This is a genomic window from Corynebacterium sp. MSK150 (assembly GCF_030229215.1).
Classification (GTDB): domain Bacteria; phylum Actinomycetota; class Actinomycetes; order Mycobacteriales; family Mycobacteriaceae; genus Corynebacterium.
This window is the reverse complement of the sequence record NZ_JASPHM010000007.1, coordinates 32,861-135,343: the sequence shown is the minus strand read 5'-3', so window position 1 is coordinate 135,343 and position 102,483 is coordinate 32,861. Positions and strand designations below refer to the sequence as shown.

General features: G+C 59.9%; 88 protein-coding genes and 2 tRNA genes. 60 read left to right on the top strand and 30 right to left on the bottom strand.

Annotation, left to right across the window (positions count from 1 at the left end; translation table 11 throughout):
• Positions 1-187: 187 nt before the first annotated feature.
• Positions 188-262, bottom strand: a tRNA-Gly gene (locus tag QP941_RS06250).
• Between the two features lie 121 nt (positions 263-383).
• Between QP941_RS06250 and QP941_RS06245 the strand changes: the two genes are divergently transcribed.
• The 3 genes from QP941_RS06245 to tig all read left to right on the top strand — a co-directional run bounded on the left by QP941_RS06245 (position 384) and on the right by tig (position 2,865).
• A complete protein-coding gene (locus tag QP941_RS06245) occupies positions 384-1,208 on the top strand; it encodes a DUF1542 domain-containing protein (RefSeq protein WP_284766979.1) in 825 nt (274 codons plus the stop codon).
• 134 nt (positions 1,209-1,342) lie between these two features.
• Positions 1,343-1,416, top strand: a tRNA-Pro gene (locus tag QP941_RS06240).
• 90 nt (positions 1,417-1,506) lie between these two features.
• Positions 1,507-2,865, top strand: a complete 1,359-nt coding sequence (gene tig / locus QP941_RS06235) for a trigger factor (RefSeq protein ID WP_239278331.1) — start codon at positions 1,507-1,509, stop codon at positions 2,863-2,865.
• A 178-nt stretch (positions 2,866-3,043) separates the two neighbouring features.
• Here the strand turns inward: tig and QP941_RS06230 are convergent, their stop codons facing one another.
• The 6 genes from QP941_RS06230 to QP941_RS06205 form a co-directional block, all read right to left on the bottom strand.
• The gene (locus QP941_RS06230) at positions 3,044-3,625 is read right to left on the bottom strand and encodes an NADPH-dependent FMN reductase (protein WP_005324045.1); all 582 of its coding nucleotides are present in this window, start codon (positions 3,623-3,625) and stop codon (positions 3,044-3,046) included.
• Positions 3,626-3,664: 39 nt separating this feature from the next.
• Entirely contained in the window at positions 3,665-3,835 is a 171-nt protein-coding gene (locus tag QP941_RS06225) for a hypothetical protein (protein WP_162837278.1), read from the bottom strand.
• Between the two features lie 85 nt (positions 3,836-3,920).
• On the bottom strand, positions 3,921-4,946 hold the full coding sequence (gene nrdF, locus QP941_RS06220) for a class 1b ribonucleoside-diphosphate reductase subunit beta (protein WP_023020918.1): 1,026 nt from the start codon (positions 4,944-4,946) through the stop codon (positions 3,921-3,923).
• Positions 4,947-4,998: 52 nt separating this feature from the next.
• On the bottom strand, positions 4,999-7,194 hold the full coding sequence (gene nrdE / locus QP941_RS06215) for a class 1b ribonucleoside-diphosphate reductase subunit alpha (RefSeq protein ID WP_284868395.1): 2,196 nt from the start codon (positions 7,192-7,194) through the stop codon (positions 4,999-5,001).
• A 50-nt stretch (positions 7,195-7,244) separates the two neighbouring features.
• Positions 7,245-7,712, bottom strand: a complete 468-nt coding sequence (gene nrdI, locus QP941_RS06210; protein ID WP_005324049.1) for a class Ib ribonucleoside-diphosphate reductase assembly flavoprotein NrdI — start codon at positions 7,710-7,712, stop codon at positions 7,245-7,247.
• Positions 7,713-7,827: 115 nt separating this feature from the next.
• On the bottom strand, positions 7,828-8,508 hold the full coding sequence (locus QP941_RS06205; RefSeq protein ID WP_005324050.1) for a metal-dependent transcriptional regulator: 681 nt from the start codon (positions 8,506-8,508) through the stop codon (positions 7,828-7,830).
• 138 nt (positions 8,509-8,646) lie between these two features.
• Here QP941_RS06205 and QP941_RS06200 point away from each other — a divergent pair, with 138 nt between their 5' ends.
• From QP941_RS06200 to QP941_RS06175, 6 genes are all read left to right on the top strand, one after another.
• Positions 8,647-9,246: an ATP-dependent Clp protease proteolytic subunit gene (locus tag QP941_RS06200; protein ID WP_049377226.1), complete on the top strand. Its 600-nt coding sequence runs from the start codon at positions 8,647-8,649 to the stop codon at positions 9,244-9,246.
• 20 nt (positions 9,247-9,266) lie between these two features.
• Positions 9,267-9,890, top strand: coding sequence for an ATP-dependent Clp protease proteolytic subunit (locus QP941_RS06195; protein ID WP_005324052.1), 624 nt, complete (start codon positions 9,267-9,269; stop codon positions 9,888-9,890).
• Between the two features lie 236 nt (positions 9,891-10,126).
• The gene (locus QP941_RS06190; RefSeq protein ID WP_284868394.1) at positions 10,127-11,629 is read left to right on the top strand and encodes a peptide MFS transporter; all 1,503 of its coding nucleotides are present in this window, start codon (positions 10,127-10,129) and stop codon (positions 11,627-11,629) included.
• Between the two features lie 318 nt (positions 11,630-11,947).
• Positions 11,948-13,246, top strand: a complete 1,299-nt coding sequence (locus QP941_RS06185) for an inorganic phosphate transporter (protein ID WP_284868397.1) — start codon at positions 11,948-11,950, stop codon at positions 13,244-13,246.
• Between the two features lie 3 nt (positions 13,247-13,249).
• Positions 13,250-13,540 (top strand): hypothetical protein, encoded by a 291-nt coding sequence (locus tag QP941_RS06180; RefSeq protein ID WP_049377224.1) that lies wholly within the window; start codon positions 13,250-13,252, stop codon positions 13,538-13,540.
• A 164-nt stretch (positions 13,541-13,704) separates the two neighbouring features.
• Positions 13,705-13,959 (top strand): hypothetical protein, encoded by a 255-nt coding sequence (locus QP941_RS06175; protein WP_049377223.1) that lies wholly within the window; start codon positions 13,705-13,707, stop codon positions 13,957-13,959.
• Positions 13,960-14,055: 96 nt separating this feature from the next.
• On the opposite strand, the gene fabG is transcribed toward QP941_RS06175, so the two are convergent.
• Positions 14,056-14,823, bottom strand: coding sequence for a 3-oxoacyl-ACP reductase FabG (gene fabG, locus QP941_RS06170; RefSeq protein ID WP_284868393.1), 768 nt, complete (start codon positions 14,821-14,823; stop codon positions 14,056-14,058).
• Positions 14,824-15,050: 227 nt separating this feature from the next.
• Between fabG and clpX the strand changes: the two genes are divergently transcribed.
• Positions 15,051-16,346: an ATP-dependent Clp protease ATP-binding subunit ClpX gene (gene clpX / locus QP941_RS06165; RefSeq protein WP_284868391.1), complete on the top strand. Its 1,296-nt coding sequence runs from the start codon at positions 15,051-15,053 to the stop codon at positions 16,344-16,346.
• Between the two features lie 70 nt (positions 16,347-16,416).
• Here the strand turns inward: clpX and QP941_RS06160 are convergent, their stop codons facing one another.
• Positions 16,417-17,181 (bottom strand): TetR/AcrR family transcriptional regulator, encoded by a 765-nt coding sequence (locus QP941_RS06160; protein ID WP_284868389.1) that lies wholly within the window; start codon positions 17,179-17,181, stop codon positions 16,417-16,419.
• 332 nt (positions 17,182-17,513) lie between these two features.
• Between QP941_RS06160 and QP941_RS06155 the strand changes: the two genes are divergently transcribed.
• The 6 genes from QP941_RS06155 to ndk all read left to right on the top strand — a co-directional run bounded on the left by QP941_RS06155 (position 17,514) and on the right by ndk (position 24,151).
• Positions 17,514-18,464: a malate dehydrogenase gene (locus tag QP941_RS06155; protein ID WP_284868388.1), complete on the top strand. Its 951-nt coding sequence runs from the start codon at positions 17,514-17,516 to the stop codon at positions 18,462-18,464.
• 80 nt (positions 18,465-18,544) lie between these two features.
• On the top strand, positions 18,545-21,265 hold the full coding sequence (locus QP941_RS06150) for a valine--tRNA ligase (RefSeq protein ID WP_284868386.1): 2,721 nt from the start codon (positions 18,545-18,547) through the stop codon (positions 21,263-21,265).
• Positions 21,265-22,800, top strand: a complete 1,536-nt coding sequence (gene folC, locus QP941_RS06145) for a bifunctional tetrahydrofolate synthase/dihydrofolate synthase (protein WP_284868384.1) — start codon at positions 21,265-21,267, stop codon at positions 22,798-22,800. Before QP941_RS06150 ends, folC begins: the two co-directional genes overlap by 1 nt.
• Complete coding sequence (locus tag QP941_RS06140; RefSeq protein ID WP_200435305.1) at positions 22,797-23,303, top strand: DUF4233 domain-containing protein; 507 nt, start codon at positions 22,797-22,799, stop codon at positions 23,301-23,303. Before folC ends, QP941_RS06140 begins: the two co-directional genes overlap by 4 nt.
• A gap of 46 nt (positions 23,304-23,349) precedes the next feature.
• Positions 23,350-23,661 carry a hypothetical protein gene (locus QP941_RS06135; RefSeq protein ID WP_284868383.1) on the top strand — a complete coding sequence of 104 codons (312 nt, stop codon included), beginning with the start codon at positions 23,350-23,352 and terminating at the stop codon, positions 23,659-23,661.
• 79 nt (positions 23,662-23,740) lie between these two features.
• On the top strand, positions 23,741-24,151 hold the full coding sequence (gene ndk / locus QP941_RS06130) for a nucleoside-diphosphate kinase (protein ID WP_005324068.1): 411 nt from the start codon (positions 23,741-23,743) through the stop codon (positions 24,149-24,151).
• 269 nt (positions 24,152-24,420) lie between these two features.
• Here ndk and QP941_RS06125 read toward each other — a convergent pair whose 3' ends face one another.
• A complete protein-coding gene (locus QP941_RS06125; protein ID WP_200435307.1) occupies positions 24,421-24,771 on the bottom strand; it encodes an ArsR/SmtB family transcription factor in 351 nt (116 codons plus the stop codon).
• Positions 24,772-24,879: 108 nt separating this feature from the next.
• On the opposite strand from QP941_RS06125, the gene arsB reads away from it, so the two are divergent.
• Entirely contained in the window at positions 24,880-25,944 is a 1,065-nt protein-coding gene (arsB, locus tag QP941_RS06120; RefSeq protein WP_284815150.1) for an ACR3 family arsenite efflux transporter, read from the top strand.
• On the opposite strand, the gene QP941_RS06115 is transcribed toward arsB, so the two are convergent.
• Positions 25,941-26,708 (bottom strand): hypothetical protein, encoded by a 768-nt coding sequence (locus QP941_RS06115; RefSeq protein ID WP_284868381.1) that lies wholly within the window; start codon positions 26,706-26,708, stop codon positions 25,941-25,943. The two genes, arsB and QP941_RS06115, sit on opposite strands and share 4 nt — an antisense overlap.
• Positions 26,709-26,911: 203 nt before the next feature.
• Here QP941_RS06115 and QP941_RS06110 point away from each other — a divergent pair, with 203 nt between their 5' ends.
• From QP941_RS06110 to QP941_RS06010, 21 genes are all read left to right on the top strand, one after another.
• Positions 26,912-30,784, top strand: coding sequence for a translation initiation factor IF-2 N-terminal domain-containing protein (locus tag QP941_RS06110; RefSeq protein ID WP_284868380.1), 3,873 nt, complete (start codon positions 26,912-26,914; stop codon positions 30,782-30,784).
• Between the two features lie 226 nt (positions 30,785-31,010).
• On the top strand, positions 31,011-31,316 hold the full coding sequence (gene rplU / locus QP941_RS06105; RefSeq protein ID WP_005324077.1) for a 50S ribosomal protein L21: 306 nt from the start codon (positions 31,011-31,013) through the stop codon (positions 31,314-31,316).
• Between the two features lie 42 nt (positions 31,317-31,358).
• Entirely contained in the window at positions 31,359-31,637 is a 279-nt protein-coding gene (gene rpmA, locus QP941_RS06100) for a 50S ribosomal protein L27 (RefSeq protein WP_005324079.1), read from the top strand.
• Positions 31,638-32,211: 574 nt separating this feature from the next.
• Positions 32,212-38,124 carry a DUF5979 domain-containing protein gene (locus QP941_RS06095; RefSeq protein WP_284868379.1) on the top strand — a complete coding sequence of 1,971 codons (5,913 nt, stop codon included), beginning with the start codon at positions 32,212-32,214 and terminating at the stop codon, positions 38,122-38,124.
• Positions 38,125-38,568: 444 nt separating this feature from the next.
• Positions 38,569-40,065 carry a SpaH/EbpB family LPXTG-anchored major pilin gene (locus tag QP941_RS06090; protein ID WP_284844213.1) on the top strand — a complete coding sequence of 499 codons (1,497 nt, stop codon included), beginning with the start codon at positions 38,569-38,571 and terminating at the stop codon, positions 40,063-40,065.
• A 276-nt stretch (positions 40,066-40,341) separates the two neighbouring features.
• Positions 40,342-41,631, top strand: coding sequence for a hypothetical protein (locus tag QP941_RS06085; RefSeq protein ID WP_284868378.1), 1,290 nt, complete (start codon positions 40,342-40,344; stop codon positions 41,629-41,631).
• Between the two features lie 2 nt (positions 41,632-41,633).
• On the top strand, positions 41,634-42,578 hold the full coding sequence (locus tag QP941_RS06080; RefSeq protein WP_284868377.1) for a class C sortase: 945 nt from the start codon (positions 41,634-41,636) through the stop codon (positions 42,576-42,578).
• An 84-nt stretch (positions 42,579-42,662) separates the two neighbouring features.
• A complete protein-coding gene (gene obgE, locus QP941_RS06075) occupies positions 42,663-44,195 on the top strand; it encodes a GTPase ObgE (RefSeq protein WP_284768942.1) in 1,533 nt (510 codons plus the stop codon).
• A gap of 60 nt (positions 44,196-44,255) precedes the next feature.
• Entirely contained in the window at positions 44,256-45,488 is a 1,233-nt protein-coding gene (gene proB / locus QP941_RS06070; RefSeq protein WP_284768941.1) for a glutamate 5-kinase, read from the top strand.
• A gap of 33 nt (positions 45,489-45,521) precedes the next feature.
• Positions 45,522-46,451 carry a D-isomer specific 2-hydroxyacid dehydrogenase family protein gene (locus QP941_RS06065; protein WP_284844216.1) on the top strand — a complete coding sequence of 310 codons (930 nt, stop codon included), beginning with the start codon at positions 45,522-45,524 and terminating at the stop codon, positions 46,449-46,451.
• Positions 46,451-47,356 carry a D-isomer specific 2-hydroxyacid dehydrogenase family protein gene (locus QP941_RS06060; RefSeq protein ID WP_284844217.1) on the top strand — a complete coding sequence of 302 codons (906 nt, stop codon included), beginning with the start codon at positions 46,451-46,453 and terminating at the stop codon, positions 47,354-47,356. The genes QP941_RS06065 and QP941_RS06060 overlap by 1 nt, the downstream gene beginning before the upstream one ends.
• A gap of 98 nt (positions 47,357-47,454) precedes the next feature.
• Positions 47,455-48,723 carry a glutamate-5-semialdehyde dehydrogenase gene (locus tag QP941_RS06055; RefSeq protein ID WP_284868376.1) on the top strand — a complete coding sequence of 423 codons (1,269 nt, stop codon included), beginning with the start codon at positions 47,455-47,457 and terminating at the stop codon, positions 48,721-48,723.
• Between the two features lie 23 nt (positions 48,724-48,746).
• Entirely contained in the window at positions 48,747-49,364 is a 618-nt protein-coding gene (gene nadD, locus QP941_RS06050; protein WP_269953599.1) for a nicotinate-nucleotide adenylyltransferase, read from the top strand.
• Positions 49,365-49,510: 146 nt separating this feature from the next.
• A complete protein-coding gene (rsfS, locus tag QP941_RS06045; protein ID WP_179387589.1) occupies positions 49,511-49,954 on the top strand; it encodes a ribosome silencing factor in 444 nt (147 codons plus the stop codon).
• Positions 49,955-49,960: 6 nt separating this feature from the next.
• Positions 49,961-50,659, top strand: coding sequence for a histidine phosphatase family protein (locus QP941_RS06040; RefSeq protein WP_284868375.1), 699 nt, complete (start codon positions 49,961-49,963; stop codon positions 50,657-50,659).
• Positions 50,659-51,534 carry a DegV family protein gene (locus QP941_RS06035; protein ID WP_284868374.1) on the top strand — a complete coding sequence of 292 codons (876 nt, stop codon included), beginning with the start codon at positions 50,659-50,661 and terminating at the stop codon, positions 51,532-51,534. The genes QP941_RS06040 and QP941_RS06035 overlap by 1 nt, the downstream gene beginning before the upstream one ends.
• Before the next feature lie 99 nt (positions 51,535-51,633).
• Positions 51,634-52,332, top strand: a complete 699-nt coding sequence (locus QP941_RS06030) for a ComEA family DNA-binding protein (RefSeq protein ID WP_284868373.1) — start codon at positions 51,634-51,636, stop codon at positions 52,330-52,332.
• Between the two features lie 18 nt (positions 52,333-52,350).
• A complete protein-coding gene (locus tag QP941_RS06025; RefSeq protein ID WP_284868372.1) occupies positions 52,351-53,763 on the top strand; it encodes a ComEC/Rec2 family competence protein in 1,413 nt (470 codons plus the stop codon).
• Position 53,764: 1 nt separating this feature from the next.
• A complete protein-coding gene (gene holA / locus QP941_RS06020) occupies positions 53,765-54,742 on the top strand; it encodes a DNA polymerase III subunit delta (protein ID WP_284868371.1) in 978 nt (325 codons plus the stop codon).
• A gap of 10 nt (positions 54,743-54,752) precedes the next feature.
• Positions 54,753-55,142: an ankyrin repeat domain-containing protein gene (locus QP941_RS06015; RefSeq protein WP_284868370.1), complete on the top strand. Its 390-nt coding sequence runs from the start codon at positions 54,753-54,755 to the stop codon at positions 55,140-55,142.
• Positions 55,139-55,786 carry a LysE family translocator gene (locus tag QP941_RS06010; RefSeq protein WP_284768931.1) on the top strand — a complete coding sequence of 216 codons (648 nt, stop codon included), beginning with the start codon at positions 55,139-55,141 and terminating at the stop codon, positions 55,784-55,786. Before QP941_RS06015 ends, QP941_RS06010 begins: the two co-directional genes overlap by 4 nt.
• Here the strand turns inward: QP941_RS06010 and QP941_RS06005 are convergent.
• Both QP941_RS06005 and QP941_RS06000 read right to left on the bottom strand, forming a co-directional pair.
• On the bottom strand, positions 55,783-57,114 hold the full coding sequence (locus QP941_RS06005; protein WP_284868368.1) for a type II restriction enzyme: 1,332 nt from the start codon (positions 57,112-57,114) through the stop codon (positions 55,783-55,785). The two genes, QP941_RS06010 and QP941_RS06005, sit on opposite strands and share 4 nt — an antisense overlap.
• Complete coding sequence (locus tag QP941_RS06000) at positions 57,107-57,949, bottom strand: DNA adenine methylase (RefSeq protein WP_284868367.1); 843 nt, start codon at positions 57,947-57,949, stop codon at positions 57,107-57,109. Before QP941_RS06000 ends, QP941_RS06005 begins: the two co-directional genes overlap by 8 nt.
• 333 nt (positions 57,950-58,282) lie before the next feature.
• Here QP941_RS06000 and QP941_RS05995 point away from each other — a divergent pair, with 333 nt between their 5' ends.
• Positions 58,283-58,861 (top strand): TetR/AcrR family transcriptional regulator, encoded by a 579-nt coding sequence (locus QP941_RS05995; protein WP_284868365.1) that lies wholly within the window; start codon positions 58,283-58,285, stop codon positions 58,859-58,861.
• Positions 58,862-58,978: 117 nt separating this feature from the next.
• Here QP941_RS05995 and rpsT read toward each other — a convergent pair whose 3' ends face one another.
• Together rpsT and QP941_RS05985 are read right to left on the bottom strand one after the other, a co-directional pair.
• On the bottom strand, positions 58,979-59,242 hold the full coding sequence (gene rpsT / locus QP941_RS05990) for a 30S ribosomal protein S20 (RefSeq protein ID WP_005324114.1): 264 nt from the start codon (positions 59,240-59,242) through the stop codon (positions 58,979-58,981).
• Positions 59,243-59,468: 226 nt separating this feature from the next.
• Complete coding sequence (locus tag QP941_RS05985; protein ID WP_284868364.1) at positions 59,469-60,005, bottom strand: type II toxin-antitoxin system PemK/MazF family toxin; 537 nt, start codon at positions 60,003-60,005, stop codon at positions 59,469-59,471.
• A gap of 18 nt (positions 60,006-60,023) precedes the next feature.
• On the opposite strand from QP941_RS05985, the gene lepA reads away from it, so the two are divergent.
• The 4 genes from lepA (at position 60,024) to efeB (ending at position 66,540) form a co-directional block, all read left to right on the top strand.
• Positions 60,024-61,874, top strand: a complete 1,851-nt coding sequence (gene lepA, locus QP941_RS05980; RefSeq protein WP_005329262.1) for a translation elongation factor 4 — start codon at positions 60,024-60,026, stop codon at positions 61,872-61,874.
• A 257-nt stretch (positions 61,875-62,131) separates the two neighbouring features.
• The gene (locus QP941_RS05975) at positions 62,132-64,096 is read left to right on the top strand and encodes a phospholipase C (RefSeq protein WP_284868363.1); all 1,965 of its coding nucleotides are present in this window, start codon (positions 62,132-62,134) and stop codon (positions 64,094-64,096) included.
• 3 nt (positions 64,097-64,099) lie between these two features.
• Positions 64,100-65,257 (top strand): EfeM/EfeO family lipoprotein, encoded by a 1,158-nt coding sequence (locus tag QP941_RS05970; RefSeq protein WP_284868362.1) that lies wholly within the window; start codon positions 64,100-64,102, stop codon positions 65,255-65,257.
• Entirely contained in the window at positions 65,257-66,540 is a 1,284-nt protein-coding gene (gene efeB / locus QP941_RS05965) for an iron uptake transporter deferrochelatase/peroxidase subunit (RefSeq protein ID WP_284868361.1), read from the top strand. The genes QP941_RS05970 and efeB overlap by 1 nt, the downstream gene beginning before the upstream one ends.
• 87 nt (positions 66,541-66,627) lie before the next feature.
• Here the strand turns inward: efeB and QP941_RS05960 are convergent, their stop codons facing one another.
• Entirely contained in the window at positions 66,628-67,617 is a 990-nt protein-coding gene (locus tag QP941_RS05960) for an HNH endonuclease signature motif containing protein (RefSeq protein ID WP_284868360.1), read from the bottom strand.
• A 156-nt stretch (positions 67,618-67,773) separates the two neighbouring features.
• On the opposite strand from QP941_RS05960, the gene QP941_RS05955 reads away from it, so the two are divergent.
• From QP941_RS05955 to QP941_RS05930, 6 genes are all read left to right on the top strand, one after another.
• Entirely contained in the window at positions 67,774-69,150 is a 1,377-nt protein-coding gene (locus tag QP941_RS05955; protein ID WP_284868359.1) for a M20 metallopeptidase family protein, read from the top strand.
• 42 nt (positions 69,151-69,192) lie between these two features.
• Positions 69,193-70,440, top strand: a complete 1,248-nt coding sequence (locus tag QP941_RS05950) for a sensor histidine kinase (protein WP_284868358.1) — start codon at positions 69,193-69,195, stop codon at positions 70,438-70,440.
• On the top strand, positions 70,437-71,048 hold the full coding sequence (locus tag QP941_RS05945) for a hypothetical protein (RefSeq protein WP_284868357.1): 612 nt from the start codon (positions 70,437-70,439) through the stop codon (positions 71,046-71,048). Before QP941_RS05950 ends, QP941_RS05945 begins: the two co-directional genes overlap by 4 nt.
• The gene (locus tag QP941_RS05940) at positions 71,048-71,710 is read left to right on the top strand and encodes a response regulator (RefSeq protein WP_284868356.1); all 663 of its coding nucleotides are present in this window, start codon (positions 71,048-71,050) and stop codon (positions 71,708-71,710) included. Before QP941_RS05945 ends, QP941_RS05940 begins: the two co-directional genes overlap by 1 nt.
• Positions 71,711-71,777: 67 nt before the next feature.
• Entirely contained in the window at positions 71,778-72,989 is a 1,212-nt protein-coding gene (locus QP941_RS05935) for a sensor histidine kinase (protein WP_284868355.1), read from the top strand.
• On the top strand, positions 72,986-73,639 hold the full coding sequence (locus QP941_RS05930) for a response regulator (RefSeq protein ID WP_284815850.1): 654 nt from the start codon (positions 72,986-72,988) through the stop codon (positions 73,637-73,639). Before QP941_RS05935 ends, QP941_RS05930 begins: the two co-directional genes overlap by 4 nt.
• A gap of 6 nt (positions 73,640-73,645) precedes the next feature.
• Here the strand turns inward: QP941_RS05930 and QP941_RS05925 are convergent, their stop codons facing one another.
• The gene (locus tag QP941_RS05925) at positions 73,646-74,026 is read right to left on the bottom strand and encodes a hypothetical protein (protein WP_284868353.1); all 381 of its coding nucleotides are present in this window, start codon (positions 74,024-74,026) and stop codon (positions 73,646-73,648) included.
• Positions 74,026-75,858 (bottom strand): BCCT family transporter, encoded by a 1,833-nt coding sequence (locus QP941_RS05920; protein WP_284868396.1) that lies wholly within the window; start codon positions 75,856-75,858, stop codon positions 74,026-74,028. The genes QP941_RS05925 and QP941_RS05920 overlap by 1 nt, the downstream gene beginning before the upstream one ends.
• Positions 75,859-76,133: 275 nt before the next feature.
• Here QP941_RS05920 and QP941_RS05915 point away from each other — a divergent pair, with 275 nt between their 5' ends.
• The 3 genes from QP941_RS05915 (at position 76,134) to thpR (ending at position 78,270) form a co-directional block, all read left to right on the top strand.
• The gene (locus tag QP941_RS05915; RefSeq protein WP_284815854.1) at positions 76,134-77,516 is read left to right on the top strand and encodes a YeeE/YedE thiosulfate transporter family protein; all 1,383 of its coding nucleotides are present in this window, start codon (positions 76,134-76,136) and stop codon (positions 77,514-77,516) included.
• Between the two features lie 85 nt (positions 77,517-77,601).
• Positions 77,602-77,724 (top strand): hypothetical protein, encoded by a 123-nt coding sequence (locus tag QP941_RS05910; protein ID WP_275435452.1) that lies wholly within the window; start codon positions 77,602-77,604, stop codon positions 77,722-77,724.
• A 3-nt stretch (positions 77,725-77,727) separates the two neighbouring features.
• Positions 77,728-78,270, top strand: coding sequence for an RNA 2',3'-cyclic phosphodiesterase (thpR, locus tag QP941_RS05905; protein WP_284815857.1), 543 nt, complete (start codon positions 77,728-77,730; stop codon positions 78,268-78,270).
• Here thpR and QP941_RS05900 read toward each other — a convergent pair.
• The 6 genes from QP941_RS05900 to QP941_RS05875 form a co-directional block, all read right to left on the bottom strand.
• Positions 78,267-79,958: an FUSC family protein gene (locus QP941_RS05900; RefSeq protein ID WP_284868352.1), complete on the bottom strand. Its 1,692-nt coding sequence runs from the start codon at positions 79,956-79,958 to the stop codon at positions 78,267-78,269. The two genes, thpR and QP941_RS05900, sit on opposite strands and share 4 nt — an antisense overlap.
• Positions 79,959-80,025: 67 nt before the next feature.
• Positions 80,026-81,480 (bottom strand): ATP-binding cassette domain-containing protein, encoded by a 1,455-nt coding sequence (locus QP941_RS05895; protein WP_284868351.1) that lies wholly within the window; start codon positions 81,478-81,480, stop codon positions 80,026-80,028.
• The gene (locus tag QP941_RS05890) at positions 81,477-82,298 is read right to left on the bottom strand and encodes an ABC transporter permease (protein ID WP_284868349.1); all 822 of its coding nucleotides are present in this window, start codon (positions 82,296-82,298) and stop codon (positions 81,477-81,479) included. The genes QP941_RS05895 and QP941_RS05890 overlap by 4 nt, the downstream gene beginning before the upstream one ends.
• Positions 82,298-83,266 (bottom strand): ABC transporter permease, encoded by a 969-nt coding sequence (locus QP941_RS05885; RefSeq protein WP_284820604.1) that lies wholly within the window; start codon positions 83,264-83,266, stop codon positions 82,298-82,300. The genes QP941_RS05890 and QP941_RS05885 overlap by 1 nt, the downstream gene beginning before the upstream one ends.
• Entirely contained in the window at positions 83,263-84,843 is a 1,581-nt protein-coding gene (locus QP941_RS05880) for an ABC transporter substrate-binding protein (protein ID WP_284868348.1), read from the bottom strand. Before QP941_RS05880 ends, QP941_RS05885 begins: the two co-directional genes overlap by 4 nt.
• 39 nt (positions 84,844-84,882) lie before the next feature.
• Complete coding sequence (locus QP941_RS05875) at positions 84,883-85,647, bottom strand: GntR family transcriptional regulator (RefSeq protein WP_284815867.1); 765 nt, start codon at positions 85,645-85,647, stop codon at positions 84,883-84,885.
• A 196-nt stretch (positions 85,648-85,843) separates the two neighbouring features.
• Between QP941_RS05875 and QP941_RS05870 the strand changes: the two genes are divergently transcribed.
• The gene (locus QP941_RS05870; RefSeq protein ID WP_284815868.1) at positions 85,844-86,386 is read left to right on the top strand and encodes a hypothetical protein; all 543 of its coding nucleotides are present in this window, start codon (positions 85,844-85,846) and stop codon (positions 86,384-86,386) included.
• Here the strand turns inward: QP941_RS05870 and QP941_RS05865 are convergent.
• From QP941_RS05865 to QP941_RS05850, 4 genes are all read right to left on the bottom strand, one after another.
• Complete coding sequence (locus QP941_RS05865) at positions 86,383-87,402, bottom strand: LLM class flavin-dependent oxidoreductase (protein WP_284868347.1); 1,020 nt, start codon at positions 87,400-87,402, stop codon at positions 86,383-86,385. The genes QP941_RS05870 and QP941_RS05865 overlap by 4 nt on opposite strands.
• Before the next feature lie 205 nt (positions 87,403-87,607).
• The gene (gene brnQ / locus QP941_RS05860) at positions 87,608-89,008 is read right to left on the bottom strand and encodes a branched-chain amino acid transport system II carrier protein (RefSeq protein ID WP_284868346.1); all 1,401 of its coding nucleotides are present in this window, start codon (positions 89,006-89,008) and stop codon (positions 87,608-87,610) included.
• A 202-nt stretch (positions 89,009-89,210) separates the two neighbouring features.
• Positions 89,211-90,341, bottom strand: a complete 1,131-nt coding sequence (locus QP941_RS05855) for a MalY/PatB family protein (RefSeq protein WP_284868345.1) — start codon at positions 90,339-90,341, stop codon at positions 89,211-89,213.
• Positions 90,342-90,393: 52 nt separating this feature from the next.
• Positions 90,394-92,304, bottom strand: coding sequence for an ABC transporter ATP-binding protein (locus tag QP941_RS05850; RefSeq protein ID WP_284868344.1), 1,911 nt, complete (start codon positions 92,302-92,304; stop codon positions 90,394-90,396).
• 190 nt (positions 92,305-92,494) lie between these two features.
• On the opposite strand from QP941_RS05850, the gene QP941_RS05845 reads away from it, so the two are divergent.
• Both QP941_RS05845 and idi read left to right on the top strand, forming a co-directional pair.
• Positions 92,495-93,043, top strand: coding sequence for a hypothetical protein (locus QP941_RS05845; RefSeq protein WP_284868343.1), 549 nt, complete (start codon positions 92,495-92,497; stop codon positions 93,041-93,043).
• Positions 93,040-93,576 (top strand): isopentenyl-diphosphate Delta-isomerase, encoded by a 537-nt coding sequence (gene idi / locus QP941_RS05840; RefSeq protein WP_284868342.1) that lies wholly within the window; start codon positions 93,040-93,042, stop codon positions 93,574-93,576. The genes QP941_RS05845 and idi overlap by 4 nt, the downstream gene beginning before the upstream one ends.
• A gap of 12 nt (positions 93,577-93,588) precedes the next feature.
• Here idi and QP941_RS05835 read toward each other — a convergent pair whose 3' ends face one another.
• The gene (locus QP941_RS05835) at positions 93,589-94,893 is read right to left on the bottom strand and encodes a carboxylesterase family protein (protein ID WP_284868340.1); all 1,305 of its coding nucleotides are present in this window, start codon (positions 94,891-94,893) and stop codon (positions 93,589-93,591) included.
• 38 nt (positions 94,894-94,931) lie between these two features.
• Here QP941_RS05835 and QP941_RS05830 point away from each other — a divergent pair, with 38 nt between their 5' ends.
• Positions 94,932-95,147, top strand: coding sequence for a hypothetical protein (locus QP941_RS05830; RefSeq protein ID WP_005324176.1), 216 nt, complete (start codon positions 94,932-94,934; stop codon positions 95,145-95,147).
• Positions 95,140-95,379 (top strand): hypothetical protein, encoded by a 240-nt coding sequence (locus QP941_RS05825; protein WP_284815879.1) that lies wholly within the window; start codon positions 95,140-95,142, stop codon positions 95,377-95,379. The genes QP941_RS05830 and QP941_RS05825 overlap by 8 nt, the downstream gene beginning before the upstream one ends.
• 36 nt (positions 95,380-95,415) lie before the next feature.
• Here the strand turns inward: QP941_RS05825 and malQ are convergent, their stop codons facing one another.
• Positions 95,416-97,539: a 4-alpha-glucanotransferase gene (malQ, locus tag QP941_RS05820; protein ID WP_284868338.1), complete on the bottom strand. Its 2,124-nt coding sequence runs from the start codon at positions 97,537-97,539 to the stop codon at positions 95,416-95,418.
• Positions 97,540-97,633: 94 nt separating this feature from the next.
• On the opposite strand from malQ, the gene QP941_RS05815 reads away from it, so the two are divergent.
• The 3 genes from QP941_RS05815 to QP941_RS05805 all read left to right on the top strand — a co-directional run bounded on the left by QP941_RS05815 (position 97,634) and on the right by QP941_RS05805 (position 102,428).
• The gene (locus QP941_RS05815; protein WP_284868337.1) at positions 97,634-99,466 is read left to right on the top strand and encodes an AMP-dependent synthetase/ligase; all 1,833 of its coding nucleotides are present in this window, start codon (positions 97,634-97,636) and stop codon (positions 99,464-99,466) included.
• A gap of 252 nt (positions 99,467-99,718) precedes the next feature.
• Complete coding sequence (locus QP941_RS05810) at positions 99,719-100,399, top strand: hypothetical protein (RefSeq protein ID WP_284868335.1); 681 nt, start codon at positions 99,719-99,721, stop codon at positions 100,397-100,399.
• 343 nt (positions 100,400-100,742) lie between these two features.
• Positions 100,743-102,428: a hypothetical protein gene (locus QP941_RS05805; RefSeq protein ID WP_284868334.1), complete on the top strand. Its 1,686-nt coding sequence runs from the start codon at positions 100,743-100,745 to the stop codon at positions 102,426-102,428.
• The last annotated feature ends 55 nt before the right edge of the window (positions 102,429-102,483 follow it).

The window sequence follows — 102,483 nt, the reverse complement described above, 5'->3', positions numbered from 1 at the left end:
CATGCGCTAAACCCCACCAACACAAAATGTCGTTTAGCCCGACACGCCGCAAAACAACACATTCTGTCGTTTAGGCCCCCTACACTTCGCCGCATGTGTCCGCCGTAAACCATGTGGGTCCAACGGGGATGGGGTACTGGAGTAAGCGGAAAACGAAAAATCGCCCACCTGAACGATGGGCGAAAAATGGAGGGAATGACGGGAATCGAACCCGCGTCTTCAGCTTGGAAGGCTGAGGTATTAGCCACTATACGACATTCCCACAGCGCGCTATTGAACGCTGCGCCATACTTTAGCGCACGCGGGGGCAAAAATGAAAATAGGGAACTAGGGTGGCGCTTGAGCCGTTGTTATAAGAGGAATGGCCCTACCAATAGAAAGCGATGATCGTAGTGGAAATTTTGCTCCTTGTGCTGGCAGTGGGCGGAGGCGCGTGGTTTATGTCTTCGCGCAACTCCCAAAAACGCCGCGAGGAACGAGAAGCGCAGCAATTGGCTGATGCACAAGCTGACGCTCGCCGGTGGATTGAACGCCTGGGTGGCCAAGTAATGCAGATTTCAGGCACAGACTCTGCCTCCCAACAGGCAATGGCCGATGCGTCCGAGCGTTTCACGGCAGCTAACTCGGCGATTTCACGCGCCACCACCGCAAAGCAGGCGAACCTAGCGCGTGAGTCCGCTTTGGAAGGCATGCATTATGTGAATGCCGCGCGCGAGATTATGGGCATGAACCCGGGCCCAGAGCTGCCACCGCTCGAGGGGCAGCGCGCCGCCGGCAAGGTGACGGAAAAGCGCACGGTGGAAGCGAATGGCCAGCAGATCACTGCTTCGCCGTACGCCTCCGCGGATACCCCGAACTACTACCCAGGCGGAACCGTGGCCGGCCGTCCGGTTCCGGCAGGTTGGTATTCCCGTCCGTGGTGGGCGGATGCTTTGCAGACCGGCGTGTGGATGGTGGGCTACTCCATGATGTTTAATGCCCTATTCTCCGGTATGTCTGGCATTGGCTATTCCGCGGCCGCTGCTGAAAGCGGCGACTGGGGTGGCGGTGAAGGCATGGGCGATGCTGGCGACATGGGTGGTGACGCTGGCGATGCTGGCGGCGCCGGTGACATGGGCGGCGGCGATGACGGCGGCGGCCTGTTTGATGGCCTTGGCGATGGTGATGGCGGCGGATTCTTTGACGGAATGTTTGATTTCGATTTCTAGCCGCATGGCTGTCAAAAGTGGCCTCTGTGCTGCGTTGATTCCATTAGGTGGGGGTCCGTTTAGGAGATTTAAAACGGACACGGTACACTGTCTCAGGTATGCAACGCAGCCAAGGCAACTTGGTGGCCTACATACGGGGCGTGGCGCAGTTTGGTAGCGCACCTGCTTTGGGAGCAGGGGGTCGCAGGTTCAAATCCTGTCGCCCCGACGTATGGGGGTCTGGAAATGCCCTAATAAGGATTTCCGGACCCCCTTTAAGTTTATGTACGTAAAACAATGAAGCCAGGGAGATTCACTCGTGAAGACCACCGTAGACAAGCTGAGCGATACCCGCGTTAAGCTCACCGTCAACGTTCCGTTTGCGGAGCTGGACCAGGAAATCGATCAAGCTTACGCGGCAATCGCGCAGCAGGTTTCTATTCCAGGTTTCCGTAAGGGCAAGGCACCGCGCCAGCTTATTGATGCTCGCTTCGGCCGCGGCCCCATCCTGGAGCAGGTTGTCAATGACATGCTGCCTTCCCGCTACGAGCAGGCAGTCAAGGAAAACGATCTGAAGGTCATCGGCCAGCCGGACGTTGACATTTCCAAGATCGAGGACAAGGACTTCGTGGAGTTCACCGCAGAGGTTGATATCCGCCCTGAGTTTGAGATTCCGGACTTCTCCAAGATCTCCGTTACCGTCCCGGCCCTGAAGGCTGACGAAGAGGACGTCGACAAGGCTCTGGAGGAGCTGGCAGAGCGCTTCGGTGAGCTCAAGGACACCAAGCGCAAAATGAAGACCGGCGACTACGCCATCATCGACATCACCGCTGAGATTGACGGCGAGAAGATTGAAGACGCTTCCACCGAGGGTCTGTCTTACCGCATCGGCGACGATGATCTCATCAAGGGTCTGGACACTGCCCTGCGCGGCATGAAGACCGGTGAGGATAACGAGTTCACCTCCACCATCCAGTCCGGTGAGCACAAGGACGAAGAGGCCACCATCAAGGTCCACGTCCAGCAGTCCAAGGAGCGCAAGCTGCCGACTATGGACGATGAGTTCGCTCAGATGGCTTCTGAGTTCGACACCATGGACGAGCTGCGTGAGTCCACCAAGACCCAGGTGGAGGAGACCAAGAAGGCTGAGCAGGCTGCACAGATCCGCGATGAGGTTCTGAAGTCCGCACTGTCTGAGGTTGAATTCGAACTGCCGCAGTCCGTAGTGGACGAGCAGGCACACTCCCAGCTGCACCAGATCCTGGGCCAGCTGGCTCACGATGAGAAGGCACTGGCTCAGCTGCTTGAGGCACAGGGCACCTCCCGCGAAGAGTTTGATAAGCAGACCCGCGAGCAGGCAGAAGAGTCCGTCCGCACCCAGCTGTTCCTCGACGCTGTAGCAGAGAAGGAAGAGCCGGAAGTTTCCCAGCAGGAGCTGACCGACCACATCCTGTTCACCGCTCAGTCCTACGGCATGGACCCGAACCAGTTCATCCAGCAGCTGCAGTCCAACGGCCAGATCGCTAACCTCTTCTCTGACGTGCGCCGTGGCAAGGCACTGGCTGCCGCTATCTGCCGCACCACCGTCAAGGATGAAGAGGGCAATGACGTAGACGTTGACCAGTACTTCGGTGAAATCGAAGAAGAGGACGCTGCAGAAGCTTCCGAGGAGAAGTAATCTCCCACTTGTAACGCGCTGCTGCCACATGTGTGGTGGCGAGCGCGCATGAAACCCCGGATTCAGGTAACTCAAGGATGAGCCTGAATCCGGGGTTTGTGTCATTGTGGACGCCCTCTAGGAGTCTTTGAGTACTTCGAAGAGGGCGTGATGTGATGTGTGTTGGCTGGGGATACCGCTAGCCGTTCTTGGCTCTAAAGGCCTCGTCGGTCAACTGCAGGAAGCGCATAACGTAATCCTTGACAAAGTCTGCGGTACGTTGATTGAGATGTCCGGACTCTTCGAAAAGGGTGGGGGATTGGCCCAGAAATACTTCGGGCTGACCAGGGAGCGGCATGTCGAAGTAGGACAGAGCGAGGCGAAGGTTCTTCTGTGAACTGTAGCCGCCCATGCGGCCTACAGAGTGGCTAATGATACCTGCGGGAAGGTTCTTCCACGCCACATCTGAGTTGGGTTTAGAGCCGATGTCCACTGCGTTTTTGAGGCAGGCAGGGATAGTGCGGTTGTTCTCTGGCGTAATGAAGAGGATCCCGCTCGAGTTCTTGATGGTCTCGCGAAAGGTGGTGTACTCAGCCGGAGTGGGCTTGTCCGTGACGGCGGGGTCATCGTAGTCGAAGTCATAGAGCGGCAAGTCACGGATTTCCACGATGTTTGCCTCGTAGCCTTCAGGGATCATCGTGAGCACCTCGTGTGCAATCTTGCGTGCAAATGACTCTCGGCGCAGGCTGCCGACGATAACGCTGATACGTGGGGTGGTCATGGTAAACCTTCTTTCTTAGTTGGGTGTAGGGAGACGTGGTCAAGGGAGAAAAGGCTTGCAGCCAAAGGCCGGTGGTGGGCCGGCAGCGTGGGCGGCGGTGAGGAAGCCATCTACTTTGTTTCCTTCTTCATGGCGGAAGTACAGTTCGATGAGTCCTAGAAGCCCCCCGAGGACGGCCTCTCGTGCGGCGGATGTATTCAACAGCCGCATGGCTGCGGGTTGGTTTCCTTCGCGGATGGCTTCAAACAGCGCGATGGTCTCAAGCCAGCTTCCTTGGTCCGGTCGCGGAAAAGGTTTAGAAATCCCAGTCATCATCACTCGTTTCTTCAGCAGTACCAATGACATAGGAGGAACCAGATCCGGAGAAGAAGTCATGGTTCTCATCTGCTCCGGGGGCTAGGGCCGCGAGGATTTCTGGGTTCACTTCCGTTTCTTCGGGCGGGAAATAATCCGGGTAGCCCAAATTCATGAGTGCCTTATTGGCGTTATAGCGAACGAACACGGCTACATCATCCATGAGTCCCAAAGGCTCATATAGCTCGCCGGAATAGTCCAGCTCTAGTGCATAAAGCTCTTCGAGCAAAGAAATGGTGAAATCATGCATCTCCTTCTGCCGTAGCGGGGTCGTGGATTCCAGACCGCGCTGATATTTGTAACCCGAGTAGTAGCCGTGCACTGCCTTGTCACGCAGAATGAGGCGGATCATGTCTGCCGTATTTGTCAGGGTGGCGTGGACAGAAAAGTGCAAGGGAAGATAGAAACCCGCGTAGAGAAGCAGCGAGGAAAGCAACGTCGATGACACCTTGCGTTTGAGTGGATCCGGCCCAAAATAGTGCGCGAGAACTTTCTTAGCGCGTGCCTGGAGAAGGTCGTTATTCACCGCCCAGCGGTATGCTTCATCAATTTCCTTTGTACTGCTCAGGGTAGAAAACACTGAAGAGTATGAACGGGCATGGACTGACTGCATGAAGGCGATGTTGGTATACACGGCCTCCTCGTGTTCGGTGCGGGCATCTTGAATCTGACAGATTTCACCCACGGTGGCCTGGACAGTATCCAGGGTGGTGAGTCCCGTGAACACCCGCATGGTGAGGTTGCGTTCCTCGGGTGTCATCTTCTGCCACGCCGGGAGATCATTAGAAAGCGGGACCTTCTCTGGCAACCAAAAGTTGGCGGTTAGACGGTTCCACACTTCAAGATCCTTGTCATCGCTCACCCGGTTCCAATTGATGGCGCGGATGCGGGCTGAAGGATCATGCCGGTAGCTCGGCGGAGTAACTGAAATGCTGGTTAGTTCAGCACTATTCGATGTTGACGACATAGCTTCTTTCTTTCTGAGTGAATGGTTGTGGACAAGGGGGAGGACCGTGCTCCTACAAAGCACAGGAGACGCAGCCTTCGACCTCGGTTCCTTGGAGCGCGGATTGGCGTAAACGGATGTAGTAGAGGGTCTTGATTCCGGCTTTCCAGGCATAAATTTGTGCCTTGTTGATGTCCCGCGTGGTGGTATCAGCGGTAAAGAACAAGGTCAGGGAAAGCCCTTGGTCCACGTGTTGGGTGGCCATGGCGTAGGTGTCGATGATTTTTTCGTATCCCACGGCGTAGGAGTCATCGAAATACTCCAGGTTGTCGTTGGTCATTTCCGGCGCGGGGTAGTACACGCGCCCCAAGCGGCCTTCCTTGCGTATTTCAATTTTGGAGGCAATTGGGTGGATGGACGCGGTGGAGTCATTGATGTAGGAAATTGATCCAGTGGGTGGAACTGCCTGCAAGTAGGCGTTGTAGATGCCGTCTTGCATCACTTGATTCTTGAGCCGTAGCCAATCCTCGCGTTGAGGGATCTGCACGCCTGCTTCGTGGAAGAGCTGTTTTACGTGTTCAGTGGCTGGCGCCCAGTCTTGGTCGATGTATTTGTCAAAGTAGGCGCCAGTGGCATAGGTGGATTCTTCGAAGCCTGTGAATCGTTGACCTTTTTCAACCGCGAGTGCATGGGATGCGCGGAGCGCATGGTAGGTCACCGTGAGGAAATAGATATTTGTAAAGTCCAGTGCCTCGGCGCAGCCATAAGGAATACGCTGTGAAGCAAGGAAGCCGTGGAGATTCATTTGGCCCAGACCAATGGCATGCATGGAAGCATTTCCGTGAGCGATGGAGGGAACAGCTTCGATATTCGTCAGGTCTGAAACCTTCGTGAGGGCACGCACTGCGGTTTCGACGGTCTCCCCGAAGTCCGGCGATTCAAAAGCCTTCGCAATGTTGAGCGAACCTAGATTGCAGGAAATATCCTGGCCAACGGTGGTGTAGTCACCCGAAGCTCCGTAGGTCGATGGCGTGTTGACCTGGAGGATTTCGCTACACAGGTTGGACATATTGATATGTCCTTTGAGGGGATTAGCGCGGTTGACCGTATCCTCAAAGAGGATGTAGGGGTATCCGGATTCAAACTGAAGCTCAGCCAGCGTGGTGAAAAACTCGCGGGCCTTAATGGTCGTGTGAGAGATTCGCGGATTGGCAACCAGCTCGTCGTAGTACTCGGTGATGGACATGTCAGACATGGCTGCGCCGTACTCGCGAGCGATGTCATACGGGCTAAAAAGATGCATATCCTTGTTCTCTTTGGCCAGACGGAAGGTTATATCTGGAATAACAACCCCCAGCGAAAGAGTCTTGATGCGGACTTTCTCATCGGCATTTTCCCGCTTGGTATCCAGGAAGCGAAGAATATCTGGATGGTGCGCATGCAGGTAGACGGCTCCAGCGCCCTGCCGGGAGCCCAATTGGTTGGCATAGCTGAAGCTATCTTCGAGAATCTTCATGACTGGGACTACGCCGGAAGCCTGGTTCTCAATCTTTTTGATCGGGGCTCCGGATTCGCGCAGATTGCTCAGCAACAGGGCCACTCCACCACCGCGCTTTGATAGTTGCAGTGCAGAGTTCACGCAGCGGCCAATGCTCTCCAAATTGTCTTCGATTCGCAGGAGGAAGCAGGAGACCATTTCGCCGCGCTGGGCTTTGCCTGCGTTGAGAAAAGTAGGGGTGGCGGGCTGGAAGCGTCCGGTCATGATGTCATCCACCAGCTTTTCTGCGAGCTCTTCGTCGCCCTGTGCAAGGTATAAAGCTGTGGTGGCGACGCGTTCTTCGTAGCCTTCTAGGAATCGGGAGCCATCAAAGGTTTTCAGTGCATATGAAGTGAAGAACTTAAATGCGCCGAGGAAGGTGCGGAACTGATGCTTAACTCGATGTGCTCTGTCGTACATGGCGCACAGAAAGGCGTCATCATAAAGCTCAAGGAAATCCCGCTCGTAGTACTCGTTATCAACCAACCATTCCAAGCGTTGCTTGGTGGAATCGAACTGATGCATGCGGGGAGCGACATGGTGCGTGACATAGTCTTGTGCTGCCTGAATGTCCTTGTCAAACTGGATTTTTCCAGAAGCGTCGAACAAGTTCAGCTGCGCGTTGAGTGCGTGGTAGCTCTTGCGCTTGCCGACACCGCCGGCATTGTCTGCTGAAGCGGTGCGGGGCGTAGCGCCAATAGTCTGTGTGGGGGTGGCATCAAGAGGCCACATTGTGTTTTCCAATCTGTGTGATGCGGATGTGTTCTTCATCTTGTGGGGGATTAATGGGGTGTCATCGTTAGCTGCTTTTGCTGCTCCCAAAACTTCTGAAGGCCCTGCTTTACGGCGGCGATGTCCTTCTGGGTGCCGAGAAGCTCGAAGTGATACAGCTCCGGTACGTGGCACTTGGCGGAAATGATGCGTCCGGCGACGCAGTAAGCACTTCCGAAGTTGGTATTCCCTGAGGTAATAACGCCCCGGATAAAGGAGCGGTTGATTGGGTCATTGAGGAAGTCGATGACCTGTTTGGGGACTGCGCGTTTGAGCGAGCCGCCGCCGTAGGTGGGAACGATGAGTACGTACGGGTGTGAAACCTGGATCATCCCGGTTTTCTTGGGGCGCAGTGGAATGCGCACCGCGGGTCTATCTAAGCGTTCGACGAATCTTTTCGTGTTCTCTGAAACGCTGGAAAAGTACACCAAATCTGGTGAGTCTGACATGGCAATCCTGCTCATCCTGGCCTTAGCCATAAGTGGGGTAGGTGATATTCGAAAAGACTAACTACGCAATGCCGTAGTTGCAACTACGGTCTAACGTAGTTTTGAAAAGGGCAGGTGAGAGCAGGATTAATGCAAAGGGGAATGTCTAAAGGTTGTGGTGTGCTACAAACACTGCGTCGGTAGCTGGGCGTCCAAGTACTACCCACTGAGTGCCGCCGGCCACCTGTATTTCGAGAGAATCTGAAAAGGGCGCTCCCTCGCGCGTGCTAAGAACAGCCCCAGTGACAATGCCGCGCTCTTCAAGGAACTTCAGCAGTTGTGGGTCGGAATCAGAAATGCGTTCCACGGTCACCTGCGATTGTGCACCGCTGTCGGTGAGGCGATGCGCACTGGGGATGGTGATCTGTCCATCAACCGTAGGGATAGGATCGCCGTGCGGATCCCTAGTGGGGTAATCAAGGAACTTATCCACACGTTCTATGAGCATGTCAGACACCGCGTGTTCGAGATTTTCGGCTTCATTATGGACTTCGTCCCAGGTGTAGCCCAATGCTTGAACCAAAAAAGACTCAAGCAATCGGTGACGGCGCACCATGACCAATGCGTACTGCCTGCCAAGTTCGGTTAACTCCACAGAGCCATAGGGCGTGTGTGACACGAGCCCTTGCTTCGCCATTTTGCGCACTGCATCGGAAACCGAGGAGAGCTTGAGTCCCAGCTGTTTCGCTATAAGCGTGGCGGTAACGGGCTCGGATGACCATTCCTTTAGCCCCCAGATAGCTTTCAAATAGTTCTGGGTACTGGTGGACAGCTCGGAAACAGACATGAGTAAATGTTAACCCAGCTTCCGTGTGCGCCTTTGGCGCTGTGGCCCAACGCTCATAGCGAACAGAGGCCAAGTTTGAGAGGAATGCCGGTAAGGTGGGGCCAGTTAAAGCATTCTTCACTTGAAGGAGAACCACTAATGTCTGAGAAGATTTCAATGAACTCGTCGTCTACGGGTATGAATCTGAGCGATAGCGTGTACGAGCGCCTGTTGCGCGAGCGCATTATCTTCCTGGGAACCCAGGTCGATGATGAGATTGCGAACAAGCTGTGCGCCCAGATCCTCCTGCTGTCCGCCGAGGACCCCACTCGCGACATTTCGCTCTACATCAACTCCCCGGGTGGCTCTGTCACTGCGGGCATGGCTATTTATGACACCATGAAGTACTCGCCGTGCGATATTGCCACGTACGGCATGGGCCTGGCTGCCTCCATGGGTCAGTTCCTGCTTTCCGGCGGCACCAAGGGCAAGCGCTTCGCGCTGCCGCACGCACGCATCATGATGCACCAGCCTTCTGCCGGTGTTGGCGGTACCGCTGCGGATATCGCCATCCAGGCTGAGCAATTTGCTCAGACCAAGCGCGAGATGGCCGAGCTCATTGCCGAGCACACCGGACAGACCTTTGAGCAGATCACCAAGGACTCCGACCGTGACCGTTGGATGACCGCCCAGCAGGCCAAGGACTACGGCATTGTTGACCACGTCATTGAGTCCGTCAACGGCCCGCTGAGTAACTAGGGAATAAGGAGAAAATCACTATGAATCAGTCCCAGATGCCAAGTTCCCGCTACGTTCTGCCGTCCTTCATTGAGCAGTCCGCACAGGGCACTAAGGAAACCAATCCATATTCCAAGCTTTTTGAAGAGCGCATTATCTTCTTGGGCACCCAGGTGGATGACACTTCCGCAAATGACATTATGGCCCAGCTGCTGGTTCTGGAGAGCCAGGACCCGGACCGCGATATCACCATGTACATCAACTCGCCCGGTGGTTCCTTCACCGCGTTGATGGCTATCTATGACACCATGCGCTACGTTCGTCCCGATGTGCAGACCGTGTGCCTGGGTCAGGCTGCTTCCGCCGCCGCTGTGCTCTTGGCTGCGGGTGCGCCGGGTAAGCGTGCCGCGCTACCTAACTCCCGTGTGCTCATTCACCAGCCGGCAACTCAGGGTACTCAGGGTCAGGTTTCTGATCTGGAGATTCAGGCCGCCGAGATTGAGCGCATGCGCAAGCTGATGGAAACCACCCTGTCTGAGCACACCGGTCGTACCGCTGAGCAGATCCGCATTGATACGGATCGCGATAAGATTCTGACCGCTCAGGAAGCCGTTGAATATGGCATCATCGATACGGTCTTTGATTACCGCAAGCTCAACGCTTAATTTGGAATAACTCATTCTAGGTAGCCCCTGCCGCTCAACCGAATTCCGGTTGTGAGGCAGGGGCTTTCAGCATTGTAGGGCAGGGAAGGGGCAATGCCCGGTAATTCTTGCTGCACCCGAATGGGGTAAGTCTCTCTGCGCAATATCTGCAGGTCGTTAGGTTTATTTCTATCGTGCGACACTAAACTTATAATGACTGATTTGTGATTTAGGCCTCCAAGTGGTCAGATATTTTTATGGAGAAACACACATCTGACGCGGTGGCCCAGGCTGCTACGCCCACGCCGCAGAGCGGCGAACGTACATTCTTTGGCCACCCATGGGGCTTGGCCAACCTCTTTGGCGTGGAAATGTGGGAGCGATTTAGCTTCTATGGCATGCAAGCTCTTGTCTTGCTTTACATGTATTACTCCACTACCGATGGTGGTCTCGGCCTCGACCGAGCGGACGCGACGTCTATTGTGGGAGCCTACGGTGGCTTGGTCTACATGGCCTGCTTATTGGCTTCTCTTGTTGCTGACCGTGTCTTGGGTGCAGAACGCACACTGTTTTACTCGGCCAGCATGGTGATGCTTGGCCACATTGCTTTGGCATTTGTTCCCGAAATAACTGGTTTGGCTATTGGCCTCGTCCTTATTGCCATCGGCTCCGGCGGTGTTAAGACCACCGCGCAGGTCGTGCTTGGTGCTATGTACAGTCGCGATGACCCGCGCCGCGATGGTGGCTTCTCCATCTTCTATATGGGCGTTAATATCGGCGCGCTTGTTGGTCCGCTGCTCACCACCGCGCTGTGGGGCTGGCAGGGTTTCCATTGGGGTTTCGGTATTGCAGCAATTGGCATGGCGCTCGGCCTGATCCAGTATTCGCTCATGCGCAAGACCACCATTAAGGATGCGGGGCACGAGGTTCCAAACCCGGCTAGCCGGAAGCAATTGCTCATGGGTGTGGTGGTAGTTGCAGCCATCATCGTGGTTATGGTGGTGGCATTGGCTACCGGTGCTATTCAGGTTGATTGGCTGTCCAATATTGTCACCACGGTTGCTCTGGTTGCAGCAATCTATCTGTGGGCACAGATGTATACCTCGAAGTTGGTGACCCGGGAGGAAAAGAACCGCCTGTTGGGGTTTATTCCGATGTTTATTTCCGGTGTTTTGTTCTTCGGAATCTTCCAGCAGCAGTTTACGGTGATGACGATTTATTCGGATGTGCGCCTGGACCGCCACATGTTTGGCTGGGAAATCCCGCCATCACTGGTACAGTCCATTAACCCGATCTTTATTGTTATTTTCTCCGCTGTCTTCGCAACGATGTGGACGAAGCTAGGGGATAGGCAGTGGTCCACCCCAGTAAAGTTCGGCGTAGCCAATATCGTCATCGGCATCTCCTTGTTCTTCTTCCTTCCTTTCTCGGGTGCGGAAGCGAACTCCACCCCGATGTTTGTCATCGTTTTCATCCTCTTCCTTTTCACCATGGCGGAGCTCCTTCTTTCGCCGGTGGGCAATGCGCTTGCCACCAAGGTGGCGCCGGTGGCATTCCCGTCCCGCATGATGGCGGTGTGGATGATGGCGGTGGCTATGGGTACCTCGCTGGCCGGCTCCTTGGCTAGCTTCTATAACCCGGATGATGCAGGCGCGGAGAATACCTTCTTCATCTCCCTTGGTGTTATATCCATCGTGTTGGGTGCCATCCTGCTTGTTCTAAGCCGCTGGGTGGTAAAGAAGTTCTCTACCTTCCGCTAGATGCTGTAAAACACCCTTAAATGGGAGGTATGTCGGCGTGATGTTGGCATAACTCCCTAAGTGGTTTTTATCACTCGGGTTAAGCAGGGGAGGTGGGGGCATTTAATTGGCATTAGCTGGGGAAATTTTATCCCTTTGGAATTCTCTTGGGCTCGATTCTGAGCCCCAGCAGGTTAACAAAAGGTTAACCAAAGGAAATGTTAAAGAAAAGCAATTGTCTGCGGATAGGTGCAGGAGTAATCTGCATTTCGTCCGCGACGTGTGAAGGCGCCGCAGATGCGTACCGTGTTCATCTTTTCTTTCCAAGGGGCCAACGCTGTGACAGCGACTCTGATTATCCTCGGCATTGTGGTGGTGACCGCCCTTGCCTTTGACTTTACGAACGGATTTCATGACACTGCCAACGCGATGGCTACGTCCATTGCCACTGGTGCTTTGAAGCCTTTTACCGCGGTAGCCATCTCCGCAGCGCTTAACCTTGTGGGTGCCTTCCTTTCGGTCAATGTTGCTGCGACCGTGGCAAAGGGCATTGTTAACCTTGATTCCTACGACCTGTCTGGCGCCGCCGCTGATACCGACGGCCAGGCACTGTTGATGGTCGTCTTCACTGGCCTTATCGGCGGCATCATCTGGAACCTGTTCACCTGGTTGCTGGGTATGCCGTCCAGTTCCTCCCACGCCCTGTTCGGTGGCCTCATCGGTGCCGCCTTCGCTGCGATGGGCTCGACTGGCGTGGAGTGGTCTTCCATTGCCGGCAAGATCATTATCCCGGCCGTTGCCTCGCCTATCATTGCGGCGCTGGTTTCGGCGTGTGCCACGTTCCTTATCTACTGGGTAACCAACACCATCCCGAATAAGGCTAAGAACGAGCACTTCCGCCACGGTCAGATCGTCACCGCCTGCCTGGTGTCCCTGGCGCACGGCGCTGGCGATGCGCAGAAGACCATGGGCGTTATCTTCCTGGCACTGGTTGCCTCTGGGCATGCGGTTGCAGACGCCCGCATTCCAACCTGGGTTATCGTTTCTTGTGCTGTGGCTATCGCGGCCGGCACTCTGTCCGGCGGCTGGCGCGTTATCCGCACCCTGGGTAAGGGTCTGGTGGAGATTGAGTCCCCACAGGGCATGGCCGCTGAAGCTACTTCTGCAGCCATCATCCTCACCTCTGCTACCGGTGGTATGGCACTGTCCACCACCCACGTGTCCACCGGTTCCATTCTAGGTACCGGCCTGGGGCGCCGCGGTGCTGAGGTTCGCTGGGGTGTTGCCATGCGCATGGTGTCCGCATGGCTCATCACCTTGCCGTGCGCTGCGTTCGTGGGCTTTGCTACCTGGTGGTTAGCGTATGGCGTCTCCTCCTTCACTAACGTGGCAACCGGTGCCATCGTGGACTTCGTCTTGCTGCTGGCAATGGCCGCGCTCATTGTCATCCGTTCCCGCATGAACCCGGTGGATGCTTCCAACGTCAACAACGACTGGGATCCAAACTCCGAGTCCGTGGATTCCTCCATGGGTGCGGGCTCTGACCGCAAGGAGCCAGTTGCTGCCGGCGCCGCATCAGTGTCCGCTACCAATGCGGAGGATGCCTCCGCGCCGTCTACTGTTCAAGAGGAGCGCTAAACCATGACTGCTGCAGAAATCTTCCAGTCCCTCATTCACGTTGCAGGCTTGGCGTTGGTCTTCGGCGCTGGCATTCCGCTACTTTTCTCCTTGGGCATGCGGTGTATGACCGGTGACCCCATTCGCGACGACAACGGCGTCGTTGTTGGCGATACCCCTGCAAGCCCTCAGATGAAGGTGCTTGGCTGGACTGTCTATGCGGTGCTGGCCGTAGTTATCCTGGTGGCCATCATGTGGATTGCCCGCGATACGCTGGACCACTACTTTGGCTTCACGCCGTTTGGTGACCTCTAAGTCATTGTCCTTCCTTGGGGGTAAACCTCTAATGTGGCGTGCGACACACTTTCTTTAAGTTAACAAAAGGTTAACTTAAAGCGACCAAAGGGTTGCCTAACGAGGGTATGTCGCGTATATTCCTCTGTATCAAACAGAGAGAAAGCCACATGGAGGTGTGAGAAATGAACATGATGCGTTCTTTGATGGACGGCATCGCTGATGCGTTCAAGAGCTCCACCACTGGTACCGGCCTGGACACCATTTCGGAAGCTCCAGTTCGTGCTTTGGTGGCAGAAACCCTGCTTGACGCTGATAAGACCCCTGCTACGACTAAGGACGTTGCAGAGGCGCTAGAAACCGTCACCGGTCATGCACCGGATGAACTTGAGATGCTCGATGCAGAACTTTTCCTGCTCGACTTCGACTGGCTGCAGTAAGCAGCAAATGAATGAAATCCCACGAGGCCCCTCGCCGCATACTGTGTAGTGAGGGGCCTCGTGCTTTGTGCACATGGGGGGCGTCGGCAAGCGCGGCTAATCGCACGGCGGCAGTATGGCTTCGGGAGTCTCAGGCAAGAGCTGGCCGCCATCTATGACGAGGGTTTGGCCGGTGATGTAGCCTGCCTCTTCCGAGGCCAGGAAGGCTGCCGCAGTGCCAATATCGCGCGGGGTGCCCAGGCGGTGCAGCGGTACTGACCGCGTCATTTGATCGAGGTACTCCTGGCCTTGGGTCTCGAGGCCCTCGGTGAGGATATTGCCTGGGAGGACGCCGTTAATGGTGATGCCATCGCGGGCCACTTCCAGCGCGGCTGAACGCATAAACCCCTGCTTGGCGGCCTTGGAGGCGCCGTAGTGGGCCCAACCCGGAAAGCCCGTGTGTGAGCCGGTGATAGATGTGGTGATGACGATGCGCCCATAGCGGCGTTGCTTGAGGTAGGGGAGTGCCTCTTGGACCACCTTGAAGGTGCCGTGGGTGTTGATGGCAAACATCGCCTCCCACTCATCATCGGTCATCTCTGCCAGCGGGCAGTTGGGAAAGACGCCGGCATTGGAGCACACAATGTCGAATCCGCCGTGCTGGGCAGTGACCTGGCGGTACATGTCCTTAACCGAAGCGCGGTCGGTGACGTCCACGCGAATGGCGCTGGCACCCAACTCCTTAGCGGTAGTGTTGGCGTGGTCTAGGTTGATATCGGCGATGGCAACGGTGGCGCCGGCCTCACGCAGCGAGGCGACGATGCCGCGGCCAATGCCGGAGGCACCGCCGGTGACGATGGCTACCCGGCCTGTGAGATCGAACATGATGCTCCTGTTCCTAAAAGGGGTGGGATGAGGGTGATTTCACCTTCTAGTTTAGGCCGCAAGAGCAGGAAAGGCCTGGGAATTTCGCCACGCGGGAGGGAATGAATGAAGGGCCTGTCGGGTTGATTTACTAAGGTAGAAACAGATGAAGATTAAGCCGCTCGGAAGGGTAGAATCGTCCTTCCAACTGTGGATAGCGGTACGAAAAGCGAGTGTGAAAGAACTTAATGGCACGTATGCAAGAAAGCGCTGACCTGCTCAAGTGTTCCTTTTGTGGCAAGAGTCAGAAGCAGGTGAAAAAGCTCATCGCCGGCGGCGGTGTCTACATCTGCGATGAGTGCATCGAGCTATGCAATGAGATCATCGAAGAGGAACTAGGCCAAGAGCAGGCGCAAGAATCCTCCGATGCAGAGGTGCGCCTGCCTCGACCCTCGCAGATTTCCGCCTTCCTAGATAAGTACGTCATTGGCCAAGACAAGGCCAAGCGCGTGTTGTCTGTGGCGGTGTATAACCACTACAAGCGCATTAAGGCCGAAGAGTCGGCGGCGTTGGAGGCCCGCCGCGAGAAGGCCGAAGGCGATGAGGTGGAGATCTCCAAGTCCAATATCTTGATGTTGGGGCCTACTGGTTCCGGTAAGACCTACCTGGCGCAGACCTTGGCCCGGCTTCTCGATGTCCCCTTTGCCATCGCCGATGCCACCAGCCTCACCGAGGCTGGCTATGTGGGTGAAGACGTGGAAAATATCCTTCTGAAGCTGCTGCAAGCCGCGGATTTTGACGTGGAGCGTGCCCAGCGCGGCATCATCTACGTTGATGAGGTGGACAAGATTTCCCGTAAGTCGGAGAACCCGTCCATTACCCGCGATGTCTCCGGTGAGGGCGTGCAGCAGGCCCTGCTGAAGATCCTGGAAGGCACCGTGGCGGCCATCCCGCCGCAAGGTGGCCGCAAGCACCCGAATCAGGAGTTTATCCAGCTGGATACCTCCAATATCTTGTTCATTGTTGCCGGAGCATTCGCGGGCTTAGACCAGGTCATTGCGGATCGCGTGGGCAAGAAGGGCGTGGGCTTTGGCGCCAACCTGGATACCAAGGACGAGCGCGAAAAGGTCGATCTCTTCTCCCAGGTGCGCCCCGAGGACCTAGTGAAGTTCGGTCTTATTCCAGAGTTCATCGGCCGCCTGCCTGTCGTGGCCACGGTGGATAACCTGGACCGCGAATCTTTGGTCAAGGTGCTCACCGAGCCAAAGAACTCCCTGGTTAAGCAGTACAGCCGCCTCTTTGAGATGGATGACTGCGAATTGGACATCGAGCCTGCGGCATTGGACGCCATCGCGGAGCTCGCCTTGGAGCGCAAGACGGGCGCGCGTGGCCTGCGCGCCATCATGGAAGAGCTTTTGGTCCCGGTCATGTACGACCTGCCGGACCGTGAGGATATTGCCACGGTGCACATTACGTCGGAGTGCGTGACCGAGGGAGCGGAGCCGCAGTTTAGCTATAAGGATGAGGCAAAAGAATCTGCCTAGGCCTTAGCTGCCACAGCGCCTACTGGCGGGGCTGTGGCAGGGTAGGGCGTGGACCGGAAGGCCCGCGCTATTACTCCTCGTTGTAGATATCCTGCGGGGAGGCCTCGTCGCCCTCCTCTGTATCGAACGAGGACGACGTGAGGTAAGACTCGTGGCCAGAGTCCGGAATATTGGCGGTCAAAAACGCCAGCACTGCATCGACGGTGAGCCTATGCATGCCATCGATATTTTCTTGGGTATTGAAGTTCACGCCCAGCATGTTTTCCACCATCACCTGGTTGGTCACGCGGTAGACCGTCAACGAGGAAATCAGGGTGAAGATGTCATTGGCGGAAATGCCGGGGCGGAAGGCGCCGGCGTCTTGGCCCAAGAGCAGCAAGCGGTCAAGGTGGAGGGCCACTCCGGCGACGTCGGCAATAGCCTGCTGTGCCGGGTCCACAATCTGCTGGTTAGTTTCCCATACCAGCATGCGGATGGCCTCCGGGTTGGCTACGCGCTCGCGGAAAAGCCAATCCACCAACTTGCGCACGCCTTCGACCGGAACTGCGGTATCGATTTCCAGGGCATCCTCAGGCGGATTGAGACGCTGCGCGGCGGTGCTCAGCGCGCGCAGGTACAAGCCCTTCTTATCGCCAAAGTGGTAGTGAATCATGCGCTTGGACATGCCGGATTCTTGGGCGATGGCCTCTAGCTTGGTTTCTGTAAAGCCAAAGCGGGAAAACTGCTTGATCGCAACGTCCACCACGGAGTCAATGCTGACGGATTCCGCGTGGGCAGCGTGAGGAGAATCCGCCTGGTCTGCAGCCTGCAGTGGGTCAGTATTCTCAGTGCTCATTGCGTAAGTCCTTAATCCTTGCGGCGCGGCGGTGGCGCGGTGAACTGATGTCTAATAGTGCGGGAGTAGGCAATCCCTATGCATTCTGGGTGTGCAGCGCGGGGGAGTATCCCGCATTTCCTTTTCCCATCATGCCCGATTAATCACCCCGTGCGGGAGTTTCTGGCCCATTGGGGGCGCTAATTTGGAGGTAAATGGGGGTAATTTAACGCAAGTGCCCTAGATTTTCCCTCCAAAAGAGGGGGCCAGATTCACAGCGCGGATGCTGGCGATGGGGCTAAGCTCGGTGATGGATTACATTGTCGCAGCCCTTATTGAGGAGGCTTTACATCATGACTCAGCCCGTCAAAATCACTGTCACCGGCGCCGCCGGCAACATCGCGTATTCGCTGCTGTGGCGCATCGCTGCTGGAGATGTGTATGGCAAGGACACCCCGGTGGACCTAGCATTGCTGGAAATTCCCGCTGCGGTGGAAAAGGCCCAAGGCGTAGCCATGGAGCTCAATGACTCCGCCCTGCCGTTGGTTAACTCCATTACGGTTACTGATGATCTCAAAGAAGCCTTCGAGAACACCTCCGCCGCCTTTCTTGTAGGTGCTCGCCCGCGCAGCAAGGGAATGGAGCGCGCCGACTTGCTGGAGGCTAATGGCGCCATCTTCACCAAGCAGGGCAAGGCCATCAATGACTACGCCGCGCGCGATGTCCGCGTGCTAGTCGTGGGCAACCCGGCTAATACCAATGCCCTCATCGCGGCGAATAATGCCCCGGATTTGGATGATTCCCAGTTCACTGCCCTCATGCGCCTGGACCACAACCGCACCCTGAGCCAGCTAGCACTGAAGACCGGAAAGTCCACCACCGATTTCAACAAGGTGGCGGTATGGGGCAACCATTCTGCTAGCCAATTCCCGGATATTACCTACTCCAACGCTGAGGTGGACCAGGACTGGTACCGCGAAGAAATGATCCCCAAGGTGGCCAAGCGTGGTGCGGAGATTATTGAGGTTCGCGGCAGCTCCTCGGCTGCTTCGGCGGCGTCGGCAGCCGTGGACCACATGCATGACTGGATTCATGGCACCGAGGAGTGGCGCACTGCGGCGGTGCCATCGGACGGATCCTACGGCGTCGACAAGGGTCTTATCTGCGGATTCCCCACAGTCAGCCGCAATGGCCAGTGGGAGATCGTGCAGGGACTGGAGCTCACTGAGTTCCAAAAGGAGCGCATCGAGGCCTCTGTGGCCGAGCTGCGTGAGGAGCGCAAAGCCGTGGCGGACCTGCTCTAGAACGTGCTCGGTGCGCACCTCATACTCGGTGCGCACCCTGCCTGGCTGAGCCGGTTGACGTGCAAGGTAGAATCGGCCAGGTGACTGAGCAAAATAATGAGCAATTAGTTGGTACCAACCGCGCCGATGCGCTGCCTAAGTCGTGGGAGCCGCAGGCCGTAGAGAAGGACCTCTATGAGGGCTGGGTAGAAAAGGGCTACTTCACTCCGGATGCGAATTCGGAGGCCGAGCCTTATTCCATCGTGCTGCCGCCGCCAAATGTGACCGGCCAGCTGCACATGGGCCACGCCCTGGACCACACGCTGATTGATTCCATTATCCGCCGCAAGCGCATGCAGGGCTACGCCACCCTGTGGCTGCCCGGCGCCGATCACGCCGGCATTGCCACCCAGACCAAGGTCGAGGCCAAGCTCAAGGAGACCGAGGGCAAAAAGCGCTGGGACTATGAGCGCGAAGAATTCATTGGCAAGGTCTGGGAGTGGAAGGAGCAGTACGGCGGCACCATCCAGAACCAGATGCGCGCCATCGGTGACTCCGTGGACTGGTCCCGCGAGCGCTTCACCTTGGATGATGGCCTCTCCCGCGCCGTCCAGACCATCTTTAAGAACCTCTACGATGAGGGCATGATCTACCAGGCCAACCGCCTGGTGAACTGGTCGCCGGTGCTAGAGACCGCCGTCTCCGATATCGAGGTCGTGTACAAGGACGTCGAGGGCGAGCTGGTATCTATCCGCTATGGCTCGCTCAATGACGATGAACCGCACCTCATCGTGGCCACCACCCGTGTAGAAACCATGCTGGGTGACGTTGCCATTGCCGTACACCCAGACGACGAGCGCTATGCTGACTTGGTGGGCAAGGAGCTGCCGCACCCGTTCCGCGATGACCTGACGCTCAAGATCATCGCCGATGACTACGTGGACATGGAATTCGGTACCGGCGCGGTGAAGATCACCCCGGCGCACGACCCGAATGACTACGCAATGGGCACCCGCCACAACCTGGAGATGCCCACGGTCATCGATACCACCGGCCACATTGCCAATACCGGCACCCGCTTCGACGGCCTGACCCGCGAGGAAGCACGCGTTGAGATCCGGGAAGCGCTGCGCGAGCAGGGCCGCATTGTTAAGGAAATCCGTCCGTACGTCCACTCCGTGGGCCACTCGGAGCGCTCCGGCGAGCCCATCGAGCCGCGCCTGTCCCTGCAGTGGTTCGTGGACGTGGCCAAGATGGCCAAGGCCTCTGGCGACGCCGTGCGCGAGGGCGATACCACCCTGCACCCGCAGTCGCTCGAGCCGCGCTACTTCGAGTGGGTCGATGACATGCACGATTGGTGCATCTCCCGCCAGTTGTGGTGGGGTCACCGCATTCCTATCTGGTACGGGCCAGAAGGCGAGGACGGCCAGCGAGACATCGTCTGTGTCGGTCCTGATGAGGAGCCGCCGGCAGGATACGAGCAGGACCCGGACGTGCTGGATACCTGGTTCTCCTCCGCGCTGTGGCCATTTTCCACCCTGGGCTGGCCAGAAAAGACCCCGGATCTGGAGAAGTTCTATCCCACCAACGTGCTGGTCACCGCCTACGACATCTTGTTCTTCTGGGTGGCCCGCATGATGATGTTCGGCACCTTTGCCGGCACCCACACCCCGGAGCTTTTGGGCGAGGGCACCGATGGACGCCCGCAGGTTCCGTTCAAGGACCTGTACCTGCACGGCCTGGTCCGCGATGAGCAAGGCCGCAAGATGTCCAAGTCCTTGGGCAACGGCATCGACCCGATGGATTGGGTGCGCGATTATGGTGCGGATGCGCTGCGCTTTACCCTTGCCCGCGGCGCCAACCCCGGCGTGGACCTGCCGCTTGGCTCCGATGCCGCTGCGGCCGCCCGAAACTTTGCCACCAAGCTTTTTAACGCCACCAAGTTCGCGCTCATGAATGGCGCTGGAGTGGCCACGCTGCCGAACCGCGCGGAGCTTAGCGACGCCGACCGGTGGATCCTCGACCGCGCCGAAGAAGTCCGCGCCAAGGTGGATGCCTACCTGGATGATTACCAGTTTGCTAAGGCCAACGAGCTGCTCTACCACTTCACCTGGGACGAGCTGTGTGACTGGTACCTGGAGATTGCCAAGACCCAGATCCCGCGCGATGGCGTAAGCGAGCAGGGCCGCAATACCCAGATCGTGTTGGGCCGCGTGCTCGATGTCGTCCTGCGCCTGCTGCACCCGACCATGCCTTTCGTCACCGAGGTGCTCTGGAAGGCGCTGACCGGCGGCGAGTCCATCGTCGTTGCACCGTGGCCTACCGTTGCCGATACCAATGGTGGCGCCACCAAGGATGAGGTGGCCGCCCGCCGCATCGAGGACGCCGATAAACTCATCACCGAGCTGCGCCGCTTCCGCTCCGACCAGGGCGTAAAGCCTTCCCAGAAGGTGCCGGGACGCCTCGACTTCGCCGCGGCGGATCTCGCCGGCCAAGAGGAACTGGTGCGCAACCTGGCCAATACCACCGCCCCGGGCGAGGATTTCGATCCTTCCGCCTCCATCGAGGTGCGCCTTTCCCAGGCCACCGTGGAGGTCACCCTGGATACCCACGGCGCGGTGGACGTAGAAGCCGAACGCAAACGTCTGGAGAAGGACCTGGCCAAGGCCAATAAGGAACTGGAGCAGACCGGCAAGAAGCTGGGCAACGAGAACTTCTTGTCCAAGGCACCGGAAGAAGTGGTCAATAAGATTAAGGAGCGCCAGCAAGTCGCCCGCGAAGAGGTCGAGCGCATCACCAGCCGTTTGGAGGGCCTGAAGTAGTGGCGGACAAGGACAAGGAGACTGAGGACTTCGAAATCGTCGATGCCCTCAAAGAAGGCACCGACGGTGGCCCGGTGGAAATCACCGAGTCCGGCCTGACGCTCAACTTGGGCATGGGCAGCGAGGACGAGTACAACGAGGCCGCACCACAAGAGGTGTCGGCCGAAGAGCTGCGCGCCCTCGCAGAGGTCGAAGAAGAGCTCAATGAGCGCTGGCCCGAGACCAAGATTGAGCCTTCCCTCGAACGCATCGAGATGCTCATGGATCTGCTCGGCCATCCTGAGCGTTCCTTCGACGTCATCCACATTGCCGGCACCAACGGCAAGTCCTCTACCGCGCGCATGGTGGATTCGCTCCTGCGCGCCTTCCACCGCCGCGTCGGCCTTGTCACCAGCCCGCACCTGCAGCGCGTTACGGAGCGCATCGGCATCGATGGCCAGCCCATCCACCCGCGCGATTATGTGCGCATCTGGCACGAGATCAAGCCCTTTGTGGAGATGGTCGATGCCCAGTCGGACGTCCCCATGTCCAAGTTCGAGGTCCTCGTCGGCTTGTCCTATGCCGCGTTTGCCGACGCCCCCGTGGACGTCGCCGTTGTTGAAGTCGGCCTCGGCGGCCGGTGGGATGCCACCAACGTGGTCAACGCGGACGTCTCCGTCATTACCCCGGTGGGCTTGGACCACACGGATTACCTGGGCGACACTCTCGCAGAGATTGCCGGTGAAAAGGCCGGCATTATCAAGCCGCGCGAGGATGCCGATGATCCGCTGACTCCAAACGAAAACATTGTGGTCATCGCGGAACAGGATCCGGAAGCAATGCGGGTTATCCTGCAGCAGGCCGTGGACGTCGAGGCGGGCGTCGCCCGCTCCGGCTCCGAATTTGCCGCCCTCGAGTCCCGCATCGCCGTCGGCGGTCAACAGGTCACTATCCAGGGCCTTGGCGGCCTGTACGAGGACATTTTCCTGCCCCTGCATGGCGAGCACCAGGCCAAAAATTCCGCTGTGGCTCTTGCTGCGGTGGAGGCTTTCTTCGGCGCCTCGGCCGGCCACCCGCTGGATGTTGCGACCGTGCGCAATGGTTTTGCCCAAGCGATTTCGCCCGGCCGCCTGGAACGCGTGCGCACGTCGCCGACGACGTTTATTGACGCCGCCCATAATCCACATGGCGCCAAGGCCCTAGGTGCTGCATTGGACCGCGATTTCGACTTCGCTCGCCTCATCGGTGTGCTGTCCATTTTCGCGGATAAGGACTCCATCGGCATCCTCACCGCACTTGAGCCTTACCTCACCGAGGTAGTCATCACCCAAAACTCCTCGCCGCGCGCCCTCGATGCCTACGACTTGGCAGAGACCGCCCGCGATATCTTTGGCGAAGAGCGCGTGCACGTAGCCGATAGCCTGCCGGGCGCCTATGCCCAGGCCGTGGAGCTTGCCGAGGACGCCGAGGTCCAATCCGGCTCCGGCATCATCATCACCGGCTCGGTCGTCACCGCTGGCGATGCCCGCGCGATGTTTGGAAAGGAACCTGCATGAGCCGCGACAATCACCACCCGCGCGGAGAGCACCAACCCCGCCCGCCCCGCCGCACCCGCGGCCGCGAAGAACAGATCCCGGAAAGCGAGATCGGCCCCCTCGGCATGGGCCAAGCCCCAGTCAAGGATCCGCTCAAAAGCTTTAACGGGATGGTCATTGCCAGCTCCCTGACCATGGAGGCGCTTGCCCTATCCTTCGCACTGCCGATGCTGTACAAGCTCTATGACGGCACCTTGTGGACCCCTTTCAACTACGGTTTCGTCATTGCCGCAGTGGTATTCCACCTCGTGATGATCGCGTTCATGAATAAGAAATGGGCGCTGTCCGTCATTGTGTGGGCACAGCTGTTGTGCGTCATTGTGGGCTTTATGGTCCACTGGGCGGTGGCCGCCATCTTCATCATCTTTGGCATGGAGTGGCTGCTGGCCGTCTACCTGCGCAGCAACCTCATCGCCCGCATGAAGCGCGGTTACCTCACCACGCAGCACCTCAACGAGAAATAAACTCGATACCTTCGGCTGGTGGGGCAGACGCGATAGACTAGCGCCCATGCGCACTCTCTGTCTCGTCCTTGCCGCACTCGCCTGCATCGCCGCGGTGGTAGCCCGCGCCGCTACGGGAACGCCATGGCTACCGCTAGTTGCCCTCATCATTGGCGGCGTTTTTCTGGTTTTGGCCCTGCGGAGCAACTTCGAGCCGGCCAAAGAAGCATCCTTCGAGGATTTGGATAAGGAACAGCGCGCGGAGCTGCAACGCCTGCTGGCTAATGGACAGTTTGGCGCCGCAGTAGGCCAGGTGCGCCTGTGGTTTCGGGGCACCTCGCAGGAGCGCGCCGAAGAGATAGTTAAACAACTCGCGTAGCCCTAGAACCCCACACTTTTACCCCAAAGGAATACCCCAGCGCGCGACGCATGCGTGCGGTTTCGGTACAGTGTGGGGCATGACTGAACGTACACTGATTCTCATCAAGCCGGACGGCGTAAAGAACGGCCACGTAGGCGAAATCATCTCCCGCATCGAGCGCAAGGGCCTGAAGCTGGCCGAGCTCGACCTGCGCGTTGCTGACCGCGAGACCGCGGAGAAGCACTACGAGGAGCACAAGGACAAGCCATTCTTCGGTGACCTTGTCGAGTTCATCACCTCTGCACCGCTTATCGCTGGTGTTGTCGAGGGCGAGCGTGCCATCGAGGCATGGCGTCAGCTGGCCGGTGGCACCGATCCAGTTTCCAAGGCCACCCCGGGCACCATCCGCGGCGACTTCGCTCTGACCGTTGGCGAGAACATCGTGCACGGCTCTGACTCCCCTGAGTCTGCAGAGCGCGAGATCGCTATCTGGTTCCCGAACCTCTAAACGTCTGCGCACTTAGCGCATCGTTCAGCCCGAGCCTGTAGGCTCGGGCTTTATTTATTGCTTGACCCATAAGCCCAGACGTAGAGCCGCAAACCGAGTATCCGGCCCTATCCTGAATAAGTATTGAAACGGCAAAGCCGCAAATACGTAGAGAGGCAGAACTTAAGCAGGGGTTTGTTCTGGGAGTTGAAGGTGCCTAACGCGGCAGATCATTGCTGAGGATATTGCACGCGAGGTCATTCACTTCGCAGACTAGGACTGGAGTTCTCCTAATCGAAGGAGAGCAACTGGCGCAGTGTGCGGAAGGCTTCCTTTTGCACTCGATGGGTAACGGTACGGCCCGATTGTTGCTTGATTAAAAGACCGGATTCCCTCAACTTGCCGAGGTGATGAGATACCGTCGGTTGGCTAAGGCCGGAAAGCGCGGTCAACTCCGTAACACTCATCGGGCCGCAGCCCTCGTCGCACAATATGGATAGCAGGCGCAGGCGGGCTGGGTCAGCAAGTACTTTAAATTGCTGGGAAAAGCGGAGGGAGTCGCCCTGGCTGAGCGGGCCACTGCTCAGGGAACAGCACTGTGCATCCGGGGTGTTGTCGGCATTGCTAGGGGAGGAGTCCATGCACACAGTATAAGGAGCCTTCCTCCCACTCCGTTATATTGACGAGTATCAATATGGGTGATTAAAGTACTGATCGAAAGTTGAATTCCTCGTCGCACAAGGAGAGCCATGGCCGTTGCGCAACGCCCAAAGTTGTCATTTCTCGATAGATTCCTTCCCGTTTGGATCATCATGGCCATGGCTGTGGGGCTATTGATAGGCCACTTCCTGCCAGGCATTGGAGAAGCACTGTCTGCTCTAGAGGTTGGCGGTATTTCTCTTCCAATCGCGCTGGGCCTGCTAGTTATGATGTATCCGCCCCTGGCTAAAGTCCGCTATGAAAAGACCCGAGATATTGCTGCCGATGGCCGGTTGATGGTGGTATCGATTGTGTTGAACTGGCTGGTGGGGCCTGCATTGATGTTCACCCTGGCGTGGATATTTCTTGCCGATCAGCCGGAGCTGCGAACCGGCCTGATTATCGTTGGGCTAGCCCGTTGTATCGCAATGGTCCTTGTGTGGTCCGATCTCTCCTGCGCCGATCGGGAGGCCACCGCCGTTCTTGTCGCCATAAACTCTGTATTCCAGGTAGCCATGTTCGGTGTGCTGGGATGGTTCTATTTGCAGATTTTGCCAGGGTGGTTGGGGCTAGATACCACCTCTGCTGATTTCTCTTTCTGGTCCATCGTCACCGCGGTGCTCGTATTTTTGGGAGTCCCCCTGCTGCTCGGTGTGCTCTCACGGGTGTGGGGAGAAAAGATCAAAGGACGCGAATGGTTCGAAGACCGTTTTCTCCCGGCAGTCTCGCCTTTGGCGATGATTGGTTTGCTCTACACCATCGTGCTGCTGTTTTCACTGCAAGGCGAGCAGCTGGTAGCCCAGCCGACAGCCGTGGTGAGAGTGGCGATTCCGCTGGTTATTTACTTCGTTGGAATGTTTTTCCTTGCCTTGGGCGTAGCAAAAGCCGGGGGAATGAACTACGCACAGTCTGCTTCCGTGGCTTTTACCGCAGCCGGAAATAACTTCGAGCTAGCCATTGCAGTTTCCATCGGCACCTTTGGCGCCGCGTCAGCACAGGCCCTTGCCGGTACCATTGGGCCACTGATTGAAATCCCAGTACTCGTAGGACTTGTTTACGCGATGCTCTGGATAGGTCCGAAAATTTTCCCAGGAGACAAAAGCTTGCCAAATTAACGCCGGCCCACCTGATACAGACAGCGAACCCCAGTCGGCGTGATGGTGATGGTCCACTTTGCGGGCGCGGTGCGCAGTCCCATGCGGCTGAGCTTCACCAGGTCCGCCTTTGCTAAAGCATCGAGGTGCTCGGATAGAGGGTCGAGGTCTACCCGCATGAACTTGGAGAGGGCAGTGGAATTAATCGTGTTTCCCTGCACCGCGCCGGTGGCGACGAGGGCGGTGAGGATGTCCGAGTGGGCGTCGGCAAGCTGCAAGCGAGCCTCCGTGACCCCGTCGAGCGGGTCCTTTTCCAGGATCTTGTTAATGCGGCGCCGGCCGATGCGGAAGGACTGGGAAAACATGCCCCATATACCCAGCGGCAAACCAAAGGACCACCACGCGCCGGATAGGACACCGGCAACGGGCGGGGCCAGCTCTACCTCTGGGAGCAGGCCGGCCGCGCTCAGTGGCGCCATGACCAGTGGTGCCGCGATGGGGATAAACGGTGCGATATAAGCAATCGTGGGATAGTCACCATCGCGGAATTCCTCTTGCGCAGCGTTGATGCCGCGCGGGTAATTGCGAATGAGGTGCACCAACCCCAGCACCGCAAAGACGGCAAAAACACCGGCTGCCATCAACATATAATCCACGCCCGTGTTGGCGAAGCCAACGGCAAAGCCGGTCGGCACACCAAAATAAAGTGCCGAGCGCACCGGGACTTCATTGCGCTGTCGGTACTGCGCCAGTTCGCGGGCGGGGATTCGTGCTAGTTCTGCCACCCCGCCAACATAACACCGCCTGCCAGCTTGCCCGCGGTTCTGTGACACAATGGGGGATAGCGCGTACGAGACGCGGCATAACTTCATATCCCACAAACTTTTTTAGCGCGCACTATGCCTCGTGCGGCGGCGGTACGGTCTTCGGCCGTGCCTGCGCCCGAGGCCGCGCCAAATACAGACGATGTACAGGAGTAAGCCCGAACATGGTGGCACAGAACTCTCAAGAAACAACTGAAAGCCTCAAGGCAGCGGCGTCTTTGGCCCAGAACCTGGATCGCAGCCAGCTCAAGGACAAAACCCGCGTGTATTCCCTGGCCAAGCAGCTGGGGCTTTCCTCGCGCGAGCTGGTGGCACAGCTTAAAGATATGGGCCTGAAAAAGAGCGCGCAGAGCTCCCTTTCCCGCGAGGAAGCAGGCCAGGTGCTGGACGCTGTAGCGAACGCCGCCGCGGTTGCCGACGCCCCCGCGAGCGACACCACCGCAGCACCGGCTGAAGATCCCGAGGACAAGGCCGCTGCGCAACCGGAAGAAACCCCGGACGAGGAACAGGAAAAGAAGCCAGCTAAGAAGCGTGCCAAGCGCGCCCGCAAGGCCACCCGTAAGTCCGCCGCTGTAGCGCCTGAAGAGCCGGCAGATGCCGCCGAGTCAGGGGAAGGGGAGCAGTCCGCGGAAGACGAAGAGCACCTGCGCCACCGCGTGCGCAAGAACGTGGACAATGAGATCTCCCAGATCGAAGACAAGGTAGAGGCATCGCTGGCCCAGGCCGCAGCCGAAACTGGCGCAGCCGCCGAGGACGCCGAGCACGCTGAAGCGGTACAACCCGAAGCAGCAGTACCTGCGGATGAGGCGGACGAAGCACCGGCTAGCGCGCTCGATACCGGAACGGTTGATGCGGCGAAGTTGCACGAGGCGCTGGCCGAGGCCGGCGAGGACTTCGAGGATGACTACTACGCCCCGCACATCGTCCCGCGCGCTGAATCCGAGGAAGACTCCGGGCACTATGACTTTGCGCCGATCTTTATGGCCCCGCAGCAGGACGAGGCAGCGGCATTCGCACCGGCAGTAGATGCAGCAGAGGAGGACTTCACCACCGACGATGCCGCACGCGATGACAATGAGGACGCGGCGGATTCCGCCGACGAAAGCCGTGAGCGCTCCGGCTCCGGCTCCGACCGTGGTTCCGGAAAGTCTGAGGGCCGCCGCCGTGGGCGCCGCGGCGCATCCCGTGGACGCGGCGCGGGTTCGAAGCGTGAAGAGCAGGCACACGAGCCCGAGCACATTGAAGAGCCGAAGGCGATCCGCGGCTCCACGCGCATCGAGGCGCAGAAGCGCCGTCGTGCCGAGCTGCGCGAAAAAGGCCGCACCCGCCAGCACATCGTCTCCCAGGCGGAGTTCCTTGCCCGCCGCGAAGCCGTGGAGCGCACCATGGTGGTGCGCGATAAGGAGCGCGAGGACGGCGCCGGCATTATCACCCAGGTGGGCGTATTAGAAGATGACCTGTTGGTCGAGCACTTCGTGACCACCGAGTCCCAGGCCTCGCTCATTGGCAATATCTACTTGGGCCGCGTCCAAAACGTGCTGCCGTCCATGGAGGCGGCCTTCGTGGACATCGGACAGGGCCGAAACGGCGTGCTCTACGCCGGTGAAATCGACTGGCGCAAGACCAAGCTGCACGGGCGGGCCCGAAAGGTCGAAAACGCCCTGAAGTCTGGTGACCAGGTGCTGGTGCAGGTGGCTAAGGATCCCATCGGCCACAAGGGCGCGCGGCTTACCACCCAGATTTCCCTCGCTGGCCGCTATCTGGTCTACGTGCCGGGCGGGCGCAGCGCCGGCATTTCCCGCAAGCTGCCCGCCCCGGAGCGCAAGCGCTTAAAGGATATCCTCGGCCGCGTGGTTCCAGGCGATGGCGGCGCCATCATCCGCACCGCCGCCGAAAACGTCCCAGAAGAGGCAATTGCTACCGACGTCAACCGCCTGCACAGCCGGTGGGAGGACATCGTGGCACACGCCAAGAAGGAAAAGTCCTCCAAGGGTGCCAAGCCGGTGACCATGTATGAAGAACCAAACATGCTCATCAAGGTGGTGCGCGATCTCTTCAACGAGGACTTCACCGAGCTCATCGTCGATGGCAAGCGTTCTTTCAATACCGTCCGCGCCTATGTGGATTCCATGGCGCCGGACCTTGCGGACCGCGTGGTGCGCTACCGCGCCAAGGACCACGGCGGGCAGGATGCCTTCGAGGCCTACCGCATTGATGAGCAGCTGCATAAGGCGCTCTCGCGCAAGGTTTGGCTGCCCTCGGGCGGCACGCTGGTTATTGACCGCACCGAGGCCATGACCGTCATCGACGTCAATACCGGCAAGTTCACCGGTTCCGGCGGCAACCTGGAAGAAACCGTTACCCGCAATAACCTCGAAGCGGCCGAAGAAATCGTGCGCCAGATGCGCCTGCGCGATCTCGGCGGCATGATCGTCGTGGACTTTATCGATATGGTCCTGCCAGAAAACCAGGATCTGGTGCTGCGCCGCCTGAAGGAAGCCTTGGGCCGCGATCGCACCCGTCACCAAGTCTCCGAGGTTACGTCGCTGGGTCTGGTGCAGATGACCCGCAAGCGCCTGGGCACCGGCCTGGTGGAGACCTTCTCCACCGAGTGCGAGTGCTGCAACGGCCGTGGCATCATCATTCACCAGTATCCGGTGGACGAGGCCGAGGACGATCAGCGCTCCAAGCATTCTGGCCGCAAGTCCAAGGGGTACAAGAAGCACCACCATGATCCGCAGCAGCACCCGGCTGCGGTGGCGATGCATGAGCACGAGCTTGACGACGCCCCCGAAAGCTCCTCCAAACCCAAGCGCTTCAAGAAAACCCAGGCGCCGGTCTACGGTACCGAGAGCGAAGAGGCCGCACGGGAATCTGCCAAGACGTCGTTAGAAGACCTCGTAGCAAACGTCGTTGTGGACGAGCGCGGTCCGGCTGAGTCGCAGGCCGGTTCGGACGAGCACAGCGGAGACCACGACCGCAGCAAGGAGCGAGGACGTGGACGCGGTCGCCGCCGCGCTCGCAAGCAGACTCAGACTGAAGTGTCCGATATCGAGGCTATCGCGTACGCCGCGGCGGATAATGCTGCCGAGAGCGATGAGGTGCAGGAATTTAATTCCTACGTCCCCGATGCCGATACGGACGCGGACTCGGGTGCCGTTGCGCAGGCACACCCTGGTGCAGCGGCCGGCTCCAAGCGTGGCAAGAAGCCGCGGCGGGCGACCCGCCGGTCGAAGGCCACGCACACGGCTGCAGGCGGCGAGCAGAAGGCACCGGAAAAGGAAGTTGCTCCGGAGAAAGTAACTGAAAAGACCTATGCCGAGGCAGTAGCCGAGTTTGAGGCTTCCCCGCGCCGTAAGCGCCGCACCCGCGGCAATTCGCGCTCCGATAGGCGCCCGCAGCCGCAGGATTTCGCGGTCTCTGGTGAGCAGGACTCTGCCGACGCCGACGGTAATGCCAGCGGGGCTAAAGACCAGCACGGACAGAAGACCTCGCGCGAAGAGCGCAAGGGACGCGGGCGTGGCCGCCGTCGTTCGGTGCGCACCCAGCAGGCCAAGCGCCGGAGCACCTCGCGCGTGCCGCACGAGGTCAAGGAAAAGGCGCAGGAGCACGAACACAAGCAGGCGGGCGGGTCCGCCGAGCAGCGTCATGAAAAGGCCGCTGGCGCCGCACGCGCGGAGCGCGCCGGTGGCAAGGGCCGTGGGCGTCGCCGTGCCGTGCGCCAGGCCGCTCCTAAAAAGGCGGTAGCAGAGAATCCGAAGGTAGCGAAGACCGCCCCGGGCCGTTCGACGCAGGAGGATGGTTCGCCGGAGCGTTCTGGTGCTGGCCAGCAGGCGACCACGGGCGAGACCATGGTGCTGCGCCGTGGAAAGAAGAGGGCGGTGCGCAAGAAGGGGACGTCGGCAAGCGCCAAGGCCCCAAAGGCGCAGGATAACGCCGCTCAAAAGCAGGCTGCAGGAAGCGGTGCACCCCAGGAAAATGCGCGCGCTAAGTCTGGGCGTGGCCGACGCCGCGTAGCACGGCGAAGCACGTCTTAGGGCTACGCCACGCGGGCACAAAAAGCGTGGTTTGTATTTTGTGCCCGCTACGGGGTAGTCTTTGACAGTCGCTGTTTAGTACTCACGGCGCTGGATCAGTCCGACACTCACTTAGTGAGCTGTGCGGGCATGTTCGCGCGGGAACTAAACGCAATGTGTAAGTGTCCATTCGGAACGCGGCCTCCCCGGTTGCTTCCGAGCGAGTTTAGATAAGGGGTAACCCTCTATGTACGCGATCGTCAAGACCGGCGGCAAGCAGTACAAGGTTGCTGAAGGTGACCTCGTCAAGGTCGAGAAGATCGAGGGTGAGCCAGGCTCTGCCGTAGCTCTCACCCCGGTTCTGCTCGTCGATGGCGCCGATGTTAAGTCCAAGGCTTCCGACTTGGAGAAGGTTTCTGTCTCCGCAGAAATCGTTGAGCAGGGTAAGGGCCCGAAGGTCGATATCCTGAAGTACAAGAACAAGACTGGTTACAAGAAGCGTCAGGGCCACCGTCAGCCTGTGACCACCTTGAAGATCACCGGTATCAAGTAAGCCTTAACCGGCTGTAATTATCCCTAAAGGAGGGAAAACCACATGGCACACAAGAAGGGTGCTTCCAGCTCCAGCAACGGTCGCGATTCCGAGTCCAAGCGTCTCGGCGTCAAGCGCTTCGGTGGTCAGCAGGTTAATGCCGGCGAGATCATCGTGCGTCAGCGCGGCACCAAGTTCCACCCAGGTGAGAACGTAGGTCGCGGCGGCGACGATACCCTGTTCGCGCTTGCAGCTGGCTCCGTTGAGTTCGGTATCAAGCGTGGCCGTCGCATGGTCAACATTGTTCCGGCTGAAGAGGTTGCTGCAGAGGCGACTGCTTAACTAAAGTCGACTAAGAATAGATCCCCGAACAAGCTCTTACTTAAAATGGGAGTGGTTCGGGGATATTTTCGTTTTACAAGCGATCTTGGTTCTGGTGCTGCGGAACCACAGACCGCTCCCTTCTCACGTCGGCTTTGGGGGAGGGCAAATAAACTGCCTTACCGATGTAGAGCTTTAGGAATCTGGTAGGCGTCACCTAGGTGACACTGTGCCGCATATGCGAATAACAATGAATGCGGTGGTTTCGGGGTAATTGAGCTATTGGAATAGCGATGGCGTAATGTCGCTCAGAACGCTTCAAGTTTTGCTTCTCAAGAACCGACTTGCATGCAGAGCCGTTCCTCCAACTCGCCAGTGATGGAGCACTTGAAGGAATAGATTCTATGGGGAAATAAAATCCTTGATTTTAGCTTGACGGGAACCCAATAAGTTCTTCATTTATCCTTGTCACACGGTTGGAAAGGTCTAATTTACCGAGTAACATACTTGAGGAATAGCGCTGAGATTGTGCGTTTATGCGGTAAACGGATCATATAGTTTTCGGCGGTTTTGTAACCGGAAGGATTACGCAAATATGGCTTTTTCTGCCAATAGCCAGCATCGTTTCCATAGTCCGCTCACCGTGCGGTTGATGGCCTGTGTAACGATCCTTTTAGTCGGGTTCACGCTCCTTGTAGTGCCTCACAATGAGCCTCAGGCTGAGGCCGCTACTACCTCGACGACCACTGGCTCGCCATTTGGGGACTGCGCCTTCCGTAAGGGAACCGGCGTAACCGAGCCATGGGCGAGCCAAATTTGTTGGTTGGATGTTAGCAACATGACCACGCCTGGTCACAAGACCAGAAAGATTGGCGACTACACCATTGAATTTGATCTCTCGATTGCTGCTAAAGACTCGGCGACCAACTATACTGCGGAACCCAATCCTTCGTGGAACCTAGCCGTCTTTGGCAAGCCTGGCTTCTTTGAAAAAGGAAGTGAAGATCTCAAGGACGTCCTGCAAATGACGGGCGGCAACAATAGCTTCACTAGGTTCACGTTGGATAACATAGTGGTCAAACGAGGGGACAACTCTTCTCCCGTGTCGAATTATCGGTTCGCAGTCGCCGATGCGGAATCAACCGGTGCGGGCGGTCCCGGTGAAATGATCAGCGTGGACGGAGGACAAGTAAGCGCACCCACCGAGCTCAAATCAGGAACCGGTGAGAAACGTGCCTGTGAACTCAAGTTTGGTGCGGGTACTGAACCAATAGAGAAGGAGTGGGGCTCAGCCGCCGATGGAAGGAGCCGCGGTTTTGTCTGCCATTCAAAGCAAACCGGCAGTCACGCTTCCTGGATCGTTGGAGTGGATAAACCGCAAAAAATGGAAATCAGCATGGGCTCTTTTCGCAACGGTACCCAAGCCGTCGCCATGGGCGTGGCATTGAGCCGAATCAATTTCGGTTCCGCCAAGGATTTCGCCCAAGTAGAATCCACGACCGAGGAAAAGCTGAGCGGTCAAACCCGAACTGCTAGCTATACTCCGTTCCTACGTGACGGGAATGCGGATACCGATTTGCCGGCACCAGAAAATGGTTATACCACTGCGATGCGCAGGTTGGACACGACGGGTACTGCGCAGGACCGGCTTGGCTTTCGGTCGCAGACTAATCCAAAGGACAAGGCATTCGATCGGTATGACCCCGTATGGACCTGTACGCTTAAATCCTCCGAGGGAGCTAGCGAGACCAAGGTAATTAAAGGGGGTAGCGTTCCTGATGGGTACTCTCTTGAAAAAGATACCGCGAGTGGAACGTCTCGGCTGCTATTGCCTTCAAGCGAAACTAGACAACCTAATTGTAGCGTTGTATGGAAGTCAAAATTTAAGCCCGCTTCTTTGACCCTGGGCAAGAACGTAGAAGGTTCAGCTGCGAACTTTAGTGACGTGCAGCTACAAAAATTTACGTTGCATTATAAGTGCACCGCGCCTGCTGGGTTCACGACTGCATACCCAGACATCAAGCTGGAAGATGACGTACAGCTCGAGCGTGGTACAAACACCGTAATCGATCGATTGCCTCAGGGCGCTAGTTGTACTGTAACTGAGAAGTTGACGGATGGTGGTCAACCCGGTGCAGGGATCGATTTCAGTCTGTCTTGGAATGGGCAACAGGCCTCAGGAAATATTAATAGCCCCGTTAAGGTCGATCTTAGCCCCGCAGCAGGAGACACCAGTGGTGTTGTTGCGGGTTCAGCCAAAGCTTTAAATAACTATGACTATCAAAAAGCTTCGCTGAAACTGAGCAAGCACATTTTGGGAAAGCCTGTCAGCGACGGGAAGGTAGGGGGAACCTACCGATTCGGCGTGCGGTGTGAGGGCACCAATTTGGGGCAGCGAGAAGTCTCCTTTGATCTGACTAAATCTAACCCCACCAACGCCGTGACGATTCCGGATCTTCCAGTGGGGCGCGACTGCGTCTTAACCCCGTTGACTGACCTTACTGAGCAGCAACGCCAAACGATCAAACTGGATAAGCGCGACGGTTCCCTTAACGGCCAGCACCTTGATCCTGATGGAAACAATGGCTTTCACTTCACCTTGGATAAGCAAGGCGAAACAAAGGAACTACACTTCGAAACCAGCTATTCCTATTTAACTTCGCCTCTAGTTATCCGCAAAGAGATAACAGGTTTGGCCGCGGGTAACGACGAGCTAAAGGCATTAAATTTTGATATTAATTATCGTTGCTCTTCTGAGGGACAAACCGTAAGTGAGGGTAGAACTACAATCACCGCGGCGGACGGCGAAAAGAGCGTCGGCGAAGTACGAATCGGTGCAGATTGTTTAGTCTGGGAAAATGAACCAGGAGATACCACCACTACGCACTTTCAAGGTGCTAAGGTTCGCGCCTCGGATGCTAGCGACAAGGTAACGGAACTGGATAATTCCGACGCAAAATCTCAAAAAATAACCACTATTCGCAAGGCTTCTGGCACAGACCGCAACCTTGTGACGGTTTCAAACATCTACGATCCAAAACTGGGAACCGTCGACCTGCATAAGGTTGTAGATTCACAAGTCGAGGGTGTGCTACCCGATTCCTATATTTTCACGTATCGATGTGGAACCCGAAACATTGCGGGAGATAACGGTAAGGTTCTGCCTGTTGAGCTAAGCGGTAAAGTAGTCGTGCCAGGTGATGGAACGATGCGGTTGGTATCTGATGATCCCGACCTTGCCTCGAAGCTAAATAGCCAAGATGGAAAGTTGGGTGTTCCCTATGGCAATGACTGCACCTTCACTGAAGAGACACCAAATGTTGCTGGTGGAATTATTTTCAGCACAGATGTTGATAGCGCAAAGACAACGGTCAACGCCGAGAACAATACCGCAACGGTAACCAATACATTCACTCCTGCCGGAAAAGGCCTTACGGTTTCCTTGCGTACAGGCGGGCGGAGTACTCTTGCACCTGAATCGTTGTCGTATTCATTGCGGTGTGACAATGGCTATACCACCAATTTTGACCTTAAATCCGGCGATCAGGTAGTTATTCCTGCCCAGAAAATCCCGAAGGGTACTAATTGCTCCCTAAAAGAGTCTGGAGACTCAAAGAAGCGGACCTCTGAAAGCGGCAACGAATATCCAATTCGCAATGATTCAGAATACTTGTACGCTGCGGACGATACTGAAGGCAACGATATTGGCGATGGGGCACAGTTCACTATTGGTGACCAATCAACCATGGACGTGCATCATCACTATGACTTCATTCAATCTTCGGTTGAGGACTCCAAGCAGGTGGAGTTTAATGACCCTGATTCCTTGATTTCTGATGCACGCCGCAAGATTAAGTCGGAGCGTATCTTCCCTGTCGAACTGAAATGTACTAACCCAGATGGTTCCGCAGGCATTGACGTGACAACGACCGTTCAACAAGGACGGCCAAGCGAACCTATCCAGGTCAACGTGGGCTCTGACTGTACTGCCTCCGAGGGAGACACAACCACAGCGGTGGGCATCACCCTGAACAAGTCGATTAATGTCAACGGAACCCCTACCGAGGGAGGAAGGGCGAAGTTTACCGTAGGCAATTCCGACAGTGTCAACGTAACTTTCGTAAATACCTATTCCCGTCGAACCACGTATATTGAGCTCAGCAAACAGGCAGTTTTGCCGAGCGAAAGCATTCGTGATCAGTACAAGAATGCCAATAAGGATCTGCAGGATGCGCTTTATGATCACCATTTTGATCTAGTCTGCCGTGATCCGGAAACGGGAGACGAGGCAGTACTACAGAGCCAAAGCGGATCCATTAAGGGCGAAGGCAAGACTACCTTTACCGGTGTCCCGGTGGGTGCGGATTGCCAGATTACTGGTGACCACTTTGGCTCCCTAAAACTGACCATGAACGATGGCAGCGATGACCTAAATGCGTACTTACGGCCCGCGTATGTTGACTGGGTGGTGGATAGGCAAGGTGGAAACGCTTACCCAGATCAGAAGCTGGATAATGAAAAGACAACCTCGCCAGAGTTCCTTACCGTGGATGAACCGAATGACAATAAGATTCGTCTCGACAACCACTATGAGTACGAAACCTCAAAGGTAAAGATCCGTAAGGATCTAGTGGGTAAAGATGGCAACCTAAAGGAAATTCCGGGGAATTATCCTTTCAATTTCACTATGCAGTGCAAGGCCATTGGCTACCAGACAAATAATGTTGGCGAGACCTCTTTTATTCCAGAGAAGCTGCGTCCGCAGTCGAGCTATATCTTGCCGTCGACGTTGAAGAAATCGGAATTTAACGCCACAGGTTCAAACGGTGATGAGTCCATCTTGTCCTTAGCTTCGGACGAAGCTATCGTCCCTGCTGGTTCTTACTGCAGGTTCGCTGAAGAAGAGAGCTCTAGCACTCCGCAGACTTTGCGGATTACACCAGACGAGCGAACCGTGACTGCGTATGCGCCAGCCCCAGACGCAAGTGACGCTCAGGACCTGCATTTTGTCAATCGCGTTGAGCGACGGACTGCTCCTGTGAAACTAGTCTTGAGTAACTTTGGTTACCTGGTGGGCGCTGATTCCCAAGGATATGAAGCTAAAGTCGTGTGCAAGGCCCCCGCTGACTCGGCGGCCTCTCTACAATTCCCACTAGCTTCTGTTGCTGCTACAGAGCTTTCCCAATCGGACCAAGCCCCAGCAAATGGCCAAACTATGGATCTGCCAGTGGGTGTTGACTGTGAACTGGAGCTCAGCGGTCCAGCACTACAGCCCCGCGGCGAACTTGAGGTGACGAACGGCCAACGAACCCCGTTGACTCAGTACACCAAATGGTCACAAGGCGAGCGTGATGGTGCACGAGGATTGCTTTCGGATATTCCTACCGAAGACGTATCTGCCGAAAAAAAGAACCTCAAGTACTCTTTCGCTACGGCTGGAAATCTTCCTTCGGATAGGACGGAGCTAGTAATCGGTGCGGATATTTACCACCCTAGGGCTCATTATGATGCCACCTTTGCCAAGACTGCAGATGGGGCAGTTGGCAAGGATGCTACTTTCGGGTTCGAGCACTCGTGTAGCGATCCAGCGTTGAGCGATTCTTCGCAGAGCAATGCGTTCACGCTTAAGGCAGGACAAAGTTATACGATTAAAAACATTCCGGTGAACAGTCCTTGCACCGTTAATGAAGTAGATGACGGTGTGAAGAACAATGACTCGATTTTCCGTATTTCTCAGCATGGCGATTTGGTAGAAGCAGATACTGAACACTCTGCGGCTATCCCTAGCACCCCCAAGGAAAATGGTTCTGAGCCGATTCGACCGGTATCGTTCACGGTTCGGCCGGTGACAGACGGGAAAGATACCTCCCGTTCTGGTGACCGTTGGACGCTGACCGCCGATAACAAATTCGCGGGTATAAGCGTCACGAAGTCGATTGAGGGCACGCCTTTGGGTAACCTAACCGGCGATCTCTTTGGAACCACCTTGTTGCCTGCAAAAGCCGAGAAGATGCGTATGTCTTATGAGGTAGCCAATGATGGCGCGTATGATCTGTCCGACTTCCGGATCGAAGATGCTTCTCTTGCCGGACTAACCTTGGTTAAGGACGGCACATCGGTACAAGTAGGTGAAGATGGAGTCGTTCCGTCGAGCGTATGTGCACCGCCACAGTCCCTGGCTAAGGGAGAATCTTTCGCTTGCTCCTTCGACGTTGTAATCCCAGGAGATAAGGACGAGACCTATCGCTATCCGGATTCAGGCCAGCCTGAAGTAAAGGTGACCGCGCAGGCCTCTGAGGGCGGGCACCAGTTCACTACCTCCGCTAGTGATTCTCACGGAGCGCTTCGACCTTCTGGGCTCATCGGAGGTCTATTGCCAGAAACCGGAATGCAGACCTTGGTGTGGGTACTGGTACTTGGGTTGATCCTCTTAGGCTTCGGCTTGTGGCGCTATCTGCGTCGTCCAGATGAAGATGACGAAGAAGATTGTCCAACCGGTCAAGATTAAAGCGCCGCGCACTGTTTCTGCTCCTTGAAATAAAGGGGCGGGAACAGTGGGGCAGTGTCCTCAAAGAATGCGCAGCGCTTTCAGGTCTATGAACGGCTGGAGCGCGTGTTTTATGGCCGCGAGATTTCGCGGCGATTAGGGCCGAATTTCGGTTAAAGCAGTCCTATTAAAGGAGGACTAGTTTGCAAGAAAACTAAAATATGACCCAAAACTTTGCCTGCGGAAGGAGCTTCGCAATAAGTATCTCCATGGGTGAAAACGCCCGTGCGAGGATCTGGAATCAGTATTCGTTAGATACTATTTTGCGATGCTTAGATTTAATGGTTCTTCCGCTTGTGCTGGGGTTATGTAGTCACATATACTCTGTTCAGAATTTCCTTCACTCAACTCTGTCGGCTCATTTGGAAAAGTCGAAATGGGTATTAACGAGAGGACAACCCTTATATGTCTCGTATTGTTTCCAAGACTTTCGCTATTGCACTCGCCGCCGGATTGGCCGCTGCTAGCCCTGCGGCATTTGCTGCGCCTGGCGACACCACAACCGCTGCCGCTCCTTCTGCTTCGGCCCGCCAAACCATTGATGCCAAAGCAACGGGTTCCCTTACGATTGACAAGCGTAGTGGTGAAGTAGGCTCCGAGAACAAACTCGAGGGCATGAAGTTCAAGATCGAGAAAGTTCAAATGGACAATACTCTCGACACCGCTGCAGGCTGGAAGGAAGCCGGAGATAAAGTCGCTGCAGGTCCCGACGCCGCAACGATTGACTCTGGTTTTGAGGCTAAAGAGCTGACCACCGATGCAAGCGGCACTGCCAAGTTTGATGGTCTTCCAGTAGGCCTGTACAAGGTTACTGAGCTTCCAGTGCAAGGCTCCAAGTACACTGTTGGTTCGCCGTTCCTGGTCACTATTCCTATGACCCAAGAAGACGGGTCTATTAACTACAATCCGACTGTATCGCCAAAGAACCAGCTCATTCAGCCAAAGAAGACTTCCACTAATAACAATGCCAACGTCGGAGATAATATTGGCTACACCATCACCGCACCGGTTCCCGCTGGCGACGTCGATAAGAGTGGTGCGCGTACCCTGCCAAAGCTGCAGGTGACGGATGATCTGTCCGAATACCTTGATTATGCAAGCACTCCAGACCAAGTTTCCGTTGCAGCCAAGGGCGTCGATCTTGTTCGTGGCGAAGACTACACCGTACAGATTTCTGGTAAGAACCTGACCGTCGATTTCACGGATTCGGGACTTCAAAAACTGGCGCAGGCGCGAGCTGATCACCCAGATTTGGCAGTGGAAATTAAGTTCGATGCAAAAGTTGTGAAGATTCCGGCCAACGGTCAGATCACCAACACCGCTGTTGAACATATCAACGGAAATGACATCAACACCTCGCCGACAGATAAAACAGACGGTCCGACGGTCACCCACTACAACGATGTTTCCATTACTAAGAACCTGAATGGTAATCCCACCGAGGACGATAAAAATGGTGAGGGTGCTGAATTCCAGGTCTTTGAATGTACCGAACAAAGTGGAAAGTGGACGGTAGCTGATGGTGCTGCCCCGATTAAGGGTGCCAACGCTGAAGGTACAGCTGCTGCGGACGCCACCCTTAAGGCTGTAGGTGCCGATAAGACCAAGGCAGCGGTAGCAGACGGCTACTTCCTGCAATTTGATCCGGAGAAGGATTACTGTGCGGTTGAGACTAAGGCACCGGCAGGCTATTTGGTAAACCCAGACCCACAGCACCTGACGGCTTCGCAGGACAAACGTGATGAGCGTGTCATCTTTACCGCCACTGTGGATGACGTGAAGGATAATATCTGGGGCAAGCTCCCGGCCACCGGTATGCGCACTATGTTGATTATCTTGGGCCTTGGCGCCCTGCTGTTCATCGGTGGTGCTGCTTATCAGCTGAAGCGTCGTAACGCTTAGCCTGCGATTATTGCCTATTCCGGCGCGGCCTAGAGTCGGCGTCGGAATAGTTTTTGAGCAGCAAGGGCTCGTGGCTAGGCGTGCCCTTGGACGCCCTGTCGAAGGAAGGTCTTGAAGGTGGGTGAAGGACAACGACGGCCGCGCATGTTTCGCGCGGGAGTTGTTGCGGCTAGCCTCTTAACGGGCTTGGCGGCACAACCATTGGTAGTGCCATCTTTCGGTACAGGAGAAACCGCGGTAGCAGCTGCTCAAACGTTGAACGGTCGGGCCAGCGACGTGCACGTCGATCTCACTGAGTCAGTGGGGGCCGAGTGGTTTGGGAAAATTGGAGATAGAAAACTGGTGCTCTCGCGCATCAACGGCGTGGGCACTAAGGATCTTCCGGCCCTTGATGTTCCCCGGCTGCTCAAAGACAGCCCAGAGGACTTCGTCCGCATAGATGAGGCTTTGACTGCCGATGGCAAAGCCACCTTCCGCGGTGTTAAGCCTGGGATCTATTTGATTGACATCGCAGACAACCCAGGTTCCCAAGATCCGAGCGTGTCTTATGCTCCCTTTGTCATAGCTATTACTGGTGATGGTGAAGAACATCGGGTGGAGTTGAAAGCACAAGTCCTCAACGTCAGTATTGTTCCGCGGACGTCGTGCTTAGTTCCTAGTGAGCATTATGCGGTCGCCCCTGGCGGTGTGGTGAAATACGAGATTTCTGCTGCTACCCCGAATACGAGCACGGATGGGTCGATTGGCCATTATCGGCTCACCACAGAGTTATCGGACATGCATGAAGCACAGGATGGTGGCACGGACTCGGTTCAGTCAGAGTCAGCTACCTACGTTGAAGTCGAGTCCGTACGTCTTGTTGGTGCAGGGGAAGTTCTCGAGCTAGATGCGAAGAGCTACACCGTGGAAAAGAAAAAAGGCAGCGTCACTATTGAACTTAAAAAGGAAGCTCTAGATAAGCTGGCGCAGCTTCGTGAATTAGACCCCAATACCGCAGTTAAGGTCACGCTTCGTTCACGGGCTAGGCAAGATGCTACGGGAGAGCTGCGTGCAACAACTACATTAGCCACGGATGGCATGGATGCACAGCGCAGTGAGGTGGAGGCGTCGGCAAGCACCAACGTTCCTATCTATAAATTTGAATCGTGTTTTCCGCCCTCTGAGTCAAGAACCACCACTTCAAAACCCACTCCGGCGGTAACGCAGCATACGGAGCCGGAGCCTTCCGCCTCGGCACCTTCCACATCGCGACCCTCCGCTGAACCTGAGGAGCCAGGCTCCTCTCAGCCGCGCCCGGATAGGCCAAGTGATATTCCAGGTTTTCCCACGCCCCCAGATGAAGATGGGCACACAGGGCCGTTGACGCCCCAAGAAGGCGATCCCGAAACTAGCGATGAACCTCGAGAACACGGCGGTATTGTAGGCAGCCTCGCTTCCACGGGTGCTTCCGTTATTGGCGTGACAGTTCTAGCGGTGCTGTTGATACTCGTAGGTATCATTTTGTTGATCCGGCGCCGTGATGACGAGGAAGATTCAGCCACAGCAACCGAAAAGGACGAGGGTTAATTGTGACAACAAGCGCGAAGGATAGGCTGGCCTCGACGCAAAATAAGCGCAAGAAGGGCAATGCAGTGTCTATCATCGCGCTGCTTCTGGGGGCTTTGCTGTTGCTGTACCCAGTGGTATCAACACTGGCAAACCATAATAAGCTGATGCGACAAACAGAAGCCTATAGTGGACAGGTCGCTGATTTAAGCCAAGACGAAAAGGAGCGGCAGCTACAACGGGCCCACGAATACAATGACCGTCTTTTGGCAGAGGGGCCACACGCTCGGCCACCGGTGAACACGGATCCCGGGATGGAAGACTATATGTCGCAGCTGAATGTGGATGGGCCCCAGGGAATGATTGCCCGCATTCGTATTCCGTCGATTGATGTGGATTTGCCGGTGTTCCATACCACCGCGCCAAAGGTGTTGTATCAGGGGGCTGGTCACATGTTTGGGTCAACCTTGCCGGTGGGTGGGGATGGTACCAATGCGGTGCTGTCGGCGCATACCGGCATGGTCAATGCATCTATGTTTGACCGTTTGCCTACCCTTAAAGAAGGCGACGATATCTTCATCGACGTAATGGGGGAGCGTTTGCGGTACAAAATGACCAGCCGGGAAGTAGTTAAACCCGATGATTATGAAGCCGTTACCTATGAACCAGGGCACGATAAAATTACGCTCATTACGTGTACCCCATATGGGCTTAATACCGATAGGTTATTGGTTCATGCGGAGCGCTATCCGTTGGATCCCGGGAATCCGGAGCCATCGCCCGCTGGGTTCGGTTGGTCATGGTGGATGATTGCCGTCGTCCTCATCGTTTTGCTTACTGTGTTGCTCATTTTGTGGAAAAACCGACGCCGACGAAAGAAGCGAAAAGAGCGGGAAGAACAAGAAGCCGCACAGGAGCACCAGTCTGCGGTTGGAGATGCTGAAGGTGGATCGGGGGCTGGGCGCTAAACCTCGCTGGCCGTTGGTTTAGTTTGAATTCAGAAGGTAACTGATAGACTTCAGATCCCACGATAATTCGAGGAGAAGGCGAACATGGCACGTTTTATTGACCGCGTCGTCCTGCACCTGCAAGCAGGCGACGGTGGACACGGCTGTGTGTCTGTCCACCGCGAGAAGTTTAAGCCTTTGGGCGGACCTGATGGCGGCAATGGCGGCCACGGCGGTGACATCATCCTCGAGGTCTCTGAACAAATCCATACTCTTATGGATTTCCACTACCGCCCGCATATTAAGGCGCAACGCGGCGGCAACGGTGCCGGCGATATGCGCAATGGTGCTCGCGGTGAAGACCTGATTTTGGAGGTCCCGGCGGGCACGGTGGTCCGCACTGAAAAGGGCGAAACCCTTGCGGACCTTACCGTTCCGGGAACGCGGTTCGTGGCCGCAGAAGGCGGCTTTGGCGGTTTGGGTAATGCCGCATTGGCCTCAAAGAACCGCAAGGCACCGGGGTTTGCTCTACAAGGTGAGCCGGGCCAGGCCCATGATCTGATCCTCGAGCTGAAGTCCATGGCGGATGTAGGGCTGGTGGGGTTTCCATCGGCAGGTAAGTCCTCGCTCATTTCGGTGTTGTCGGCCGCGAAGCCAAAGATCGGTGATTATCCCTTTACCACGCTGCAGCCGAACCTGGGCGTGGTGGATATGGGAGATAGCTCCTTTACTATCGCGGACGTGCCGGGGCTTATCCCGGGCGCGGCCGATGGCAAGGGGCTCGGCCTAGACTTTTTGCGCCATATTGAACGCACGGCGGTGCTTGCCCATGTGGTGGATACCGCCACTATTGAGCCCGGCCGTGATCCGGTCTCTGATATTGAGGCGATGGAAAATGAGTTGGCAAAGTACCAGGAGGCTTTGCAGGAAGATACTGGTTTGGGGGATCTGCGTGAGCGCCCCCGCGTCATCATCTTGAATAAGGCAGATGTGCCTGAGGCCGAAGAGCTGGCGGAATTTGTCAAGGATGATCTGGAAGAGAAGTTTGGCTGGCCTGTCTTTATTATTTCGGCAGTAGCTCGCAAGGGTCTGGACCCGCTGAAGTTCCGGCTCATGGATATGGTGACCGAGCACCGCAAGGCCCAGCCGTTGCCGAAAAAGGATAAGAACCACACCGTTATCCATCCCAAGGCGCAGGGGCATAAGAAACATACCGGCGCGTTTGCTGATTTCACCGTGAAGCCTGATCCTGAGGTCGAGGGTGGCTTCATTGTTGAGGGCAAGAAGATTGATCGCTGGATTACCCAGACTGACTTTGAAAATGATGAGGCAGTGGGCTTCTTGGCTGACCGCTTGGCCAAGGCTGGTGTGGAAGATGAGCTGCGCGAGCAGGGCGCAGTGGAGGGCTGCCCGGTAACCATCGGTGGCATCACCTTCGAGTGGGAGCCGATGACTGGTGGCGATCCAACGATGGCAAGCCGTGGCGAGGACGCCCGCCTGAAGGGCACCGGCCGCGTTTCCGCCGCCGAACGCAAGCGCGCCTCGCAGGCGCGCCGTGGTCTTGTCGATGAATACGATTACGGCACCGATGAAGAGGTCACTCGCGAGGGCGCTAACCGCGATAGGTGGCAGGGCTAGTTTCCAGAACCCCCTATTCTTGGGGTGTGCTGGAGGATGGGCTTTGTAAACTCGGTTGGTATGTCTTCTGATCAACAGAAAGAACCCATCCTTCCGCTTCCGGTAGAGCCATTTGACGGTCCTACCGCTGATACCCCTTTCCCGGAACCGCTCGATGAAAATCCGGTGGCGTCCGGTTTTGAATCGGATCTCCGCCGCGACATCGCGCAGGCAAAGCGCGTAGTGGTCAAGATTGGTTCCTCTTCCCTCACGGATGAAAATTTCCGCGTTTCCCAAGAAAAGATCGATCACATCGTCGATGCTGTCCATGCGCGCATGGGCCGCTCCGATGTCATCATCGTCTCCTCCGGTGCGGTTGCCGCCGGTATGGGCCCGCTCGGCCTGCACCAGCGTCCCACCGATTTGGCTACCAAGCAGGCCTCTGCGTCCGTAGGCCAGGTGCACTTGGCCTCTGTGTGGGGCCAGTCCTTTGCGCGCTATAAGCGCACCATCGGCCAGGTCCTGCTGACCGCCTCCGATACCGGCCACCGCGACCGTGCCCGCAATGCGCAGCGCACCATTGATCGCCTGCGCCAGCTGCGCACCATCCCGATCGTGAACGAGAACGATGCGGTGGCGACGTCCGAGATGCACTTTGGTGATAACGACCGCCTTTCGGCGCTGGTGGCCAACCTGGTGGGCGCGGACGCGCTCTTCCTTTTCTCCGACGTGGATGGCCTCTACGATAAGAATCCGGCCGAGCCGGATGCCAAGTTCATCGATGAGGTGCGCACCGGCAAGGACTTGAAGGGCGTTGTTGCTGGCGATGGCGGCAAGGTCGGCACCGGCGGAATGGCCACCAAGGTCTCCGCGGCACGCCTGGCTACCCGCGGTGGCATTCCAGTGCTGCTGACCTCTACGGACAATATTGGGCCCGCGCTTGCCGACGCCTCCGTGGGCACCGTCTTCCACACCCGCGAGGAACGCCAGCTGTCTGCCTGGAAGTTCTGGGCGCTCTACTGCGCCGATACCGGTGGAGCCGTCCGCCTCGATGAAGGCGCCAAGGAGGCCGTCACCAAGGGCGGCACCTCGCTGCTCGCCGTTGGTATTACCGATGTGCAAGGCGAGTTCAACAAGGGAGAAATCATCGACATCCTGGGCCCGAATGGTGAGGTCATCGGCCGCGGTGAAGTGCGCTTCGATTCCGAGGAGCTGCACGCCATTAAGGGCAAGAAGATGGAAGAGCTTCCTGAGGAGCAGCGCCGTTCCGTCGTCCATGCGGATTACCTCTCCAACTTCGCTTCCCGCATCTAAACCCGAGTCCGAGATTCCCCGTATGGTTGGGGCATGAAGTATTTCATGGGACCGGAAACCTGGCAGCCGATGGTAGAAGACATCGAGGCTGCCGGGCACCAACGCGTAAGCAGCATCGAGGACGCCGAGGTCTATATCAATAATGCGCCCAACCCGCGCCGCATCCCGGAGATGCCGGAGAATATCGGTTGGGTGCAGCACTGTTTTACCGGCGTCAATCAGCTCATTGATGCAGGCATCATTACCTCAGACGGCGTGCCATGGTGCAACTCCGCCGGCGCCTTTGCCCAGCCAGTGGCCGAGTCCGCACTCGGGTTGGCCCTTTCCCAGGCGCACCACCACAAGGCCTTCGCCCAAGCTGCTACGTGGTCGGTGGCCAAGGAGCTGGATGAATCCCAGGCCTGGCTCTATAACCAGCAAGGGCCGAAGAGGGTAGCGATCTTTGGCGCTGGGGGCATCGGCAAGCAGCTCATTAAGCTCCTGCAGCCCTTTGGCGTGCACATTACCGCGATCAATCGCTCCGGCCGCGCGGTGGAAGGCGCCGATGAGGTCGTGCCCATGGACCAAGCCCAGCACGTTTGGGGCGAGGCGGATTTCATCTTCTGCATCCTCCCGGCCACCAAGGACACCGAGGGGCTTATCGATGCCGCCACTTTCCGCGCCATGAAGCCCTCCGCCATCTTCATCAACGTCGGCCGCGGCAGCACCGTAGTAACCGATGACCTCGTGGAAGCCTTGCGCAGCGGCGACATCGCCGGCGCCGGCTTAGAGGTTATGGATCCCGAGCCGCTGCCCGATGGCCATCCCCTTTATGATCTGCCTAATTGCACCATGACGCCCCACATGGCCGCCTCTGCGCACGTAGCTCAATATCACCTAGGCGCCATCTTCAACGCCAATGCTGCGGCGTGGAAGAGGGGAGAGGCCATGCCCACCCGCGTCGATGTGGAGGCCGGATACTAATGAAGTACGCGATGCTGCCCACCCCGTGGGAGGAAACCCTGCAGGCCCTCGATGCCGCCGGGCACGAACGCGCCCCACTGGAGGAGGCCGAGGCCCTCATCTTCAACGGTGGCCCGGATGATTTCCCGCAGCCGCTGCCGCCAAGCGTAGGCCTAGTCCAAGTCCCGTTTGCTGGTGTGGACCACCTGCTCGACGTCATGCGAAATACCTCCGCCCGCTGGTCGAACGCGGCAGGGCTATATGATGCCACCGTGGCCGAGTCCACCATTGCGCTCCTGCTCGCCCAATTGCATGCGCACAAGCGCGTGGGAACGAGCTGGGATAACCGCGATGAGGTCGAGGCCCACACCAGCTTCCTTTTTGAGGATAAGACGGTGGCGGTGGTGGGTGCCGGGGGCATCGGAAAGCGGCTCATCCGCATGCTAGAAGGCTTCGGCCCACGCATTATTGCGGTCAATCGCTCCGGTAACCCGGTTGAAGGCGCCGATGAAACCTATGCCACCTCCGATATCGAGCGCGTGTGGCCGACCGCCGATTATTTCGTGGCGCTCGCTCCGCTCACGGAACAAACCCGCCAGCTTTTCGGTGCCTCTGCTTTCCGCGCCATGCCGAACCACGCCGTGGTCATTAACGTTGGGCGCGGCCCGTTGGTGGATACCGATGCGCTGGTCGAGGCCCTGCGCGCCGGCCAGATCGCCGGCGCCGGCCTGGACGTCACCGACCCCGAGCCGCTGCCCGATGGGCACCCGCTGTGGGACATGCCCAACGTGGTCATTACCCCGCACCTTGCCAATCCGCCGTATTCGGTGCGCCGCCGCATCGGCGCGCATGCAGCAAAGGTCATGGAGCGCTTTGCCGCTGGTGAGGCAATCCCCACGGAAGTAGATACTGAAGCCGGCTACTGATGGATAGGCCCCGGTAACCGCGCTGACGATGGCCAGCTTAACCCCACCGCGGCTGAGGTCGCTGAAAAGCGCGTGGCCTTTCGTTAGGCTGGTATGGCATGAGCAACACTGAACGCGAAGAAGTTCTGTCCAAAGCCCGTGCTGCCAAGGATGTTGCGCCCGTCGTGGCGCAGCTATCCACGCCGCGCAAGAACGAAATCTTGCAGCGCGCAGCCGAAAACCTCATTGCCCACACCGAGGATATCCTCGCCGCTAATAAGCAAGATATCGAAGCTGGCCGCGAGCGCGGCATGTCCGAGTCCCTCATTGACCGCCTATCCCTCGACGCCGCGCGCGTCGAAGGCATCGCTGGTGGCCTGCGCCAGGTAGCCGGCCTGCAGGACCCAGTAGGCGAGATCCTGCAGGGCCGCACCATGGACAACGGCATCCAGATGAAGCAGGTGCGCGTCCCGCTCGGCGTGATGGGCATGGTCTATGAGGCCCGCCCAAACGTCACCGTGGACGCCTTTGGTTTGGCCATCAAGTCCGGCAACGTGCCGCTGCTGCGCGGTTCCAAGTCTGCCCGCAACTCCAATGCCAAGCTGGTAGAAATCCTGCAGGATACCCTCGCCGAGTTCGATCTCCCGCGCGAGGCCGTGCAGCTCCTGCCGTGCGAGACCCACGATTCCGTCCAGGACCTCATCACCGCTCGTGGCCTGGTGGACCTGGTCATTCCGCGTGGTGGTGCGAAGCTCATTGAAGCCGTGGTCACCGGCGCCACCGTCCCGGCCATCGAGACCGGCACCGGCAACTGCCACTTCTATGTGGATGCCTCTGCAGACCTGGACAAGGCTATCGACATGGTCATCAACGGCAAGACCCGCCGCACCTCCGTATGCAACTCCACGGAGTGCGTGCTTATCGACGCCGCCTTGGACGACTCCGCCAAGCTGCGCATCATCACCGCGCTGCAGGAGGCGGGCGTGACCATCCACGGCGATGTCGCTGAGCTCGAGGCCTTCGGCGTCAAGGATGCCGTGCAGGCCACCGAGGAGGACTGGCGCGAGGAGTCGCTGTCCATGGATATCTGCGCCAAGGTGGTCGACGGCGTCGACGGTGCCATTGCCCACATCGCCGAATTCACCACTGGCCACACCGAGGCCATCGCCGCGCAGGATGCCGACGTCCTAGTGAAGTTTGGCAACGAGGTGGATGCCGCCGCAGTCATGCTCAACGCGTCTACCGCCTTTACCGATGGCGAGGTCTACGGCATGGGTGCGGAAATCGGCATTTCCACCCAGAAGCTGCACGCCCGCGGCCCTATGGCACTTCCGGAGCTGACCTCTACCAAGTGGATCTTGCAGGGTACCGGTCAGACCCGCCCCTAGTAGTGCGGCTATAATCGCCATCCATGACTAGCCCACAGCGCATCGGCATCATGGGTGGCACCTTTGATCCCATTCACAACGGCCACCTGGTAGCGGCCAGCGAGGCTGCACACCGGTTTGCCCTCGATACCGTCGTCTTTGTTCCCACCGGCCAGCCGTGGCAAAAGTCCCACCGCGACGTCACTGCGGCCGAGCACCGCTACTTGATGACGATGGTGGCCACGGCCTCTAATCCGCGTTTTACCGTCTCGCGCGTAGACATTGACCGCGAGGGGCCCACCTATACCATCGATACGCTGCGCGACCTGCGCGAACTCTTCCCGGAGGCGGAGTTTTATTTCATTACCGGTGCCGATTCGCTGGCATCCATCATGAGCTGGCATAACTGGGAAGAGATGCTGGAGATGGCGCACTTTGTGGGTGTTACCCGCCCCGGCTATGAGCTAAGCGCAGATATGCTGCCCGCCGATGCGCAGGAGGATATCGATCTTATCGACATTCCCGCGATGGCTATCTCTTCTACCGCTTGCCGCGAACGCGCCGCTCAAGGCCAGCCCGTGTGGTACCTCGTTCCGGATGGGGTGGTGCAGTACATCACCAAGAATAATCTCTACGGGCCCAACCCAGATAAGCCTTTGTAGAAACTTCCGCGGCCTTCCCCAGATTTTGGGCACGGGCCTGCTAAACGTGCAAGAATAGACTCTCAATAGAGATAGTTCATACCGAATATACTCAGACGCGAAAAGGGAATTTTTACACATTGTCTACTTCTGATCTCGCCCGCCGCATGGCAGAAACCGCGGCCCACGCCGCGCAAGAAAAGCTGGCCACCAATATCGCGGCCATTGATGTCTCCGATGTTCTCGCTATCACCGAGGTCTTCGTACTTGCTTCTGCAGACAACGAGCGCCAGGTGGGCTCCATCGTGGATGAAGTCGAAGACGAAATGACCAAGCAAGGCTTCGAGCCGCAGCGCCGCGAAGGCAACCGCGAGAACCGTTGGGTGCTGCTGGATTATGGCAATATCGTCGTCCACGTTCAGCGCAATGACCAGCGCGAGTTCTATGGTCTGGATCGCCTGTACCACGATTGCCCGGCACTAGAGATTGAGGGCATCGAGGCCCCAGAGCGCCCGGGCGAATGGACCAATGGCGTTAACCCGCGCGAAGTCGATTCCATCGATGAGCTCCCACTGGCCGATAAGGTCCCTGGTGAGGACGAGGAGCTTTAAACTCGCATGAGCCGCCGCCTGATCCTGATCCGCCACGGACAAACTACCTATAACGCCACCGGCCGCATGCAGGGCCACTTGGACACTGAGCTGTCCGAGCTGGGCTATGAGCAGGCCCGCGCCGCCGCGCGCCTGCTGCAGGATCAGGGAGTGTCTAAAATTGTCGCCTCCGACCTCATCCGTGCGCGCGAAACCGCGCGCGTGGTCGCCGAGGCCCTTGGCATGGACTTCACCACGGATGCCCGCCTGCGCGAGACCCACCTAGGCCGGTGGCAGGGCAGGACCTCTGCCGAGGTGGATGAGGAGTTTCCAGGTGCGCGCGCCATTTGGCGCCACGACCCCACTTGGGCGCCGCCGCAGGGCGAATCCCGCGTGGATGTGGCCGAGCGTGCCCGGCCCGTCGTCGATGAGCTCATGGCAGACTTCGCCGGCTGGGACCAGGGCCCCGTCCTCATCGTGGCCCATGGCGGTGCTATCTCGGCGCTGACCTGCCACCTGCTGGGCCTTGACCACGCGCAGTACGGCATCCTTTCCGGGCTGAAGAATACCCACTGGTCGCAGCTGACCGCCCGCCCGGACTTCAACCCGGAAACGCCGTTATCCTCCTTGGAGTTCACCCCAGACAATGTGCGCAGCGCCCAGTGGTATTTCGACGGCTGGAATATGGGCGGCGAGGTCACTGGGGACGGCGGGGCGGATATCTAGTGACGGTTCGCGTCATTACGGATTCCTCCGCGGGCCTGCCGCCGGAGCTGGCGGAACAGCTATCCATCACCGTCATTGACCTGCACCTTATGGAAAGCCACGGCAAGGATGGCCTGGAGCGTTCCACCTCGGGCTTGAGCGCGCTGGAGCTGGCTGCCGCCTACGGCCGCGAAATGGAGCGCGCCCAGGATGAGGGCGTGGTGGCCATACATCTGTCCAAAGAGCTATCTTCCACCTATTCTGCGGCGGTATCCGCCTCCGGCGTCTTTCCTCACACGGTGCGGGTGATCGACTCCGGTTCGGCCGGTATGGCCATGGGCGCGGCCGCCATGTCCGCGGCTAAGCTCGCCTCCCGTGGCGCCAGCTTGGACGAGTGCTACGCCGCGGCCATCGATACTCTGAAACGCGCGGCCACCTGGGTCTACCTGCATTCCACGGAGGACCTGCGCCGCTCCGGCCGCCTTTCCCCGGCCACGGCCGTGCTTTCTACGGCGCTGTTGGCCACCAAGCCGATTATGTCGATTACCCGCGGCAAGCTGGAGCTGGTGGGCAAGACCCGCACCCAGACCAAGGCTTTTACCAAGCTGGTGGACCTCATCGCCTCCCGCGCGGACGGCGAGCCGGCCTTCGTCGCCATCCAGCACAACCAGGCCGAAGATGCGGCTGCCAAGCTGGAGGCGCTCCTTGAAGCGGCGCTGCCGCAGGGGTCCTCCTTTATCTGCACTCCGCTTAACGACGTCCTCTCTGTCCACGCCGGTCCCTCCGCCATTGGCGTCTCCGCCGTGTTTAGCTCCGAGCCGCCCGCGGAACCTGTGCATTCTCACACACGTGGTCGACCCCGCGCCTTCCCGCCGCGCCGATCTGTGGATAACTAGGCCCACCGCGCCGGGTTCGTTGACACCCACAACAAGTTATCCACAGCCCGCCTTCGCCTGGCATACCACTTAATTGCGCTCGGGCTTAGGCTCAGCGCCATGGCGGCACCCAAGATCAGCGAACGACTCCGCGAATTTACCCAACCCACCGGCGAGGAAGAGCTCCTCGCCGTCGATTACCCGCGCCCGCGACTGCGCATCAGCTCCTGGCAAGCCTGCGCCATGGCTGTCCTCCTTGTCATCGGCATGGTGGTCTGGCTCGGCATCAATGCACGCTCCGAAGAATCTTCCGGCATGCCCGAGCCTGCGGCAATGAGCCCAGGCGCGGCCCCCAGCGAAGAGCCTAGCGAGATCATCGTCTCGGTCATCGGCGAAGTTGCAGAGCCCGGACTGAAAACACTCGAGCCCGGCGCGCGTGTGGCCGATGCCCTCGACGCCGCCCAGCCGCTACCAGGCGCCGAGACCATGGCTCTCAACCATGCGCAGCGGCTTTCCGACGGCCAACAGCTCCACATCCTGCCCTCCGGCGCCGCCCCAGCTCCCGCACCCGGCGAACCCGCCCCCGCCGGCGACAACTCCAGCAGCCCAGGCGGCAGCGCTAGCGGCAGCGGCGTGAGCCTTAATAGCGCCACCGCCGAAGAGCTCATGGAACTCAAGGGCGTCGGTGAGGTGACCGCGCAGGCCATCGTGGCCTACCGCGAGGAGCACGGCGGTTTCAAGGACGTGGAAGAGCTCCTCGAGGTCTCCGGCATCGGGCCGGCGAAGCTGGAACAGCTCACAGACCAAGTCCAGCTCTAGTTCGTATTCGAGCGTGCGATGCGAGAACTGCGGCTCGTCCCCGGCGCGGCTACCGCCTGGCTGTCCGTCATCGCCGTACTGCTTGTCGGCCGCGGCTGGGCCATCGCACTCATCGCAGTCATCGTTGCGCTGTGCCTCATTGCCCGTCAGTGGGGCCAAGCGCTCTTCTGCGGGGCGGTCGCTTCGGGTGCGGCGTTCGTCGCCGCGGTGCGCCAGGCTCGTGCTGCCGCCTTCGACCTCGGCACCGAAGTCACCGGGCGCCTTGTCACTGCACCGACGCAGACGAGTACGGGCGGCTGGCTGCTCAAGCTCAAGGTTCCGGGATACCCCACCCAGTTGCCGGTCTTTAGCCCGGAACCGGTCCCGGCGGCCGCTGGCGCCGAACTTACGGTCAGGGTGAGGGTAGGGGAGTCGGATAGGCCGGGCGTCGGAAAGCTCAGCGCCAATGCCACCGACGTGCAGGTAACCGCCGAACCCGAAGGCATGGACGGCTGGGCGGTCAGCGTGGCCGAGAATTTCCGCGCGCTGGTCCTTGATACCGTCGGGCCCTCCAGCCAGGGCCTTATTCCCGGCATGGTGCTCGGCGATACCGCGCTGCAAGATACCGCCGAACGCGACTTGTATATTGCCACCGGGCTCTCACACTTGAGCGCTGTATCTGGCGCCAATGTGGCCATCGTCTGCTCCGCCGCGGCCGTGGTCTGCGCCGCCTTCGCGCTCGGTCCCCGCACCCGCGTGGCCGCCTCCCTGTGCGCCCTTGCCACTTATGTTCTGCTTGTGGGCTTCGAGCCCTCCGTCCAGCGCGCGGCCGTCGCTGGGGTAGTGGGGCTGCTCGCCGTGCTCAATTCCACGCGCATGGAGCCCATCCATGCGCTCAGCCTGGGCATCATCGCGCTGCTCTTTGTGGATTCCGACCTCGCCGTGCACTTTGGTTTTGCCCTATCGTGCGCCGCGACGCTCGGCATCGTGGCGCTGAGCCCGCTCATCTATAAGCATTTGGCCGTGACCGGCTGGCCCGCCATCTTTCTGCGCGCGGTCGCTGTGGCCATCGCCGCAGATATCGTTACCCTCCCGCTGGTCGCGCTCATGTCCGGTGAGGTCTCCGTCGTTTCCGTGCTGGCCAATATCCTGGTCGAGCCTGCCACCGTGCCGATCACCATCGTGGGGCTCATCGCCGCCATCTTTGCCCAGCTCGGCCCGCTGGACGTGCTGGGCGCCGGCTTGCTGCGCCTCATTGAGCCCTTCTCATGGTGGATTAATACTATCGCCCACGGCGTGGCCCACCTGCCCGTGGTCACCATCCCCGCCAACCCGCTTTTTACGCTGCTTGCCTACGCCTGGATTATCGCCGGCCTCCTCTATCACCGCCCGTGGCTCACCCTGGTGCTGACGCTGGCGGGCATCGCCTGGCTCGGCCTGGCCGCAGGCTAGAATGGCGGGCATGCCTCCAGTACACCTCATCCTCGGCGACGATGAATTCCTCACCGAACGCGCCCGCCTGCACATCCAGCGCGCCGCGGCCGAGGAGAGCGGATCCACCGGTGCCCGGCCCGAGCTGACGAAGCTAAAAGCCTCCGAGGTCTCTGAGGGAGAGCTCCTCGAGGCCACCAGCCCGTCGCTGTTTGGCGATAACCGCGTCATCGTCATCAGCGACTGCGAGCGCGCCGGCAAAGAAGTAGTCGATATCATCCTGCGCGCCTGCGCCAATCCCGCGCCGGGCATGACCATGGTCATCATCTACTCCGTGACGGCCAAGACGCTGAAGAAAAAGAAGAAGCAGCCCGAGCTCGTGGCCAAGCTGCGCAAGATTGCCGAGGTCCACGAAGTCTTCTCGCTCTACCCCAATGAGCTGGGCCAATGGGCCACCCGCGAATTTTCCAGCCACGGCGTGCGCCCCACCCCGGACGTTATCCACGCCGTGCTCGAGGGCGTGGGCTCTGACCTGCGCGAGCTAGCTTCTGCCATCTCCCAGCTGGTCTCCGATACCGGCGGCAATGTCACCCGCGAGGCGGTGCAAAACTACTACGTCGGCGTGGCCGAGGTGGCCAACTGGGACATTGCCGACGCCGCCGTCGCCGGCCGCGTCGAAGCCGCCGTATCCACCTGCCGCCGCGCCCTCCAGCTGGGCGCGAGCCCCGTGGCGATTGCCGCCGCGCTGGCCAATAAGGTCGGCGCCGTCGCCCGCCTCTACTCCGCGCGCGGGGACCAGTACTCGCTGGCGAGCCAAACCGGCCTGGCGCCCTACGTGGTCAAAATGACCCAACCGGTGGCCCGCCGCTGGTCCGCCGATAATGTCACCAAGGCCGTCATCCTCGTCTCCGAGCTCGATGCCGCCGTCAAGGGCCAAGGCGGCGAGCCTGAATTCGCGATAGAGGCGGCCGTCAAACGGGTCGCGGAACTGGCGCGATAAGCTAGAAACTATGTCTGAGACGCAAGTGCAAGAATTCGCCGGTCGACTCTTTGACATGGCGCGCGAGGGCGACCTAGACCTCCTCGCCTATATCGACCACGGCGTGAATATCGACCTCGTCAACCACGAAGGCCAGTCCTTTATCATGCTCGCTGCCTATCACGGCCACGCCGAGCTGGTTACCGCACTTGCCCGCGCCGGCGCGGACGTCAACCTGCTCAATGACCGCGGCCAGTCCCCGCTGGCCGGTGCCATCTTTAAGAAGGAGGACGCGGTTATCGGCGCCCTCCTTTCCGCCCACGCCGACCCCACCGCCGGCCAGCCTTCCGCGCTGGATTCCGCCCGCCTGTTTGGCCGCGAGGACCTTATCCCGCGCCTCGAAAGCGAGGCGGGGGAGTGACCTGGACATCCTTTTTCACCCTCCTTCTGATGAACCTAGTGGGCGTGGCCTCGCCGGGACCGGACATCATTTTGGTGACCCGCTACGCCACCCGCTCGCGCCGCCATGCCATTGCGGCGGCCGCCGGCATTCAGATCGGCGTGCTCTTTTGGTGCGCCGCCACCGTTTTCGGCGCCGCCGCGCTGCTGACGGCCTTCCCGGAAATTTTGGGCGCGGTCCAGGCCGTCGGCGGCTGCTTCCTGGTGTTTATGGGAACGCGCGCGCTGCGCAGCGGTATCGCCCAGCGCGCCAACCCTCCCGTGGACTTAGAAGACGCCGCCGCCCAGCTCGGCCGCCTGCGCACCGCCTTCAAGGTGGGGCTAGCCACGAATATGTCCAACCCGAAAATCGTGCTCTTCCTCGCCGCGATGATCGCCCCGCTGCTTCCCGCCAGCCCACCCGCATGGTTGGCCATCGCGCTCACGCTCTCGTTATCGCTGTCGGCCTTCCTCTTCTTCCTCGTCGTCGCCACGGTGATTTCCACCAACGCGGTTCGCCGCAAGCTCATCGCCGCCGGCCCGTGGATCGACATCGGCTCTGGCCTCTTCTTCATCATCGCCGGCATCGTCCTTATCATCTCCGGCGGGCAGAACCTGCTGGCTTAAAACAGGCGCGGCGTGCCCTCGGCCACCGTGTCCAGCACCCACTGGGTCCAGCGGGCGACGGTGGAGGCACGCCGCCGGGACGTCGCCAAGCTCAGCCCCAGCCCCTCCATGGCCGCACAAATCTCCGCGGTGCTGGCCACCGCGCCGCGGGCCAAGCTGAGCTCTAGGACTTCGCGGAAAACCCGCCGCGCCGCCAGCGCCCGTATGAGCGCTGCATTCCGGGCGTCGCGCTGCGGCTGCTCGATAACCCGCCGCCCGTGCTCCGTCGGCTCCCACATGTCCTCCACCGGCTCCGCCAGGCCCAAGTAGCGCGCGGCGTTGGCATAATAATCCGCCTGCCGCGGATCGAAGTCATAGCGGTGGGTAATCTCCGCCTTGCTTAGCGGCTGCAGTGCGATGAGCTCGAGAAGGTTGACCACCCGCTCGAAGCTATTAGCCTGTGGGAAGGGCACGGCCGGCTCGGGTTCGGGCTCTACCGCCCGCACAATGTCGAGCGCCGCCTGGGGGTCCAGATGCGAGGCGGACAGCGCGTAGCGGGCGCTATCCACCAGCGCAATGCTGCGAAAATCCGCCGGGTCCCGAAACTCATAGCGGTACAGGTGGAAAATACCATTGGAATACACCAGGTAGACCGGCACGACATCCTTGGCCAGGCGCTGCTGGAAGCGCCGGTAGGGAAAATATAGCTGCCGGATATTGAAATCATCCGAAAGGTGATTCTTCGCCTCCACCAGCACCAGGTGCTCGAGCGATTCAAAGCCGCCGTCGATTTCCATCTGCGCGCGGTCCACTGCCACATCTACACCCAAGTCCGGCAGCCGCACCTTAAGCCCGCGCGTGGACATACGACCCGCCACCGTCGCCTGCAACGGCCCGCACCCCAGGAAATCCTCTAGCATCCCGCTTGCCGACGCCCCATTTAACGCCACCGCCTCCGAGCTCACCCCCTCCAACGAGAGGGTGTCCAGACCCGCCGGCAGCTCCAGCGTGCGTACCTCGCCGCGCGGCGTTTCTGGAAATCGTTCGTAGAGGTTGAATCGCCCCACCAGGTATTCGCTGCGGCTGACCGGTACGATTCCCAGCTGGAGACGCTGAAAGATCCACGGCCGCGACGTAGAAAAGTCATGCTTGGCCATCAGCCGTGGCTGCCGGCCCGAGAGCCGTTCTAGCTCCCGCGCGCCGATATAGAAATACCCGCGCCGCTCCAGCTGCGCGTCGTATCCCGCCGCCAGGATGCGCAGCCAGCCCCAGTCATTGACGCCGAGTTTCACCGACTCCGGCACACCAAAGCGCGCCCGCAGCTCCTGCGCTTCCGGCCCGCTAGTCACCGCGGACCTCGTAGTTGCGCACCAGGACCTCGTCGACCTTGCCCCGCTTCGAACCAACGGAGTTAATCGCCCGCGTTGCCCCCACGATTCCTACTTCATAGTCCGCATAGAGCTCGCGGATGAACTCGGTGGCCGAATTAGACAACAGGAACTTCACCCCACGCCTATCCAAGTCATCGCAGACCTCTTTGAGGCGCTCTTGCTCCGCACGGTCAAAGCCGCCCTTTTGGTAGCCGGTAAACGAGCTCGTCACGTTCACCGGGTCATAAGGAGGGTCGAAGTACACAAAGTCCCCCTCGCGTGCCTGTGCTACCGCCGCGGCGAAATCGCCCTGCGAGAAGGCCACATCATTTTCCGCAAAATAGTGGTGCACCGCGCGCAGAGTGTCTTCATCGCAGATAGTGGGATTCTTATAACGCCCAAACGGGGCATTAAATTGGCCGGCCGCGTTCACGCGGTACAGGCCGTTATAGCAGGTGCGATTCAGATACAACGTTCGTGCCGCGCGCTCGACGGGGGAGAGGGCGGCAAACTCGTGGGCATCCCGGTCCACTGCGCGAAGCGCATAGAAAAACTCTGCCTCATTGGGGTAGCCCGCGAGTTCCTCTATGAGCTCATCGACGCCGCCGCGCACCACCTCATAGAGGTTAATGAGCTCACTATTGAGATCGTTGACCCGTGCGCTGGCCGGTTCGAGAGAGAAAAGCACCGCACCGCCACCGATGAAGGGTTCATAATAACGCCGCGGGTTCTCCGCCGGCAGGGCGGCGTGGATATGCGGCAAGAGCTGGCGCTTCCCGCCCGCCCATTTCACCAGTGGCTTAACGTTTTTCATCGTTGACTCATCTTAGCCGCCCCATCGGACATGAGCACCATCGGGCTTTCGAACGTGCGAGCGGATAAGTCGGGTGCGCGGCCGGGCGGGGCTTGGCGCCCTGGTTGTCCAACGTCACAGTTTTCCCGAAAAGTGCCATGACGGGCGCAAACGCGCAGCCGTGCCGGCGGGAGATCCTCATGGCGTGTATGGCGGTTTCCCTGACCGAATATAAGGTAATAAAATCGCCCCAAAACCCTTAGTTTGTAGACAAAATAGAATTTCCTCACATTTTCTTAGGGAGAAAGAAAAGTTACTGAAGCTTGAAGAGCGTCGGGACAGAAAGGGGCATTTATGCCGCGTATATCAAAAATCCGAGTCGCTGCGCTCAACCTCGTCATCGAGAACGGTTATGACGGGTTCACCATGGAGGAGCTCGCTCACGAAGTGGGCGTTTCCCGCCGTACGCTTTTTAATTACATAAAAGACAAAGAATCGGCAGTTTTAGGCCCCGAAATGTCGGAGGAAGTGGAGAACCAATTCCAAAATTTCGCCGCAGGATTGCCCACCGGAAGCCTGCGCGAAGATTCCAAAATCATGGCTATGACCGTATTCAATCGTGCCGTAGGCGATGAGTTCTTCCCCGAAATCTCCCAGCTCACGGCCCAGGCGTTGGCTAAGGATACGAAGCTGCGCGCTCTGTACTGCCAGCGCAATAGCCGCATAATTCAGCGCGTCCGCCAGGCGGTGCAGGCCCGCGAAGGTTGGAAGTCCTCCGACCCGCGTCTCACGCCGACCGTCAATATCATCCACACCCAGTTCCTGACCGCCTTCGAGACCTTCGTGGAAACCCGTGGCGGAACTTCGCTTGCCGACGCCTTCCGTGGCGCCGGCGCCATCTTCGAAGACTACTTCAACGACGACCTGGCCTAAGCGCCCCGCCTAAGTCTCACCAGCCTTGCCCGCCGGCTCCGCCGGCCAAAGTAAGCTAAGAAAATCCCCCGGCGCGCTCCGTAGAGCGCGACCGGGGGATAATCTGTGCAATGGCTCTTAGTCCATCTTGTTGAACGCGGAAGCCATGCCGGACTTCTTGTTGGCTGCGGTGTTGCGGTGGAAGACACCCTTGGACACGGACTTGTCCAGGGCGCGGGATGCCACGCGCAGCTGCTTCTCAGCAGCAGCCTTGTCGCCAGCGGCAACGGTCTCGCGGAACTTGCGGATCTCGGTACGGACGGCGGAGCGAACGGACTTGTTGCGCTGACGTGCCTTCTCGTTGGTGATAACGCGCTTCTGCTTGGACTTGATATTTGCCATGAAAAATACCTCTTAGTAATCGAAAGTGATTGACGTAGAAACCGACCTACTCGGACTACTCCCGCGGCCAGCAAACGCTGGCCCGCTCGGCGCTGGTATTCGAAGAGCGAACCCAAGGTCCTGCCCGCCCCGACCAGCGCGCCCGGCAAGTAAGTAACCAACACACAATAGCAGTACCGAACCCGACCTGCCAAAACCCTCCCCGCGGCCGCCGCCTTCACGCCGGCTAGGCCCAGTGGTAGCGCGACCGCAACCTATTCGCGATTCGTTCGAATCTGCGTTCCGGGAAAAGCGTGCCTTGCCGGCGCACCTGCTCCTCGGATACCTCGAGCAGGCGGTCGAGGCGCACCCAGCAATCGCACCCGGACTCATCCCACTCGCCGGCGCCGATTTCCAGCCAGGCGTCGTCAAGCGCATGCTTTGGGTTGGGGGAGATAAGCAAGCCCATTACCGTGGTGCGGGTGCGGCCGACGACCAAGATAGCCCGCTCGCGCGGTGGCGCCTGCTTACCTTCGGCCGGTACCCACACCCAGACCACCTCGCCGGAATCGGCCTGGCCGTCCATATCGGGGGTGAAAAATATGGACCGGGGGTGGGAGGCAGTGGCCTCTACCCGGATATCGGCAGCCTTGCGTGGCTCGTGGAACTCATCCGACCTATCCAGTCCCAACCGGGAATTAATGCGGCTCAGGCCGGTGTCTATCGGCTCGCGCTCGCTGATTCCCAGCGCTCGGCGCAGACGGGTGAGCATGGCGCTTTTCATGTCGACTATTGTAGACGTATGTCTGAAAACTTTGCGGCCACGACGTTTACGGATCCCGCCCGAATCCGAAACTTCTGCATTATTGCTCACATCGACCACGGCAAGTCGACGCTGGCGGACCGCATCCTGCAGCTATCCAAGGTGGTTGCGGAGCGCGATATGCGTGACCAGTTCCTCGATAATATGGACATCGAGCGCGAGCGCGGCATCACCATTAAAGCGCAGAACGTGCGCTTGCCGTGGGTACCCCAGTCCGGCACCGCGCAGGGGGAGCAGATCGTCATGCAGATGATCGACACCCCCGGCCACGTGGACTTTACCTACGAGGTCTCCCGCGCGCTCGAGGCATGTGAGGGCGCCATCTTGCTTGTCGACGCCGCCCAAGGCATCGAAGCCCAAACCCTCGCCAACCTCTACCTGGCGATGGAAAACGACCTGGAAATCATCCCGGTCCTCAATAAAATCGACCTGCCGGCCGCCGACCCGGAAAAATACGCGCTGGAAATCGCCAATATCATCGGCTGCGAGCCGGAAGAGGTGCTGCGCGTGTCCGGCAAGACCGGCGAGGGCGTCGTCGAGCTGCTGGACAAGGTCTGCGAGCTAGTTCCGCCACCGTCTTCTGAATTCGACGCCGATGCACCGGCCCGCGCCATGATTTTTGACTCCGTCTATGACACCTACCGCGGCGTGGTGACCTATATCCGCATGGTGGACGGCAAGCTCACCCCGCGCCAGAAGGTCACCATGATGTCGACCAACGCCAACCACGAGCTGCTGGAAATCGGCATTGTGTCGCCCACGATGCAAAAGTGCGAGGGCTTAGGGCCCGGCGAGGTGGGCTACCTTATTACCGGCGTAAAGGACGTCCGTGAGACCAAGGTGGGCGATACCGTCACCTGGTCCAACGGCGGCGCCGAGACCCCACTCAAGGGCTACAAGGATCCGGACCCGATGGTCTACTCCGGCCTTTTCCCCATTTCCCAGGCCGACTTCCCGGACCTGCGCGATGCTTTGGAAAAGCTGCAGCTTAACGACGCCTCCCTTACCTTCGAGCCCGAAACCTCCGTCGCCCTTGGCTTTGGTTTCCGCTGCGGCTTCTTGGGACTTTTGCACATGGAAATCACCCGCGACCGCTTGGAGCGCGAGTTCGGCCTCGACCTGATTTCCACCGCGCCTTCCGTGACCTACCGAGTGGTGGCTGAAGACGGCGAGGAAAAGTGGGTCCATAACCCGTCTGACTGGCCGGAAGGAAAACTTACCGAGGTCTATGAACCAGTGGTGAAGATGACCGTCATCGTGCCCGAGCAGTTCGTCGGCCCCACCATGGAGCTGTGCCAGTCTAAGCGCGGCCAGATGGGCGGCATGGACTACCTTTCCGAGGACCGCGTGGAGCTGCGCTACACCATGCCGCTCGGCGAAATCATCTTTGACTTCTTCGATATGCTCAAGTCCCGCACCAAGGGCTACGCCTCGCTGAACTATGAGGAGGCCGGCGAGCAGCTCGCGGACCTAGTTAAGGTCGACATCCTGCTCAACGGCGACCCGGTCGACGCCTTTTCCGCCATCGTCCACCGCGATTCCGCCCAGTGGTATGGCAATAAGATGACCAAGAAGCTCAAGGAGCTCATCCCGCGCCAGCAGTTCGAGGTGCCCGTCCAGGCGGCCATCGGCTCGAAGATCATCGCTCGCGAAAACATTCGCGCCATGCGCAAGGACGTGCTGGCTAAGTGCTACGGCGGCGATATCTCCCGTAAGCGCAAGCTGCTGGAAAAGCAGAAGGCCGGTAAAAAGCGCATGAAGACGCTGGGCTCCGTCTCGGTGCCGCAGGAGGCCTTCGTGGCCGCGCTGTCTACCGACGCCGACGATTAAAACACCACCTATTTGCAAAGTAGAGCCGAATAGATCTTTAACTTTTGGTTAACAGCTTTCGGGGTGTGGCTATCACAAAGTCCGAAGTGAGCTGCTTCTATAGGGTGTTCCCACGGCCGGGGACACCCTTTTGAACTAGTTGCGGTTTATGCGTTGGCGGCGTTAAATCTCGATTCGAAAGCGACCGATGACTCGCTCGATGAGCCACAGCCACTTTCGACCTGCACCGCTATTTCTTGACCAAGGTTGGACTTTTCATGAAGCTTCGCTCTCGCGCTGTGGCCATCTGCGCCGCCGCAGCTGCCACTACATCACTTGTCCCCGGCATCGCTCAGGCGGCCACTACCACCCCAATCGAGCACGTTGTAGTTATCTACTCGGAGAACATTTCCTTCGACCACTACTTCGGAACCTACCCTAATGCGCTGAACAAGGACGGTGAGAAGCTGCAGGGCAGCGGCAAGAACGCCCCTAAATTCACCGCAAAAGAAGGCACCCCAAAGGCGAAAAACCTCGAAAATGATGACGTAATGGGGGAGAAGAACCCCAACTCCGTCAAGCCTTTCCGCATCGGGCCTGACCACGCCGTGACTACGGACCAGAACCATCACTACGGCGATGAGCAGGCCGCATACAATGGCGGCAAGATGGACAAGTTCCCAGAGACCGTGTCCACCGACATCGATAAGTCCTCCAATGGGTACTATGCCGCCCCTGGCATGACCATGGGCTACTACGACGGCAATACCGTGACTGGCATGTGGAATTATGCGCAGAACTTCGCTCTGAACGACAACAGTTACTCCACTATTTTCGGCCCGTCCACCCCAGGCGCGCTGAACCTGATTTCCGGCACCGTGGCCGGCGGCACCATGCATGACCCCGCCACCGGTGAGCAGAAGAAGATTGAGGCGGGCAAGAACCACGCCCTCGCTGGCGTTTCCGAGGACGGCAAGACCGCTACCGTCGTTGGCGACCCAGACCCGCTTTACGATGACTGCTCTAATAACTCCTCCGCAGGCACCAACCAGGTCACCGCAATGCACTCCAAGAACATCGGCGACCAACTCAACGACAAGGACGTCACCTGGGGCTGGTTCCAAGGCGGCTTCCGCCCTACTGACGAAGCTACCGATAATGCCCGTGCCCGCTGCGGCGCTTCCCACACCACGCTGACTGGTCAGAATCAGACGGATTACAACCCTCACCACCAGCCGTTCCAGTACTATGCATCCACCGCTAATCCGCACCACCTGGCGCCCTCGAGCGATGAAATGATTGGCAAGACCGACCGCGCCAACCACCAATACGACCTGAAGGACTTCGACACCGCAATCGAGCAGGGCAACCTGCCGGCCGTGTCCTTCTTGAAGGCCGCTAACTACCAAGACGGCCACGCCGGCTATTCGAATCCGTTGGACGAGCAGGCCTTTATCACCCACTACATAAACGAGCTGCAAAATTCCCCGGAGTGGGATTCCACCGCGGTGGTTATCGCTTACGACGATTCCGACGGCTGGTACGACCACAAGGCCCCAGAAATCCGCAACGGCTCCAACGATCCGCACCAAGATAAAGAAATCTGCACCGCCGCCGCAGCTAAGGTCGGCGTCGCAGGCGATAAGCACGGCCAGTGCGGCCCGGGTACCCGCCAGCCCCTGCTGGTCATTTCCCCGTACGCAAAGACTAACCACATCGATTCCACTTACACCGAGCAGACCTCCGTCACTAAGTTCATCCAGGACAATTGGGGCCTCGGCCGCCTAGGTGGAATCGCCTTTGACGAGCGTGCCGGAGAGCTGAACAACATGTTCGACTTCAACACCACCAAGAAGGCGCCGAAGCTGTTCCTAAACGAGACTGACGGCACCGTCGCTAAGGATTACGCGTCCATTGAGAAGGTGGATAATTCCTCTCGTGCCGGCACCAACCTCAAGGACGTCGTCGAGGGCATGGATGACCCGAAGGTTACTGAAAAGGACGTGCCTTCCATCACCAAGCTGCACCAAGAGTCCAAGCCGCAGCCTGGCACAAACAAGCCTGCTGACTCGAGTTCCAGCTCTTCTGCTGGTTCTTCCAAGGCCGGTACCATCGCGGCTATCCTTACTGCCCTAGGCGTAGGCGCTGGCATCGTAGCTTGGTACATGAATGGCCACCCCGGCCTGGACCTGAAAAAGCTGCAGGATTTCAAGCTCCCACCACTGCCTAACCTCCCGTTCTAACCCATGAAGACCTTCCACATCGCTACCGCCGCGGTGCTTGCCATCGCGGCCGTATCCCCACATGCTGTAGCCCAAAGCTCCCTAAGCTCCTTCGGCTCCAGCTCTCGGGACTCGCAGTCGGCGGCGCCGTCGACAAGCAAAAGCGCGAAGCCGAAAGAACCGCAACTAAATGTGCGCGACGTGTATTCGTGCCCTACGCCCGACAAGGTCCAGAGGCAAGCGGAGTGGAAGGTCTATAACACCTCTGGACTGGCGCTTACCGTCTACGTTGCAGATGATGCAGGCAATGCCTACCAAGTTCTAGAGCGCGTGGGTACTCCAGCCAAGCGCGCGTGGGCCCCGAAGCTGCAAGACGGCACCTACCACCTCACCTGTGTCTTCCACAATGATTCGGCCGTGAAGTCTGATGATTTCACGGTCACCGGTTCCACCATCACCGAAGCCCCCAAGATGGTACCTATTACTGACCGCGAGGTCGCAGCCGTTGCTATCCAGCAGGCAGCGGAGCAGAAAAAGCGCGTTCCTGAGCTGCAGAAAAAGGCTCACGCTCTTGCCGATTCCACTTCTAAAGACCGTCCCACCGCCCGAGCGGCCTACCTCGATTACCTCGAGACCTACCGCTCCTTCGACGATTCCAGCGAAATGTGGCCTGGGCCGGACTTGGAGGGGTACGCGGAGGTTGAAAAGCTGCTGTGGTCCAAGCGCCCTGTCAAGGATGCGGCCAAGCCCGCCCGCGCGCTTGCCGACGCCGTCGATAAAACCGCCCGCGCCCTCGAGACCTCCCACTTTGCTATTCCCGCGCCCGATTACGGCCTGCGCACCCACGAGGTGATGGAGGAATTCGAGCGTTTCGACATGCGTGGCGAGCGTGACTTCGGCGCTCATGCTCTGCCCACCGCGCTGCGCGGCGATGTTACCTCCACACGGCTGACGCTGGATGCCGTCCGCTCCCTCGTTGAGGGCCGTGGGTTGGATACCGCGCCAATCTATGATCAGCTCGATGAGCTCGACAAGATCGCCGGTGAATTCGATGAAAAGTATGACACCGCTTTTGACAAATGGTCGCAAAAGGATCGGATGCGCCTGCAGTCGGCCGTTGCCCGTGCTAATGAGTTGCTTGCCCCGGTCGCCACGATGACCGTTATTAGAAGGATGGATTAGTGCCCTGCCCGTTTAATTTTTCCCGCCGCTCCTTTCTCTCTGGCCTTGCTGCAACCGCTGCGCTTACCGGCCCAGCCGCGGCCGCCAACGCGCAGTCAAGCTTTGCTGGTTCCTCGTTCGGTTCCTCAAAGCATGGCAAGGATTCTTCGGCCGACCCCGCTGTGCCTTCGCCGCGCACCGATGCGGATGACCCGCTCGATCTTCCTTTCCATGGCGAGCACCAGCAGGGTATTGTCAACCCAGCCCAAAAGTACTCTGAGGTCGTCGCCCTCGACGTACAGTTCACAGGAAAATCGCGCCTGGAAGAGCTGTTTCGTACCATCACCGAGCGCGCCCGCGTTCTTACCACCGGCGGAGCCACCGCGGCCGATGGCATAGCCTATCCTGCCGGCGATTCCGGCGAGCTGGGTCCAAAGCTTCCTACCGATAGCCTATCCATTACCCTTGCCGTGGGCGATTCGCTTTTCGACGACCGCTTTGGCCTAAAACCCCACAAGCCTGTCCACCTGAGCTCTATGCAGGCTTTCGCTGATGACACCTTGAAGGACGAGCTGTGCCACGGCGACCTAGCCTTGCAGATTTGCGCCGATCAGCACGATACCGTCATTCACGCGTTGCGCGATATCCTTCGGCACACCCGCGGCGACGTCGCCGTGCGCTGGCGCCAAAACGGCTACATGAACGAGCCACGGCCTTCTGGCACCCAAAGAAATCATCTTGGGTTCAAAGATGGCATCGTCAATCCGGCCGAAAAGGATCAAGACAAGCTGGTGTGGGCCGGCGCGGACGAGCCAGATTGGGCCGCCGGCGGCAGTTATATGGTGGTTCGCCTGATTGCTATGTATACCGAATTCTGGGATCGCATCTCCATTGCCGAGCAGGAGCAAATCTTCGGCCGCGACCGTGCTACCGGCGGCCCACTTTCCGGCGGTGACGAGCACGCTGAGCCGAACTACCTCGACGATGCCACCGGTGACGTCATCCCCACAGATGCGCATATTCGCCTCGCCAATCCGCGCACGCCAGAAACCTCCGACCAGCTCATGTTGCGTCGCGCTTATAATTATGACAACGGAGTGCGCGACAACGGCACCCTCGATGTCGGCTTGGTCTTCATCTGTTTCCAGCAGGACTTGGAGCGTCAGTTCATCACGGTGCAAAAACGCCTCGAGGGCGAACCGCTCGCGGACTATATCCGCCCCTACGGCGGCGGCTATTTCTATGCTTTGCCCGGCGTTGCTGACGACTCCGACTTCTTCGGCCGCTCGCTCCTCCAAGCCTAGGCAAGCTTCGCTGCCCTGCAGCATATGCGAAACTGTGCAGGGTGAGCTGCGTCGTGAGCCTTGTTCGTAAATAACGAGGCAGGACGCTCAGCTGGAATTGGCCCAGGGTGGGACCCAGACTATTCGGCCCTGGCGCCGCTCGAGGCGGCCGCGCACCGGCGGAGCGTGCGGATCGTCGTCGTTGACGCCATTGTGATACGGGCACGCCACGCTGAGATTCGCCATATTGGTCTCGCCGCCGTGTTTCCACGCCTGCAGGTGGTGGATCTGGCACTTATCCGCCGGATAGTTGCACTCGGCCCACGGGCAGGTGGGGTTTTCCGCGCCCGCCATGAGCCGCTGCTTTTCCGAGGCATGCCGCGAGGTGCGATACAGGTTCACCGCTCCCTCATAAGGATGGACTAGGGTGACGAGCCCGCATTCGGCAAGGCGCTTTTCTACCAGCTTCGCGCCGCTGATTTCGGCACCATTGGTCAGGCGTAGCGTGATTTCCTCGCCTCCACCGCTTAAGATTTCATCTAATTCATCGAGCTGGATGATGATATTCGTCGTCGCGGCAGGCCGCGTCGCAGCTCCGCCGCGGAAGAAGATATTCTCTACGGAATCAAGCGGCTTCTCCTCGTTGATGCTGGCGTGCAGGTCAGCAATGAAATCGGAATCGCCGGTAATCGATAGCGTCGACGGGCCGCCCTTGCGCCGCGTCATCCGCACCCCTTTTTCCGGCTGTCGCGGCGGATAGAGCTCTTTCAGCCGCGTGCGCGCGAGCTGCTCCACGTCCTGGTCGGTCGCGCATAGTTCAGCCCGCAGCGCCCACGCATCCCGCTTGGATTTCGTGCGCGAGACGTACTTTTCGATAATCTTCAACGTCGCCAAGCAATGCTTGGTTGCCCGGCACGAGCGCTGCCGGCGGGTGAAGGGAGTGGGGCCAAAGTAGACGTCGGCAAGCGCAAGCAGGCTCCGTGCCTCCTGCCGGGGAAGCCCCAGCCGGCGCAGGTCGGCCTCGCGCGCGCCAGAGACCTCGCCGAGAAGCTCCATCGGCGAGGCAAGTTGGCGGGCGTAGTCCTGCAAGCGGGTCATGCCGGTGAGCCTAAGGCACCCCGCAAGCCCGCGGTAGCCCACCCGCGCCAGCCTGTGGATAACTCGCCCCACCCGTCACACCAACCCCGAACCCGCCGGGCGCCCTGTGGATAACCTGCGGTACCCTCGAATAGGAAAGCGAGAAAGGAGCTCCCCATGACTGACCCGACCAAGCGGATTCGCCCCACCACCCCCGGACGTCTGGCCGCGCCGCGCCAGGCTCAGCAGCTGCCGCCCCTGCCGGTGACTCGGGCGCGCATTGGCGAGCGGATGGCCACCGAGGTCTTCCAGGAAATGGGCGAGGAGATGCTCGAGGAGCTGCAGAACTTCCGCCGCGACCTGCACCGCAATCCGGAAATCGGCTTGGATTTGCCGCGCACGCAGAAGAAGGTCCTGGAAGCGCTCGAGGGCCTACCGCTGGAGATCCACGTGGGCCAGGATCTGAGCTCGGTGGTGGCCGTGCTGCGCGGCGGTCAGCGCGGCGAGCGGCCGGTGTCGGTGCTTTTGCGTGCGGACATGGACGCCTTGGAGGTGCGCGAGCAGACCGGCAGCCCGTTTGCCTCGACGAATGACTATATGCACGCCTGCGGCCATGACTTGCACACCGCCGGACTGGTGGGCGCAGCGCGGATTCTGTGCGAGCACCGCGAGGAGCTGCACGGCGATGTCACCTTTATGTTCCAGCCCGGCGAGGAAGGCCCGGGTGGCGCGCTGCCCATGATTGAGGAGGGCGTCCTCGACGCCGCTGGCCGACGCCCCATTGCCGCCTACGGCCTCCACGTTGGCCCGCAGGACCGCGGCACCTTCCACTACGTGCCAGGCCCGATGATGGCTAGCTCATCCAACCTGACCATTACTGTGCTGGGCAAGGGCGGGCATGGCTCTCGCCCACACGATGCCATCGACCCGGTGGCGGCGCTGGCGGAGATTCAGATGTCTTTGCAGACCGCACTGACTCGCCGCTTCGATGCGCTCGAGCCCATCGTTATTACCGTGACTAACCTGTGGGCGGGAGACGGCGCGTATAACGCCATCCCGGAGCGTGCGGCCTTGGGCGCTACGGTGCGCGTGCTGCGCGATGAGAAGATCGACGCCGTGCGGCAGATGATTACGGAGGTCTCCAGCTCCGTCGCTGCTTCGCACCGGTGCACCGCACAGGTGGATTTCGAGGTTTTGTACCCGACCACCAAGACGAATCCACGTGAGAATCAATTCGCCGCCACCTTGTGGAGCCAGATGTTTGGCACTGAAAACGTCCAGTCGTTCGATGCCCCGATGATGGCCTCCGAGGACTTCGGCTATGTCCTCGCGCAGGTGCCGGGCACGTTTATGTGGATGGGCACGGCCAATCCGGACAAGCCCGAAAATCAGCGCGAGTGGAACCACTCACCGATGATGCGTTTCGATGACTCGGTGTTGGGAATGCAGTCCGCGGCGCTGGCGGCCGTGGCGTTTGAGCGCCTGGCCACCGAAAATGAGCATCCGTCCGCGCAGACGAAGGCCATGCGCGATGCGGCCGGGGTCCAAAAATAATTCATCCCTAGGGACTATGGCCGCCGGCTTAAGCTTGAGGCCATGGTCAGAACGAAGTGGAGTACGGCGGGCATTGTGGCTGCCTGCGCGGTGGCGAATTGGCTCATCGGCGTGGTGCTGATGAACCTCGACATTGAGGAGTATTCGCCGTCGTTTGCGGAGTATGGGCCCTATATCTGCACCGGGTTTGCGGTGGGCGTGCTGGGTATTATCGCCCTGCCCTTTGCCCTGGAGCACCAGCCGCGCGAGCTTTCCGACGTCGACTATGCCGGCTCCACCCGCAGCTTCATCGCCGGTTGCATCGTACTGTTGGGGTCTAGTTCCTATTTCGGCGCGGTCAGCGGAGTCGTGGCCTTTATTTCTATGGTTTCACGCCGCTCGACTACGCGCTCGGTGGTCGCGGTGGCATGCTTTGTGCTGGCGTTCGCTATTGATGCTAGCTTCAACCCGTACTTAAGCTGGGACGAGATCGGGTGGGTTGGTGCCATTTTCGTCGTGGTTGTGATGGTCGCGGGCTTGCTTGCAGGCCAAAAACGCGGCAATCAGCGCGAAAAGCGGTGGCGGGTGGAGCAGCAAGCCCGGATGAACCGCGAAGAGATGCGCGCCAAGGTGGAGCATGCACGGCGAGAGGAGCGCGAGAGCATCGCGCGCGATATGCACGATTCGCTCTCGCATCGGTTGAGCCTTGTGGCTATTCATGCGGGTGCGCTGAGCTACCCGCGCGAGGGCGTGCCGGAGGAGTTTACCGACGCAGCCCGCACCATCCGCGCCGAAGCCCAAAACGCGGTAGAAGATTTGCGGACTGTTTTAAGCGCCTTGCGGGAAGACCTTTCCCAGGACCCGCGCACTGGTTTAGAGGAGCTGGTCGCGAGCGCGCGGGAGGCTGGCGCAGAGGTAACGGTGACCTACGCGGACGGTGCCAGCCCGGACGTTTTTGACGGACTGTCCACGATGGCGCAGCATGCCGTGCATCGGGCAGTACAAGAGGGCTTGACGAACGCACGCAAGCACGCGCCCGGTCAGCCGGTAAGCATCACGGTGCGCGAGGCGGCCGGCGCGGTAGACATCGAGATGCGCAACCCAGTCCCGCGCGGGAAGGCAGGAGCCGATACGGACGGTGTCGAGGGAGGCGCAGGTGGCTACGGTCTAGTGGGACTGCGCGAGCGCGTGGAGCTTTCCGGCGGGCGCATGAGCATCGCGGCTAACCAGGAAAGCCCAGGAGGAAAGGGAGGCGAGGAATTCAGATGGAGTATCCAGCTACCGCTAGCGCACAAGGAGGCTGCGCAATGAGCGAGATGAGTTGGCAACTGCGCCATCCCGAATACGGGCTCATGCGCATCGATCTAGAAGAAACCACGGCCCGCGAGGGATGGACGGGAAAATACTTAGACTTTAAGCGCAGTCGTTTTACCTCCACCGTCAACGGAACCTCGCGCAAGCTCAGCTATACCGATACCGATGACTCGGCCTATAGCCTGGAATTCCTGCGCGGGCACAGCGACGATAACGCGCCCGAAGACGCCGACCGCATCGAGCTGGTGGAGCGCCGCGGTTACGTCGTGCCGGAGTTTCGCGGGCAAGGCGCAAGGGTGATGTTTGCGGCGGTGGGGAAGCCGGACGTCGATAAGCAGCTGCACCGGGTAAGCCTGTGGACGTTGCTCCTGCAGACTGCGCTGACATTCATCGCGGCCACACTAGTCATCGAATTTTTCCCCAAATTCTTCGAAAAGCTAAACGATATTCTCGTGCCCTCGTTCCTCAACGGCGTAGTGGCGGGCCACGTGGGAATCGTGCCGATAGCGCTCGCGGCAGTGGTGGCGGTTACTGTGGCCTATACGCCCGTCGCGTCGCAACTGTGGCGCGCGCGGTGGAATCAACCAGTGGGAAAGGGAGCATAATGGCCGATGCCCTGCGCGTAGTGCTCGTTGATGACGAGGAACTTGTCCGCAGTGGTCTGCGCCTGCTGCTATCCAACGCGCCCGATATTGAAGTCGTGGCCGAAGCGAGCAATGGCCGGGACGCCGTGGTTACGGTGCTCGATACGCAGCCCGATGTGGTGCTGATGGATATTCGCATGCCGGTCATGGATGGCATCGCGGCCGTGGAGAAGATTCTGTCCGTCCACGCAGTGCCGATCATTATGCTCACGGCCTTTGATACCGATTCCTTCATCCTGCGGGCTCTGCGTGCCGGGGCGGCTGGGTTCCTGCTGAAGTCGACGCCGCCGGAATCGCTCATGGCGGCCGTGCGTGCGGCCGCGGCGGGGCAGCCGCTGTTGAGCCGGCAGGTCGTCGACAAGCTGGTAAGCATGCAGGGGCCCGCGCTTGACGACGCCCAATCGCACCACACCCGCACCGCCCGCAACCGCCTAGGAATGCTTAGTTCTCGCGAGCGCGAAATCGCCGAGCTGGTGGCGCAGGGATTGAATAACCAGGACATTGCCGACCAGCTTGTGGTGTCCATGGCCACGGTAAAGTCCCATATGCAGCACATTTTGAAAAAGATCGGCGGCACGAGCCGCGTGCATATCGCGATCATGGTCTTGGAAGCGCGCGGCTAGGGTGCAGGGAATCCTCCCTGCGGGGGATACCGCGCGGGCGGCGGGCCGGCTTAAACTGGTGCGCGTTATGAAGTTATTCCGAAAATCCGATGCGATGCTGCAGCGCCCGCTGTGGCTAAAGCTCGTCATCGCCGCGGTGGCCTTGATCGGCGATTTTGCCGTCTTTTCCGTCCGGTTTAGCGAGAGCGACGGATCGCCCGAAAGGCTGTTTATTTTTTTCGCGGCGACGATCGGAACGTGGATCTTATTGCCCTTTGCTCTCCGGCATGCTGCGCGGGAGCGTGACCCGCGCAGCGCACAGCCCGGCCCGCGCAGCGCGTTGGTAGCCGCAACCATTATTTCGGCGACGGTGTCGATTGCTGAGCCCCGCCCCTCGGTATTTATGGCGGCGTTTTCTGTGGCCTCGCGACGGAGCCGGTTGTGGATGGCGACGGTATGTGCGGCCATGGTGGCCTCGAAGCTGGTCACTCTCGATTTATCTCGAAGCGAAGGGCTTAGTGCTCCCGGGAAGCTGGGATTTTTCTCTAGCTACATCCTCCCAGCAGTAGTGGTTTTAGTCGTCGGGCTGGTCCGCTCGAACCAAAAAGAGCGCACGATTGCGCTGCAGGCGCAGGCGGAGCTCACGCACGAGGAAATGACCACACGGGAGAATTTTGCGCGGCAGGAGGAGCGCGACCGGATTGCGCGGGATATGCACGATACGCTCTCGCACCGGCTGAGCATGATTGCGGTCTACGCGGGTGGGCTGGCCTACCGCAAGGATTTAGATCCGGAGGAGACGCGGAAATCTGCGCGCACGATTCGCGATGAAGCCGAGGCCGCCGTAGGAGATCTGCGCGAGGCGTTGCACTCGCTGCGCAGCGAGGGGCGCATTGACCCACGCGAGGGCGTGGAATCGCTGGTGGAGCGCTCCCGCCGGGCGGGCATGTACGTGGAGGTGCGCTACCAGCAGGGCACGGGGCCGCAGTCGCTGGCGGAGCTTAGTACCATGGCCGGCCACGCGCTCAACCGCGCGGTCCAGGAGGGCCTGACCAACGCCCGCAAGCACGCTCCGGGCGAGCCGGTGACCATCACCATCGCCGCGCTTGCCGACGCCCTCTTGATCACCATGTCCAACCCCGTCGCCCCAGCCGGGAAGAAGAGGAGTGGGAACAGTGGCGGGTACGGGATCGTCGGCATGCGCGAGCGCGCTAGTGTGGTGGGCGGATCGCTGCAGGTAAAGGACGAGGAAGAAAGCTTCTCGTGGACTCTGCGCCTGCCCAGGAAGGAAGTACAGTGAGTGAGATTCGTGTGGTGCTTGTCGATGATGAGCCGCTGCTGCGCCACGGCCTGCGCATGATCTTGGAAGGCGCGCCAGGCATTAGCGTCATCGGCGAGGCCGGAAACGGCAAGGAGGGAGTGGAACTCATCCTGGCCGAGGAGCCGGACGTGGTGCTGATGGATATTCGCATGCCGGTCATGGACGGCATCGAGGCGACGGCGCAGCTGCACTCGCTGGCCGGTGCGCGTGATATCCCGGTAGTGATGCTCACCGCCTTTGATACCGACGAATTCATCCTGCACGCCCTGCGCGCTGGGGCGGTGGGCTTTTTGTTGAAGACGACGGCGCCGGAGGCGCTGGTGGCGTCGGTAAGAGCGGCGGCCCAAGGCCAGCAACAGCTCAGCCCGAAGGTGCTAGAAAACCTGGTGGGGCTGGCGGCCACGCCGGCGCAGCCGGAGCAGGAAATGATTCAACCCAGCGGGCTGGCCGAGCTGAGCGAGCGCGAGAATGAAATCGCCCAGCTGGTGGCCCAGGGGCTAAGCAACGCCGAGATTGCCGAGCAGCTGTTCATTTCCCTGACCACGGTCAAGACGCACATGAAGCACATCCTGGCCAAAATCGATGGCACCAACCGGGTGCATATCGCGATTGCGGTGCTCGGCGGTTAGGCGTGGCTAGGGCCGGCGGAAAATGGCGGAGGATAGGCCTACCAGCGCGATGACGCCGACGATAAGGGACGCCACCGGCCAGTACTGCGGGAAGTACTTGAGTGTGTAGCCGAATACTTGGCCGTCATCGAACTGCTGCCATAGCGCGAACGGCATCCACCACAGCTTGCTCAGCGCCAGGAACGCGCCCACCAGGCCGGCGGTAACCCGCGCGCCACCGCGCAGGAAGAAGCTCGCCGCAACTAGCAGGACGCCCGCAATGGTCAGGGCGAAGAGGAGGGGAGTTTCGGTGCCCAGCGGAGAGCCGCGCAGCAGGAACTCGTGGTCGATTGCGTGTTGCTCGATGAGCGTATAACCATCGAGGACAACGTCGTCTGGGATACCCATTATTTCTCCTTCTTTTCACTCTCAAAGTCAGGGTGGTTCTTATCGTGTTTGGGGTCGTAGCCGTCGGACCAGACTCCGGTATCGAAGTCGTAGTCGACGTTCTCGCCTTCCTCATCAGTGCGCTGGTACCACTCGGTATAGCGCTCGGCGGAGGAATCGAAATCGTGGCCGGCGCCGCGGTCTCCCTCGGCGTGTTGAACGGTGAACTCGAAGTCATCGCCATGCTCTTCGATGCCGCGCATGATCGCGTTATCCATCGCCGTGCGGGCGTAGGTGCGGCGGATAAACATCGGGTCCGAGCGCAGGTCGCGAATGAAAGCCACCATCATGGCTAAAAGGACCACACAGAAGGGGAGGGCGGCGAGGATGGTGAGGTTTTGCAGACCCGTTAGCACGTCTTCGCCGCCGGTCAGCAGCATGACGATGGCGATGCCCATCATGCACACGCCCCAGAAGATAACCACGAGTTTATTCGGGGTGGGATCACCCTTGGAAGACATCGTTCCCATCACCACGGAGGCCGAATCCGCCGAGGTGACGAAGAAGACGGCCAGCACCACCAGCAGGATATAGGGCGTGATGGAACCTAAAGGCAGGTCCTGGAACATGGCGAAGAGCACCTGCTCATTAGAGGATTCGCCGTCGAAGCCGGCGATGCCTTCGCGGTTAAAAGAAATCGCGGTGCCGCCAAAGATGGTAAAGGCGAGAATAAGAATGATGGTAGGCGCGAAGACGGTCACGGCTGTGAACTCCCGGATGGTGCGACCGCGGGAGATGCGGGCGACGAAGAGGCCGACGAACGGCGTCCAGGCAATCCACCAGGCCCAGTAGAAGGCGGTCCAGTAGGACTGGAATTCGATGGTCTCATCGCCCCAGGACAGTCCCTTGGCCATCATCGGCAAGAGCTGATCGATGTAGGTGACAATGCCGGCCGGGATGAGGTTGAGTAGGAGCAGGGTGGGGCCGACGAGGAAGACGAAGACCACCAGCCCCAGCGTCAGCGAGATATTGATATTGGATAGGTAGCGCACGCCGCGCGCCACGCCGGAGACCGCAGAAAGGATAAACGCGCAGCCGAGCACGGCGATAATGATGATGAGCGCGGTATTGGTCATGGGGCCCGCACCACGGATGATGGTGACGCCTTCGCCGATCTGGATGGCGGATAGGCCCAGGGTGGCGGCGGTGCCGAAGAGGGTGGCGATGAGCGCGAGGACGTCGATAAGCTTGCCCACTGGCCCATCCGTATCGCGGGAGCCGAAAAGTGGCTTGAAGATGGAAGAGACCAAGGGCACTCGCCCGCGGCGATAGGAGGAATAGGCAATCGCCGCGCCGACCAGCGCGTAGGCCGCCCACGGGGATATGCCCCAGTGGTAGTGGGCCTGGGCCATGGCTTGGTGCAGGGCCTCGACGGTATTGCCGTCTACCGTGTGCGGCGGCGGGGTGAGGTAGTGCGATAGCGGCTCGGACGGGCCGTAGAAGAAGATGCCCACGCCGATGCCGGCGCCGAACATCATGGCCACCCAGCTGAAGTAGCTGAACTCGGGCTCCTCGTCATCGGTGCCGAGCTTGATGCGACCCAACCGGGAGCAGCCGATATAGGCCATGGTGACAATGGCCAGCATCATGGTGATATTGAGCAGCCAGCCAGCGTTGGTAATAGCCCAGCCAAAGGCGGAGGAGGAGGCGCTGGCCACGCTATCGGGCAGGACAACGCCCCAGATGATGAAGGCAATGATGAGGATGGCGGTGATGAAAAACAGCGGCTTATCCAGGCCAAACTTATTGCGCTGGTCTTCGACGCTGATGCCGGGCACAAGCCCTGGGTGCATGTTATGGGGGTACAGGCCCACGGCGCTGCCCTTGTCACTTGGTTCAAGGGAGCGCTCATACGCGCGGGCGGATCGAGAGGAGTTCACGAGTTCCTTACACGGCAGAGGTTTGTCCCTGCCTTACTAGACGGTTCTCTTATTGTCCTGCACTGCCGCAAAAACCGCAAATGTAGTGCATAAATGACACACTATGAAACAGGGTTGTGCAGTAGAGATAGACAATTCTGTCTTAGGTGTCGTAGGCTGAAGCCCTTAACTCGATACAAGGAGAAATAGTGATTATTACCGGACTTCTCACCGGCATCGTCTTCGGTGCCGTGCTGCAGCGCGGGCGCTTCTGCGTAACCGGCATGCTGCGCGATATTTTCCTCAATAAAACGTGGCGCGGCTTTACCGCCCTGCTCATTTTGATTTCGGTGCACGCCTTTGGCCTGACACTATTGACCGGCACGGGCGTGCTTTCGCCGGAGATTAGCGATTTCAAGCCGGTAGCCGTCATCGTGGGCGGCTTCATCTTCGGTCTCGGTATCATCTTGTCCGGCGGTTGCGCCTCCGGCACGTGGTACCGCTCGGCCGAGGGCCTGGTCGGTTCGTGGATTGCGCTGCTGTTTTATGGGCTTTCGGCCGCGGCCATGAAGTCAGGCCCGCTGTCCGGTGCCAATGACTGGTTCAAGCAGTGGAGCCTCCCGGTCACCACCATCCACGGCGCGCTGCACATCTCGCCGTGGATCCTAGTGGCGGTCCTGTGGGTCGTGACCTTCCTGCTGTGGCGCCACTACCGCGCCAAGGACGCCGGCCGCCCGAAGGTGGATTTGGGCCAGCCGTGGTACGCCAAGCCGCTGAACATGAACATCGCGGCCGTGCTCGTTAGCATCATCGGCACGGTGGGCTTTGTGCTTTCGGCCAACGCTGGCCGCAACGGCGGCCTCGGCATCACCACGCCGACCGCGGACATCGTTCGCTGGACCGCCACCGGTGATTCCGCGCGCATGAACTGGGGCACCCTGTTGGTCATCGGCCTATTGGTGGGCGCGTTTATCGCTGCAAAGACCGCAGGTGAGTTCCGCGTGCGCGTTCCCGATGCGCAGACTGCGACCCGCGCTATTTGGGGCGGCATCATGATGGGCGTGGGTGCGTCGCTGGCCGGCGGTTGCACCGTGGGCAATGGCATGGTGGAGACCTCCCTGTTTAGCTTCCAGGGCTGGGTAGCGCTGTTCTTTATGGCCCTGGGCGTAGGTGCGGGCGCGCGCCTGTGGCTGAAACCCAAGAGTGAGCCGCAGCAGCCGCAGACCTACTCCACCGAGGAATCCGTGGATAACTCGGTGGTTTCCGCCGAGGATAAGGTGCTGCCGAGCTTTGCCACTGCCACCGGGGCGGTAGCGCTCAAGACCAAGCCGCAGGCCAAGGACAAGGCCCGCGCGCTGGGCAGCGGGCGCTACGCGCTCGATACCCTTGGCGCGGTGTGCCCGTTCCCGCTGATTGAGGCCAAGCAGGTCATGGCGGAGCTGGAGCCGGGCGAGGCGCTGGTTATTGACTTTGACTGCACCCAGGCCACCGAGTCCATTCCGCAGTGGGCGGCCGATGAGGGCCACAAGATTCGTGATTTCCATCGTTCGGGCGATGCTGGTTGGCAGGTTACGGTGGTCAAGGGCGGATAATTACATCATTGTCAGCTACTATGTGGAGGCAGAAGAATCGAGCGTGATTCTTGTGCTTCCTTTGTGGTTTGAAAGAAGTAATCGCATGGCTGAATTTGATGATAATTCCACCGCTGTTGCGGATATTTTGCATGCCTTCGCCGTCTTTGAGCGCGAGGAAGAACACGTGCTGGACGCGGAACTGCGCCTCAATGTCTATGCCAGCTAGGCCATGATCCGCGTCTTTGCTGCGCTATTGCCCTCGGTCGCCGCGCGCGAGCATTTGGTGCATACGCTGCGGCCCATCCACGCGGCAACTACTAATGAGCTGCGCTGGACGGATCCGGATAATTGGCATGTGACCATGGCGTTTTATGGCGAGCAGCCCAATGATGCCGCGGCGGTGCGCGAGCACCTAGCCCACGCGGTGGCTGGGCGTGCGGCGTTGGATGTGCACTTGAGCGGGGCGGGCAGCTTTGAGCAGCGCACGCTGTGGGTGGGCGTCGGCGGGCAAGCGCGCGGTGTGCGGGAGTTGATGGCGGAGTGCCAGCTTGCCGACGTCCCCTTTAACCACCACCGCCCCCACCTCACCGTCGCGCGTGCCGGCCGGCGGACCCGTGAACCGTGGGCGTTGGCGGACTATGTGCGCGCGCTATCGGTGTATCGGGGACCGGAATTTCGCGCCGACCGCCTGTGCTTGATGCAATCCCACCTCGGCGAGGGCCGCGGCGGTGGCCCACGCTACGAGGTGATGGAGGAGTATCCGCTGTTTTAGGCGGCGCGGGCCGCACGGACTTCGTGCACCAGGGAATCGAGCTCGGCGCGGGTGGCCGTGCGGTCTGGGTGGGTGGTGCAGAAATCTAGCAGGAAGTAACCGGCGTGTTGTACGGCAATGTGCCGTGCCCAGAATTGGTGCACGGTATCGGGGTTATCCACGGCGAGGGACTGGATGGCGCGGCGCTCCGAGAGCAGCTCGTATTGCAGGTCGCGGCGCGCGGACAGTACGGCATCTGGGGTATTGACAAAGAGCAAGCCGAGCAGGGTGGCCATGGACTCCATCGCGCGGACCTGCAGGCGGGCCTGATTGCGCACGGGGGCGCTGCGCTGCCACAGCCACAGCACCGCGGTGGCGATGAGGATGGATAGGACGATCTCGCCGCAGCGAGCCTGGATGGTGGGCCACAGGGGACGGGTGGCGGAATTGCCCATGAGGAGGGCGAGCGGGGTGGAGAAGATAACGCAGATGGCGTAGTTCTTGGCCACGAAGATTTCGGCGCAGAATTGGCACGCGGCCAGCGCAAGCAGGAGCGTCCACCCTTGAATGCCAAAGTAATGGAGGATAGAAAACAGCAGCACTCCGACGACAGAGCCGAGCATACGGTGGATGCCGCGGACGGTGCCCGGCACATGATCGGGTCCCCATTGCAGCATGAGGAAGGCAGAGACCACGCCCCAGTCCGGGCGGTCAAAGCCGAGGGTAAGGCCTACGAGCACGGTAATGACCGCGGAAAGGACCACCTTTTGTGTCGTGACCATGGCGTGCGAATCCCGGACCGCGGCGCGATACAAGCGGTAGCGGCCGGTGGGGCGGGTGTGTGGGATGGCGGTGCGATCCGGATCGACGTCGGTGACATTATCGGTGAGCTGATCCGAGTCGGCGCCCAAATCCAAGGCGCGGTTATGCGCCACGATGGTGTGCTGGGCTGCGAGGGTGCGCTCTACTAGGTGGGCGCCCTGGGGGTCGATGATGCGGCCGCCGCGGATAATGCGGGCGTCGGAAAGCGCCTGCCAGGCAGCAAAGAGTGCGGTCTGCGCCTGGTGGTGGCGGGCCAAGGAATCGTCGCGGTCATCCTGGAATGCGGTCGCGGCCTTTTCCAGTGCGGCGACCGCGCGGCGCTCGGGACCGTGGGCGTCAATAAGAGCCGGCGCCATGCCGAGCACGACGCTGGCTACCATGCCGGTCAGCGCCCAAAAGAGCAGCTGGCCCACGGTGACATCGGTGCGCGCAAGCATCACCGAACCGCCGCCGACCATGACCAAGAAGAAGGTGCCCGGCGGCGGCAAGCGCAGGGCATTTTGGGCAAAGCCGCACACGGCGGCCAAAACTGTGGTGTACAGGCCCGCCAGCAACAGCCACCAATGGCCGTGGCCAGGCGCAAAGATGAGGTGGCCTACCAACACGCCCACGGCCGCAACGGTAATGAGTGCGGTGCCGGCGGTGAGCATGACGCGCGGGCGGGTGCGATAAGGGTGGCCCTCGCCAAAGATGACGGTGAACGCGCCGGTGGAAATGAGCAGGATGGCGTAGTCGTGGCCGGTCAGCAGCGCGATGGCGCCGGGAATGAGAATCGCCAAGCCCGCGCGCAGGGCACCCGGCCAGCGCACAGAGGCGCTATTAAACGCGGTGAGAAGCTGGGTGGTGCTGGGGCGCTGCGGGATGGGATAGTCAAGCTGGGTGGCCACGGAGCAGCAGGATCCTTTCTCGGCGGAGTTATCTGACCCGACTACCTTACGCCCGAAGCCACCCGCTTTACATGTCGGCGGCCGCGATGAGCCGGCGCGTGTAGTCCGTGCTGGGCGAGGACCATATGGAGTCGGTCGCTCCGTGCTCGATGAGCCGGCCGCGGTCAAGGACCGCAACGCTATCGCACAGGTGGCGCACCACGGCTAGATCGTGGGTGACAAAGAGCAGGGTGAGCTTGCGCTTGGCGATGACCCCCGCTAATAACTCCAGCACCTGGGCGCGAACCGACATATCGAGAGCAGAGACGGCTTCATCGGCCAGCAAGATATCCGGCTCCCCGCACAGTGCGCGGGCGATGGAAATGCGTTGGCGCTGGCCGCCGGAGAACTCGTGCGGGAAGCGGTCGAGGCTCTCGGCTGGCAGCCCGACCTCCTCAAGCGCGGCCGCGGCGCGAGCGCGCTTGTCGGCCTTGCCGAGGTTGCCGGGGATGGCCTCTGCGATGGATTTCCAGATTTTCAGGCGCGGGTTGAGCGAGCCCTGCGGGTCTTGGAAGACCATTTGCACGCGGCCGTGGACGTCGATGTCACCGCTCGTAGGCTGGTCGAGCCCGGCGATGAGCTTGAGCAGGCTGGTCTTGCCCGAGCCGGAGCCGCCCACGATGCCGAGGCGCTCGCCGTGGTGCACACGCAGGTCGATGCCATCGAGCGCCGCATGTGCGCCGTGGACCTTGCTGACCCCGCGTAGCGTCACCAACGCATCTTCCGCCGTGGCCGGAGAAAGGCTAAGTTCCGGCGGCCGCGAGGAGGCGATGAGCGTGCGGGTATAGGGATGCTCGGGTTGGGCAAGCACGCGCTCGGTGGGGCCGGATTCCACCACCGCGCCCTGGTGCATAACTAGGACGTTGGGGCACATACGGCGGATAACGCCCAGGTCATGGGTGATAAAGATTAGAGCGGTGCCGCGGGCCTTGGTTACGCGCTCGATGACGCGCAGCACGCCATCTTGCGTGGTGGCATCCAACGCGGTGGTTGGTTCATCGCAGATGAGCAGATCGGGGTGGCCGGCCATGGCCATGGCAATGAGCACGCGCTGGCGCTGGCCGCCGGAGAGCTGATGTGGGAATCGGGAGGCAATGTCGGCATCAAGCTCCACCTCTTCGAGAGCGGTTGCGGCATCGCGCACCCCGGCTTGAGCCAGCTGCTTGCCCACGCGCATAAGCGGATCCAACGCGCTCATCGGTTCTTGGAAGACCATGGCCATGGTCTTCCCGCGCAGGGGGCGGATGCGGGCATCGCGTGCGCCGACTACCTCGTGGCCATCCACGGTGACGGAGCCGCTCGCGCGCACCCCATCGGGCAGGAGACCCATGATGGATAGCGCCGTGAGGGACTTGCCGGAGCCGGATTCACCAATGATGCCGAGCTTCTCGCCGGCTGCGAGCTCGACGTTGATGGGGCCTAGCAGGGCAGTGGTGGACCCGGTGGCGGTGACCGTCAGGTTATCTACGTGGAGCAGGCTCATCGCGCGGATCCTTTCAGGCGGGGATCGAGGAGGTCACGGAGGGCGTCGCCAAGCAGGTTAAAGCCCAGCACCGTCGCAGCAATGGCCAGCCCCGGCCAGAAGGCCTGCAGGGGAGCGGTGCCCAGCAGCGACTGGGAATCTTGCAGCATCCGGCCCCACGAGGCCGCCGGTGGAGCGGTGCCCAAGCCGAGGTAGGACAGGCCGGCCTCGGCCAGGATGGCGAGGGCGAAATAGACGGAGGCCTGCACGATGAGCAGGCCCGCAATATTAGGCAGGATATGGCGCAGCGCCACCTTCCATCCCGGCACGGCAGAAATGCGTGCGGAGGAAATGAAGTCCTGCGTGATAACCTGCAGCGTGCCCGAACGCGCCACGCGGGCAAAGGAGGGAATGCCGGCGATGCCGATGGCAACCATGGCCGTCAGCGTCGAAGGGCCCCACACCGCGCCGGCAATAATCGCCAACAACAGAGCGGGGAAGGCCAGCAGCAAATCCGCGCCGCGCATCACCAGCGCATCGGCCCACCTGCCGCGGCGCATGCCAGCGAGGATGCCTAGGGGCACGCCGACAACGGCGGCGATGCCCACCGCAATGAGCCCCACGAAGACCGTAATCTGGGCGCCCGCCATGATGCGGGAGGCGGTATCGCGCCCAAAGCGGTCCGTGCCCAGGAGATGCTCGGCGCTGGGGCCGGCAAGGCGCACATCCGGGTGCGCCAGCGTCGGGTCATACGGCGTCCACACCAGCGAAAGTAGCGCCACCAGCACCGTGGCGGCAACGAGGAAAGCACCCAGCCAGCCAGAAAAACGCAGCTTCATTATTTCTCACCTGCCGTGATACGCGGATCGATGAATCGGTAGGCCACATCCGTTAAGGCATTGACCACCAAGGCGAAGGCAACGAGCAGCATGACCAGGGTTTGCACCGTGGTCAGATCGCGCACCGATACCGCATCCAACAGCATGGAACCAATACCGGGGATGACAAAGACGGATTCGATCACCACGGCACCCACGACCATCGTGGTCAGCTGCACGCCCGCCACGGTAAGCACTGGTAGCGCCGCATTGCGCAGGCCATGGCGCTTGAGCGCCTCCCACGGGGACTGGCCGAGCGCACGAGCGGTGCGGATATAGTCCTGATGCAGCACATCAAGCACCGCCGAGCGCACATAGCGCGTGAGCATCGCACCTTGCACCACGGCCAGCGCAATGACCGGCAAAATAAGGTGGCGGATAAACTCGCCCGCGCCCTGGTTCGGCGGTACCCACCCATTGGCCGGCAGCCAGCCCAGATGGACGGCAAAGATTGCCACCAGAATGATGCCGAGGAGGAAGCTTGGCACCGCAATGCCCAGCTGCGTGCCCGCCGACACCACATCCGCGCCGCGGGTACGGTTGCGCAGCGCCAGCCACATACCCACCGGGATAGCCCCGGCCAGTGCCAGCAGCATCGCCAGGCCAATGAGGATGAGCGTGACTTGGGCGCGGTCTAGCACCAGCGGCGTAATATCTTGCTGCGAGGACAAAGACTGCCCAAAATTGCCGGTAAATAGGCCCTTTACCCACTCCCAATACTGCGTAAGCAGCGGGCGGTCCAGTCCCAGCTCGGAGCTCAGCTTGCCGACGGCCTCTTCGGTCGCATTGACCCCCAGCGCCACCCGCGCCGGGTTGCCCGGCACCGCGCGCATGAGAGCGAAAATGATGATGGAGGCTACAAAGAGCGTCAACGCGAAGCGCAGCAGCGGGCGCACGATGGCGCGCCCCGTGGTGCGAAGGGAACTCATTGGGCCTCCTTTTCGGTGTTTTCTGAGGCGGTGTTTTTAGCGTCCGCGTCCGCGGCGGCAGAGGTCAGGTCGCGCAGGATGAGCGCGTCGGTGACTTGATCCGGATGCAATCCGCGCACGCCGGCGCGGGTGAGCACGATATTGGGCATATTCATTAGCGTCAGCGCGCCAGCATCCGCCATGATCTGATCCACGGCCTTTGCCATGAGCTTGGGGTAGTCCTTCTCTGGGGCGGAATCGGCTTGGGCCAAAAGCTCGCGGGTGCGCGGGGAATCGTAGTTGAGGTAATAGTCCGGATCGCCGAACAAGGTGGGCACATCGCGCGGCTCCACGTGGGAGATGAGCGACATCTGATAGTCCTTGGCGCCCATGACCTGGCCCAACCACACGGCCGGGAATTCGGCGGATTCCAGCGTCACCTTAAAACCAACCTCAGTAAGCTGCGAGTACAGCAGCTCGGCGACGGTCTGGGCGTAGGGTAGCGTCGGCGTAGTCAGCGTAATTTCGGCGCCTTCCGCGCCGGCCTCCGTGAGTAGCTGGCGGGCCTTATCTGGGTCGTAGTCGTAGTAGTGCTTGTCCTCGAACCACGGATCCGTAGGCGGGATGGGGGCGCCGCCGGTGTCCTTGGCCATCCCATTCCACAAAATGTCATTGGCCGCCGTGCGGTCCACGGCATAGGCCACGGCCTGGCGCACCCGTCGATCGTCGAAAGGCGCGCGGGCATTATTCATGGACAACAGCACCTCACCATTGGTGGTGCCGACCTCGGTAGCGATGCCCTCTTTGACGTCATCAAGAAGCTCCGGGTTCTGCACGCCCCAGACCACGTCTACGCCGCCGGCCTGCAACGCATTGACCGAGGAGATGGTATCCGGGAAATAGCGTACCGTGACATCCTGTGCGGCGGGCTTTCCCCAATGTCCGTCGCGAACGTGCAGTTCTACGAATTCCGAGGGCGCAAAGCGGGAAACCTCATAGGGGCCGGTTCCCACCGGTTGGGCGGCGAGGTTATCCATGCCGTGTGGCGTCATCATCGCGCCGGTGGCTGTTCCCATGGACCACAGCCAGCCATTCGACGGCTGCTTGAGGCGCACCTGAAGCGTGTGCTCTTCGGCTGCGGTGACCTTGTCTACCGGATCCATGGCCGCGGCGATGCCGTTGGTCCACTTCTCGCGCACGTAGTTAATGGAAAAGGCGGCGGTCTCAGCGTTAAAGGCATCGCCATTGGAAAAGGTGACGCCGTCGCGCAGGTGGAAAGTATAGGTGCGGGCATCGTCGCTGATATCCCACGAGGTGGCAAGTCCTGGGGTAATGGAGCCGTCTTCATCGATGCGCACGAGAGTTTCGTAGACATTGTCCATGAGTACGGCGGGGATGGCGGCACCACCGGTAGTGGTGAAATCCAGCGAGGTGGCCGCCGAGGTGGAGGCTACGGTAAGGGAAGTAGAAGCGGAGTCGCTAGCTGCTTGGGAGGTATCAACCACCGCGGTATGACCTGCCGAGCACGCTGATACAGTTCCTACAGCGGCCGCCATGGCAAGGCTGCCCAGTGCCCTACCGGCACGAAATCTTCTCATAGAAAGCAGGGTAGCCGGTGGATATAGCTGCCGTGAAACTTATGCAAAATTGCCCGGAGTGGGGATAACTTCTAGGGGGGATACGCCCCCGCGCACGCTATTCATCGCCAGCTTCATGCGGTCCGCTCGGTAGAGGTAGACCGCCAATTCCACCGGTTCGCCGGAGTGGTTGGAAATCTCCATCTGCAGCCGCCACAGCGGGGTACCCGTAGCCACGCCAAGCGCTTCAGCGTCCTCGGCATTGGCTTCTTCCAACGTGAGTTCGCGGCGCACATTATCAAAGTCCACGCCGCAATCGCGCAGGTGCGCATGAATGGATCCGGCATCCGCATCGAAGTCTAGGATGTGCTTTCCCACCACCATGGGGAAATACATGCGCTCGATGGCAATGGGGTGGTCTTCGGTATAGCGCACGCGGTGGACAAAGACGACATTTTGTTCTGGGTCTACGCGCAGAAAGCGGGTGATGTCCCGCGGCGCGCGGCGGCGAGCTAACCACAGGGTGTGCTGCTGTGGATCTACGTCATATTCGCTCAGCCAGCTGGAAATGGAGTAAATCGATTCAAAAAGCTCTGCCTGGGTGGAGGTCAAAACGGTAGAGCGGCGCCCGCGGCCTGAGGACACTAGCCCTTTGGCCCGCAAAGCCGCAACGGCTTGGCGCACGGGGCCGCGGGAGGAAGAAAACTTCTCGCACAAATCTGCTTCACTAGGCAGGAAATCGCCTGGTTGCAGCACGCCGGAGCTTATCTGCTCTCGCAGGTAATCAGCGATCTTCTTATGCTGCTGTTTATCGCGTGGGCTCATTCAACCTTTGTCCTTAGTTTCTCCGGGGCCTTTCCCAGCGGAGCGAAACACAGTAATGTTATTCCATTTTGCAAAGGCGCGCTAATGCAACAAAGCTACCGAGCATGTGCTCCCCGCCCGGCCAAGGGGAAGGCAAAGGAAAAGGCCACGCGCCGTCCGACCAGCACCGAGATGCTAGGCAAGCACGCTAGGCTAAATGTCCGTGGACGAGAGCACCGAAACGATTGAAGTACGCGCGGCCAGCGGCAGCGCGCGCCTGGGCAAGGCGGTAGCGGTGGCGGTCATCATTGCCGTCGCGCTGCTAGTAATCGGTGGGGTGCTTATCTACTCGGCGTTGCAGGAACCGGCCGATACGCGCCTGCACTCCGTTTATCTCATTGCCGCGCTCATGCCCCTAGGCGGGGCGCTGTGCGCCATGCTGGCGGTGGTGGCCTCCGTACGGCGCCGGGCGCGTCCGGTGCTGCGGATCGGCGAGGAGATTTCCTTGCCCCACCAACGGACCAGTTTCGCCGCCTCTGAGCTAGAGCGCGTGCAGTTCTATTCGCTCGGGTTGGATCAGAATTTCCTCGCCCTGATTCCAGGCGGGGTGCGCGTTTCTACCTTGGACGAGGTCCAACGGTATTCGGCCCGCCTGCCGGAGCAGGCGAACCTGGGCCCGCGGGAACTTGAGGGGAAGCTCCGGGATCGGTTTCCCGGCGTTCCCATTGACCACCTGGGCCAGGTGCGGGCCGAAGACTAGCTCGGGGTGCCGGCAACGCGTGCCGGATCGAGCTGCCAGCCCTGCGCGAGCAGCTGCATATTCTTGATTACTTCCTCGTGCGAGCTGGACTGCAGCGAGACCATGAGCTCATCGGCTTTGGCGTGCTCTTGGAAGGTATCGAGGTAGGTGGCCACCTCATCGGCGGTGCCGACGGCGGAGTACTTCAGCATGTCTAGGATCTGCTGGCCTTGGTAGGAGCCGATGATCTGCTCTACCTGCTCATCAGTGAGGTGCTTGCCGCGGCCGGCGAAGGCCTTGACGCGGTTGAAGCACACGCGCTCGTATTCTTCCTGTGCCTCTTGGGTGGTATCGGCGGCGGTGACGTTGACGCCGGCGATGACATAGGGCCTGCTAAAGCGCTCGGAAGGCTGGAAGTGCTCGCGGTAGTAGGTGGTGGCCTGCTCGAGGTGCTGCGGGGCAAAGTGAGAGGCAAAGGCATAAGGCAGGCCGAGCTTGGCGGCCAGCGAGGCGCCGAACATGGACGAGCCCAAAATATAGATAGGCACGTTGGTATTCGCGCCTGGAATGGCGCTGACTCCCGGGATATAGGACTTGCCCTCGAGGTAGGAGTTGAGCTCCTTGACGTCCTCGGGGAAGCGCTCGGCAGAGTGGGCGTCACGGCGCAGCGCGCGGCCCAGGGTATTCATGTCCGTACCGGGGGCGCGGCCCACGCCCAAGTCAATGCGCTCGGGGTACATCTCCTCCAAGGTGCCGAATTGCTCGGCGATGACATAAGGGGAGTGGTTGGGCAGCATCACGCCGCCGGAGCCCAAGCGGATGCGCTCGGTCTTCGCACCGATGTGGGCGATGAGCACGGCCGGGGAAGAGGACATGATGGACTTCATATTGTGGTGCTCGGTGTACCACATGCGGGAGTAGCCCAGTTTCTCTGCTTCCTGTGCCAATTGCACGGAGCGGGCGATGGACTGTGCTGGGGTTTCGCCCTCATAGATGGTGCAGAAGTCCAAGACGGAAAGATGCGCGCGTTTGGTCACGGTGGAGGGCCTTCCTTTGCTTCGGTAGATGCTCTATAAGTTCTCTCCTTCCAACGGTACGCGCCGCCCGACTATTCCTGTCGGGGGCGATCCAGCAAGGTTGCGTGGGGAGCTAGAGACGCACAGAAAACTCCCCTCCACCTCGGCGCTGCGATGCAGTGCGGAGAGGGAGGGGAGTGGAGCGGAGTGAAACAGGAGAAGGGTACTAAGCCTCAGCGAGGGCCTCAGCCTCGGCCGGTTCTTCCGCTTGTGGGTTGGCGGCGGCGTGCTTCTCGCCGGCCTTGGTGGCGATATCGACAACGAGGCCGATGACTGCCGCGATAGCGGTAGGAACAATCCAGCCCAAGTCCACGGACTGGCCGGGCGCCAGGCTCAAGAGGGGATCGAGTGCGTCGGCGCCCCAGCCCTGGGCGGCGATGACGGACAGGGCCGACCACAGCACCGATACCCACAACGCCAGGCGGTAGGTCCAGTAGAAGACGACGGACTTTTTCACCATCGGCTGGATCAGGGTGAGAGCGATAAGGGAGATGGCCGGTGGGTACAAGAAGGTGATGAACGGAACCGCGATAGACAGCACCGTATCCAGGCCCTGGAAGGCAAAGAGGATGGACAGTGCGGTAAACAGGCACGCCCACACGTGGTACTTGACCTTGGGCATGAGCATCTCAAAGAAGGCCGACGTGGAGGTGATAAGGCCCACCGCGGTGGTCATGCAGGCCAGGATGACGATGGCAGAAAAGACGGCCTGGCCGATGGTGCCCATGGTGAGATTGGCGGCGTCGGCAAGCAGGGGCGCTCCCGACTCATAGGACTGGCCGTTAGGGATAGTTTGGCCCACCCAGGCCAAGCCCAGGTAGATTGCGCCCAGCAAAAAGCCCGCAATGAGCGCGGCGGTGATAGTGCCGTTAACCAAGGACTTTTTGGTCTTAAACCCCTTGGAGCGCAAAGAGCCAACAATCACGATGGAAAAGGCCAAGCCCGCAATGGCATCCATGGTGTTATAGCCCTCAAAAAGGCCGGTGACCATGGGGGAAGAAGCATAGTCCGTGGTAGGGGCCTGGGGATCGCGGGGATTGTTGAAAGCTGCCAAGGCAATGAGGATAACCAACAGCGCTACCAAAGCCGGGGTGAGGAATTTACCCAAGGTATCGATAATGGAATTCGGCTTCCAGGACAGCGCTAGGGCGATGAGGAAAAAGACCACATTGAAGATGCCATTGGCCATGGTTCCTTCCCAGCCCAGCAGTGGGGTGATGGCGGTTTCCATAGAAACGGCGCCGGTGCGCGGCAGGGCGTAAAAGGCGCCGATGGCAAGGTAGGCCATCACAGAAAAAACGAGGCCGAAAAGTGCGCCGCCGTTGGAGCTCAGGTCGCGCACGGAGCGGCCAGAAATGGAGACGGCGACAATGGCTAGGACCGGAAGGAGCACGCCGGCGGCGAGGAAGCCGAGGACAGCGGGCCAAAAATTGGTGCCGGCCGAAACGCCCACCATGGGTGGGAAGATAAGGTTGCCGGCGCCGAAGAACATCGAAAACAGCATCAACGACGCAATTACGATGGTGGCGCCGGGCTTAGAGGTGCGTGACGCAACTGGGGTAGCCATGGTGGCTCCTTAATTTTCCATGTACAGCTAGTATGCGATGAGGCTCCCGTTCCGCCGAGGGGTGGTGGCGGGGTGGGGATCGTCCTCGCGGTCCGAGGTGGCGGGTCGCGCCTGTTCGTGTAATGAGACATTACTGCCCACATGGTGAGAAATCAAAGTGTGGGGGTGATGCAGGCTACATGGTTGCCCCAGCCGCGCCAGATTAATCGAGAGCCGCGAAGGCACGCTCCATGCGGTCGAGTGCCTCTTCTAAGATCTCGCGTGAGGTAGAGAAATTCAACCGCGCATGGCCCGGGCCGCCGGTGCCAAAGGTATCGCCCTCATTAAGCGCTACCTTCGCATTCTCCCGCAACCACTTGGCCGGCTGCGGGTTGCCGCCGATAGCGGTATCGGCAAAATCCAACCACAGCAGGTAGGTGGCGTCCGGCTTGCTGGTCTTTAAGCCGGGGATGCGCTGAGGTAGCTCCTCCACCAACCAATCGCGGGTTTCGCGCAGGTAGGCCACCTCTTCATCGAGGAAATCGCCGCACTCGCGGTAGGCGGTCTCCGCGGCCAACACACCCAAGGTGCCCGTGCCATCCTTGGCCACGCCAGAAAGGCCATTCCAGGTGCGAACATCGGCCGTGTTGGAGAAAATAATCTGGGCGCACTTGAGGCCGGCGGTATTAAAGGCCTTAGACGTAGCGGTGACCGTGATGGTGCGCTCCGCGGCCGAGGCGCCGAGCGAGGCTACCGGGATATGCCGGCCCTCATAGACCAGTGGGGCGTGGATTTCATCGGCGAGGATGCGCGCGTCATACTTTTCAGCCAGCTTCACTAGCTCGGTGAGGTAGTCCTCGTCCAACACCCGTCCGAGCGGATTATAGGGATTGGCCAACAAAATAGAGCCCGCGCCCGCCTGGAAGGCGCGCTCAATATCGTCGAGCTCCAAGCTGGTCTCGATCTTCTCACGGCCCGCGGTGTGTGGCAGCTCCAAAAGCGGTGGGTAGGAAGGAACCGGCACGACCACGGGGGAGTCCTCACGGGTGAAGTACTGCACGCCGAGCAATAGGCCGCGCACTACATCGCCGATCCAGAAAATATAGTCGGAGTTGGGGCGCCAGCCGTAGCGTGTGTCATAGAAATCGGCCACTGCTTCGCGCAGCCCCGAGGCCTTGGGTGCTGGGGTATAGCCGAAGGTTTCCTTATCCACCATGTCTTCCAGCGCCTTCTTTACGGCAGGCGCGGTGGGGAAATCGGACTCCGCGATCCACAGTGGCAGGACGTCTTCCTCGAAGACGGTCCACTTGCGGGTTCCGCGGGCTTGCAACTCTTCTAGGCTAGGAAACTCCATGGCCATAACCATAACGCGAAGCCCGCGGCCACCCCAGCGCTTTTATGCGCTTTTATTCATCTTCCTTGTCGGCCCACCGGGAGTCCTCCTCCTCGTCTTCGGGTTCGGCAGTAGGGCCGGAGACAAAGCCATACTTCTTCAACCGGCGGCGGTCCGCGGCTGAGGTGGATTGGGTGAGCTTGAGCAACTCGGCATAAATACCACCGGATTGCGCCAGCTCGGCCGGCGAGCCCATCTCATCAATGCGGCCGCGATCCAGGGTGATGATGGTATCCACATCCGCAATGGTGGACAGGCGGTGGGCAATAATCAGCGTGGTGCGGTCCTTCATCAGCTCATCCAGGCCGGCCTGCACAGCGCGCTCGGACTTGGTATCCAGCGCCGAGGTGGCCTCATCCAGCACCAGGATGGGCGCGTCTTTGAGCATGGCGCGCGCCACGGAGACGCGCTGCTTCTGCCCGCCGGAAAGCTTCAGACCGCGCTCACCAATGACCGTGTCATAGCCGTCCGGGAAGGCTTGGATGAACTCATGGGCATTGGCCCGCTTGGCGACGTCCACGATTTCCTCCTCCGTGGCACCCGGCTTGCCATAAGCGATGTTCTCGCGAATGGTGCCAGAAAAGAGGTAGGACTCCTGGAAGACCACGCCCACCGAGGCGCGCAGGCGAGAGGCGGTGAGATCGTCTACTCGGTGCCCCAGCACATCGAGGTGCCCGGCCGAGGGATGGTAAAGGCCTAGCAGGAGGTTGACCAACGTGGACTTGCCGCCGCCGGATTCGCCCACGAGTGCGACCTTGTGGCCCTCAGAGGCGGCGAAGGAAATATCCTCCACCACGGGCTTGCCTTCCTCGTAGGCGAAGGAGACATGGTCAAAGGAGAAGACCGGCGCGCCGGGTGTGGGCTCCAGCGGGCGTACCGGGGTGAGGTCGAGCTGCGGGGTATGTGAACCGGTGGTGGCGGCAACCAGCTCGCGCGGTGCGGTAGGCTCGAGTTCTTCTTCCATGACCTTGAAGTAGTCCTTGGAACCGGCGATGGCGCGCTGGGCGGTATCGACAATCCAGCTCATCATGAAAACCGGCTGCTTCGCACTGGAGACCATTTGCAGCAACATGACCATATCGCCCAAGGAGAAATGCCCCTCGAGCGTGCGCCAGAAGATTACGCCGTAAATGCCGAGGAAGATAACCGCCATGGCTAGGCCGCGGAAGGTATCCATCATGTGCCACCAGCGTGACTGCGGCTTGGTGGTATCGACCACGGTGTGGTAGCGCTGTGCAAAGTGGGAGAGCTCGCGGGTTTCGCTCACGAAGGACTTAGCCACCTTGACCTGGCCGATGACCTCGGCGAAGCGGCCGTTGGCGACGTCAATATTCTCGTTTTTGACCGCCTCAAACTTCTGCCAGCGCTTCGAAGTCAGCGCGGTAAGCCACATATAGACCGGAAAGAGCAGCGCGAGCAGGATAGCCAGCGGCCAGTAATACCACGCGGTAATGGCCAGCACCGCGAGGGTCTGGATGATCATCGTGAAGAAGTTATTGGCAAAGGACTGCACGAACTGCGTGATATTGGCAATCGAGCGATCCAGCCGGGCGATGATCGTGCCGGTGACCTGGTTATCGTAATAGCCCTGCGGGAGGGCCAGCAGCTTCGCAAAGTAACGCGTGGACAAAATCTCGCGCAGGCGCGAGACCATGACATCGCCGATGTAGCCGCCGATATTGCGGAAGAGGGCATTGGCGGCGTCGGCAAGAAAGAGCGCTACTGCCAGCAACAGCACCGTGCGCAGTGCATCGCTCAGTGGGGCGTCGTCCTGCAGGGCGTCCACGATGGTATCGGTGGCTTCGCGCGTCAAAAACGGAGAGACCAGTGCAACGACCGCCGTTATCGTGGCGGTCAGCAGCACGCCTAGGTAAAAGGGCCACAGGGCGGAGGCACTGCGGGTAATGCGCAAAATGGAATTCATAAGTAGACCACACTCACTTCGAAACGGCGGTTAGTGCGCGGAATTAGGGAAGAAGACGGAGAGATTTAAGCGACTGCCCAGTATGCCACATGCGGCGTTTACGAGCGTAAATACTTAAGTTCAGGGAGGTTTAGGCTAAGGTACTTGTGCAGAAATACAACAATCTTCGCGTGCAAAGGATCCATCCACGGTGAAAATTTCCCACACACTCGGCGCGGGCGTAGTCAGCGTACTCGCCGTGACCCTGACCGGATGTAGCGTTCTCCAGCCGGAAGAAACCGGGCTGGGGGACCATATCACCGTCTCCAGCTCCGAAGAGGCCCCGTACGAGGCCAAGGACACTGACGATAAGGAAGTTACCTCCAACCTGGCCGAGCCGGTGGAGGATAAGGGCCTTGGTGTGAGCTGGGAGTTGCAGGGCGTGTATACCGATAGCAACTCCGGTGGCACCGTGGTGACCATCCTGCTCAAGAATGACAACGACGTGCCCCTGCCTGTCGACGCCTTCGATGACCCCACCCTGGAGCGTGCCGATGGCAATGGCGGCTGGGCCAAGATCAATTCCTTGCCCTATGACAAGGAGTCCGCCCCGGGCGTAGAACCCCCGGGACTCGATCATCCGCTGGGCGCGGGCGCTTCGGTCAACCTGCAGTACCGCTTTGACGTGACGCCTGGCAACCTGTGGAATGCGCGTTTGCACATTGGCAACGTGACCTGGGTAGGAGACCTTAATCTATGACGGAACTTGTAGTCTTGGCCTCTGCCGCGGGTGAGCCCATCGGCACCGCTCCCAAGGCCGAAGTTCATACCACCGATACTCCGCTGCACTTTGCCTTCTCTGCCTGGCTGACCTGCGGCGGCAAGGTGTTAGTCACTCGCCGTGCGCTGAGCAAGCGCACTTGGCCCGGCGTGTGGACCAATGCTTTTTGCGGCCACCCCGCACCCGGCGAGGAGACCGCGGATGCGGTGCTGCGTCGCGCTTCCTTTGAGCTGGGCATTGCGCCGGCGGATCTATCCGCCCCGCGGCTTATCCTGCCGGACTTTTCTTATCGCGCGGTGGATTCCTCGGGCACGGTAGAAAATGAGATCTGCCCGGTATATACCGTCGAGCTTGCTGCCGACGCCGCCTGGGAGCCCAATCCCGACGAGGTCGATTCTTTCCAATGGGTTGGGCCAGAAAACCTCTTTGCCGCCGCCGATGCTATGCCCGGTGTCTTTAGCCCGTGGATGATTGACGAGCTCGCGGACAGCACGCTGCGCGCCGCGTTGTAATTTCGGCGCCCGCTACACCCCAAGCTCGTCGTCGTTATAGAAGGCCGCGGCCACATAATCCAAGGTGGCATAGGCTAGGCGGCGCTCGCCCGTATCCAGGTCAAATTCCAGCACCTGGTGGTCATCGCCGTAGTGGGGGAATCCGGGCTCGCCTGTGGTGGCATAGTGGCGCAGCCACTCGTTGAGCTCGCCGGCGGGAGCGTTGTTAACCTCCTCGCCTCCGCTGCCGCCAAAGAGCGGGTCTAACTCGGCGCAGTGCACCGCGGGCGAATCAGAGCGGGTAAATTCCATCATCCACGTGGGGCCTGGGGTCTCCTCGGCTACCTGGGCGGTCCAGCGGCGCACGGCGGCATCACCGATGAGGCGGCCCATCGGCCGCTGCGGATCGACGTAGTGCGCCAGTTGCCGCCACTGTTTGAAACGATCGTGTGGCATCCCGAACTTGGGCGAGAGGTAGCTGGTAATGAATCCGGCCAATGCCATTTTGTCTATGCGCTGGGCCGCGGGCATGGTGTAGAACTCATCGCGGGTGGAGGTCACCACGATGGGAATATTGGCCAATTCTTCGGCGCGCAGTGGTGCGGGGCCCAAGGCGACGTCGAAGCGGTGCTTCTTGCGGAATTTGGCATAGCCCTTGGCCAGCGATTCCGGGTCCATCTTTTCCAGGGCCTGGCGCGTGACCGGCACGCCCAGGGCCCGGCGCAGGTCGGTGACGCGGTGCTCAAAACGGTCGCGCGGGAATGCCGGCGAGAGCGCCAGCACGCGGCGGAACCCACCCAGGAAATGATCGCGGCGCGCCAGCCACAGGCTTATCGCCGCCCCGGCGGATTGGCCCACCAAGGTGATATTGGTCTTATCGCCGCCAAAGGCTTCGATATTGTCCTGGAGCCACTCCAAGGCCAAGAGGCAATCATCGATGCCGCGGTAGCGGTCCGCCTCGTCGCCGTCGAAGCGCGCAAAGCCGGCCAAGCCCACCCGGTAACCCACGTTGACCTGGATTACCCCGTGGCGGGCATTCTTCGTTCCCGTTAGCCGTGGATCCTCGTGCGAGCCATGTTCAAAGCGGCCGCCGTGAATATAGACCACGACGGGGCACTCGGCGGCGTCGGCAGGCGCGGTAATGCTCAGCGCAATATCTGCCGGGTGCGGCTCGCGGGCATCCTGGTCACGGGTGCCTTCGAGCGGCTCGGCAGGCGAGTAGGGGCTGGGGATGGTGCTATAGCGCACCGAGTGGAAATAGTGCAGGCCATCGCGGCGCACGCCGGTGATCCGGCCGGAAGCGGTGGCGACGGTAACGGGAATCTGGGCGCTCGACATGACAGCCAGGTTACCGCGAGCAAGTAGGATAAGTAGCCATGGAGTGGTTGACGAGCTTGGGCAGCACGCTATCGCAATTGTTGGTGCAGGCGCCCGTGTGGATTCAAATGGTCATCGTGGTGGCCATCGCCGTACCACTCATGGTGGTTATAGCGTGGTGCCTGATGTGGGCGGTCGACCGCGTGGCCAATCGGGCCGCCGGAGTGATTTCCCAGCAGCGCAGCCGCAGCACTAAGGTAGACCATCATGGCTGAGGAAAATAACGAGCGCGCGCGGCAGGAGCGCGCCGAGCTGCGCGCCAACCCCCGCGAGGGCCTTTGGGACCCCGAAGCCAAGCGTGCCGGCCAGCCTTCCGCCCCGGCAACCACGCCCGGCGCCCAGCCGGCAAAGCGCAAGCGCGCCCTGCCCAAATCCCGCGTCTCCCTCACACTGTGGACGATGATCGCGCTGGTCATCGTTGTTGCCCTCATCGGCCTGTGGACCTAGGCGCGCCCCACCGCCCGCGGAGGCTCGTGCCTAGCGCTAGCCCTTTCGACTGGTGGCTGCTAAGCGCTGGAAGAATTCCAACCCAGGAAGATCCTCGATAAGCAGGGCAGTGCCGTCGGTGTCGCACAGCGGCACGCACCAATTGGGATAAAGCTCGTGCGTGGTGCCCGGCTGATTTTGCGCGCGCACATCACCCACCATGTCCACCAAGCTGGTGCAGGCAAGTGCTGAAGGCGTGCCCGCAATATAGCGGTGCAGCGCCACAGAGATGTCTTCCTCCGCGCCGCGGGAGGCACGCTCGGCCGGATCTACGAGGTAATCGCGCTGCGGCAAGAGGCCCCGGTCCGCCACCGCGCCCAATACGCGGGCCTGCCACTCGATGTCATCGCGCTGCTCGTCCTCCACCGAACGGGTCAGCACGCCTAAGCGCGCGCGGAGCGAAATATGATCGCCGCGCAGGTACGCCAAGGTAGGCGGCAGATCGTGCGTATTGACCGAGGACAGCGCCAGCTGGCGGTACTTGTCCTGCGGCAGCGGGGAGTAGTCATCATCGTCGCGTTCAAACCACACGATGGAGGTACCCAGCACCGCCTTCTGTGCGAGCACGTCTTGTACCCACGGCTCGACGGTGCCGAGGTCTTCACCGATGACCACCGCACCGGCGCGCTGCGCCTCCAAAGCCAAGATGCCCACCATGGCTTCAAAGTCATAGGAGACATAGGTGCCCGTCAGTGGGCTGGCCATGCGCGGGATCCAATACAGGCGGAAAAGGCCCAAGATGTGGTCCACGCGCACCCCGCCGGCGTGGCGCAGCACGGTGGAGAGCATCTCGCGCCACGGGGCATATCCCGCGGCGGCCAGGCGCTGCGGGTGCCACGGCGGCTGCGACCAATCCTGGCCCTGCTGGTTATAGTCATCCGGCGGGGCACCTACCGAACATTGCGGCGCCAAGTATTCGGTGAGGTTGACCGCATCGGCGCCGCCCGGGTGCACACCCACGGCAAGGTCAGTCACCAAGCCCAGGCGCATGCCGGCATCGAGTGCGCGCTGCTGCGCGGCGGCCAGCTGCTCATCGCACAGGAACTGCAGCCAGGAATAAAAGCGCGTGAGCGTGTCCATGTCCAGGCCTTCGGCATGGCGCTGGCCCGACTGCGCCGCGGCGTCTTGCTGCGCGCACCAATACGCAAAATCGCGCAGGCCACGGCCCTCCTCGCGGGCGTAGCGCACGAAGGCCTCTTCGCGCTCCGGGGAGGGCTGGTAGTTAAAGAGCTCGCGCAGCACCTGCAGCTTGGCCTCAAAAATGGTGTCGCGGTCAATCTCCTCGGTGCTGCGATTGCGCTGGCGAAACTCCTCGGCCAGCTCGCGCACATCATCCTGCAGGTCCTCCGGCAGGAGCTTAAGCTCCGGGATGGATTCGATGTGCAGGTAGAGCGGATTGATAAAGCGCCGCGTGGTGGGCAGGTACGGCGAGTCCTCCACCGGTGGTAGCGGCTCGGCCGCATGCAGCGGGTTGACCAGCAAGAAATCCGCGTGCGGGGCCAGCGTCTCGGCCAACTTCCCCAGATCCTGGAAATCGCCGATACCCCAGGAGGACTCCGAGCGCACCGAATACAGTTGCGCCATCACGCCGCTAATGGGGCGCTCCACAAACTCATCGGCCGTGGAAAGGCGCGCCGGGGTGATAATCAGCGGGCAGACATGCTTGCCGGCACCCCCAGACTCCAATACCAATTCGTGGTACCCCATGGGCAGATCGCCGGGGATGTGGAAGCTCGCCTCGCCCCACAGGGTGCCATCAACGTCAGCATCCGGGGCGTCATTGGGGTCTTGGTAGACCTCGCGGGTGCCGCCTTCTTCCAGCTCAATGTGTACGTTGGCGGCATCGCCCGCGTGCACGTGGACTACGAACCCGCGCTCTTGGCCCTGCGGCGCGACAACGCAGTGGGGGAGGGGTTGGGAGGAGCGGTCCAGGTAGTCGTCGTAAAGCAGCTGCGTCAGTGCCGCATCGTCCGGATTATCATCGATGGCCACGCCCAAGGCGCGCAGGGTATAGGCAATAGTGTCTTCAGCGACGTGGACGGGGAAACCAGACTGGGAGGTATAGCTGGTGGCCACGCCGTGGCGCTGAGCGAGTTCTTCAAGCAAGTCGCGGGTAGTCACAGGCCACATTGTGCCACGGGGACAACGCGCCTGCTGGGGAACTGATTGGTACAGTAGGCGGAGATTAATAATTAGCTGTTCGAAAGGACACCGCGTGACCCTGCAAGAAGTGCATACCCCGGCGCAATTTACTATCGAGCCGGGCGAAACCTGCCTGACCGCCCTGATGGACACCGCGAAGAAGCGCCCTCACGGCGTCATGTTTACCCGCCCGGCTAACTACGAGTGGGTCAACGTCACGGGTAAAGAATTCATCGATGAGGTCTTTGAAGTAGCCCAGGGACTTATCGCCCTAGGCGTGCAGCAGGGGGATCGCGTCGCCCTCATCTCTGCCACCCGCTATGAGTGGTCCCTGCTGGACTTCGCCATCTGGGCCGCCGGTGCCGCCTCCGTGCCGGTCTACCCGTCCTCGTCCGCCTCCCAGGTGCGTTGGATCATTGAGGACTCCGGCGCAGTGCTCGCCATCACGGAAACCCGCGAGCACTCCGAGCTGGTCGAAAACCTGGTGCTGCAAGAAGACGGCGAGCCGAACCTTAAGGGCTCCCCATCGCAGCTGCGCCGCGTGCTGGAAATTAACTCCTCTGCCATCGATACCTTGAAGTTCGAGGGCCGCGGCGTGACCGCCGACGAGGTATACGCCCGCATCAAGGCCACCTCCACCGATGACCTGGCTTCTTTGGTTTATACTTCCGGCACAACCGGACGACCCAAGGGCTGCATACTTACCCACCGCAATTGGCTAGCCCAAACCCGCGGCCTATGCACCAACCCGATTGGCATCTTCGCAGTGCCGGGCAGCCACACCCTGACCTTCCTGCCGCTGGCCCACGTCTTTGCCCGCGCGGTATCCATTGCGGTGGCCATGCGCGGCGCCTCCCAGAATCACTGGTCGGACTTTTCCACCATCTCCATCGAGTTCGCCCGCTCCCGCCCGAATGTCATTTTGGGCGTGCCGCGTGTCTTTGAGAAGGTGCGCAACTCTGCTGCCGCTAAGGCGGCCGATTCCGGTATTAAGACCCTGCTTTTTGAGCAGTCCGAGAAGGTAGCCATCGAGTACTCCAAGGCTTTGGATAAGCCGGAGGGCCCGGACCGCCTGCTGAAGGCCAAGCACAAGGTCTTTGACAAGCTGGTGTACTCCACCATCCGCAAGGGCGTGGGCGGCAACGTGAACTACTGCATTACCGGTGGCTCGGCCATGGGCCATGACCTGCTGCACTGGTACCGCGGCATTGGCATCCCGGTCTATGAGGGCTATGGCTTGACCGAGGTCGCCGCCGCGGCCGCGGTGGACTTTGTGGATCAGTCCATCGGCACCGTAGGCCCGCCGATGGGGGGCGTGACCTTCCGCATCAACGATGAAGGCGAGATCTGCATCAAGGGCGATATCGTCTTCCACGGTTACTGGAATAATCCGGAAGCCACGGCCGAGGCCTTAGAGGATGGCTGGTACAACACCGGCGACTTGGGCGAGATTGATGAGGACGGCAAGCTCGTTATTACCGGCCGCAAGAAGGACCTCATTGTCACGGCCGGCGGCAAGAATGTCTCGCCCGGCCCGATGGAGGATATCTTGCGCGGGCACCCGCTTATCTCCCAGGCCATGGTGGTAGGCGATGGCAAGCCCTTCGTTGGCGTGCTGCTGACCCTGGATCCGGACATTTTGAAGCGCTGGAAGCTGGACCACAACATTCCGGAGAATCGCTCCATGCGCGAGCTGGCTACCGATCCGACCCTGCGCGCGGAGCTGCAGGATGCCATCAACCAGGTCAACGCCACCGTCTCCCATGCGGAGGGCATCAAGAAGTTCTACATCCTCGAATCTGACCTTACCGAGGAAGAAAATGAGCTGACCCCCACCATGAAGGTTAAGCGCAACGTGGTAGCGCAGCGCTATGCTGCGGCCATCGAGCACCTGTACAAGCGCTAGGCTGCGCGACGGGTACACCCGAGGGAATTCCCTCGGGTGTTTCTTTTTGCCCTGCTTGCCGACGCCCCCTTCTGCAGCTCACCCCACCATCTTTGCTTCAGTGCGGGCGAACCTGCCGTAAACCTGTGAATGGCTTCGGAGTGTCGCGCGCTCGCGGCGGCGGATCTCGCATAAAGTCGTGAGGCGTTACAGCAAACCTCAACCTCTACTAGAGGTTAGAAATGGGACCGTGGAAGGAGTGGCTCGAAGCCTATGCATAAAATCGCCGCCGAGCTGCGCCACCGCGAGCTTACGCAAGAGATTTACAATATCGGCGACGAAGTCGCAGAATATCTCGAGCACCTCATTGAAGCCATCGAGGATTGGGACGAAGAGCTGTGCATGGATTGCCTAGCTGAGCTGGGCGATATCGTCGAAGACGCCCGCGTTGACTCTGGCCGTTGTGTAGGCGAGCTGATGGGCCTGCGCCAAGCCCTGGTTTCCGGTGTGCGCTCCGGTACGATTTCCGCCGCTTCTTCCGGCGTGAATGACGTGGAAGAACCGGAACAACTTACCCCGCGCCTATTGGATGAGCGATTCCCCATCTCCAAGCCCATCGTGGTGCACGAGCTGGCCGAGTCCCTGCGCTCTCGCACCCGGGCCGTGGCGGATTACCTCCGCGAGGTAGTCGAGTACGTGCTCGCGCAAACCGACGCCGTGGCCCGCAACCTCGATATGGTCTCGCTGCCGCACTTGTACAAGCGCACCGGCGAGTCCGCACTCATTGCGGTCCAAGCATGGAAGCACACGGTGCTGGATACCCACCCGGCCTATGTCCGCACGATGCGCGGGCATAACCCACCGCAGTTCTTAGAAGAGCGCGCCCGCGTTGCTGCAGTGGTGGAAAAGGTCCGCGCTAAGCGTGAGGCGGCCCGCCGGGCTACAACTGCATAAATCACATAGACTTCCTTGTTTCACGCAAGGGGATGTTCACGGCCACCGAGATTCCCTCTCTCGGTGGCCGTTGAAGTTTTCTGCACTAGGGTGCCCCAATTCGGGGAAGTATCTAGGGAAATTTTAGGTTAACGGCCGTTCCATACCATTTCTGTTATGCCTGTTCAGCGGGTTAGGTGCTGTATCCAGCGGTATTGTTGCTAAGTCAACCTTAAAATCTAAGTAGAAAATACTCTCAGTGCGCTGTAGGGTATTTCCCGTCCATGCGAACGCCGTGACCTAGCACCATCCACACGCGGCGAGCGCAATTTCATTTATAACCACATCTACAGGGAGTTAATCCATGGGCGCACGCCGAACTTCTCGCCTTATTGCCAGCGCAGTGGCCGTAGCCACCTTCTCTTCCATTACCGTCGTACCTACCGCCGTCGCCGCCGACGACACCACCTTCGTCGAGGAAAAGACCACCGACGATACCGTAAGCCTCAACGGCATCGAATTCGATGAAGACGGCAACCTGCTGGAGGAAAACAACGCCGGCGATAAGGCGATGGAAGAACTCGATGCGGAAGAAGACGCTGCCGAGTCCATCACCCCGTACGCCGTAGACGGCGCGGAGGAGACCGCCGAAGCTCCGGCTTCTGAGGAGTCTGCAAAGCCGACCACCCTCGAGGAACTTGCACAGACCGAGGCCTCCAACGGCGACGTCAACGTCAAGGTGGTCAAGGATGAGAAGAAAGACAAGCTCGTCTGTGAGGTAACTGATGCCCCTGACAAGGAAGGCAACATGCTTGACCTCAAGCTTGCGCTGGCTAAGGCCTTCTACGATGGCGGCGAAAAGATCCTCAAGACCGTCTGGGAGATCATCCCGGTTGTCGGTGACTTGGTTCCGGCCGATTTCATTGACAAGATTTCCGGCAAGACCTGGGACGGCATTGCCAAGCTGGTCAAGGAAGGCGAGAAGGACAAGACCGTGACTTGGGATCTCTCCCGTGCCCAGGGCATGGCCATCGGCCGTATCGATAACGCCGATGCCGACGTTGATATGAACAACCCGGAAGGCGCTAAGAAGACCGTTTCCGGCCTGCTCAAGTTCGCAGACGGTGTCTTTGGCAAGGGCACCACGGTAATCCTGAAGCTCTTCAATGCAGCCGTTACCATCGCCGGCCTGGTTCCTGGTGCCGGCGTTGCTGGCGACTTGAAGCTGAGCAAGGACCAGCAGAAGAGCATCGAAGACTCCCTGAAAAACATCTCTACCGCAGCTTCCGATCTCGCGGCCGTGAACGCCCCAGCCGGCCAGCTGTGCTCCGATATGCTCAACGGTAAGAAGACCAAGGACCAGCCTGCTGAGGACAACCCTTCTGAGGAGCCTTCCTCCGAGGAAACCACTTCCGAGGCTCCGGCTTCTGAGGATGCTACCTCTGAGGAGAGCACCCCGTCTGAGTCCGCAGAAGAGACCTCCGCAGAAGAGACTTCCACCGAGGAGACCTCCGCAGAAGAAACGGCCACCGAAGAGCCGACCTCCGCAGAAGAAACTTCCGCTGAAGAGTCGACCTCTGAGGAATCCACCGAACCTTCCACTACCGAAGCTGCGGTTGTTCCGGGCAAAGACGGCCAGGACGGTAAGGACGGCCAGGATGGCGTAGACGGTAAGGATGGCCAAGATGGCCGCGACGGTCGCGATGGCCGTGACGGTCGTGACGGTAAGGATGGCGAGAACGGCCGCGATGGACGCGATGGTCGTGACGGCCGCGACGGCGAAGATGGCCAAGACGGTAAGGACGGCCGCGACGGCGAAGATGGCCAGGATGGTCGCGATGGCCGAGACGGTCGCGACGGACGTGACGGCCGCGATGGCATCAACGGTAAGGACGGCAAGGACGCAGACATGTCTTCCGTCGCAGGATTCTCCTTCCTGGCTGCGCTCGTAGGCGGCGGCACGGTGCTGGGCATCCTGTCCACCATTGACTACCTCTACACCCACGGCATGCTGCCGAAGAACAGCGTCCCATGGCGCATCAACCAGTAAGACCTTCCTGTTGAGGCATTAGCTGGAAGCAGTAGAGCCTTCGCGAGCATATGCT

Excerpts from the sequence above, each read along its gene's own strand:
- QP941_RS06245 (WP_284766979.1), top strand. The coding sequence starts at position 384 with ATGATCGTAGTGGAAATTTTGCTCCTTGTGCTGGCAGTGGGCGGAGGC.
- QP941_RS06230 (WP_005324045.1), bottom strand. The coding sequence starts at position 3,625 with ATGACCACCCCACGTATCAGCGTTATCGTCGGCAGCCTGCGCCGAGAG.
- QP941_RS06225 (WP_162837278.1), bottom strand. The coding sequence starts at position 3,835 with ATGCGGCTGTTGAATACATCCGCCGCACGAGAGGCCGTCCTCGGGGGG.
- nrdF (WP_023020918.1), bottom strand. The coding sequence starts at position 4,946 with ATGTCGTCAACATCGAATAGTGCTGAACTAACCAGCATTTCAGTTACT.
- nrdE (WP_284868395.1), bottom strand. The coding sequence starts at position 7,194 with ATGTGGCCTCTTGATGCCACCCCCACACAGACTATTGGCGCTACGCCC.
- nrdI (WP_005324049.1), bottom strand. The coding sequence starts at position 7,712 with ATGGCTAAGGCCAGGATGAGCAGGATTGCCATGTCAGACTCACCAGAT.
- QP941_RS06205 (WP_005324050.1), bottom strand. The coding sequence starts at position 8,508 with ATGTCTGTTTCCGAGCTGTCCACCAGTACCCAGAACTATTTGAAAGCT.
- QP941_RS06200 (WP_049377226.1), top strand. The coding sequence starts at position 8,647 with ATGTCTGAGAAGATTTCAATGAACTCGTCGTCTACGGGTATGAATCTG.
- QP941_RS06195 (WP_005324052.1), top strand. The coding sequence starts at position 9,267 with ATGAATCAGTCCCAGATGCCAAGTTCCCGCTACGTTCTGCCGTCCTTC.
- QP941_RS06190 (WP_284868394.1), top strand. The coding sequence starts at position 10,127 with ATGGAGAAACACACATCTGACGCGGTGGCCCAGGCTGCTACGCCCACG.
- QP941_RS06180 (WP_049377224.1), top strand. The coding sequence starts at position 13,250 with ATGACTGCTGCAGAAATCTTCCAGTCCCTCATTCACGTTGCAGGCTTG.
- QP941_RS06175 (WP_049377223.1), top strand. The coding sequence starts at position 13,705 with ATGAACATGATGCGTTCTTTGATGGACGGCATCGCTGATGCGTTCAAG.
- fabG (WP_284868393.1), bottom strand. The coding sequence starts at position 14,823 with ATGTTCGATCTCACAGGCCGGGTAGCCATCGTCACCGGCGGTGCCTCC.
- clpX (WP_284868391.1), top strand. The coding sequence starts at position 15,051 with ATGGCACGTATGCAAGAAAGCGCTGACCTGCTCAAGTGTTCCTTTTGT.
- QP941_RS06160 (WP_284868389.1), bottom strand. The coding sequence starts at position 17,181 with ATGAGCACTGAGAATACTGACCCACTGCAGGCTGCAGACCAGGCGGAT.
- QP941_RS06155 (WP_284868388.1), top strand. The coding sequence starts at position 17,514 with ATGACTCAGCCCGTCAAAATCACTGTCACCGGCGCCGCCGGCAACATC.
- QP941_RS06140 (WP_200435305.1), top strand. The coding sequence starts at position 22,797 with ATGAGCCGCGACAATCACCACCCGCGCGGAGAGCACCAACCCCGCCCG.
- QP941_RS06135 (WP_284868383.1), top strand. The coding sequence starts at position 23,350 with ATGCGCACTCTCTGTCTCGTCCTTGCCGCACTCGCCTGCATCGCCGCG.
- ndk (WP_005324068.1), top strand. The coding sequence starts at position 23,741 with ATGACTGAACGTACACTGATTCTCATCAAGCCGGACGGCGTAAAGAAC.
- QP941_RS06125 (WP_200435307.1), bottom strand. The coding sequence starts at position 24,771 with ATGGACTCCTCCCCTAGCAATGCCGACAACACCCCGGATGCACAGTGC.
- arsB (WP_284815150.1), top strand. The coding sequence starts at position 24,880 with ATGGCCGTTGCGCAACGCCCAAAGTTGTCATTTCTCGATAGATTCCTT.
- QP941_RS06110 (WP_284868380.1), top strand. The coding sequence starts at position 26,912 with ATGGTGGCACAGAACTCTCAAGAAACAACTGAAAGCCTCAAGGCAGCG.
- rplU (WP_005324077.1), top strand. The coding sequence starts at position 31,011 with ATGTACGCGATCGTCAAGACCGGCGGCAAGCAGTACAAGGTTGCTGAA.
- rpmA (WP_005324079.1), top strand. The coding sequence starts at position 31,359 with ATGGCACACAAGAAGGGTGCTTCCAGCTCCAGCAACGGTCGCGATTCC.
- QP941_RS06095 (WP_284868379.1), top strand. The coding sequence starts at position 32,212 with ATGGCTTTTTCTGCCAATAGCCAGCATCGTTTCCATAGTCCGCTCACC.
- QP941_RS06090 (WP_284844213.1), top strand. The coding sequence starts at position 38,569 with ATGTCTCGTATTGTTTCCAAGACTTTCGCTATTGCACTCGCCGCCGGA.
- obgE (WP_284768942.1), top strand. The coding sequence starts at position 42,663 with ATGGCACGTTTTATTGACCGCGTCGTCCTGCACCTGCAAGCAGGCGAC.
- proB (WP_284768941.1), top strand. The coding sequence starts at position 44,256 with ATGTCTTCTGATCAACAGAAAGAACCCATCCTTCCGCTTCCGGTAGAG.
- QP941_RS06065 (WP_284844216.1), top strand. The coding sequence starts at position 45,522 with ATGAAGTATTTCATGGGACCGGAAACCTGGCAGCCGATGGTAGAAGAC.
- QP941_RS06060 (WP_284844217.1), top strand. The coding sequence starts at position 46,451 with ATGAAGTACGCGATGCTGCCCACCCCGTGGGAGGAAACCCTGCAGGCC.
- QP941_RS06055 (WP_284868376.1), top strand. The coding sequence starts at position 47,455 with ATGAGCAACACTGAACGCGAAGAAGTTCTGTCCAAAGCCCGTGCTGCC.
- nadD (WP_269953599.1), top strand. The coding sequence starts at position 48,747 with ATGACTAGCCCACAGCGCATCGGCATCATGGGTGGCACCTTTGATCCC.
- rsfS (WP_179387589.1), top strand. The coding sequence starts at position 49,511 with ATGGCAGAAACCGCGGCCCACGCCGCGCAAGAAAAGCTGGCCACCAAT.
- QP941_RS06040 (WP_284868375.1), top strand. The coding sequence starts at position 49,961 with ATGAGCCGCCGCCTGATCCTGATCCGCCACGGACAAACTACCTATAAC.
- QP941_RS06030 (WP_284868373.1), top strand. The coding sequence starts at position 51,634 with ATGGCGGCACCCAAGATCAGCGAACGACTCCGCGAATTTACCCAACCC.
- QP941_RS06025 (WP_284868372.1), top strand. The coding sequence starts at position 52,351 with ATGCGAGAACTGCGGCTCGTCCCCGGCGCGGCTACCGCCTGGCTGTCC.
- holA (WP_284868371.1), top strand. The coding sequence starts at position 53,765 with ATGGCGGGCATGCCTCCAGTACACCTCATCCTCGGCGACGATGAATTC.
- QP941_RS06015 (WP_284868370.1), top strand. The coding sequence starts at position 54,753 with ATGTCTGAGACGCAAGTGCAAGAATTCGCCGGTCGACTCTTTGACATG.
- QP941_RS06000 (WP_284868367.1), bottom strand. The coding sequence starts at position 57,949 with ATGAAAAACGTTAAGCCACTGGTGAAATGGGCGGGCGGGAAGCGCCAG.
- QP941_RS05995 (WP_284868365.1), top strand. The coding sequence starts at position 58,283 with ATGCCGCGTATATCAAAAATCCGAGTCGCTGCGCTCAACCTCGTCATC.
- rpsT (WP_005324114.1), bottom strand. The coding sequence starts at position 59,242 with ATGGCAAATATCAAGTCCAAGCAGAAGCGCGTTATCACCAACGAGAAG.
- QP941_RS05985 (WP_284868364.1), bottom strand. The coding sequence starts at position 60,005 with ATGAAAAGCGCCATGCTCACCCGTCTGCGCCGAGCGCTGGGAATCAGC.
- lepA (WP_005329262.1), top strand. The coding sequence starts at position 60,024 with ATGTCTGAAAACTTTGCGGCCACGACGTTTACGGATCCCGCCCGAATC.
- QP941_RS05975 (WP_284868363.1), top strand. The coding sequence starts at position 62,132 with ATGAAGCTTCGCTCTCGCGCTGTGGCCATCTGCGCCGCCGCAGCTGCC.
- QP941_RS05970 (WP_284868362.1), top strand. The coding sequence starts at position 64,100 with ATGAAGACCTTCCACATCGCTACCGCCGCGGTGCTTGCCATCGCGGCC.
- QP941_RS05960 (WP_284868360.1), bottom strand. The coding sequence starts at position 67,617 with ATGACCCGCTTGCAGGACTACGCCCGCCAACTTGCCTCGCCGATGGAG.
- QP941_RS05955 (WP_284868359.1), top strand. The coding sequence starts at position 67,774 with ATGACTGACCCGACCAAGCGGATTCGCCCCACCACCCCCGGACGTCTG.
- QP941_RS05950 (WP_284868358.1), top strand. The coding sequence starts at position 69,193 with ATGGTCAGAACGAAGTGGAGTACGGCGGGCATTGTGGCTGCCTGCGCG.
- QP941_RS05945 (WP_284868357.1), top strand. The coding sequence starts at position 70,437 with ATGAGCGAGATGAGTTGGCAACTGCGCCATCCCGAATACGGGCTCATG.
- QP941_RS05940 (WP_284868356.1), top strand. The coding sequence starts at position 71,048 with ATGGCCGATGCCCTGCGCGTAGTGCTCGTTGATGACGAGGAACTTGTC.
- QP941_RS05935 (WP_284868355.1), top strand. The coding sequence starts at position 71,778 with ATGAAGTTATTCCGAAAATCCGATGCGATGCTGCAGCGCCCGCTGTGG.
- QP941_RS05925 (WP_284868353.1), bottom strand. The coding sequence starts at position 74,026 with ATGGGTATCCCAGACGACGTTGTCCTCGATGGTTATACGCTCATCGAG.
- QP941_RS05920 (WP_284868396.1), bottom strand. The coding sequence starts at position 75,858 with ATGCACCCAGGGCTTGTGCCCGGCATCAGCGTCGAAGACCAGCGCAAT.
- QP941_RS05910 (WP_275435452.1), top strand. The coding sequence starts at position 77,602 with ATGGCTGAATTTGATGATAATTCCACCGCTGTTGCGGATATTTTGCAT.
- thpR (WP_284815857.1), top strand. The coding sequence starts at position 77,728 with ATGATCCGCGTCTTTGCTGCGCTATTGCCCTCGGTCGCCGCGCGCGAG.
- QP941_RS05895 (WP_284868351.1), bottom strand. The coding sequence starts at position 81,480 with ATGAGCCTGCTCCACGTAGATAACCTGACGGTCACCGCCACCGGGTCC.
- QP941_RS05890 (WP_284868349.1), bottom strand. The coding sequence starts at position 82,298 with ATGAAGCTGCGTTTTTCTGGCTGGCTGGGTGCTTTCCTCGTTGCCGCC.
- QP941_RS05885 (WP_284820604.1), bottom strand. The coding sequence starts at position 83,266 with ATGAGTTCCCTTCGCACCACGGGGCGCGCCATCGTGCGCCCGCTGCTG.
- QP941_RS05880 (WP_284868348.1), bottom strand. The coding sequence starts at position 84,843 with ATGAGAAGATTTCGTGCCGGTAGGGCACTGGGCAGCCTTGCCATGGCG.
- QP941_RS05875 (WP_284815867.1), bottom strand. The coding sequence starts at position 85,647 with ATGAGCCCACGCGATAAACAGCAGCATAAGAAGATCGCTGATTACCTG.
- QP941_RS05870 (WP_284815868.1), top strand. The coding sequence starts at position 85,844 with ATGTCCGTGGACGAGAGCACCGAAACGATTGAAGTACGCGCGGCCAGC.
- brnQ (WP_284868346.1), bottom strand. The coding sequence starts at position 89,008 with ATGGCTACCCCAGTTGCGTCACGCACCTCTAAGCCCGGCGCCACCATC.
- QP941_RS05855 (WP_284868345.1), bottom strand. The coding sequence starts at position 90,341 with ATGGAGTTTCCTAGCCTAGAAGAGTTGCAAGCCCGCGGAACCCGCAAG.
- QP941_RS05850 (WP_284868344.1), bottom strand. The coding sequence starts at position 92,304 with ATGAATTCCATTTTGCGCATTACCCGCAGTGCCTCCGCCCTGTGGCCC.
- idi (WP_284868342.1), top strand. The coding sequence starts at position 93,040 with ATGACGGAACTTGTAGTCTTGGCCTCTGCCGCGGGTGAGCCCATCGGC.
- QP941_RS05835 (WP_284868340.1), bottom strand. The coding sequence starts at position 94,893 with ATGTCGAGCGCCCAGATTCCCGTTACCGTCGCCACCGCTTCCGGCCGG.
- QP941_RS05830 (WP_005324176.1), top strand. The coding sequence starts at position 94,932 with ATGGAGTGGTTGACGAGCTTGGGCAGCACGCTATCGCAATTGTTGGTG.
- QP941_RS05825 (WP_284815879.1), top strand. The coding sequence starts at position 95,140 with ATGGCTGAGGAAAATAACGAGCGCGCGCGGCAGGAGCGCGCCGAGCTG.
- QP941_RS05810 (WP_284868335.1), top strand. The coding sequence starts at position 99,719 with ATGCATAAAATCGCCGCCGAGCTGCGCCACCGCGAGCTTACGCAAGAG.
- QP941_RS05805 (WP_284868334.1), top strand. The coding sequence starts at position 100,743 with ATGGGCGCACGCCGAACTTCTCGCCTTATTGCCAGCGCAGTGGCCGTA.